This is a genomic window from Pseudomonas sp. Tul2A7 (assembly GCF_054790505.1).
The window spans coordinates 3182193-3295729 of record NZ_CP186499.1 but is presented as its reverse complement, the minus strand read 5'-3'; the positions used below and the strand labels follow the sequence as shown (position 1 = coordinate 3295729).

At 59.4% G+C, this 113537-nt stretch carries 105 protein-coding genes, 1 other RNA gene, 2 pseudogenes and 1 riboswitch (2 of these 109 cut by a window edge); of the genes and pseudogenes, 45 read left to right on the top strand and 63 right to left on the bottom strand.

The features are described from left to right. Window positions 1-229 carry the 3' end of a hypothetical protein gene (locus ACOYXJ_RS14940; RefSeq protein ID WP_460370170.1) on the top strand. The gene continues 515 nt to the left of window position 1, outside the view, so 229 of the gene's 744 nt are visible here — the last part of the coding sequence; the start codon falls outside the window, past its left edge; it ends in the stop codon at window positions 227-229. Between the two features lie 71 nt (window positions 230-300). Continuing rightward, the gene (locus ACOYXJ_RS14935; RefSeq protein ID WP_460370168.1) at window positions 301-2220 is read left to right on the top strand and encodes an alkaline phosphatase D family protein; all 1920 of its coding nucleotides are present in this window, start codon (window positions 301-303) and stop codon (window positions 2218-2220) included. A gap of 122 nt (window positions 2221-2342) precedes the next feature. Here ACOYXJ_RS14935 and ACOYXJ_RS14930 read toward each other — a convergent pair whose 3' ends face one another. Next, window positions 2343-3515, bottom strand: coding sequence for an acetylornithine/succinylornithine family transaminase (locus ACOYXJ_RS14930; protein WP_460370166.1), 1173 nt, complete (start codon window positions 3513-3515; stop codon window positions 2343-2345). A 102-nt stretch (window positions 3516-3617) separates the two neighbouring features. On the opposite strand from ACOYXJ_RS14930, the gene ACOYXJ_RS14925 reads away from it, so the two are divergent. The 3 genes from ACOYXJ_RS14925 (at window position 3618) to ACOYXJ_RS14915 (ending at window position 5817) form a co-directional block, all read left to right on the top strand. Continuing rightward, on the top strand, window positions 3618-4523 hold the full coding sequence (locus tag ACOYXJ_RS14925; RefSeq protein ID WP_460370164.1) for a LysR family transcriptional regulator: 906 nt from the start codon (window positions 3618-3620) through the stop codon (window positions 4521-4523). Between the two features lie 54 nt (window positions 4524-4577). Continuing rightward, window positions 4578-4982 carry a GNAT family N-acetyltransferase gene (locus ACOYXJ_RS14920; RefSeq protein ID WP_460370162.1) on the top strand — a complete coding sequence of 135 codons (405 nt, stop codon included), beginning with the start codon at window positions 4578-4580 and terminating at the stop codon, window positions 4980-4982. 133 nt (window positions 4983-5115) lie between these two features. Next, window positions 5116-5817: a hypothetical protein gene (locus ACOYXJ_RS14915; RefSeq protein ID WP_460370160.1), complete on the top strand. Its 702-nt coding sequence runs from the start codon at window positions 5116-5118 to the stop codon at window positions 5815-5817. A gap of 417 nt (window positions 5818-6234) precedes the next feature. Here ACOYXJ_RS14915 and ACOYXJ_RS14910 read toward each other — a convergent pair whose 3' ends face one another. The 9 genes from ACOYXJ_RS14910 to hmpA form a co-directional block, all read right to left on the bottom strand. Beyond that, complete coding sequence (locus tag ACOYXJ_RS14910; RefSeq protein WP_007916938.1) at window positions 6235-6726, bottom strand: RidA family protein; 492 nt, start codon at window positions 6724-6726, stop codon at window positions 6235-6237. A gap of 388 nt (window positions 6727-7114) precedes the next feature. Beyond that, on the bottom strand, window positions 7115-8002 hold the full coding sequence (gene cyoE, locus ACOYXJ_RS14905; protein WP_007916939.1) for a heme o synthase: 888 nt from the start codon (window positions 8000-8002) through the stop codon (window positions 7115-7117). A gap of 11 nt (window positions 8003-8013) precedes the next feature. Then, complete coding sequence (cyoD, locus tag ACOYXJ_RS14900; RefSeq protein ID WP_007916940.1) at window positions 8014-8349, bottom strand: cytochrome o ubiquinol oxidase subunit IV; 336 nt, start codon at window positions 8347-8349, stop codon at window positions 8014-8016. Next, window positions 8349-8972 carry a cytochrome o ubiquinol oxidase subunit III gene (cyoC, locus tag ACOYXJ_RS14895; protein WP_007916943.1) on the bottom strand — a complete coding sequence of 208 codons (624 nt, stop codon included), beginning with the start codon at window positions 8970-8972 and terminating at the stop codon, window positions 8349-8351. The genes cyoD and cyoC overlap by 1 nt, the downstream gene beginning before the upstream one ends. Window positions 8973-8975: 3 nt before the next feature. Further along, window positions 8976-11006 carry a cytochrome o ubiquinol oxidase subunit I gene (gene cyoB / locus ACOYXJ_RS14890; RefSeq protein WP_460370157.1) on the bottom strand — a complete coding sequence of 677 codons (2031 nt, stop codon included), beginning with the start codon at window positions 11004-11006 and terminating at the stop codon, window positions 8976-8978. 3 nt (window positions 11007-11009) lie between these two features. Further along, complete coding sequence (gene cyoA / locus ACOYXJ_RS14885; RefSeq protein WP_007916947.1) at window positions 11010-11951, bottom strand: ubiquinol oxidase subunit II; 942 nt, start codon at window positions 11949-11951, stop codon at window positions 11010-11012. 842 nt (window positions 11952-12793) lie between these two features. After that, complete coding sequence (locus ACOYXJ_RS14880) at window positions 12794-13303, bottom strand: disulfide bond formation protein B (RefSeq protein WP_223028089.1); 510 nt, start codon at window positions 13301-13303, stop codon at window positions 12794-12796. A gap of 25 nt (window positions 13304-13328) precedes the next feature. Then, window positions 13329-13889 (bottom strand): ester cyclase, encoded by a 561-nt coding sequence (locus ACOYXJ_RS14875; RefSeq protein WP_460370154.1) that lies wholly within the window; start codon window positions 13887-13889, stop codon window positions 13329-13331. Between the two features lie 219 nt (window positions 13890-14108). Next, a complete protein-coding gene (gene hmpA / locus ACOYXJ_RS14870; RefSeq protein WP_460370152.1) occupies window positions 14109-15290 on the bottom strand; it encodes an NO-inducible flavohemoprotein in 1182 nt (393 codons plus the stop codon). A 163-nt stretch (window positions 15291-15453) separates the two neighbouring features. Between hmpA and norR the strand changes: the two genes are divergently transcribed. The 5 genes from norR (at window position 15454) to ACOYXJ_RS14845 (ending at window position 20023) form a co-directional block, all read left to right on the top strand. Continuing rightward, entirely contained in the window at window positions 15454-17013 is a 1560-nt protein-coding gene (gene norR / locus ACOYXJ_RS14865) for a nitric oxide reductase transcriptional regulator NorR (RefSeq protein WP_460370150.1), read from the top strand. A gap of 312 nt (window positions 17014-17325) precedes the next feature. Next, on the top strand, window positions 17326-18228 hold the full coding sequence (locus tag ACOYXJ_RS14860) for a chemotaxis protein CheV (protein WP_007916955.1): 903 nt from the start codon (window positions 17326-17328) through the stop codon (window positions 18226-18228). A 27-nt stretch (window positions 18229-18255) separates the two neighbouring features. Beyond that, window positions 18256-18714: a GNAT family N-acetyltransferase gene (locus ACOYXJ_RS14855; RefSeq protein ID WP_460370148.1), complete on the top strand. Its 459-nt coding sequence runs from the start codon at window positions 18256-18258 to the stop codon at window positions 18712-18714. 149 nt (window positions 18715-18863) lie between these two features. Continuing rightward, entirely contained in the window at window positions 18864-19190 is a 327-nt protein-coding gene (locus ACOYXJ_RS14850; RefSeq protein WP_460370146.1) for a hypothetical protein, read from the top strand. Window positions 19191-19273: 83 nt separating this feature from the next. Continuing rightward, the gene (locus ACOYXJ_RS14845) at window positions 19274-20023 is read left to right on the top strand and encodes a YkgJ family cysteine cluster protein (protein ID WP_460370144.1); all 750 of its coding nucleotides are present in this window, start codon (window positions 19274-19276) and stop codon (window positions 20021-20023) included. Here ACOYXJ_RS14845 and ACOYXJ_RS14840 read toward each other — a convergent pair. From ACOYXJ_RS14840 to ACOYXJ_RS14820, 5 genes are all read right to left on the bottom strand, one after another. Continuing rightward, on the bottom strand, window positions 19966-20331 hold the full coding sequence (locus tag ACOYXJ_RS14840; protein WP_460373136.1) for a hypothetical protein: 366 nt from the start codon (window positions 20329-20331) through the stop codon (window positions 19966-19968). The two genes, ACOYXJ_RS14845 and ACOYXJ_RS14840, sit on opposite strands and share 58 nt — an antisense overlap. Then, entirely contained in the window at window positions 20307-21452 is a 1146-nt protein-coding gene (locus tag ACOYXJ_RS14835; RefSeq protein WP_460370142.1) for a transporter substrate-binding domain-containing protein, read from the bottom strand. Before ACOYXJ_RS14835 ends, ACOYXJ_RS14840 begins: the two co-directional genes overlap by 25 nt. A gap of 130 nt (window positions 21453-21582) precedes the next feature. Then, complete coding sequence (locus ACOYXJ_RS14830) at window positions 21583-21822, bottom strand: hypothetical protein (RefSeq protein ID WP_007916963.1); 240 nt, start codon at window positions 21820-21822, stop codon at window positions 21583-21585. A 111-nt stretch (window positions 21823-21933) separates the two neighbouring features. Then, the gene (locus ACOYXJ_RS14825; RefSeq protein ID WP_460370140.1) at window positions 21934-22239 is read right to left on the bottom strand and encodes a type 1 fimbrial protein; all 306 of its coding nucleotides are present in this window, start codon (window positions 22237-22239) and stop codon (window positions 21934-21936) included. A gap of 254 nt (window positions 22240-22493) precedes the next feature. Beyond that, complete coding sequence (locus ACOYXJ_RS14820; RefSeq protein ID WP_016985602.1) at window positions 22494-22856, bottom strand: DUF6124 family protein; 363 nt, start codon at window positions 22854-22856, stop codon at window positions 22494-22496. Between the two features lie 419 nt (window positions 22857-23275). Between ACOYXJ_RS14820 and ACOYXJ_RS14815 the strand changes: the two genes are divergently transcribed. From ACOYXJ_RS14815 to ACOYXJ_RS14780, 8 genes are all read left to right on the top strand, one after another. Beyond that, the gene (locus ACOYXJ_RS14815) at window positions 23276-23824 is read left to right on the top strand and encodes a hypothetical protein (protein WP_460370138.1); all 549 of its coding nucleotides are present in this window, start codon (window positions 23276-23278) and stop codon (window positions 23822-23824) included. A 344-nt stretch (window positions 23825-24168) separates the two neighbouring features. Continuing rightward, window positions 24169-25329, top strand: coding sequence for an efflux RND transporter periplasmic adaptor subunit (locus ACOYXJ_RS14810; RefSeq protein ID WP_460370136.1), 1161 nt, complete (start codon window positions 24169-24171; stop codon window positions 25327-25329). Next, on the top strand, window positions 25326-28427 hold the full coding sequence (locus ACOYXJ_RS14805; protein ID WP_460370134.1) for a multidrug efflux RND transporter permease subunit: 3102 nt from the start codon (window positions 25326-25328) through the stop codon (window positions 28425-28427). The genes ACOYXJ_RS14810 and ACOYXJ_RS14805 overlap by 4 nt, the downstream gene beginning before the upstream one ends. A gap of 9 nt (window positions 28428-28436) precedes the next feature. Then, a complete protein-coding gene (locus ACOYXJ_RS14800; protein WP_007916978.1) occupies window positions 28437-29114 on the top strand; it encodes a heavy metal response regulator transcription factor in 678 nt (225 codons plus the stop codon). Next, window positions 29104-30468: a heavy metal sensor histidine kinase gene (locus tag ACOYXJ_RS14795; protein ID WP_460370132.1), complete on the top strand. Its 1365-nt coding sequence runs from the start codon at window positions 29104-29106 to the stop codon at window positions 30466-30468. The genes ACOYXJ_RS14800 and ACOYXJ_RS14795 overlap by 11 nt, the downstream gene beginning before the upstream one ends. Window positions 30469-30773: 305 nt before the next feature. Then, window positions 30774-30995 (top strand): hypothetical protein, encoded by a 222-nt coding sequence (locus ACOYXJ_RS14790; protein WP_053123621.1) that lies wholly within the window; start codon window positions 30774-30776, stop codon window positions 30993-30995. Between the two features lie 194 nt (window positions 30996-31189). Next, entirely contained in the window at window positions 31190-32506 is a 1317-nt protein-coding gene (locus ACOYXJ_RS14785) for an OprD family porin (RefSeq protein WP_460370130.1), read from the top strand. 219 nt (window positions 32507-32725) lie between these two features. Beyond that, window positions 32726-34234, top strand: a complete 1509-nt coding sequence (locus ACOYXJ_RS14780; protein WP_460370128.1) for a sensor domain-containing diguanylate cyclase — start codon at window positions 32726-32728, stop codon at window positions 34232-34234. Window positions 34235-34412: 178 nt separating this feature from the next. On the opposite strand, the gene lpxC is transcribed toward ACOYXJ_RS14780, so the two are convergent. The 18 genes from lpxC to rsmI form a co-directional block, all read right to left on the bottom strand. Continuing rightward, complete coding sequence (lpxC, locus tag ACOYXJ_RS14775; RefSeq protein ID WP_007916984.1) at window positions 34413-35324, bottom strand: UDP-3-O-acyl-N-acetylglucosamine deacetylase; 912 nt, start codon at window positions 35322-35324, stop codon at window positions 34413-34415. Window positions 35325-35436: 112 nt separating this feature from the next. Beyond that, entirely contained in the window at window positions 35437-36633 is a 1197-nt protein-coding gene (ftsZ, locus tag ACOYXJ_RS14770; protein WP_016986475.1) for a cell division protein FtsZ, read from the bottom strand. Between the two features lie 68 nt (window positions 36634-36701). After that, window positions 36702-37961, bottom strand: a complete 1260-nt coding sequence (gene ftsA, locus ACOYXJ_RS14765) for a cell division protein FtsA (RefSeq protein WP_007916987.1) — start codon at window positions 37959-37961, stop codon at window positions 36702-36704. Between the two features lie 15 nt (window positions 37962-37976). Then, the gene (locus ACOYXJ_RS14760; RefSeq protein WP_160059345.1) at window positions 37977-38843 is read right to left on the bottom strand and encodes a cell division protein FtsQ/DivIB; all 867 of its coding nucleotides are present in this window, start codon (window positions 38841-38843) and stop codon (window positions 37977-37979) included. A 4-nt stretch (window positions 38844-38847) separates the two neighbouring features. Further along, on the bottom strand, window positions 38848-39807 hold the full coding sequence (locus tag ACOYXJ_RS14755) for a D-alanine--D-alanine ligase (protein ID WP_150795707.1): 960 nt from the start codon (window positions 39805-39807) through the stop codon (window positions 38848-38850). Further along, entirely contained in the window at window positions 39804-41264 is a 1461-nt protein-coding gene (murC, locus tag ACOYXJ_RS14750) for a UDP-N-acetylmuramate--L-alanine ligase (protein ID WP_150795708.1), read from the bottom strand. Before murC ends, ACOYXJ_RS14755 begins: the two co-directional genes overlap by 4 nt. After that, complete coding sequence (gene murG, locus ACOYXJ_RS14745) at window positions 41257-42327, bottom strand: undecaprenyldiphospho-muramoylpentapeptide beta-N-acetylglucosaminyltransferase (protein WP_460096880.1); 1071 nt, start codon at window positions 42325-42327, stop codon at window positions 41257-41259. The genes murC and murG overlap by 8 nt, the downstream gene beginning before the upstream one ends. Further along, window positions 42317-43534, bottom strand: coding sequence for a putative lipid II flippase FtsW (gene ftsW, locus ACOYXJ_RS14740; protein WP_016987575.1), 1218 nt, complete (start codon window positions 43532-43534; stop codon window positions 42317-42319). The genes murG and ftsW overlap by 11 nt, the downstream gene beginning before the upstream one ends. Further along, a complete protein-coding gene (gene murD, locus ACOYXJ_RS14735) occupies window positions 43531-44877 on the bottom strand; it encodes a UDP-N-acetylmuramoyl-L-alanine--D-glutamate ligase (protein WP_095123202.1) in 1347 nt (448 codons plus the stop codon). The genes ftsW and murD overlap by 4 nt, the downstream gene beginning before the upstream one ends. A 5-nt stretch (window positions 44878-44882) precedes the next feature. Continuing rightward, a complete protein-coding gene (mraY, locus tag ACOYXJ_RS14730) occupies window positions 44883-45965 on the bottom strand; it encodes a phospho-N-acetylmuramoyl-pentapeptide-transferase (protein WP_007917000.1) in 1083 nt (360 codons plus the stop codon). After that, window positions 45965-47332, bottom strand: coding sequence for a UDP-N-acetylmuramoyl-tripeptide--D-alanyl-D-alanine ligase (locus ACOYXJ_RS14725; RefSeq protein ID WP_460370123.1), 1368 nt, complete (start codon window positions 47330-47332; stop codon window positions 45965-45967). The genes mraY and ACOYXJ_RS14725 overlap by 1 nt, the downstream gene beginning before the upstream one ends. Continuing rightward, on the bottom strand, window positions 47325-48788 hold the full coding sequence (locus tag ACOYXJ_RS14720; RefSeq protein WP_460370121.1) for a UDP-N-acetylmuramoyl-L-alanyl-D-glutamate--2,6-diaminopimelate ligase: 1464 nt from the start codon (window positions 48786-48788) through the stop codon (window positions 47325-47327). Before ACOYXJ_RS14720 ends, ACOYXJ_RS14725 begins: the two co-directional genes overlap by 8 nt. After that, entirely contained in the window at window positions 48788-50527 is a 1740-nt protein-coding gene (locus ACOYXJ_RS14715) for a peptidoglycan D,D-transpeptidase FtsI family protein (protein ID WP_181429395.1), read from the bottom strand. Before ACOYXJ_RS14715 ends, ACOYXJ_RS14720 begins: the two co-directional genes overlap by 1 nt. Then, window positions 50527-50820: a cell division protein FtsL gene (ftsL, locus tag ACOYXJ_RS14710; protein ID WP_007917008.1), complete on the bottom strand. Its 294-nt coding sequence runs from the start codon at window positions 50818-50820 to the stop codon at window positions 50527-50529. Before ftsL ends, ACOYXJ_RS14715 begins: the two co-directional genes overlap by 1 nt. After that, window positions 50817-51764 carry a 16S rRNA (cytosine(1402)-N(4))-methyltransferase RsmH gene (gene rsmH, locus ACOYXJ_RS14705; protein ID WP_008082779.1) on the bottom strand — a complete coding sequence of 316 codons (948 nt, stop codon included), beginning with the start codon at window positions 51762-51764 and terminating at the stop codon, window positions 50817-50819. Before rsmH ends, ftsL begins: the two co-directional genes overlap by 4 nt. After that, the gene (gene mraZ / locus ACOYXJ_RS14700) at window positions 51761-52216 is read right to left on the bottom strand and encodes a division/cell wall cluster transcriptional repressor MraZ (protein WP_007917012.1); all 456 of its coding nucleotides are present in this window, start codon (window positions 52214-52216) and stop codon (window positions 51761-51763) included. Before mraZ ends, rsmH begins: the two co-directional genes overlap by 4 nt. A 402-nt stretch (window positions 52217-52618) precedes the next feature. Then, an RNA gene (gene rnpB, locus ACOYXJ_RS14695) (RNase P RNA component class A) lies at window positions 52619-52972 on the bottom strand. A 73-nt stretch (window positions 52973-53045) separates the two neighbouring features. Beyond that, complete coding sequence (gene rsmI / locus ACOYXJ_RS14690) at window positions 53046-53951, bottom strand: 16S rRNA (cytidine(1402)-2'-O)-methyltransferase (RefSeq protein WP_095123192.1); 906 nt, start codon at window positions 53949-53951, stop codon at window positions 53046-53048. Window positions 53952-54128: 177 nt separating this feature from the next. Here rsmI and ACOYXJ_RS14685 point away from each other — a divergent pair, with 177 nt between their 5' ends. The 4 genes from ACOYXJ_RS14685 (at window position 54129) to ACOYXJ_RS14670 (ending at window position 57575) form a co-directional block, all read left to right on the top strand. Beyond that, window positions 54129-55940 (top strand): penicillin-binding protein activator, encoded by a 1812-nt coding sequence (locus ACOYXJ_RS14685; protein WP_150795710.1) that lies wholly within the window; start codon window positions 54129-54131, stop codon window positions 55938-55940. Next, on the top strand, window positions 55940-56302 hold the full coding sequence (locus ACOYXJ_RS14680) for a YraN family protein (RefSeq protein ID WP_016985145.1): 363 nt from the start codon (window positions 55940-55942) through the stop codon (window positions 56300-56302). Before ACOYXJ_RS14685 ends, ACOYXJ_RS14680 begins: the two co-directional genes overlap by 1 nt. 104 nt (window positions 56303-56406) lie before the next feature. Continuing rightward, window positions 56407-57000, top strand: a complete 594-nt coding sequence (locus ACOYXJ_RS14675; protein ID WP_007917022.1) for a phosphoheptose isomerase — start codon at window positions 56407-56409, stop codon at window positions 56998-57000. Beyond that, a complete protein-coding gene (locus ACOYXJ_RS14670; protein WP_007917023.1) occupies window positions 56997-57575 on the top strand; it encodes a BON domain-containing protein in 579 nt (192 codons plus the stop codon). Before ACOYXJ_RS14675 ends, ACOYXJ_RS14670 begins: the two co-directional genes overlap by 4 nt. A gap of 65 nt (window positions 57576-57640) precedes the next feature. Here ACOYXJ_RS14670 and ACOYXJ_RS14665 read toward each other — a convergent pair whose 3' ends face one another. The 7 genes from ACOYXJ_RS14665 to rplM all read right to left on the bottom strand — a co-directional run bounded on the left by ACOYXJ_RS14665 (window position 57641) and on the right by rplM (window position 62527). Then, window positions 57641-58054, bottom strand: coding sequence for a ClpXP protease specificity-enhancing factor (locus tag ACOYXJ_RS14665; RefSeq protein WP_016985146.1), 414 nt, complete (start codon window positions 58052-58054; stop codon window positions 57641-57643). A gap of 16 nt (window positions 58055-58070) precedes the next feature. Then, entirely contained in the window at window positions 58071-58688 is a 618-nt protein-coding gene (locus ACOYXJ_RS14660) for a glutathione S-transferase N-terminal domain-containing protein (protein WP_007917025.1), read from the bottom strand. Between the two features lie 146 nt (window positions 58689-58834). Continuing rightward, window positions 58835-59617: a cytochrome c1 gene (locus tag ACOYXJ_RS14655; RefSeq protein WP_038361065.1), complete on the bottom strand. Its 783-nt coding sequence runs from the start codon at window positions 59615-59617 to the stop codon at window positions 58835-58837. Next, entirely contained in the window at window positions 59617-60828 is a 1212-nt protein-coding gene (locus tag ACOYXJ_RS14650) for a cytochrome b (RefSeq protein WP_460370115.1), read from the bottom strand. The genes ACOYXJ_RS14655 and ACOYXJ_RS14650 overlap by 1 nt, the downstream gene beginning before the upstream one ends. Further along, window positions 60828-61421 carry a ubiquinol-cytochrome c reductase iron-sulfur subunit gene (petA, locus tag ACOYXJ_RS14645; RefSeq protein ID WP_007917031.1) on the bottom strand — a complete coding sequence of 198 codons (594 nt, stop codon included), beginning with the start codon at window positions 61419-61421 and terminating at the stop codon, window positions 60828-60830. The genes ACOYXJ_RS14650 and petA overlap by 1 nt, the downstream gene beginning before the upstream one ends. Window positions 61422-61691: 270 nt before the next feature. Beyond that, window positions 61692-62084 (bottom strand): 30S ribosomal protein S9, encoded by a 393-nt coding sequence (gene rpsI, locus ACOYXJ_RS14640; RefSeq protein WP_008080273.1) that lies wholly within the window; start codon window positions 62082-62084, stop codon window positions 61692-61694. A gap of 14 nt (window positions 62085-62098) precedes the next feature. Continuing rightward, a complete protein-coding gene (gene rplM / locus ACOYXJ_RS14635; protein WP_007917032.1) occupies window positions 62099-62527 on the bottom strand; it encodes a 50S ribosomal protein L13 in 429 nt (142 codons plus the stop codon). Window positions 62528-62772: 245 nt separating this feature from the next. Here rplM and ACOYXJ_RS14630 point away from each other — a divergent pair, with 245 nt between their 5' ends. Beyond that, on the top strand, window positions 62773-63813 hold the full coding sequence (locus ACOYXJ_RS14630; protein ID WP_460370112.1) for an NADP(H)-dependent aldo-keto reductase: 1041 nt from the start codon (window positions 62773-62775) through the stop codon (window positions 63811-63813). 157 nt (window positions 63814-63970) lie between these two features. On the opposite strand, the gene ACOYXJ_RS14625 is transcribed toward ACOYXJ_RS14630, so the two are convergent. Beyond that, window positions 63971-65107, bottom strand: a complete 1137-nt coding sequence (locus ACOYXJ_RS14625) for an acyl-CoA dehydrogenase family protein (RefSeq protein WP_460370110.1) — start codon at window positions 65105-65107, stop codon at window positions 63971-63973. Window positions 65108-65357: 250 nt separating this feature from the next. Between ACOYXJ_RS14625 and ACOYXJ_RS14620 the strand changes: the two genes are divergently transcribed. Then, a complete protein-coding gene (locus ACOYXJ_RS14620; RefSeq protein WP_175555647.1) occupies window positions 65358-66254 on the top strand; it encodes a GlxA family transcriptional regulator in 897 nt (298 codons plus the stop codon). 201 nt (window positions 66255-66455) lie between these two features. Here the strand turns inward: ACOYXJ_RS14620 and zapE are convergent, their stop codons facing one another. From zapE to ACOYXJ_RS14605, 3 genes are all read right to left on the bottom strand, one after another. Next, complete coding sequence (zapE, locus tag ACOYXJ_RS14615) at window positions 66456-67550, bottom strand: cell division protein ZapE (RefSeq protein WP_034156483.1); 1095 nt, start codon at window positions 67548-67550, stop codon at window positions 66456-66458. Between the two features lie 90 nt (window positions 67551-67640). Continuing rightward, a complete protein-coding gene (locus ACOYXJ_RS14610; RefSeq protein ID WP_460370108.1) occupies window positions 67641-68996 on the bottom strand; it encodes a tryptophan--tRNA ligase in 1356 nt (451 codons plus the stop codon). Between the two features lie 24 nt (window positions 68997-69020). After that, entirely contained in the window at window positions 69021-69650 is a 630-nt protein-coding gene (locus tag ACOYXJ_RS14605; RefSeq protein WP_460372957.1) for an alpha/beta hydrolase, read from the bottom strand. 144 nt (window positions 69651-69794) lie between these two features. Between ACOYXJ_RS14605 and ACOYXJ_RS14600 the strand changes: the two genes are divergently transcribed. Next, window positions 69795-70229: a Z-ring associated ZapG family protein gene (locus ACOYXJ_RS14600; RefSeq protein WP_123449245.1), complete on the top strand. Its 435-nt coding sequence runs from the start codon at window positions 69795-69797 to the stop codon at window positions 70227-70229. A 225-nt stretch (window positions 70230-70454) separates the two neighbouring features. Here ACOYXJ_RS14600 and ACOYXJ_RS14595 read toward each other — a convergent pair whose 3' ends face one another. Both ACOYXJ_RS14595 and ACOYXJ_RS14590 read right to left on the bottom strand, forming a co-directional pair. Next, a complete protein-coding gene (locus ACOYXJ_RS14595) occupies window positions 70455-71192 on the bottom strand; it encodes an OmpA family protein (RefSeq protein WP_038361038.1) in 738 nt (245 codons plus the stop codon). A 117-nt stretch (window positions 71193-71309) separates the two neighbouring features. Further along, window positions 71310-71954, bottom strand: coding sequence for an MBL fold metallo-hydrolase (locus ACOYXJ_RS14590; RefSeq protein ID WP_150707673.1), 645 nt, complete (start codon window positions 71952-71954; stop codon window positions 71310-71312). Between the two features lie 207 nt (window positions 71955-72161). On the opposite strand from ACOYXJ_RS14590, the gene ACOYXJ_RS14585 reads away from it, so the two are divergent. Continuing rightward, the gene (locus tag ACOYXJ_RS14585) at window positions 72162-77198 is read left to right on the top strand and encodes a M10 family metallopeptidase C-terminal domain-containing protein (protein WP_460370104.1); all 5037 of its coding nucleotides are present in this window, start codon (window positions 72162-72164) and stop codon (window positions 77196-77198) included. A gap of 98 nt (window positions 77199-77296) precedes the next feature. Here ACOYXJ_RS14585 and ACOYXJ_RS14580 read toward each other — a convergent pair whose 3' ends face one another. From ACOYXJ_RS14580 to ACOYXJ_RS14560, 5 genes are all read right to left on the bottom strand, one after another. After that, window positions 77297-80032 (bottom strand): LuxR C-terminal-related transcriptional regulator, encoded by a 2736-nt coding sequence (locus tag ACOYXJ_RS14580; RefSeq protein ID WP_150795602.1) that lies wholly within the window; start codon window positions 80030-80032, stop codon window positions 77297-77299. 201 nt (window positions 80033-80233) lie between these two features. Continuing rightward, window positions 80234-81598, bottom strand: coding sequence for a DUF1329 domain-containing protein (locus ACOYXJ_RS14575; protein ID WP_007912796.1), 1365 nt, complete (start codon window positions 81596-81598; stop codon window positions 80234-80236). Between the two features lie 26 nt (window positions 81599-81624). Continuing rightward, window positions 81625-83514 (bottom strand): DUF1302 domain-containing protein, encoded by a 1890-nt coding sequence (locus tag ACOYXJ_RS14570; protein WP_150795601.1) that lies wholly within the window; start codon window positions 83512-83514, stop codon window positions 81625-81627. 337 nt (window positions 83515-83851) lie between these two features. Beyond that, window positions 83852-85534 carry a fatty acid--CoA ligase gene (locus tag ACOYXJ_RS14565; RefSeq protein WP_460370101.1) on the bottom strand — a complete coding sequence of 561 codons (1683 nt, stop codon included), beginning with the start codon at window positions 85532-85534 and terminating at the stop codon, window positions 83852-83854. Between the two features lie 147 nt (window positions 85535-85681). After that, window positions 85682-86866 carry an MFS transporter gene (locus tag ACOYXJ_RS14560; protein WP_460370099.1) on the bottom strand — a complete coding sequence of 395 codons (1185 nt, stop codon included), beginning with the start codon at window positions 86864-86866 and terminating at the stop codon, window positions 85682-85684. 85 nt (window positions 86867-86951) lie between these two features. On the opposite strand from ACOYXJ_RS14560, the gene ACOYXJ_RS14555 reads away from it, so the two are divergent. After that, window positions 86952-87716, top strand: a complete 765-nt coding sequence (locus tag ACOYXJ_RS14555; protein ID WP_460372955.1) for an AraC family transcriptional regulator — start codon at window positions 86952-86954, stop codon at window positions 87714-87716. 117 nt (window positions 87717-87833) lie between these two features. Here the strand turns inward: ACOYXJ_RS14555 and ACOYXJ_RS14550 are convergent, their stop codons facing one another. Beyond that, complete coding sequence (locus tag ACOYXJ_RS14550) at window positions 87834-88463, bottom strand: LysE family translocator (RefSeq protein WP_460370097.1); 630 nt, start codon at window positions 88461-88463, stop codon at window positions 87834-87836. 91 nt (window positions 88464-88554) lie between these two features. Here ACOYXJ_RS14550 and ACOYXJ_RS14545 point away from each other — a divergent pair, with 91 nt between their 5' ends. The 3 genes from ACOYXJ_RS14545 (at window position 88555) to ACOYXJ_RS14535 (ending at window position 91398) form a co-directional block, all read left to right on the top strand. Beyond that, the gene (locus ACOYXJ_RS14545) at window positions 88555-89520 is read left to right on the top strand and encodes a 2-hydroxyacid dehydrogenase (protein WP_460370095.1); all 966 of its coding nucleotides are present in this window, start codon (window positions 88555-88557) and stop codon (window positions 89518-89520) included. 32 nt (window positions 89521-89552) lie between these two features. Further along, window positions 89553-90551 (top strand): methyltransferase, encoded by a 999-nt coding sequence (locus tag ACOYXJ_RS14540; RefSeq protein ID WP_460370093.1) that lies wholly within the window; start codon window positions 89553-89555, stop codon window positions 90549-90551. Window positions 90552-90601: 50 nt separating this feature from the next. Then, window positions 90602-90726, top strand: a riboswitch (yybP-ykoY riboswitch). 87 nt (window positions 90727-90813) lie between these two features. Further along, the gene (locus tag ACOYXJ_RS14535) at window positions 90814-91398 is read left to right on the top strand and encodes a TMEM165/GDT1 family protein (RefSeq protein ID WP_007912813.1); all 585 of its coding nucleotides are present in this window, start codon (window positions 90814-90816) and stop codon (window positions 91396-91398) included. Between the two features lie 123 nt (window positions 91399-91521). On the opposite strand, the gene ACOYXJ_RS14530 is transcribed toward ACOYXJ_RS14535, so the two are convergent. Then, window positions 91522-92340, bottom strand: coding sequence for a M48 family metallopeptidase (locus tag ACOYXJ_RS14530; protein ID WP_122599128.1), 819 nt, complete (start codon window positions 92338-92340; stop codon window positions 91522-91524). 203 nt (window positions 92341-92543) lie between these two features. Between ACOYXJ_RS14530 and ACOYXJ_RS14525 the strand changes: the two are divergent. Together ACOYXJ_RS14525 and ACOYXJ_RS14520 are read left to right on the top strand one after the other, a co-directional pair. Continuing rightward, a pseudogene (locus ACOYXJ_RS14525) lies at window positions 92544-93842 on the top strand (cache domain-containing protein); the annotation flags it as partial. A gap of 393 nt (window positions 93843-94235) precedes the next feature. Further along, window positions 94236-94745: pseudogene (locus ACOYXJ_RS14520) on the top strand (methyl-accepting chemotaxis protein); the annotation flags it as partial. Window positions 94746-94947: 202 nt separating this feature from the next. Here ACOYXJ_RS14520 and ACOYXJ_RS14515 read toward each other — a convergent pair. From ACOYXJ_RS14515 to ACOYXJ_RS14505, 3 genes are read right to left on the bottom strand one after another with little or no spacing between them, the layout of a single operon-like run. Then, window positions 94948-95571 (bottom strand): SOS response-associated peptidase, encoded by a 624-nt coding sequence (locus tag ACOYXJ_RS14515; RefSeq protein WP_460370091.1) that lies wholly within the window; start codon window positions 95569-95571, stop codon window positions 94948-94950. Between the two features lie 36 nt (window positions 95572-95607). After that, window positions 95608-95868 carry a putative signal transducing protein gene (locus ACOYXJ_RS14510; protein ID WP_007912819.1) on the bottom strand — a complete coding sequence of 87 codons (261 nt, stop codon included), beginning with the start codon at window positions 95866-95868 and terminating at the stop codon, window positions 95608-95610. 9 nt (window positions 95869-95877) lie between these two features. Beyond that, window positions 95878-96060 (bottom strand): CPXCG motif-containing cysteine-rich protein, encoded by a 183-nt coding sequence (locus ACOYXJ_RS14505; protein ID WP_016985166.1) that lies wholly within the window; start codon window positions 96058-96060, stop codon window positions 95878-95880. A gap of 142 nt (window positions 96061-96202) precedes the next feature. On the opposite strand from ACOYXJ_RS14505, the gene ACOYXJ_RS14500 reads away from it, so the two are divergent. Next, the gene (locus tag ACOYXJ_RS14500; RefSeq protein WP_191622715.1) at window positions 96203-97366 is read left to right on the top strand and encodes a 1-acyl-sn-glycerol-3-phosphate acyltransferase; all 1164 of its coding nucleotides are present in this window, start codon (window positions 96203-96205) and stop codon (window positions 97364-97366) included. An 88-nt stretch (window positions 97367-97454) separates the two neighbouring features. On the opposite strand, the gene ACOYXJ_RS14495 is transcribed toward ACOYXJ_RS14500, so the two are convergent. Then, window positions 97455-97733 (bottom strand): hypothetical protein, encoded by a 279-nt coding sequence (locus ACOYXJ_RS14495; protein ID WP_034154337.1) that lies wholly within the window; start codon window positions 97731-97733, stop codon window positions 97455-97457. 193 nt (window positions 97734-97926) lie between these two features. Between ACOYXJ_RS14495 and ACOYXJ_RS14490 the strand changes: the two genes are divergently transcribed. Next, window positions 97927-98133 carry a hypothetical protein gene (locus ACOYXJ_RS14490; RefSeq protein ID WP_008083982.1) on the top strand — a complete coding sequence of 69 codons (207 nt, stop codon included), beginning with the start codon at window positions 97927-97929 and terminating at the stop codon, window positions 98131-98133. Between the two features lie 316 nt (window positions 98134-98449). Here the strand turns inward: ACOYXJ_RS14490 and ACOYXJ_RS14485 are convergent, their stop codons facing one another. After that, complete coding sequence (locus ACOYXJ_RS14485; RefSeq protein ID WP_008086137.1) at window positions 98450-99034, bottom strand: YajG family lipoprotein; 585 nt, start codon at window positions 99032-99034, stop codon at window positions 98450-98452. A gap of 204 nt (window positions 99035-99238) precedes the next feature. Here ACOYXJ_RS14485 and ACOYXJ_RS14480 point away from each other — a divergent pair, with 204 nt between their 5' ends. Together ACOYXJ_RS14480 and mqo are read left to right on the top strand one after the other, a co-directional pair. Further along, window positions 99239-99472 (top strand): hypothetical protein, encoded by a 234-nt coding sequence (locus ACOYXJ_RS14480; RefSeq protein WP_007912834.1) that lies wholly within the window; start codon window positions 99239-99241, stop codon window positions 99470-99472. A gap of 709 nt (window positions 99473-100181) precedes the next feature. Further along, entirely contained in the window at window positions 100182-101690 is a 1509-nt protein-coding gene (mqo, locus tag ACOYXJ_RS14475; RefSeq protein WP_460370088.1) for a malate dehydrogenase (quinone), read from the top strand. Between the two features lie 148 nt (window positions 101691-101838). Here the strand turns inward: mqo and ACOYXJ_RS14470 are convergent, their stop codons facing one another. From ACOYXJ_RS14470 to ACOYXJ_RS14460, 3 genes are all read right to left on the bottom strand, one after another. Next, window positions 101839-102126, bottom strand: a complete 288-nt coding sequence (locus ACOYXJ_RS14470) for a PA4642 family protein (protein WP_460370086.1) — start codon at window positions 102124-102126, stop codon at window positions 101839-101841. Between the two features lie 63 nt (window positions 102127-102189). After that, the gene (locus ACOYXJ_RS14465) at window positions 102190-102669 is read right to left on the bottom strand and encodes a hypothetical protein (protein ID WP_460370084.1); all 480 of its coding nucleotides are present in this window, start codon (window positions 102667-102669) and stop codon (window positions 102190-102192) included. Between the two features lie 160 nt (window positions 102670-102829). Then, on the bottom strand, window positions 102830-103387 hold the full coding sequence (locus ACOYXJ_RS14460) for a hypoxanthine-guanine phosphoribosyltransferase (RefSeq protein ID WP_064387625.1): 558 nt from the start codon (window positions 103385-103387) through the stop codon (window positions 102830-102832). A gap of 163 nt (window positions 103388-103550) precedes the next feature. Here ACOYXJ_RS14460 and upp point away from each other — a divergent pair, with 163 nt between their 5' ends. After that, window positions 103551-104189 (top strand): uracil phosphoribosyltransferase, encoded by a 639-nt coding sequence (gene upp, locus ACOYXJ_RS14455; RefSeq protein WP_007912842.1) that lies wholly within the window; start codon window positions 103551-103553, stop codon window positions 104187-104189. Between the two features lie 2 nt (window positions 104190-104191). Continuing rightward, window positions 104192-105466 carry a uracil-xanthine permease family protein gene (locus tag ACOYXJ_RS14450; protein WP_007912843.1) on the top strand — a complete coding sequence of 425 codons (1275 nt, stop codon included), beginning with the start codon at window positions 104192-104194 and terminating at the stop codon, window positions 105464-105466. Between the two features lie 115 nt (window positions 105467-105581). Here ACOYXJ_RS14450 and hemH read toward each other — a convergent pair whose 3' ends face one another. Next, the gene (gene hemH, locus ACOYXJ_RS14445; RefSeq protein ID WP_460370081.1) at window positions 105582-106607 is read right to left on the bottom strand and encodes a ferrochelatase; all 1026 of its coding nucleotides are present in this window, start codon (window positions 106605-106607) and stop codon (window positions 105582-105584) included. 13 nt (window positions 106608-106620) lie between these two features. Next, entirely contained in the window at window positions 106621-107523 is a 903-nt protein-coding gene (locus ACOYXJ_RS14440; RefSeq protein ID WP_460370079.1) for a TIGR01777 family oxidoreductase, read from the bottom strand. 197 nt (window positions 107524-107720) lie between these two features. On the opposite strand from ACOYXJ_RS14440, the gene ACOYXJ_RS14435 reads away from it, so the two are divergent. From ACOYXJ_RS14435 to ACOYXJ_RS14405, 7 genes are all read left to right on the top strand, one after another. Beyond that, a complete protein-coding gene (locus tag ACOYXJ_RS14435; protein WP_460370077.1) occupies window positions 107721-108707 on the top strand; it encodes an NAD(P)/FAD-dependent oxidoreductase in 987 nt (328 codons plus the stop codon). Beyond that, window positions 108704-108919 carry a TIGR02450 family Trp-rich protein gene (locus tag ACOYXJ_RS14430; RefSeq protein WP_460370075.1) on the top strand — a complete coding sequence of 72 codons (216 nt, stop codon included), beginning with the start codon at window positions 108704-108706 and terminating at the stop codon, window positions 108917-108919. Before ACOYXJ_RS14435 ends, ACOYXJ_RS14430 begins: the two co-directional genes overlap by 4 nt. A 213-nt stretch (window positions 108920-109132) precedes the next feature. Next, a complete protein-coding gene (locus ACOYXJ_RS14425) occupies window positions 109133-110095 on the top strand; it encodes a YbgA family protein (RefSeq protein WP_460370073.1) in 963 nt (320 codons plus the stop codon). Beyond that, complete coding sequence (locus ACOYXJ_RS14420) at window positions 110095-111036, top strand: MerR family transcriptional regulator (protein WP_460370071.1); 942 nt, start codon at window positions 110095-110097, stop codon at window positions 111034-111036. Before ACOYXJ_RS14425 ends, ACOYXJ_RS14420 begins: the two co-directional genes overlap by 1 nt. Before the next feature lie 20 nt (window positions 111037-111056). Further along, on the top strand, window positions 111057-112502 hold the full coding sequence (gene phrB, locus ACOYXJ_RS14415; RefSeq protein ID WP_460370069.1) for a deoxyribodipyrimidine photo-lyase: 1446 nt from the start codon (window positions 111057-111059) through the stop codon (window positions 112500-112502). After that, on the top strand, window positions 112495-112917 hold the full coding sequence (locus tag ACOYXJ_RS14410; RefSeq protein WP_102901137.1) for a nuclear transport factor 2 family protein: 423 nt from the start codon (window positions 112495-112497) through the stop codon (window positions 112915-112917). The genes phrB and ACOYXJ_RS14410 overlap by 8 nt, the downstream gene beginning before the upstream one ends. Then, a protein-coding gene (locus ACOYXJ_RS14405) for an SDR family NAD(P)-dependent oxidoreductase (RefSeq protein WP_095122991.1) crosses the window boundary here: on the top strand, window positions 112914-113537 show its 5' portion. Its footprint extends 159 nt past the window's final position; 624 of the gene's 783 nt are visible here — the first part of the coding sequence; it begins with the start codon at window positions 112914-112916; the stop codon falls past the right edge of the window. The genes ACOYXJ_RS14410 and ACOYXJ_RS14405 overlap by 4 nt, the downstream gene beginning before the upstream one ends.

Genomic DNA, 113537 nt, shown 5'->3' with positions numbered 1-113537 from the left:
CACGTTGCGCTTTCCCGCTTCGGCGCGTTTTGCTGACAGCAAAGCGCTGGTCAGCCACCGCTTCAAGGATCAGGTCTACACCTTCAGCAGTACCGTCACCGCGCGCAACATGAACGGCGACGATGTCGCCTACCGGTTCGATTGCTCGGTGCAAGAACAGCCTCGAGCTGACGCCCTACCTGCGCAATGGCGTTTGTTGGCGCTGAAACTGCAAAAAGCCGACTCTTAAGGCTCATTTAAGGGTTCAAGGCGCCGCCTGCGCTATCATCGCCGGCCTGTGCGCCTTGAGCTTTGCCCTCGATGTCTCCAACACCTGATGACCTGATCCCGTTGCCTCCTGTTCTGGCCGGCCCTCTGCTGCGACGGCTGGAGCCAACGCGTGTGGTCATGTGGCTGGTAGGCACGCGGCCATTGTCGCTGACCTTGCGCCTGCAAGGTGTAGGAGACATTCCTCTCTGCGCCGGGAAATGCACGGTCATTCCCGTAGGTCGCCAGGCGTTTGTTCATCTTATCGACGTTACTCTCGAAAACGCCCTGCCCTGCGATACGCAAATCGACTATGACCTGCTGATCGACGACACCACCGGCATCGCTGACTGGGCGGCGCATCTGCTGTACGGCGATGCAACCTGCCCGAACTTCGTCCTGCGCTCGCGGATCGACCAACTGCTGCACGGCTCCTGCCGCAAACCGCATCACCCGGCGGCGGATGGTTTGCTTTGCGTCGATCAGCTATTGGCGAGCGAAGCCGACCCGCAACAACGCCCGGCCTGGCTGATGATGAGCGGCGACCAGGTTTACGCCGACGATGTCGCCGGCCCGATGTTGCGGGCGACTCATGCCTTGATCGAACGTCTCGGCTTGTTCGACGAACATCTCGAAGGCGCCGTGGTCAGCGACAGCGCGAAGCTCTATGAACACCCGGCCAGTTACTACCACCGTGCGGATTTGTTACCGGCGCTGGAAAGCAACGAGACATTGCGCGAGCGATTTTTCGGCGGTGCGCGTAAGCCGATTTTCACCAGCAGCAGCGCTGACAATCACTTGGTGACCTTCGCCGAAGTCATGGCGATGTACTTGCTGGTGTGGTCGCCGATGGCTTGGTCGCTGATCGATCCGCAAGCACCCGAACTGACGTCCGAACGCCTCAAGCGCTACGCCCTCGAACAGACTCGCATTGACGCCTTCAAGGCTGGACTGGGCAAGGTCGCCCGCGCGCTGGCGCATCTGCCGAGCCTGATGATATTCGACGATCACGACATCACCGATGACTGGAATCTGTCCGCGCAATGGGAGGAAACGGCCTACGGCCATCCGTTCTCCAAACGCATTATCGGCAATGCGCTGATCGCCTATATGTTGTGTCAGGGCTGGGGCAATAATCCCGATGCATTCAAGGACGTGCTGAAGAAAACCCTGGAGCTGAGCGCCAGTGGTGATGATCGGTATCTCGACAGCCCGGGGCAGGATGCGTTGATCGATGAACTGTTGCGCTTTCAGCATTGGCACTTCGTGTTGCCAACAAATCCGGCGCTGGTGGTCATCGACACGCGCACCCGACGCTGGCGCAGTGAGATGGCGCTCAAGCAACCCTCGGGCCTGCTCGATTGGGAGGCGCTGAGCGAACTGCAACAGGAACTGCTCGATCACCCGTCAGCGATCATCGTGTCGCCGGCGCCGATTTTCGGCGTGAAGCTGATTGAAACCGTGCAGAAGGTCTTCAGTTGGTGCGGCTACCCGCTGCTGGTCGACGCGGAAAACTGGATGGCTCATCGCGGCGCGGCGCAGGTGATCCTGAATATTTTCCGCCACTCGCGCACACCGGGTAATTACGTGGTGCTGTCGGGCGATGTGCATTATTCCTTTGTCTACGAAGTGCTTATCCGCCACCGCAAGGCCGGGCCGCGGATCTGGCAGATCACCAGCAGCGGCATCAAGAACGAGTTTCCGAAAAGCCTGCTGGAATGGTTCGACCGCCTCAACCGCTGGCTCTACTCGCCACGCTCCCCGCTGAACTGGTTTACCAAACGCCGACGCATGCGCATCGTGCCGTACACGCCGGAACATGCTGAGGCAGGTGAACGGTTGTGGAATTCGGCGGGGATCGGTCAGGTGTTTTTCAATGAACAGGGGCAGCCGCGCGAGATCATTCAGCACAATTCGAATGGCAAGGCGAAGACACGGATGCTGGCGCCGGATCTGGCGGATTATCCGGACTAAGGCCTACACCGTACATGTGGGAGCGAGCCTGCTCGCGAAAGCGGTCGATCATCCAGCAGAGATGTCGACCGATAGTCCGCCTTCGCGAGCAGGCTCGCTCCCACAGTGCTACTTACAAGCCATCAATGCGCGATCAGTGCTCGCCCCACACCTCTGACAATCATCTCCACCTCACGCTCATCAATCGTCAACGGTGGCAGCAGCCGTATCGTCTTGCCTCGCGTGACGTTGATCAACAGCCCATGATCCCGCGCCGCGATCAGGGTCAGATCCCGCACCGGTTGTTTCAGCTCGATACCGATCATCAAGCCCTGCCCACGAATCGCCAGCACATTGGGATTGTCCGCCAGCTCTGCACGCAGACGAGTCAACAAACGCTCGCCCTGAATCCGGGCGTTTTCCAGCAGGCCTTGCTCTTCGATGATATCCAGCACCGTGCAACCGACCCGACACGCCAGCGGATTGCCACCGAAAGTGCTGCCATGGCTGCCGGGCGTGAACAGATCCGCAGCCCTGCCCCGCGCCAGACAAGCGCCGATCGGCACACCATTGCCCAGACCTTTTGCCAGCGTCATGACATCTGGAACGATGCCTTCATGTTGAAACGCGAACCAGCGCCCGGTGCGGCCGATGCCTGTCTGGATTTCATCGAGCATCAATAACCACGCATGGCGATCGCACAATTCACGCAGGCCCTTCAGATAATGGGGCGGCGCCAGCTGCACACCGCTTTCACCCTGGATTGGCTCGACCAGAATCGCCACGATGCGCTCGCCGTGCTTTTGCTGCAGTTGCCCCAGTGCCACCAGATCACCGAACGGCACTTTGAGGAAATCACCCGGCAATTCGTTGAAACCCAAACGCACCGCCGGGCCATCGCTGGCCGACAAGGTGCCAAGTGTGCGGCCATGGAACGCGTTGGCCATGACCACCACCAGCGGCTGTTCGATGCCCTTGCGCCAGCCGTACAAACGCGCGAGTTTCAGCGCCGTTTCATTGGCCTCGGCACCGGAGTTATTGAAGAATGCGCGCTCCATGCCCGACAGCTCAGTCAGCCGTTTGGCCAGCTGTTGTTGCCAGTCGATGCTGTACAGATTGGACGTATGCAGCAGCAAACCCGCCTGCTCGCTGATCGCCGAAACGATCCGCGGGTGTGAGTGGCCGACATTGGTCACCGCGACACCGGCCACCGCATCCAGATACTCGCGGCCGGCCTGATCCCACAGGCGAGTGCCGAGGCCTTTGGTGAAACTCAGGGCCAAAGGTTGGTAGGTGTTCATCAGGGCGGCGGTCATGACTTCAAACTCCAGTGCAGGTCGGTGTGCTGGCAGTATGGTTAGCCACCGAAACTGGATAAACTCGGCAAAACTTCATTCATTTAAAAGCAGAGCTTGATAATGGACCTGTTCCAGTCGATGAGCGTGTACGTCAAAGTCGTCGAAGCCGGGAGCATGACGGCGGCCGCGTTGCAGTGCGATATGTCGACGACCATGGTCGGCAATCATCTGCGCGCGCTGGAACGACGGCTCGGCGTGCAACTGCTGCAACGCACCACCCGGCGTCAGCGCCTCACTGAATTCGGCAGCGTTTACTACCAGCGTTGTCTGGAAGTGTTGGGATTGGTCGCCGATTCCGAACGCCTCGCCGAGCAGACCCTCGATCAACCCCGGGGCATGTTGCGCCTCACCGCGCCGCTGACCTTCGGCGTTGAACGGCTGGCCCCGGCGCTCAGTGAGTTTTCCCTGCTGTACCCGCAGGTCAAACTCGATGTGGTGCTGACCAACAGCCGCCCCGATCTACTGGAGAGTGGCCTCGATGTGGCGTTTCGGCTGGGCAATTTCGACCAGTCCAACTTGATCGCCCGGCCCTTGATCGACTACACCCTGACTGTGTGCGCCTCGCCGCACTACGTCGCCCGGCGCGGCATGCCGAAAACCCCGGAAGACCTGCAACAACACGACTGCCTGTCGTTCGCCTATCCTGCCGGCGACGACTGGCAATCGGTGGAAAAGCGCTGGCGCCTCGGCGGCCCCGACGGGGAAATCATGATCGACGTCAGCGGGCCTATGCTGATCAACAGCTCCGCCGGTTTGCATCAGGCTGCCCGCACCGGCATGGGCATCGTGATGCTGCCGGATGCGCTGGTAGAACAAGACCTGCGCGAAGGCCGACTGGTGAAGGTGATCGCCGACTTCCAGCCCCCCAGCAGACCGATGCATCTGCTCTACGCGCCCGATCGCTATCGCTTGCCGAAATTGCGCCGATTCGTGGAGTTTGCGATGCAGACGTGGGGGAAATCCTGAGGCTGCCTGCTCGACGTTCCCCAGAAAACTCGCTGACAAGGACATGAACAGCAGATGAACAACACTCTCAACGTACGTGATTTGCTGCCCGCCGAAACGCAATCGGTGCGGCAGTTTCTCGGGCAGCATGGCTGGGGCCATCGCACCGGCTCAGCTGAACACTTCGCCCTGTTGATCAAGAACTCTCAGCGCACCGCCGTCGCCGTTCAGGGTGAGCAGATCATCGGATTCGCTCGCGGGATCAGCGATGGTTTGTCCAACGGTTACCTGTCGATGGTGGTGGTCGATGACCAGCATCGGCGTGCTGGGATTGGCCGCGCACTGGTCGAGCACATCATGGGCGACAATCCGGATATCACGTGGGTGCTGCGTGCCGGACGCGAGGGCGCAGAGGCTTTTTTTGCCAGCCTGGGTTTTGAGACCTCGGTGATCGCCATGGAACGGCCGCGCTTGAAATAGTGCACGCCGGGAAAAAACTCGACCGGCAGACCGTTGCTCCGTGACAACGCCGCCGCGCTCCCCTAAATTAGTCGGCCTGAAAAAGCCCTCGGCTTTCTCATCTCCACTCAAGTTAAAAAGTAGTGAAATTTCAATGTCCGATTTCAACACCGCTGAATCCGTAGTCACCGAATCGTCCAAAGCGGAATACGAAAACTCCATCAATCTTTCACAACACCTGCCACAAGCCAAAATCATCAGCGAGATGGTCCTGGACGCGTTCCAGTCGACCCGCGAAAGCGACCAGATCCGCGAGCTGCGCGCGGCGATCCGTCAGGCTCACGACAGCTTCGATGACGACAAGGCCTACGAGCTGATGGGCGAACTCAAGGCACTGAAAGACGCCGAAGCCGCCGACCTCGCTGCCCTTGAAGACCTCAGCAGCAAGTTCTCGATCGGCCGCATTCTGTCCAGCTTCAAGGACGATCCGGCGTTCCAGGAAATCGTTTATGGCCTCGCGCTGAAAGTGCTGAATCAGACCCATCAGGCGATCAGCAATCCGAGCGGCGGCAAGGGCAAAGCGGCGAAGAAGAAAGAAGTCGAAATCTTCACCATCAGCAAGGACGGCATCAGCGTGACCCTGCCACTGCGCACGCCACGCTCGCGCCTGAACGTTGACCGTGCAGCGCTGGAGTTCCTCGGTTTCACCTTCGTCGGAGAAGGCGAAGAAGCGGAACTGGAAAGCGAAGTCTTCGTCGACAACGCGGGCACCGAACAGGCAGTGAACCGCAAGAACATCATCACCGCGCTGCAACAGCAGACTGCGTTTGATGGCTATAGCATCGCCGCGCAGTAATAGCGCAGCCGCTGTACGAAAAAGCCCCGCGCTGGGATTCAGACGGGGCTTTTTGTTGTCCGGCTTGGTATTCGTGAGGAGGCGAAAATCCTCGCCCCTCACCCCAGCCCTCTCCCGAGGGAGAGGGAGCCGATCGGGAGATATTCAAGAGATGCACCGAAATGAAAGTGCTGCGCCGAATCCACTATCGCCTCAATCTCTCAGGTCGATGTAGAGCGCAACACACCTCGGTCAGTCCCCTCTCCCGAGGGAGAGGGAGCCGATTTGGGGATATTGTAGAAGTACGCCGAAATGAAAGTGCGGTACCGAATCCACAATCGCCTCAATCTCTCAGGTCGATGTAGAGCGCAAGACACCTCGGTCAGTCCCCTCTCCCGAGGGAGAGGGTTAGGGTGAGGGCAAGCCGTCAAACCACCCTCAAGCCGAAGGATGCAACGCTACAATCATGTCGACCTCAATCGCCGCGTTCTTCGGCAACTGATACACGCCAACCGTAGTGCGCGTGTGCCGGCCCGCATCGCCGAGCACATGACTGAACACGTCCGACGCACCGTTGGCGACTTCGCTCAGGTCAACGAAGTCCGGCGTCGACTTCACGTAAACAGTGACCCGCAACAACGCCTTGATCTTGTCCAGCGAACCCACCGCATCAACAATCAGCGCCAGACAACGCATCGCACTGATGCTGGCGGCGGCTTGCGCATCCTTGAGGGTCAGCTCCAACCCCACACGACCCGGGTACTGAATCTTGCCATTAGTGCGCGGCACCATACCGCTGATGTACAACTCATCGTGATGACGGATCAGCGGCGCGTAATTGCCGCCAGCGGTGTTCTCGCCATAGATGTCGTAGTTCAGCTCTTGGGCCAGGGCAATAAAACGCTCGTCGCAGGTCATCCTCTCAGTCATTTCGCCCAGCCTTTTGATCAGTGCATGAAGAAGCTCGAATCACGGCAGTAAAACACCGAAAAAATGGCTTGGTGCTATCACTGTCGAGGTTGGATCCAAATCTAGGGGTTTTGAACTCCACTCGCAACCCTCACCCTAGCCCTCTCCCATAGGGAGAGGGAACCGAACGCAGGATATTGACGACATACACCGACCTGAACGCACTTTACCGAATCCATAATCGCCACGACTTTGCAGGTCGGCGGTGGACTCGAGACAACTCGGTCGGCCCCCTCTCCCTCTGGGAGAGGGCTGGGCGGGCGGCGTTCCGATGAGGGGCTTTACGCCAGGCAACAAAAAAACCCGCACATCTCTCAATGTGCGGGGTTTTTCTTCAAGCCTTTGAGCCTTACGGCGCGTACGTCAGCAGCAGCTCTGCGGGCACCTTGAAGTCCAGGGACATCATGACGCTCAACGCAGTGATGGTGAAGATCGAGAACACGAACAGCTTGCGTGCCCAGACCGTGTCATCCACCGCTTTGTAGCCGGTCCAGGCCATGTACAACCAGTACATGCCCATGGCCGCGGCGACGGCGAGGTAGCTCATGCCGGCGTAACCGCTGAAGGTCAGCATCAAGGTCGCTACGAGGAACGCCAGGATGTAGAGCAGGATGTGCTTCTTGGCCACTTGAATCCCGCGCTTCACTGGCAGCACCGGAATCGATGCGGCCAGGTAATCGTTGAAGCGGAAGATCGCAATGGCGTAGGAATGCGGCATCTGCCACAGGCTGAACATCACCAGCAACGTCAGCGCGGCCATGTCGAAGCTGTTGGTTACGGCGACGTAACCGATCACTGGCGGCATGGCGCCCGACAGACTGCCCACCAGCGTGCCGTGAACCGACTTGCGCTTGAGGTACAGGCTGTAGAAGCCGACGTAGATGATGAAGCCGATCACCGCGAACAAAGCGGCCAACGGATTGGCTACCTTGTACAACAATGCAACGCCGAGAACACCAAGGATGGTCGCGTAAACCAGAGCCAGTTTCAGGGAGATCAAGCCCTGCACCAGCACCCGGTTCTTGGTGCGTTCCATCTTCAGGTCGATGTCGCGGTCGATGCAGTTGTTGAACACGCAACCGGAGGCAACAACCAGGGATGTACCGATCATGGCAGCCAGAAACACCGCCAGATCCACATGCCCTTTCGAGGCCAGGAAGAACCCGCCTGCCACAGAAAGCACGTTACCGAAAATGATCCCCGGTTTGGTGATTTGGATAAAGTGCTTGAGCGACATCGGGTCTTACCTCACTTCGCCATCATGTAGGTGTGGATGCTGAACATGATCCACAACGACAGGCCAACCAGCAGCACGATCACAATCGCCGTAAAGACGAATGCAATCACGTTGTTACGCTGAGCAATGGAACGGTCCAGGTGCAGGAAGTAATACAGGTGAACGATCACCTGGATCACTGCGAACAACAGAACGATTGCCAGTGTGGTGGCCTTCGGCAGGCTCGGGTACATCACCAGACCGAATGGAATCACGGTCAGGATCACCGACAGGATGAAGCCAATGGCGTACGACTTTACGCTGCCGTGGCCAGCATCATGGCTGTCATGGGAGTGTGCATTAGCCATTACAGAGTCCCCATCAGGTAAACAACGGTGAATACGCAGATCCACACCACGTCCAGGAAGTGCCAGAACAGGCTCAGGCAGCTCAGACGGGTCTTGTTGGTCGCCGTCAGGCCGTGCTTGTTGACCTGATACATCATGATGCCCATCCAGATCAGACCCGCAGATACGTGCAGACCGTGGGTACCGACCAGGGTGAAGAACGCGGACAGGAAGCCCGAACGGCTAGGACCGAAGCCCTCGGAGATCAGCAGGTGGAACTCGTTGATCTCCATGGCGATAAAGCCTGCGCCGAGCAGGAAGGTCATGAACAACCAACCCAGGACCGCCTGCTTCTTGCCTTTGTACAACGCCAGCATGGCGAAGCCGTAGGTGATCGAACTGAACAACAGCAGAGCGGTTTCGCCCAGCACGTATGGCAGTTCGAAGATGTCGTGGCCCGACGGGCCACCGGCTACGTTGTTTACCAGTACTGCGTACACCGCGAAGATCGACGCAAACAGAATGCAGTCGGTCATCAGGTAGAGCCAGAAACCGTATACGGTCATCTCGCCCGAGTCGTGGTGATGGTCATCGTGCCCATGGTCACCATGGGCGTGTCCAACATTGGTCACTAAGTTCGACATGGTTTAAGCCTGTTCCAACGAGGTTTCAACACGGGGGGCACCGGCCGGGATTTTCCCTGCCGCAACCAGACGCTTGTGCTGCTCGGCTTCGATACGCTCGATCGTTTCAACCGGAACCATATAGCCCTGGTCGTCACGTGCAGCGTGGATCACGAAGTAAACGACGGTGCCTACCAGGCTCGCGATCGCCAGCCACCAGATGTGCCAGATCATTGCGAAACCGAAGACGGTCAACAGTGCGCCCATCACCACGCCAGTGGCGGTGTTGTTCGGCATGTGGATCGGCTCGTACTTGGCCGGACGCTGGTACGCAGTACCGTTTTCCTTGGCTTCAGTGAACGGGTCGATGCAGTCAGCCTTAGGCAGCACGGCAAAGTTGTAGAACGGAGGTGGCGACGAGGTCGACCATTCCAGGGTGTGTGCATTCCACGGGTCACCGTGATCGCAAACGTTCTCTGGCTTGTTGCGGTCACGCACCGACACGTACAGCTGGATCAGCTGGCAGGCGATACCCACAGCGATCATCACCGCACCGAACATGGCAACGTACAGGTACGGTACCCACTCAGGGTTGGTAGTGGCGTTCAGACGACGGGTCATGCCCATGAAGCCCAGTGCATAGAGCGGCATGAACGCGACGAAGAAGCCCGAGATCCAGAACCAGAACGCTGCTTTACCCCAACCTTCGTGCAGCTTGAAGCCGAACGCTTTCGGGAAGTAGAACGCGAAACCAGCGATGTAACCGAATACCGCACCGCCGATGATCACGTTGTGGAAGTGCGCGATCACGAACAGGCTGTTGTGCAGAACGAAGTCAGCACCCGGGATGGCCAGCAGTACGCCGGTCATGCCGCCGATGGCGAAGGTCACCATGAAGCCCAGAGTCCACAGAACCTGGCTGGTGAAGCGCAGACGGCCCTGGTAGATGGTGAACAGCCAGTTGAATAGCTTCACACCCGTCGGGATGGAAATCAGCATCGTCGCCAGACCAAAGAAGGCGTTGACGCTGGCACCCGAACCCATGGTGAAGAAGTGGTGCAGCCAAACCATGAAGCCCAGTACCGAGATCGCGCCCGAAGCGTAGATCATCGAGTGGTGGCCGAACAGTTTCTTGCCGGTGAACGCCGAGATCACTTCCGAGAAGATGCCGAATGCCGGCAGGATCAGGATGTAAACCTCAGGGTGGCCCCATGCCCAGAACAGGTTGACGTACATCATTGGATTGCCACCAAGTTCATTGGTGAAAATGTGGAAATCCATGTAACGGTCAAGGGTCAGCAGTGCCAGGGTAGCGGTCAGGATCGGGAACGAAGCCACGATCAGAACGTTTGCCCAGGTGCAGGTCCAGGTGAAGATCGGCATGTCCATCAGTTTCATGCCAGGGGTACGCATTTTCAGTACGGTCGCGAGGAAGTTAACCCCCGTTAACGTCGTACCTAACCCGGATAACTGTAGCGCCCAGATGTAGTAGTCCATGCCCACGCCAGGGCTGTACTGCAGACCCGACAATGGTGGATAGGCAACCCAACCGGTCTTGGCGAATTCGCCGACGCCCAGGGACAGGTTGATCAGTACTACGCCGGATACCAGCAGCCAGAAGCTCAGGGAGTTCAGGAACGGGAACGCAACGTCACGTGCGCCGATCTGCAGCGGCACTGCAAGGTTCATCAGGCCGGTGAAGAATGGCATCGCCATGAAGATGATCATGATCACACCGTGAGCGGTGAAGATCTGGTCATAGTGTTCAGGTGGCAGGTAGCCAGGCGAACCTTCGGTGGCCATGGCCAACTGGGTACGCATCATGATGGCGTCGGCAAAACCGCGCAGCAGCATGACCATGGCGACGATGATGTACATCACGCCGATTTTCTTGTGGTCGACCGAAGTCAGCCACTCGGTCCACAAGTACGTCCACTTCTTGAAGTAGGTGATTGCAACGAACAGCGCCAGACCACCGAGGGCGATCATGGCGATGGTCACCATCACGATCGGCTCGTGGAATGGGACTGCTTCCCAACTTAATTTACCAAACATCGTTTACTCCTCTGCCCCGGCAGCTGAATGCGAACTCGAGTCAATTTCCGTGGCCGCCACTTCTTTCTCTTTCTTCTCGTGCTTCAGCGGCTTGCCCGGCTTCATACCTTCGTACTTGTCGACGATGATCTGGAACTGGTTCGGCGTGACCGAGGAGTAGAGCTCGACTGGGTTGTTCTGGCTCGGTTTGGCAAGGGCCGCGTATTCAGCTTGATCAAGCTGTTTAGGTGACTTCTTGACTTCACTTACCCAGGCGTCGAAATCTTCCTGAGTGGTGGAGATAGCCTTGAATTTCATACCGGTGAAACCCGCGCCGCTGTAGTTGGCGGAGATACCGTCCATTTCAGCGTTACGGTCAGCGATCAGGTGCAGTTTGGTCTGCATGCCCGCCATCGCGTAGATCTGGCCGCCCAGACCCGGGATGAAGAACGAGTTCATCACAGCGTCAGAGGTGATCTTGAAGTTGATTGGCGTGTGCGCCGGGAACACGATCTTGTTGACCGTGGCAATGCCTTGTTCCGGGTAGATGAACAGCCACTTCCAGTCCAGCGCGACCACTTCGATGGTCACAGGCTTGACGTCGGACTGGATCGGACGATACGGGTCCAGTTCGTGGGTCGAAATGTAGGTGATGTAACCCAGGGCAATGATGATCAGAACCGGGATGGTCCAGACTGCCACTTCGATTTTGGTCGAGTGCGACCATTTCGGGGTGTAGACGGCGTTCTTGTTCGACGCGCGGTACTTCCAGGCGAACAGGAAGGTCATGACGATAACCGGCACAACGACCAACAGCATCAGCAGGGTCGCGGTGATGATCAGGTTGCGCTGTTCCAGGCCGACCTGGCCCGTTGGATTGAGCAAGGTCATGTTGCAGCCTCCCAGCAACAACGTGCCGAGCAGCGGCACTAGGCCTAGTAATCTGGGGTACCTGTTTTTACTCATCTCACGACCTCTAAAGCAGCTTGCGCAATGCAGTTGGGTTTTGATCGCCAACACTTCACCCTGCCAAGGGTTGGCATTTTCTTTGGATTGAATAAGGGCCGCCCGTCGCGCGTCAGACGCTCGACAAAACCTGGGACAGCGGTCAGTTCTTATTCGAATTCGTGGTCAAAGGCCTTGTTACAGACCAATTCCATTTGGTGCGGAAAGTTGGAAGGCACCGACACCTGGGTGTCTTGGAAGCCTTGCGACTCACTCGACACCCGACTTTCTGCGCAGCGCCTTAATAAAAAGCGTTCCTTAATAAAGGCTGAACAGTGCCGGGAATTCAGTGCGGGCGATTGTAGATAGGTAGCGCCCTATACACCATGTCTTATCCCGAAATAATTTTTATCCGTTCGAGCAACAATCCATCGCCATTTTTGCAAAAGTTCCGCATCTTATCGAAATCAATTCTCAACAAAAACACCAAAAATTGTAGGTGTACCCGCGTCAGTTCAGACAGCTCTGAAGGCTTTTTCCGAACGCTCGAACAGCGCAAGCCCCGATAACCCAAGGCTTTTGGCCATATGCCCGCGCTTGTTAAAACTGCCTGCTCTGGCACCCGCGTGCTAAAGCCGAAAAACCCCGAAGCAGACCAATCCTTTTTTGTAACAACGCCCGATTCCGCATCACTGAAGCGTCCTGCGACACCGCGCGTGTGACAACATGTCGCACACTTGCCGCACCCTGCCTTGCCGTCCGTCACGGTGTTTTCACAAACACTCTGAAATGCAAAACGCCCCGATTGGCTGATCCGCAAATCGGGGCGTTTTCTGTATCGGCCAGACAGCCGAATAGTTGACTCAGCGCAGTGCTTTTCGATTACGCGAGGTCAGCAGCGGCACCAGGATCACCACCAGCACGAACGCCACGAGCGCCCATTGCGCCAGCGACAGGCCGAGGATCGGCGGGTACGGCGTCGAGCAGAAACCGTCGACCTGGAAGCCCAGCGGGAAAATCTTCGCCAGCGGCAGATCATCGACAATCGGCTGCAGCACATCGATGCCGCAGCTCACCGCTGGGTAGAACTGGGTGTACACGTGATGCCCGGCCACACCGGCCCCGGCAATCGCGCAAAGCACCACCAGCACTTCGAACACGGTGATGCTGCGACGGGTACGCATCGCCGCGCCGATGAACGCGAACAGCGCGATCAGCAGCAATGCATAGCGCTGCAAAATGCACAGTGGGCACGGTGCTTCGCCGAGCACGATCTGCATGTACAGCGCACCGCCGATCAGTGCCAGGCAGATGATGCCCAGCAGCACCAGAAAGCGCCGCTCACGTCCCAGTCGAATCGTTTCCTCGCTCATCGCGTTTCCTTTATATGTCCATGGTTCAGCTGGCCGGCGGCTGCGCTTGCAGTTGCGCCATCAAGCTGATGTTGTCTTCGATATGCCAATTGGCCGCAATGCGACCGTTATCAATCTGATAGATATCGGTTGCCCGGAAGTCTACACGCTGGCCCTGCCCTTTGAGAGCCTTGAACGTACCGCTGAAATGCCCGCGAAAGTGCAGATGCACCACCACGCGGTCACCGGCGATGATCATTTGCTCGATGTCGCAACTCAAGTCCGGCACCGCCGTGCGAAAGAACTTCGACGCCAGCAACGGCCCGGTCGACCCCTGTACCCGGCCTTCGGGTGGCGTCTGGTCGACAAACTGCGGCGACAACGCCGCCGTGGCCAACGCCTCCTCACCGGAATTCCAGAAACTGGCGTAACGCCGCGCGGCCATTTCCATAGCTTCGACCTGCGTCTTGGGCAGGCTCTGATCGACGATCAGGGTCTGCGGCTTTATCAGGGCAGATTCGGCAAAGGCAAACGGGCTCGTCAGCAACGCGGCCGAAAGACCGATGGCTGCGAAGCTGAAACGACGGGCGAAGGCAAAATGCGACATGGGGGCGATCCTGATCATGTAAACGACGAGCGCCTATCATCAGCATCGGGGAATAAACGATAAACCGGTTAAGAAACGATTAACCTTTAAACACTTTTTAAGAATCAGCACCGCGTAACGGCCTTCGCGAGCAGGCTCGCTCCCACATTGGATCTGTGTCAAACACAAATCCCCCGTGGCAGCGAGCCTGTTCGCGAATGAAGGCAACCCGGTTTCAGATCACTCCAAAGCAGCAGCCGGCCCAAAGAACTCATAACGGCTTTGTTTCTCCGGCACACCCAGCGCTTTCAGATGCCGCTTGATCGCGCCCATGAAGCCCTTCGGCCCGAGGAAGTACGCGTCGACATCACGCTCCTGCGGCAACCACTCGCCCAACAGCGCCTGATCCAGCATCCCGACCTTGTCCGCCGCCGGGCTGACACCGTCATCTTCGGCATAGCAGTAAAAACGCTTGAGTTGCGGATGGCGCTCAGCCAGCTCATCAATCCAGTCACGGAACGCATGCACGCTGCCATTACGCGCGCAATGGATAAAGTGCACCGGCCGCTCGGTTTCCAGCGCCGCTTCGAGCATCGCCAGAGTCGGCGTGATGCCGACGCCGCCGCTGATCAGCACCAGTGGCTTGTCGCTCGCAGCCAAGGTGAACTCACCCGATGGCGGGAACAGCTGAATGCTGGCGCCGACATGCAGTTGATCGTGCAGGTGATTGGATGCGCGGCCACCCGGTTCGCGCTTGACGCTGATGCGGTACTGACCGTTATTCGCCAATGCCGACAACGAGTAATTGCGGCGGATTTCTTCACCGTCGAGGATCAGCTTCATGCCGATGTACTGGCCCGGCTCCGCCGCGAGGATCGGGCCTTTATCAGCAGGCTCGAAGTAGAACGAAATGATTTCCGCGCTCTCCTCGACCTTGGCCGCGACGATGAACTCCCGCGCCCCGCGCCAGCCGCCGACGGCTTGCTCTTTCTGGTCGTAGATCGCGGTTTCGGCGCCGATCAGAATGTCCGCCAGTTGCCCGTAAGCCGCGCCCCAGGCGTTCATCACTTCCGGTGTGGCAATCTCTTCGCCGAGCACTTCGGAAATGGCGCGCAGCAGGCAGGCGCCGACAATCGGGTAATGCTCCGGAAGGATCTGCAGGGCCACGTGTTTGTTGATGATTTTCGCCACCAGATCGCCCAACTGGTCGAGCTGATCGATGTGCCGCGCATACATCAACACGCCGTTGGCCAGCGCGCGCGGCTGGTCACCGCTGGCCTGGTGCGCCTGGTTAAACAGCGGGCGAACTTCCGGGTATTCGGAGAGCATCATGCGGTAGAAGTGCGTGATCAGCGCTTCACCGCCGCTTTCCAGCAGGGGCACAGTGGATTTGACGATGGCACGATCCTGGACGCTAAGCATAAGGTGACTCCTGAGTTTCTTGGAAAAGTTACCTTAGGCTTATCAGGTTTCATGCCAACTATTTTATCTATATAAATCAATACCTTGAAAACACAGTAGTCATAAAGACTCAAAGGCCTTTATAGTCATCCCGACTACATCTTGTCTCTTTGACTACAAGACCATGATCGCCAAATCCTTGCTTACCACCCTGCTGCCTCTCGTCTCCGACCTGTCCCGCGAACTGCCCGAGGGCGAGCGCTATCGGCGCTTGCTTGAAGCCATGCGCGCCCTGCTGCCCTGCGATGCCGCCGCATTGTTGCGCCTCGACGGCGAAGCGCTGGTGCCGCTGGCGGTGGACGGTTTGAGCACCGACACCCTCGGCCGGCGCTTCAAGGTCAGCGAGCATCCGCGCTTCGAAATACTCCTGAGCGGTGCCGGACCCACGCGATTCGCCGCCGACAGCGACTTGCCCGATCCTTATGACGGCTTGGTCGATGGCCTCAACGAGCATCTGGAGGTCCACGATTGCCTCGGCTGTCCTTTATTTGTCGATGAAAAGCTCTGGGGCCTGATTACCCTCGATGCGCTCGATCCCGAGCGTTTCGAACCGATCGAGCTCGACGCCTTGCAAGCCTTCGCCAGCCTCGCCTCGGCCACGGTCAACGCTGCCGAACGCATTCAACGCTTGGCCAATCGCGCCGAGGACGAACACCAGCGCGCCGAGGTTTATCGTCAGGCCAGCGGCCAGCAGAATCGCGAAATGATCGGCCAGAGCAAGGCGCTGAAGAAGTTAGTAGAAGAAATCAATCTGGTTGGCGGCAGTGATCTGACCGTGTTGATCACCGGCGAAACCGGCGTCGGCAAAGAGCTGGTCGCCCAGGCGATTCACGCCGCATCAGCGCGCGCCGACAAACCGGTCATCAGCCTCAACTGCGCCGCCCTGCCGGATACGCTGGTAGAAAGCGAATTGTTCGGCCACGTGCGCGGCGCCTTCACCGGCGCCACCAACGACCGTCGCGGCAAGTTCGAACTGGCCAATGGCGGCACACTGTTTCTCGATGAAGTCGGTGAGTTGTCGCTGACCGTGCAGGCGAAATTGCTGCGCGTCTTGCAGAGCGGTCAATTGCAACGTTTGGGCTCGGACAAGGAGCATCAGGTCGATGTGCGCCTGATTGCCGCGACCAACCGCGACCTGGCCGAAGAAGTGCGCAGCGGTCGCTATCGCGCCGACTTCTACCATCGCCTCAGTGTGTACCCGCTGCGCGTACCGGCGCTGCGCGATCGCGGCCGCGACGTGTTGTTGCTCAGCGGCTTCTTCCTCGAACAGAATCGCTCGCGCATGGGCCTCAACAGCCTGCGCCTGAACAGCGACGCTCAGGAAGCGCTGCTCGCCTACACTTGGCCGGGCAACGTGCGCGAACTTGAGCACTTGATCGGGCGCAGTGCGTTGAAAGCGCTGGGCAACTGCAAGGTGCGGCCGAAGATTCTCAGTTTGAGCGCGGCGGATCTGGATTTACCGCGCGAGGCTGTGGATAACTCGGTTGAGGCTGTTGTTGGTGCGGTGACCGAGATGCCGCTGATTAGCGGAGATTTGCGCAGTGCGACCGAGCAGTATCAGCGGCGTTTGATCAGTGCGGCGCTGGAGCGTAATCAGGATAACTGGGCGAGTGCGGCGCGGGAGTTGGGGCTGGATCGGGCGAACCTTGGGCGGATGGCCAAGCGGTTGGGGATGAAAGGCTAAAAGCACACCCTCACCCTAGCCCTCTCCCAGAGGGAGAGGGGACTGATTGGGGGATATTCAAGAATTCCGCCGACGTGAAAGATCTTTACCGAATCCATAATCGACTCGGTCATTCAGGTCGATGTACAACGTTTGACACCTCCGTCGGCCCCCTCTCCCTCCGGGAGAGGGCTGGGGTGAGGGGCTTTGGCTTTTGATCGAAACACAACCCGACAACTAACCTAAAGCCCACCCCTTTAACGCCGATAACCCGGCATCAATAGTTTCTGGCGATTTCCACCCTCGCCCACCACCTTTCCACAGAAGGTTCATATGTCCTCCACCAAAGCCCGCGCAGACTCACTTTCGCTTCTGCTGTTTACCTTGCGCAGCGGCAAGCTGATGGCGATCAACCTGCTGAAAGTCAGTGAAATCATCCCCTGCCCGCCGCTGACCAAACTACCGGAGTCGCACCCGCACGTTAAAGGCATCGCCACCCTGCGAGGCGCCTCGCTGTCGGTCATCGACCTTAGCCGCGCGATCGGTGAGCGTCCGCTCGAAGATCCGAACGGCGGCTGCCTGATCGTCACCGACGTCAGCCGCTCCAAGCAGGGCCTGCACGTACAAGCGGTGAGCAAAATCGTTCACTGCCTGACCACCGACATCAAACCACCGCCATTCGGCTCCGGCGGTTCACGCGCTTACATCACCGGCGTGACGTCGGTGGACGGCACGCTGGTGCAGGTACTGGATATCGAAAAAGTTATCCACAGCATCGCCCCGGCGCAGATCGAAATGGCCCCGACCGATCTGAGCATGGAAGACGCTGATGTGCTCGGCAATGCGCGGATTCTGGTGGTCGACGATAGCCAGGTGGCGCTGCAACAATCGGTGCACACCCTGCGCAACCTCGGCCTGCAATGCCACACCGCACGCAGTGCCAAGGAAGCCATCGACTGCCTGCTCGACCTGCAAGGCACGGCGCAGCAGATCAACCTGATCGTCTCCGACATCGAAATGTCCGAAATGGACGGTTACGCCTTCACCCGCACCCTGCGTGAAACACCGGACTTCGCCCATTTGTACGTGTTGCTGCACACCTCGCTCGACAGCGCGATGAACAGCGAAAAAGCGCGCCTGGCCGGGGCGAACGGCGTGTTGACCAAGTTCTCATCGCCGGAACTGACCCACTGCCTGATCGAAGCGGCCAAACACGTCGCCGCACACGGGCACTGAGTCTTGGCCGAGACGTATTGTTTTTTGATGCGGCGCGATCTTGCCAAGGACGCGCCGGATGCACTTTGGCCTGAAGGCATTGAACTGGGCACGTACTCCGTCGAAATCGCGCCGGACGTGCATCATTTGATGCAACTCGGCTACCCCGAAGGTGGCGGCCGGGTGCCGGCGCTGGACACTTGGCAGCAGCAATTCGAGACCGATCCTGAATACGATCCGACCCTGTGCTTTATTGCCCAGGATGCCGAAGGCGTGGTCGGCGTGGCGCAATGCTGGACAAGTGCCTATATCAAGAATCTGGTGGTGCATCCGCGCATGCAGGGGCGCGGATTGGGCCGGGCGCTGTTGCTCAAAGCATTCAAGGTGTTTCAGCAGCGGCGCGAAGGGTTTGTCGATCTGAAGGTGCTGGAGGACAACCGGCGGGCGCAGCGCTTGTATGAAAGTGCCGGGATGTATGTGGTCCGCCGGGAGTTGGTGCCGGACTGATCGACCGTCTTCGCGAGCAGGCTCGCTCCCACATTTTGAAATGCCATTCCAGGGTGGGAGCGAGCCCTCTCGCGAAAGGGCCGGCACAGGCAACTTCTAACACTCAGGCAGACTCCAACCTTGGCCACCCCCGCCCAAGGACGCCCACCATGAAAGCCCTCACCTTAAGCCTGCTCTGCCTCACCGCCCTCGCCTCTCAAGCCCACGCCTCCAGCCCCGACGCCTGGGCCGCTTACGACAAAACCGTACTCGCCAGTTGCACCAAAGCCAGCAGCCTGAAAAACACCAAACCCGTCGGTACCCCAGCGCAGTTCGATGACCGCGTCGGCTACACCGCCGTGTTGCTGCAAGGCCAGTACCCGCAAAAACACATGAAAGGCCAGCAAGGCACCGAGCTGTGTCTGTACAACAAACAGTCGAAAACCGCCTTCGTCACCGAGTGGGACTCGATCCGTCCGAGCGCCAAATCCCAGTGAGTGGCGCATAACTTGCTTCGATCAGCGTCTGTGCGGTGGTTTTCCGCCACCGTTTCACACCCTGATTGAAGACAGATCGCTCAATGAATACGACGTTTTCCTGCGTAGGCTGCGGCAAATGCTGCACCGATCACCATGTTCCCCTGACCCTGGCCGAAGCCCGCATGTGGGCGGCGGATGGCGGTCAGGTGATTGTGCTGGTGGAGGCTTTTCTCGGTAATGACCTGGGTCTGCCGGCGCAGCAGCGAGAACATGCCGAACGTCGCTCAGCGGTCGTTCGCAGCGGCGCAACCGACGCCCATGTGGCAATCACCTTCGCGGCTTACAACGTCGGCCCCTGTCGGAATCTTGACGAAGACAAGTTGTGCCGGATCTACAAGCGACGGCCGTTGGTCTGCCGCATTTATCCGGCGGAAATCAATCCGCATATCCCGCTCAACCCTGCCGCCAAGGATTGCCCGCCGGAGTCCTGGCAACAGGGGCCGGTTTTGATCGCTGGCGGCGAGTTGGTTGATCAGGAACTGGTCGAATTGATTCAACGTTCGCGCCAGGCCGATCGCGATGACATCGGCATCAAGGACGCGATCTGCGCGATGCTGGGGATTCGCACCACGGCGTTGAAGGGTGACGGGTTTACTGCGTACTTACCGAATATGGATGCGTTTGCGGCGGTGATTGATCAGGTGACAGCGCAACCGTTGAAGACTGCGCCGAGTGAGTGGGTGTTTCATCTGTCGGGCGATGATGTTGCCGGGCAGGTGTTGGCGGCCGGGGCTCAGGTGGTGACGGAGCCGGCGCAGACGTATGCGTTTATCTCGTTGCGCGTGGCTTGATCCAGATTCTTTAGCGTCTGCACGGGCCTCATCCCGAGCAGGCTCACTCCTGCATTTGAAATGCATTTCCCAGTAAAACTGAGCCGCTCGCTGATCCCGCTGAAATGATCGCTGTTCTTGCAACGATTTTTCACCAGGCCCATCCACGACTGTCCGTGCTTGAGCGCCTGCCACATAGGCGCAAGCGCCTGCGCCGGCATGCATTTAGCCATCAACCGCACGCACAACGCAGCGACGGCTGACGGCTGACGGCTGACGGCTGACGGGAATGCTTGCGACTTTTTCAGCTGGCAGCCACTGCCAGACATTCAAGCTCCACTTTAGCTCCCGGCACCACCAGTTGCCTGCCCGCGAACGTCGTGCGAGCAGGTAACCGGTCGGCAGGGAAATAGCGGCGATAAACCTCGTTCATCCCGGCGAAATCCTTGACGTCGGTGAGAATCACGGTGCACTTGGCCACGTGCGCGAGAGATGAACCACTTCGGTCCAGCGCGCTACGCAGATTCTCCATGACCTGAACCATTTGCGGACGAATCCCGCCCGCCGCCAGTTGGCCATCGACATCCAGCCCGAGCACACCGGACAAGTAGATCGTCTCACCTATCTGTACGGAATCGGAAAACGGCAAATCCTGCGCCTTGGCTCGATAACGGGGGAAGTCGCTGATAGCAGACGACAGATAGCGCTCAGTTATCGCCTGATACTGGCCGCTCTGTTTTAAACGCTCGAGGGCCGCATTGAGTTCATCACGCAGTTTGCTGTCGGTTTTGCGCAAAGCCATGGCCGCGCCCGTGCCCAGCATCGGATCCTTGAGCGCCGGCCCTGCAAAACCGAACGCCTGACCCTGCGGCCGGCTCAAGAATGCGTGCGTGATTTCGATGGAATCCTGCAAGGTGGCATCGATTTCACCGCTCTGCAGACTCGCAATCAGTTGATCGTTGAATTGAAAACTACGAATCGTCACACCCGACTCAGCCCAGCGCGCCTTGGCGAACGCCTCGCGACTGGTGCCGGCCAACACACCAATACGTGTGCCTTGGAGTGATTTGGCATCAGGTTGCAGATGCGTCCCCTTGCGCGCGACCAACTGGCTGCTCAACGGGTAGAGGTTTTCAGTGAAATCGATGCGTTCCCGCCGCGCCGGGGTGGCCGTCATCGGCATGATCACGTCGAAACGATTGGCCTCAAGCGCCACGATATTGGTCGCGTAATCCTGATCGACCCACACGCAACGTTTTTGCAGTTCGGCGCACAAGGCATTGCCCAACTCGATGTTGAGTCCGACCAGTTCACCTTTATCGTTGCGACTTTCAAAGGGGGGTACGAGAGGTTCGACGCCAAACCGCAGCGTCGGCTCGACCGTCGACGACACACAACCGGTGGTCAGGGCTAACAGCGACAAAGCGGACAGGATTTTTGCCAGAGACATGGAAGCGACCTTTATCAAAGCGTTCACGGGGCATGAATCTTTGACGAAAGGTCGCTTGGATTCCCAGAGGGCGAATCTGCTATCTCTGTGGGAATATTCTGCGTCTTGGTGCGATTACCTCAAGAACAGATCAGCGCTTGCCCATCGAACGACGGGTACCCGGCGGCGCCATGCCCGGGGTCTTGGTGTGGCCATTCTTGGCGCCGTTCTTGTACCACGGCTGGTTCGAGCCTTTGGCAGAGGCCAGCTCGCCCGGCTTGAATGGGAACTTGAAGGCCGGGATTTCGGCTTTGGTATCGCTGGTGTCGGCCAGTTCAGCCGGGACATCGCTCACGGCGTCGTCAACCGGCGGCAGGGTCGGGGAAGTCATAAAAGCTCCGGAAAGCAAAAAGTCGGGCCCGATCAGTGAGCCGCGAAGGCGCGCAGTATACCTGTGCGCCTTGTTTCGGCACCTGAAGATTTGCAGCGCACGCCGAACGGTTTACAGGTAACTGATGATGACGATGCCTTTGTCGGTCGAGGTCTTCAGCGCTTCGTAGCGCATGGAAATCGGCAGCGACTGATGACTGCAAGCGTTGCGATCGGTGTCGACATCGACTTTCACACCGGGCTTGATTTCGATCTGGCGAAACTCACGAGACGCAAACGCCCCGACCGGTCCGACCTGACAGCCCGAGTCAACGATTTGCCCGGTGAAGCGGATCTCGCCGGATTGACTGACAGGCGCGGCGAAGGCTGTGAGTGGAAGCAACAGAAGCACAGACGGCAGAGCGGTTTTCAGCTTCATTTCAAGCCCCCCCCGGGGTGAGCGGCCCAGAGAACCCAGGCTACACAATGTTTATCCGCGTGGAGGGACGGATCTTGAGAAGCGTAGTGGGCAAATAGGTCCCGGATTGGGACTGCTCAACAAAAAATGGCCTTTAGAGATGGGGTGCCCAATCAGACGTCTTCGCGAGCAGGCTCGCTCCCACAGGTGGACTGCGCTTCAAACGGTGGGAGCGAGCCTGCTCGCGAAGAACGATGACGCGGTGTTCCGACGGATTACGTTTGTGGATCAACCCGATCCAGCGCCCGGTTCACCGCCAGCTCGGCAAGCATGACGATCTGCTGGATCGCCAGCGCCGTACTGCGCTGCGGGCGACTGAGCTGATCGGCCAGATCACCGGCCATGACATTGGCTGAAGCCAGCGATTCGCAGGCGTGGGCGAGCAGGCTTTCGGTGTCGATGTTCGGGTGGATGAGGAACATCGTACTGGGCTGACGCGGTTTGACAGGTTCGGGGCAGAGGTAGAAATCGAGCGCGCGCTTGATGGCTTCGCGGGTTTTGATCTGGTCGTCGGCGCGGATGGCGTCTTCGAGTGGGGTGGTGGGATCGATGGGTGGATCGGGTACGGGCTTAGTCATTTACTCAGTCCTCACTGATTGGAGCCAACAATTACCGTTTCTCACGCGGCGAATTGGGTGGCAGCTACGTACGGGGTGAGAAACCGGGCAAGGACCAGTAAAACCTCCGGCCGGACCGAAGTCCGCCCGTACATAGCCGCCATAAAAATGCAGGCAGCAATCAGCTGGCGCCGATTATGACGGTACTGGTATTGGAATAATACTTAGCCCGGGTTCTCACACCCGATCGCCGAGTTTTCGGCGACAACCAAAGACTAGAGAGCGCACGTCCGACGGACAACCTGAAAAGCTTGTGGGAAGGTTCTGGTTATTTGACACAAATTTAAACAGCCAAAAGCCAACCCTCACCCTAGCCCTCTCCCAGAGGGAGAGGGGACTGACCGAGGTGTTTGGGAGAGGTACGCCGACGTGCGATTGCCGTGTTGAACTCAGATTCTGAAACAGATCAAAAGCCCCTCACCCTAGCCCTCTCCCGGAGGGAGAGGGAACTGATCGAGGTGTTTGGGAGAGGTACGCCGACGTGCGATAACGTGTTGAACTCAGGTTTTGAAACAGATCAAAAGCCCCTCACCCTAGCCCTCTCCCGGAGGGAGTGGGAACTGACCGAGTCGTTTGGGAGAAGTACGCCGACGTGCGATACCGTGTTGAACTCAGGTTTTGAACCAGATCAAAAGCCCCTCACCCTAGCCCTCTCCCGGAGGGAGAGGGAACTGACCGAGTCGTTTGGGAGAAGTACGCCGACGTGCGATACCGTGTTGAACTCAGGTTTTGAAACAGATCAAAAGCCCCTCACCCTAGCCCTCTCCCTCCGGGAGAGGGCTGGGGTGAGGGGCGAATCCACCACAAAACCAAAGCCGAACACCCGCGCTCTTCACCACTCAATAGGCCGAGTGTCAGCTCGCCTGCTCTTGATCTTGATCTTGATCTTGATCCACGGGCGACGTCGGAAGGCTGAGTGGAGGGATTGATCCGGGCGTGGGAGCGCAGCGACCGTTTGGCGCAGCCAAACACAGCGAGAGGAGGTGCAGCGAAGCAAACCGTAGGCGCTGCGCCCGGATCGATCCCGGAGCGAAGGAACCCCGAGCCCCAGCGAGCGGGCCGTACGTAGGAGCAAGCCTTTTTGGTTACTTTTTCGGCGTCTGGAAAAAGTGACCCGCCGTAAGGGCGGAACCGTAATCAGCAACACCCGCAGCAACGGATATACACACAGAGAAAACTGACAGCGCTGACAGCCAGCCGTCACCCTCCTGACCCCCAAACAAGTTTATAAAGACCCTAACCCTGCCCAAACTCCGCCCGGCGCCCACCCCGCATGCGAATCCAAAAGAACAAAGCCCTGCTCGCCACCCTATTGATCGTCCTCGCAGGCGCAGGTCTGTGGTACGCCCTGAAACCCGCCCCAACCAAACTCGCCACCCCCACAGCAATCCCCGTGCGAGTCATAGCGGTCAGCGCAAAAGACGTCCCCCGCTACACCAGCGGCATCGGCTCCGTCCTTTCATTACACAGCGTCGTCGTGCGCCCCCAGATCGACGGCATCCTCACCAAAATCCTCGTCAAAGAAGGCCAACTCGTCAAAGCAGGCGACCTGCTGGCCACCATCGACGACCGCTCCATCCGCGCCAGCCTCGATCAGGCCCGCGCCCAACTGGGCGAAAGCCAGGCGCAACTGCAAGTCGCCCTGGTCAACCTCAAACGCTACAAACTGCTCACCGTCGACGACGGCATCTCGAAACAGACCTACGACCAGCAACAAGCCCTGGTCAACCAACTGAAGGCCACCGCCCAAGGCAACCAGGCCTCGATTGATGCGGCGCAGGTGCAACTTTCCTACACGCAGATCCGCTCCCCCGTCACCGGCCGCGTCGGTATTCGCACAGTCGATGAAGGCAACTTCCTGCGCATGACCGACACCGCCGGCCTGTTCACCGTCACCCAGATCGACCCGATCGCCGTCGAATTCTCCCTGCCGCAGCAAATGCTGCCGACCCTGCAAGGCCTGATCAACGATCCGCAGCGCGCACCGGTCAAGGCCTACATCGGCGCCGACACCGACGGCGAAACCGGCAACCTGCTCGGCGAAGGCCACCTGACCCTGATCGACAACCAGATCAACGCCAACACCGGCACCATCCGCGCAAAGGCCGAATTCGACAACGCCAGCCAGAAGCTCTGGCCCGGCCTGCTGGTCACGGTAAAAATTCAGACAGCCCTCGACAAAGATGCGCTAGTCGTCCCACCCACCGTCGTACAACGCGGTCTCGACCAACACTTCGTTTACCGCGTGAATGGCGACAAGGTTGAAGCCGTGCAAGTGCAGATGGTTTATCAGGGCAGCGGCCAGGACATCATCAAAGGCGTGAAGGCCGGTGATGTGCTGGTCACCGACGGCCAGTCTCGGCTCAAGCCAGGCTCGACCGTACAAGTGATGACCGAGCCGGCGCAGGTAGTGCAGGCGGAGCCGAAACCATGAAGGCGCACAAAGGCGTCTCGACGTGGTGCATCGATCACCCGGTCGCCACAATCCTGCTGACCATCGCGCTGGTGCTGGTCGGTTTGATTGCCTTCCCGCGTTTACCGATTGCCCCACTGCCGGAAGCGGAATTTCCTACGATCCAGGTTTCCGCGCAATTGCCCGGCGCCAGCCCCGACACCATGGCCTCGTCCGTGGCCACGCCGCTGGAGGTGCAATTCAGCGCCATCCCCGGCATGACCCAGATGACCTCCAGCAGTGCGCTCGGCTCCAGCCTTTTGACCCTGCAGTTCACCCTCGATAAAAGCATCGACACCGCCGCCCAGGAAGTCCAAGCGGCGATCAACACCGCCGCCGGCAAACTGCCCAAAGACATGCCGACCCTGCCGACCTGGAAGAAGGTCAACCCGGCCGACAGCCCGGTGCTGATCCTCAGCGTCAGCTCGACGCAAATGCCCGGCACCGAACTCAGCGACCTGGTGGAAACCCTGCTCTCGCGTCAGATCAGTCAGATCGACGGCGTGGGACAAATCAACATCACCGGTCAGCAACGTCCGGCGATTCGCGTACAAGCCTCGGCGGACAAACTCGCGGCGATCGGCCTGACCCTCGCCGACATCCGACTGGCGATTCAGCAGACCAGCCTCAACCTCGCCAAAGGGGCGCTGTACGGCGAATCAAGCATCTCGACGCTGTCGACCAACGACCAGTTGTTCCACCCCGAGGACTACAGCCAACTCATCGTTTCCTACAAGGATGGCGCCCCGGTTCACCTGCGCGATGTCGCCAAAGTCGTCAACGGTTCGGAAGATGCCTACGTGCAAGCCTGGGCCGGTGATCAACCCGGTGTGAACCTGGTGATCTCGCGCCAGCCCGGCGCCAACATCGTAGAAACGGTCGACCGCATTCAAGCTGCCCTGCCCGGCCTCGAAGCGATGCTGCCGGCCTCGGTGCAAGTGAAAACCCTGATCGACCGCACCCAGACCATCCGCGCTTCGCTGCATGAAGTCGAAATCACCCTGTTGATCGCGATCATGCTGGTGGTCGCGGTGATGGCGCTGTTCCTGCGTCAGTTGTCGGCGACCCTGATTGTTTCGGCGGTACTCGGCGTGTCGTTGATCGCCAGTTTTGCCCTGATGTATATCCTCGGTTTCAGCCTGAACAACCTGACGCTGGTGGCGATCGTCGTCGCGGTTGGTTTCGTCGTCGACGATGCGATCGTGGTGGTCGAAAACATCCACCGACATCTGGAGGCCGGCGACGACATGCGCGAGGCGGCCATCAAAGGCGCTGGCGAGATCGGTTTCACCGTGGTCTCGATCAGTTTCTCGCTGGTGGCGGCGTTTATTCCGCTGCTGTTCATGGGCGGCGTGGTCGGCCGGCTGTTCAAGGAATTCGCCCTGACCGCGACCTCGACCATCATGATTTCCGTGGTGGTGTCGCTGACCCTGGCGCCGACTCTCGCTGCGCTGTTCATGCGCAAACCGGTGCATCACGCCCACGCCAAACCGGGCTTCAGCGAACGTCTGCTCGGCTGGTACGAGAAAGGTCTGCGCCGCGCCCTCGCCCATCAGAAACTGATGATCGGCGTGTTCGGTTTATCGCTGGCGCTGGCCATCGGCGGTTACATCTTTATCCCGAAAGGTTTCTTCCCGGTGCAGGACACCGGTTTCGTCCTCGGCACCACCGAAGCTGCGGCGGATATTTCCTACGGCGACATGGTGAAAAAACACCTGGCAATGGCCGAAATCGTCGCCGCGGATCCGGCGGTGCAGGCGTTTTCCCACTCGGTCGGCGTGTCCGGCAGCAACCAAACCATCGCCAACGGCCGCTTCTGGATTGCCCTGAAAAAACGTGGCGACCGTGACGTCAGCGCCAGCCAGTTCATCGACCGCATTCGCCCGCAACTGATGAAGGTCCCCGGCATCGTCCTCTATCTGCGCGCCGGCCAGGACATCAACCTCAGCTCCGGCCCGAGCCGCGCGCAGTACCAATACGTGCTCAAAAGTAACGACGGCGCGACCCTCGCGACATGGACGCAACGCCTCACGGAAAAACTGCGCAGCAACCCGGCGTTCCGCGATATTTCCAACGACTTGCAACTGGGCGGCAGCATCACCCACATCAGCATCGACCGCAGCGCCGCCGCCCGTTTCGGCCTGACCGCCAGCGATGTCGATGAGGCGCTGTACGACGCCTTCGGTCAACGGCAGATCAATGAATTCCAGACCCAGGTCAACCAGTACAACGTGATTCTGGAACTGGACACCAAGCAACGCGGCAAAGCAGAAAGCCTCAACTATTTCTACCTGCGCTCGCCGCTCAGTGGCGAGATGGTGCCGCTGTCGGCGCTGGCCAGATTCGATGCGCCGACCATCGGCCCGCTGTCGATTGCCCACGATGGCATGTTCCCCGCCGCCAACCTGTCGTTCAACCTCGCGCCCGGCGTGGCGTTGGGTGATGCGGTGATTCTGCTTAATCAGGCCAAGGCCGAGATCGGCATGCCGACGGCGATCAGCGGCAATTTCCAGGGCGCAGCGCAGGCGTTCCAGAGTTCACTGGCCAGCCAGCCGTGGCTGATTCTCGCGGCACTGGTGGCGGTGTACATCATTCTCGGTGTGCTTTATGAAAGCTTCGTACATCCGCTGACGATCATTTCGACATTGCCGGCAGCAGGTTTGGGCGCGGTGATCATGCTGTGGATTTGCGGCCAGGACTTTTCGATCATGGCCTTGATCGGGCTGGTGTTGCTGATCGGTATCGTCAAGAAGAACGGCATCCTGATGATCGACTTCGCGCTCGAAGCGCAGCGCCACCGAGGCCTGTCGCCGCAGGATGCGATTTTCGAAGCGTGCATCACGCGGTTCCGGCCGATCATCATGACCACCCTCGCCGCCCTGCTTGGCGCGCTGCCGCTGATGCTCGGTTACGGCACCGGCGCCGAGTTGCGCCAGCCGCTGGGGATCGCGGTAGTCGGCGGTTTGCTGGTCAGCCAGATGCTGACGTTGTTTACCACTCCAGTCATATACTTGTGGCTCGAGCGGCTGTTCCACCGGCCCAAACCGATGCCCTCACCGGCATTGGCGACCACAGACTGAGGCAGGGTCATGCGCGTTCTGATTATCGAAGACGAGGAAAAAACCGCGGACTATCTGCACCGCGGTCTGACGGAACAGGGTTACACCGTGGATCTCGCCCGCGACGGCGTCGAGGGTCTGCATCTGGCGCTGGAAAGCGACTATGCGGTGATCGTCCTCGACGTCATGTTGCCGGGCCTCGACGGCTTCGGCGTACTGCGCGCATTGCGTGCACGCAAGCAGACCCCGGTGATCATGCTCACCGCCCGCGAGCGCGTCGAAGACCGCATCAAAGGCCTGCGCGACGGTGCCGACGATTACCTCGGCAAACCATTTTCCTTCCTTGAACTGGTCGCGCGCCTGCAAGCGCTGACCCGGCGCAGCGGCGGGCATGAACCGGTGCAGGTGAGCATCGCCGACCTGTGGATAGATCTGATCAGCCGCAAGGCCACCCGCGCCGGAACCCGACTGGATCTGACGGCCAAGGAGTTCTCGCTGTTGAGCGTGTTGGCCCGCCGGCAAGGTGAAATCCTTTCGAAAACCGCGATTGCCGAGATGGTCTGGGACATCAATTTCGACAGCGATGCCAACGTCGTCGAAGTCGCGATCAAACGTCTGCGCGCCAAGCTCGACGGGCCGTTCGACGAGAAACTGCTGCACACCATTCGCGGCATGGGTTATGTACTGGAGAGCCGTGGTGTCCAGTAATTCCATCGCGTTGCGCCTCAGCGGCATGTTCACATTGGTGGCGCTGCTGGTGTTTCTGTTGATCGGCGGTGCGCTTTATCAACAGGTGGACAAGGGACTGGGCCTGCTGCCGGAAGCCGAGCTGGATGCGCGTTACAGCGTGCTCGAATCGGCACTCAATCGCTTCGGCACACCCGAGCACTGGGTGAAGATAAACGCCAAGTTGAAGCTGCTCGGCGAAGAGGACAAACGTATTCGTTTCTGGGTGGTGAGCGGCGATCCGGGTTACGAATACGGTCAGCCCGATGCAGCGATTCGCGCCTTCGCCCAAGGGCCGCTGGGCATGCATGACCTGCAGTTGCCCGACCATCCTTATCCGCTGAAAGTGTTGCTGACCGAGTTGCCAGCCAAGGATCAGCGCCCGCCGCTACGGTTCATGATCGGCATTGATACCGAGACCTTTCACGAGACTCAGCACAACCTGTTGATCGCGCTGATCGGGCTGGCGATTGTCGGTGTGCTGATGGCTTCGGCGCTGGGTTATTGGGTGGCGCGGATTGGTCTCAAACCGTTGATCAAACTGTCCCATGAAGCCCAGCGTCTGGCGCCGCCGCTGCGGGCCGGGCGCTTGCGTTTGTCGCCGCTCCCGCCGGAGCTGGAGCAGTTTGTCGACTCATTCAACTCGACGCTGGAACGGGTTGAAGTCGCCTATTCGCGGCTGGAATCGTTCAACGCCGACGTCGCCCATGAACTGCGTTCGCCGCTGACCAATCTGATCGGCCAGACGCAAGTGGCGCTGACCCGTGGGCGCTCTGCCGAACATTATTTCGAGGTGCTGCAATCGAATCTGGAAGAGCTGGAACGGCTGCGTTCGATCATCAATGACATGCTGTTTCTGGCCAGTGCCGACCAGGGCAACAAGGCGACCAAACTCACATCCACTTCGCTGGCGGATGAGGTGGCGACGACACTGGAATATCTGGATTTCATTCTCGAGGACGCGCAGGTTCAGGTGCAGGTCAGCGGTGATGCGCTGGTGCAGATCGAGGTCGCGCATTTGCGCCGGGCGTTGATCAATTTGTTGAGTAATGCGGTGCAGCACACCGGGCCGGGACAGGTGATCGAGGTATGCATCGAGGTCGAGGAGCATCAGGTGAGTATCGGCGTGGCCAACCCCGGTTCGCCGATTGCCAGTGAGCATTTGCCACGCTTGTTCGAGCGCTTTTATCGGGTGGATGCGTCGCGTAGCAACAGTGGCAATAACCATGGGTTGGGGCTGGCGATCGTCAAGGCGATTGCGCTGATGCATGGTGGGGATGTGTTTGTGCGCAGTGATCGGGGGATGAATACTTTCGGGATTTATTTGCCGGTCTGAAAAGCCCCTCACCCTAACCCTCTCCCGGAGGGAGAGGGGACTGACCGAGTTGTTCTCTCGAAGTACGCCGACCTGAAATATCCAGTCGAACTCGGATTTTGAAAAGCCCCGGATCTACTCCCTTTCCCCCTCGCCCCCCTGGGGGAGAGGGCTGGGGTGAGGGGGTTGCTCTTGGCTGCACCGCAATATTCGACTTTTACCTCCTGCGCAACAGTCATTTATGAAAATCACGCTGTTTCCCAACGCCCGGCAACCTTATCTTTGCCCGCACCAAACAGCACTCGCCAAGCGAGAAGGTTTTCAAGATGTCCAACAGTATGGGTATTGCCAGCGCTTTCGTTTTGTCCTCATTGATCCTGTCGCCGATGGCGATGGCTGAAGAATCCCACGCGTTCGTGGCGCAGAATTCTGCCCGCGCTCAAGCGTATGACCAGCATCAGGCAGAAATGATGGCCAAGGCCAAAGACGCGACGCAAGCCCCTCAGGCTGCAACTTCCCAGGCTCAATCGCTGGAAAAAGACAGCTGAGTCGCGCACCGCACCGTTTCCCTCGACGCGGTTGTTTGGCTCTTCCCGTTCAACCGTCGTCATTCCAGGCCGCTGCCTTTCAGCGGCCTTTTTTCGTTGTGGTCTGAAAGCCGTTTGGTTCGTCTGTAACAACAAGAAACATCGAGCGCCTCAAAATATAGAGGCGCCAGTTGACCCAAGGAGCTCCATTGCACGTGCGTTACCCAGTTCGCTTCACCCCGCTGTTCATTGCAATTGCCGCAACGATTGCCCCTGCCGCTCACGCCGACGAGCCTGCCAAAGAAGGTTTCGTCGAAGGTTCGAGCCTCAACCTCAACGCCCGCAACTACTACATGAATCGCAACCGCTTGCAGAAAGCGGACGACAACATCGAGTGGGGCCAGGGCTTTCTCGGGGTCTTCAAGTCGGGTTACACCGAAGGCACAGTCGGTTTCGGCATTGATGCCCACGCCATGCTCGGGTTGAAGCTGGATGGCGGTGGCGGCACGGACGGCTCGAGCATCCTGCCGGTCAGAGAGAACGGCGGCAAAGCACCGGGAGCGTTCTCCACCGCAGGGGGCACGTTGAAAATGCGTGCGTTCGATACCGAGTTGAAGGCCGGCGACCTGTTCCTCACCAACCCGGTGATTGCCGGCGGTGACACACGCATGCTGCCGCAGACCTTCCGTGGTGTGAGCCTGACCAACCACAGCTTCGACGGCTGGTTGATCGAAGGCGGCCAGGCCAGTTTCACCAAGCCTTACAACCAGAGTGGCCACACGCGCATCGGCACTTCCTACGGGACATTGGCCGACGGCGATGAGAGCCAGCACCTGAACTGGGCCGGCGTGGCGTGGAGCGGTGTCGAAGGTCTGACCAGCAGCCTCTATGCCTCTGAGCTCAAGGACATCTGGAACCAGTACTACTACGACCTCGACTACACGTGGCAGTTGAACGAGCTGGTCAGCCTCAATCCGGGCCTGCACTTCTATCACACGCAAGACACCGGTGATGCGCTGCTGGGCAACATCGACAACAACACCTACAGCCTGCACTTCACTGTCGGCGTCGGAAATCACAGCGTTACCGCCGCATATCAGCGGGTCAACGGCAACACACCGTTCGACTACATCAGCCAGGGCGACAGCGTTTACCTCGATAACTCACAGCAATATTCCGACTTCAACGGCCCGAACGAGCGCTCGTGGAAGCTCAAATACGCTTATGACTTCGCCGGTGTCGGCATGCCGGGACTGACCTCGGCAGTCTCCTATTCGCGCGGTACGGTGGATCTGACCAAGGTGGATCCGAACAGCAAAGGCTATTCCAACTGGTACAGCGCCGATGGCCGCAACGCCAAACATTGGGAGCGCGATCTCGACTTGCAGTACGTGGTGCAGAGCGGTCAGGCCAAAGACCTGGCGGTGCACTTGCAATGGGCGACCAACCGTGGCGGCAACGGTTACGGCGTGATTGATTCGGATACAGATGAATACCGCGTGATCATCGACTACCCGATCAACGTCTTCTAAGATCGGCGCTAAGCTGACTGCAGACTGACTCCGATAGCTCAAGCAATTACCAACCCTGTGGGAGCGAGCTTGCTCGCGAAGGCGATCTTTCAGCAACATTGATGTTGGCTGACACAACGCATTCGCGAGCAAGCTCGCTCCCACAGGTATTTGCGTCAGGCGCTTCGGTGGTGTTGTGCAACTACGCTTATAAGACTTCCCCCAACCGACAGCCCAATCATGATCGCGAGCCGTACCCCACCCGTCACGGGCAAGACCGGACGCCCCGAGCTGCTGCTGATCTGCGGCAGTTTGCTGACCGTGATCGCGATTCTGTGCATTGTTACGTTCCTGCTGATTCGTGAGCACGCCAACGCTCAGGAATCGGCCACCCGCAGCGCCACCACCATCGCGCAACTGATCGACGCCGATGTGCTGCGCACCGTCGAGTTGTACGACCTGACCCTGCAAGGCCTGATCGCCGCCGCCCAGCGTGATGACCTGCAAGATGTCTCGCCGCAGATCCGCCATCTGGCGCTGTTCGACCGCTCGACCACGGCACGCTTCAAGGGCGACATCCTGTTGCTCGACAAGCATGGGGATGTGATTGCCGATTCTTCGCGAATCGAGCCGAAACCGGGCAACTTTGCCGACCGCGATTACTTCCTCGCCCACGCGTTCAACCGCGATGTCGGCATGTTTATCAGCCGCCCGTTCAAGACCCGTTGCGACTGCGACGAGGCCAATCAATGGCGGATCAGTTTCAGCCGACGCATTTCCTCGGAGACCGGTGAGTTCGCCGGAGTAGCCGTGGCGTCGATGAAGCTCGACTACTTCGACCAGTTGTTCAACAGCCTCGACATCGGCAAAGACAGCACGTTGAACATCATCGATAACGACGGCGTGCTGCTGGCGCAGAAGCCTTATCTGCAAAGTGATTCCATCGGCAAAAGCTTCGGCAACCGGCCCAACGTCATACGGATTCTGCGCGACAAGAGTGGCAATGGCAGTTTCAACAGCGTTTCGAGCATCGACCATCAACAACGCCTGTATACCTATTCGCGAGTCGGCAATCTGCCGTTGATCGTGATGGTCGCGCTGTCCAGCGACGAGGTATTCGGCACTTGGCGGCGCACCGCAATATTGATCAGTGGCGCCACGGGTGTGTTGTGCGTGGGCTTGTTGTGGCTGACCTGGCTATTGGCTCGAGAGTTGCGCTTGCGCCAACGGGCCGAGCGCGAACTGGCGCAACTGGCCGCCACCGACGCGCTGACCGGTGTAGCCAATCGGCGGATGCTTGATCAGGCATTGCGTCATGAGTGGTTCCGCGCCCAGCGCTCGGGAAAACCGATGTCGGTGATGATGATCGATGCCGATCACTTCAAGGCGTTCAATGACCGCCATGGGCATCAGGCCGGGGATCAGGCGTTGAAGACGCTGGCCAAGGTCATTACTGAAAATGTGCGGCGACCGGCGGATCTGGTGGCGCGTTATGGAGGAGAGGAGTTTTCGGTGATTCTTGCCGAGACTCACAGCAGTGGCGCGCAGCAGATTGCCGAGCATATTCGTCAGGCTGTGGAACAGTTGCCGTTGGTCGACGGGGCCGGGCGGCCGATGACCGTGAGTATTGGCATCGCCACATGGACGGCGGCGAGTGAGATGACGCTGGAGCAGTTGCTGTTTGCGGCGGACAAGGCGTTGTATCAGGCCAAGGAAGGTGGGCGCAATCGGGTGGTGGTGGCGGCCTGACAGGTCTGCGGCGATTGCACCGGCGCCTTCGCGAGCAAGCTCGCTCCCACATTTGAAATGCGTTCCCCTGTAGGAGTGAGCCTGCTCGCGATGGGGCCGGCCCAGGCAACACAAAAACTGCAGGCATAAAAAAAGGCCATCCGGGGATGGCCTTCAAAAAACTAGAGAGGTTTTTTACTTACACTGCCGCAACCGGGCGCATGTAAGAGATTGGTGCGGTGCTGGCGTCTTCGAACGTCACCACTTCCCAAGCATCTGTCTGCTCAATCAACTTGCGCAGCAGCTGGTTGTTCAGTGCATGACCGGACTTGAAGCCTTTGAACTCACCAATCAGGCTGTTACCCAGCAGGTACAGGTCGCCAATGGCATCGAGGATCTTGTGCTTCACGAATTCGTCTTCATAGCGAAGGCCGTCTTCGTTCAACACGCCATCGGCATCGACCACGATTGCGTTTTCAACGCTGCCGCCGAGTGCGAGGTTGTGCTTGCGCAGGTACTCGATATCACTCATGAAACCAAAGGTACGGGCGCGGCTGACTTCTTTTACGAACGAAGTGCTGGAAAAATCCACGCTTGCACTTTGGGTGCGGTCCCGGAATACCGGGTGATCGAAATCGATCTCGAAGCTCACCTTGAATCCTTCGAAAGGGACGAAAGTGGCGCGCTTGTCGCCGTCTTCCACTGTCACTTCACGCAGGATGCGGATGAATTTCTTGGCGGCGTCCTGTTCTTCCAGGCCTGCCGATTGAATCAGGAATACGAAGGGTCCAGCGCTGCCATCCATGATCGGGACTTCGGACGCGGAGAGCTCGACGTAGGCGTTATCGATGCCCAGGCCAGCCATGGCCGAGAGCAAGTGCTCTACCGTGTCCACTTTCACGTCGCCGTTAATCAGCGTCGTCGACATAGTGGTTTCACCGACGTTTTCCGCGCGGGCAGGAATCTGCACCACAGGGTCGAGGTCAGCGCGACAAAACACAATGCCAGTGTCGACAGGCGCAGGCTTGAGGGTCAGATAGACCTTCTCACCGGAGTGCAGGCCTACACCTGTGGCACGGATAATATTTTTCAGTGTGCGTTGTTTAATCATGGCTTGGGCCGCTTCAGCGCAAATTGCGAACTGGTATCAACAAAGGCTGGCGATGATAGCAGACCATGCCTTTGCTGAACACCAATCACCTTCATAGCCCTGATACATTCCATCAATCGGCCTGACGACGCAGGAAAGCCGGGATGTCCAGGTAGTCCAGATCATCTTGCGGATTCATCTTCGCGGCAGCCGCAGCACCGGCCTGAGCCTGGTTGCGCATGACGGTCGGACGGTCCAGATCACGGTAATTGACCGCTGGCGCTTCCTGACGGGCCGGAGCCGGTTGTTGCACCTGGGCGGAAGCCATGGAGGTGTGAACGGTGTTGTCGATGACCTTTACAGGTTTCTCGATCTTCGCGCCCAGACCGGTGGCAACCACGGTTACGTGCAGCTCGTCGCGCATGTCCGGATCGATAACGGTACCGACCTTGACCATCGCGTGCTCGGAAGCGAAGGCTTCGATGATGCTACCCACGTCGGAGTACTCACCCAGAGACAGGTCAGGACCGGCGGTGATGTTCACCAGGATGCCGCGTGCGCCTTGCAGGTTCACGTCTTCCAGCAACGGGTTGCGGATCGCCGCTTCAGTAGCTTCACGTGCACGGTTCGGACCGCTGGCGCAGCCAGTGCCCATCATCGCCATGCCCATTTCGCTCATCACGGTACGTACGTCGGCGAAGTCGACGTTGATCATGCCCGGACGCTTGATGATGTCGGAGATACCGCGAACGGCACCGGCCAGTACATCGTCGGCCTTGGCGAAAGCCGACAGCAGGCTTGCGTCTTTACCGAGGATGGTCAGCAGCTTCTCGTTGGGAATGGTGATCAACGAGTCGACGCTTTCCGAGAGCATGCGGATGCCTTCGTCGGCGATCTGCATACGCTTGCGGCCTTCGAACGGGAACGGACGCGTTACTACCGCAACGGTCAGAATGCCCATTTCCTTGGCCACTTCGGCGATGATCGGCGCAGCACCGGTACCGGTACCGCCGCCCATGCCAGTGGTGATGAACACCATGTTGGTGCCCTGCAGGACTTCGGCAATGCGCTCACGGTCTTCGAGAGCGGCCTGACGACCTACTTCAGGGTTGGCGCCAGCGCCCAGACCTTTGGTCACGCCGGTACCCAGTTGCAGAATGGTGCGCGCGCCGATGTTTTTCAGCGCTTGAGCATCAGTGTTGGCGCAGATGAATTCAACGCCTTCGATGTTGCTCTTGACCATGTGATTGACAGCGTTGCCGCCGCCACCGCCAACACCGATAACTTTGATTACCGGGCTTGCGGGGATGTTGTCTACGAGTTCGAACATTTTCCCTCTCCTTACATTCTCTAGTTTTTTCGCCTACTGCATTTTTGTTGCGGTGTTGCGGTAAAGCTTTAGAAGTTGCCTTGAACCCACTTCTTCAATCGGTCCAGCAACGGCGCCTGTGGCTCTTCGTTGCTGTAGCTGTCGCGGCTGCCGATGCCGGAGAACGAAACCCCGTCGGACTGCTTTTGCAGGCCGTACATCAACAAGCCAACGCCAGTGGAATAAATCGGGTTGCGCACCACGTCATCCAGGCCCTTGACGCCATGCGGCACGCCGAGGCGGACCGGCATGTGGAAGATTTCTTCGGCCAGTTCAGTGGCGCCTTCCATTTTCGAAGTACCGCCAGTCAGGACGATGCCGGCCGGGATCAGGTCTTCGTAGCCGCTGCGACGCAGCTCGGCCTGGATCAGGGTGAACAGTTCGTCGTAACGCGGCTCGACCACTTCGGCCAGGGCCTGACGCGACAGTTCGCGCGGTGGACGGTCGCCGACGCTCGGCACCTTGATGGTTTCACCGGCACCGGCCAGTTTCGCCAAGGCGCAGGCATAGCGAATCTTGATCTCTTCGGCGTACTGGGTCGGGGTGCGCAACGCCATGGCGATGTCGTTGGTCACCTGATCACCGGCAATCGGGATCACCGCGGTGTGACGGATCGCGCCTTCGGTGAAGATCGCGATGTCGGTGGTGCCGCCGCCGATGTCGACCAGGCACACGCCCAGTTCTTTCTCGTCGTCGGTCAGTACCGAGTAAGCCGAGGCCAGTTGCTCAAGAATGATGTCGTCGATTTCCAGACCGCAGCGACGCACGCATTTTTCAATGTTCTGAGCGGCGTTGACGGCGCAGGTGACCACGTGGACCTTGGCTTCCAGACGTACGCCGGACATGCCCAGTGGCTCGCGTACGCCTTCCTGGTTATCGATCACGTAATCCTGCGGCAGGGTGTGCAGCACGCGCTGGTCAGCCGGGATCGCCACGGCCTGAGCAGCGTCGAGCACGCGCTCAAGGTCGGCCGAGCTGACTTCACGATCGCGGATCGCGACGATGCCGTGGGAGTTCAGGCTGCGGATGTGATTGCCCGCCACGCCGACGAACGCCGAGTGAATGCGGCAGCCCGCCATCAGTTGGGCTTCTTCGATCGCGCGCTGGATCGATTGCACGGTGGACTCGATGTTGACCACCACGCCCTTCTTCAGGCCACGGGACGGATGGGTACCAATCCCGACGATTTCCAGCGAGCCGTCGTCGGAGACCTCGCCGACCAGCGCCACCACCTTGGAGGTGCCGATATCGAGACCGACGATCATTTTGCCGCTTTGCACGTTTGCCATGGGTCCTGCCTCTTCTTAATTCTTTGCGACAGCGGGTTGGGCTGTCGTCGGCGCTACTGGTTCCCGCCAGCCAACAGCGAGGCCGTTGGCGTAGCGCAGATCGATGCGCGCAATGTTCGTAATCTGGTCTTTAAGTGTCTTGTCATAGATGGCGATAAAACGGCGCATCTTTTCCACCAGGTTGCCGCGTCCCAGCAGCAACTCGATGCCGGGGCCAGAACTGCCGGCACCGGTGGTCAGGAACCAGCTCCCGCGTTCACGCAGTTCCAGGCGTGCGATCGAGAAGCCCAACGGCCGCAGCATCTGGCTCAGCACCTGATACTGCTGCATGACTTGCTGCTGGGCCCGTTGTGGGCCGAACAGCTGTGGCAAATGTTCGTAGTTCGCCAGTTCCTTTGGCGTAAACGCCTGGCCCTGGTTGTTCAGCAATGACTCGTCGCCCCACCGTGCGACCGGCAGTTGCTCTTCGAGACGGATCACCACTTGGTCCGGCCACACGCGACGGACTTCGGCGTGAGCGATCCACGGCATCTGCTCAAGCTCGGTGCGCATACCGGCCAAGTCGATGGTGAAGAAGCTCGACGCCACGAACGGAGCGATTCGCTGCTGTACCGCTTGCTGGCTGATGTAGCTCAGGTCGCCCTGCACGGCGATCTTGGTGATCGGCCGGTCGGCGTACGGCAGCAGACGCGTTGCGCCTTCGTAAGTACCAAAGCCCAGCACCACCAACAGCACCGGCCAGAACAGACTTTTCAGAAAGCTGAAATTGGCTTTCGGCAGGCGCGCGGACATCGGCTCTTTCGCCACCATTCGGCTGGCACCCCGTGGCACCGGCTTGCGGCCGGGTGCGGGAGGCTGATGTCGGAGCTGAGCGCCTTGCATCGTCTTAACCTCGAGCGTCTTCAACACTGGCGGCCAGAATGGCCAGAACCAGTTGCTGGAAATCCAGACCGGCCGCACGCGCGGCCATCGGTACCAGACTGTGATCGGTCATGCCCGGAGCGGTGTTCACTTCCAGAAACCAGAACTGCCCGTCGGCGTCCTGCATCACGTCCGCCCTGCCCCAACCGGCAATACCCAGCGCCTCACAGGCCTTGGCCGTGAGATCCATGAGTTGCTGTTCCTTGGCGGCATCCAGCCCGCACGGAATGCGGTACTGGGTATCGTTGGCGATGTACTTGGCGTCGTAGTCGTAGAACGTGTGCGGTGTACCCAGGGCGATAGGAGGCAACACCTGGTCACGCAGGGTGGCGATGGTGAACTCCGGACCTTGAATCCATTGCTCAACCAAGACTTGCGAATCGTAGGTACTGGCCGCTTTCCATGCGTCGATCAACTCGGACGCAGAACTCACTTTGGCCATCCCGATACTTGAACCTTCATGCGCCGGTTTGACGATCAAAGGGAAGCCCAGTTCCGTCGCCGCCGAAATACAATCGGCTTCGCTGCACAGCACGGCGTGACGCGGCGTCGGAATCCCGAGGCTGTGCCAGACCTGCTTGGTGCGCAGTTTGTCCATCGCCAGTGCCGAAGCCAGAATGCCGCTGCCGGTGTACGGAATGCCCGCCACTTCGAGCAGACCCTGCATGGAGCCGTCTTCACCGCCACGACCGTGGAGAATGATGAAGGCGCGGTCGATCTTTTCGCTGAGCAGACGTTGCAGAATGTCGTCGCCAACGTCGATGCCGAACGCGTCCACGCCTGCGCTTTGCAGCGCGTCGAGCACGGCGTTACCGGATTTCAGCGAAACCTCACGCTCGGCACTCAGGCCACCGAAGAGCACGGCGACACGGCCGAAGTCTTTCGGCGCTATGGTGGAGAACAGGTTGGCGTAGGCAGCAGTCATTTCAACTTCCCCTCGACCGGCGCCGCCACGGCGCCAGCGAACAATTCACTTTTCAACAGCTTCGGCGCGAGACCGCCGATATCACCAGCGCCCTGGCACAGCAGGATGTCGCCGGCACGCAGCAGCGGCTTGACCAGCGGCGCCAGATCGACGCCACGCTCGATGTAGATCGGGTCGAGCTGACCGCGCTGGCGGATGCTGTTGCACAGCTTGCGGCTGTCGGCGCCCGGAATCGGCTCTTCACCGGCCGGATAGACTTCCATCAGCAGCAGCACGTTGGCGTCGGCCAGGACATTGACGAAATCGTCGTACAGATCGCGGGTGCGGCTGTAGCGGTGCGGCTGGTAGACCATCACCAGACGGCGCTCCGGCCAGCCACCGCGCACGGCTTTGATCACCGCGGCGACTTCGGTCGGGTGGTGGCCGTAGTCGTCGACCAGCATCACGTTGCCGCCGTCCACCGGCAGTTCGCCGTAGACCTGGAAGCGTCGACCAACGCCCTGGAAACCCGACAGGCCCTGGACGATGGCTTCATCACTGACGCCTTCATCGGTGGCGATGCAAATGGTCGCCAGCGAATTGAGTACGTTGTGGTTGCCGGGCATGTTCACCGACACGTCCAACGGCTCGCGATCCGGGCGCAGCACGGTGAAGAAGGTCTGCATGCCTTGCTGGCGGATATTGATCGCGCGGACGTCAGCGTCTTCACTGAAGCCGTAGGTCACGGTCGGACGTTTCACCAGCGGCAGGATTTCACGCACGACCGGATCGTCCAGGCACATCACCGCCAAACCGTAGAACGGCAGGTTGTGCAGGAACTCGACGAAGGTTTTCTTCAGTTTGTTGAAGTCACCGTCATAGGTCGCCATGTGGTCGGCGTCGATGTTGGTGACCACGGCCACCAGCGGTTGCAGGTGCAGGAAACTCGCATCGCTTTCATCGGCTTCGGCGATCAGGTAACGACTGGTGCCGAGCTGGGCATTGGTGCCCGCGGCATTCAGACGACCACCGATAACGAACGTCGGGTCCAGACCACCGGCGGCGAACACCGAAGCGATCAGGCTGGTGGTGGTGGTTTTGCCGTGCGTGCCGGCGACGGCGATGCCGTGGCGATAACGCATCAGTTCAGCGAGCATTTCGGCACGCGGCACCACTGGAATACGACGCTCAAGGGCAGTCGCGACTTCCGGGTTGGAGGTGTTCACAGCGCTCGACACCACCAGCACATCGGCGGTCGCGGCGTTCTCGGCGCGGTGGCCGATATAGATGTGCGCGCCGAACGACTCCAGACGCTCGGTGACCGGCGACGCTTTCAGGTCGGAACCGGAGACTTCATAGCCCAGGTTCAACAACACTTCGGCAATGCCGCACATGCCCACGCCGCCGATGCCGACGAAGTGGATGCGACGGATGCGGCGCATTTCCGGTTGCGGCATGGCTTTCTGATTCTCAACCATGGGCCACCTCCAGACAGGTATCGACCACACTACGGGTGGCATCGGGTTTCGCCAGACGGCGGGCCGCTTGGGCCATATCTTCGAGTCGTTGCGGTTGCATCAAGACCTCTGTCAGGCGCGCGGCAAGGTCCGCGGCACCAGTCGTTCTTTGCGGCATCAGGAAGGCTGCGCCTTCACGGGCCAAATAATTGGCGTTGCGGGTCTGGTGATCGTCGATCGCGTGGGGCAAAGGCACCAGCATCGAGGGCAGACCGGCGGCAGCCAGCTCACTGATGGTCAACGCGCCTGCGCGGCACACCACCAGGTCAGCCCAGCCATAGGCCTGGGCCATGTCTTTGATGAACGGCTGCACCTGCGCATCGACGCCGGCGGCGCGGTAGCGCTCTGCAGTCACTTCATCGTGGTTTTTGCCGGCCTGATGGAACACTTCCGGGCGCAAATCGGCAGCGACTTGGGCCAGGGCTTCAGGCAGCAACTTGTTCAACGGTTCTGCGCCCAGGCTTCCGCCGAGGATCAGCAAACGCGCTTTGCGACCGGCCAGGGCAGGTCGCGATGTGTCGAGGAACAGCTCGCTGCGCACCGGGTTCCCGGTGGTACGGCGGGTGTCCGACAGAGTAAAGGTGTCGGGGAACGCTTCACACACTCGGGCGGCGAACGGCACCAGCAACCGATTGGCGGTGCCGGCCACAGCGTTCTGCTCATGAACGATCACCGGCACGCCGGCCAGTTTCGCGGCAAGACCACCGGGGCCAGTCACATAACCACCGAAGCCGACCACACACACTGGCTTCAAGCGACGAATGATCGCCCGCGCCTGCCACACCGATTTGAGCAGCATGAACGGCGCCTTGAGCAGCGACAGCTTGCCCTTGCCGCGCAGGCCGGTGGCGTTGATGCGGTGCAGCTCCAGCCCTGCGGCTGGCACCAGTTCATTTTCAATTCCGCGTGGCGTGCCAAGCCAGTGCACGGTGTAACCGCGCGCCTGAAACTCGCGGGCACAGGCCAGCGCCGGGAACACGTGGCCGCCGGTTCCGCCGGCCATGATCAATACGTTAGCGCCCATGATTCGGCTCCTCGGCGAAGTCGCTCTCATGGAATTCCATTTCTTCACTGCCCAGGTGGGTTCGACTCTCCCACTCAATCCTCAATAACAAACCGAGGCAGGCGCAGCAGATCACCAACGAGCTGCCGCCATAACTGAGGAACGGCAAGGTAAGACCTTTGGTTGGCAGCAGGCCGACGTTCACCCCGATGTTGATCAGGAACTGACCAATCCACAGGAACGACAGACCGTAAGCCACATACGCGGCGAAGAACTGCTTGGCTTTCTCCGCCCACAAGCCGATGTACATGCCGCGAATACACACGAATACGAACAGTGCGACGGTGCACAGCGAACCCACCGCGCCGAGTTCTTCGGCCAATACCGAGAACACGAAGTCGGTGTGCGCTTCCGGCAGGTAGAACTGCTTCTGCACGCTGTTGCCCAGACCGACGCCGAGCCATTCACCGCGACCAAACGCGATCAAGGCCTGCGACAACTGATAGCCGGCGCCGAACTGGTCAGCCCACGGGTCGGCGAAGTTGGTCAGTCGCGCCATTCGATACGGCTGCATCTGGATCAACAGGACCACGGCCCCGACCGCCAACACCACCATCAGCGAGAAGCGGAACAACCCGACTCCGCCGAGGAATAGCATCGCCGCCGCTGCGCCCATCATTACTACGGTGGCACCGAAGTCCGGTTCCATCAGCAACAGGCCGGCCATCGGCAGCAGCACGATGAATGGCTTGAAGAAGCCCATCCAGCTCTCACGCACTTCCTTCTGACGCCGCACCAGATAACCGGCGAGGTAGATCACCACGAATACTTTGGCGATTTCCGACGGCTGCACGTTGAAGAAGCTGAAACCGATCCAGCGCATCGATCCGTTCACTTCTCGTCCGATGCCAGGAATGATCACCATCACCAGCAAGCCGAACGCACCGATCAGCATCAGCCAACCGAGACGTTGCCAGGTGGCGATCGGAATCATCATGGTGACGATGCACGCGCCCAAGCCCAGCACCACATAAATAAGGTGGCGAATCATGTAGTACAGCGGACTGCCCGACTGCGCCGCCGCGACTTCGGTGGAAGCCGAGGCGATCATGATCAAACCGAGACCGAGCAGTGCCAGGCAACCGGCGAGCATCGGGAAATCGAGGTCGATGCCGCGCCCGGTGATGATCGGCGACGGATACGGCTTGATGATATTGAACAGGCTCATGCCAAGTCCTCCACAGCGCGGACGAACTGGTGACCACGATCTTCATAGTTCTTGAACATGTCGAAACTGGCGCAGGCCGGCGACAGCAGCACCACATCACCCGGCTGGGCGGCGGCGCGGCATTGTGCGACGGCGTCAACCAGCGAGGTTGCGCGAATCAGTGGCACGGCATCACCGATGGCCGCGCCGATCTTGTCGGAGTCGCGGCCCATCAGGATCACGGCGCGACAGTTGGCCGCGACCGGATCACGCAGATCGTTGAATTCGGCACCCTTGCCATCGCCACCGGCGATCAGGATGACCTTGCCGTCGATGTCCGCGCCCAAGCCTTCGATGGCGGCCAGTGCGGCACCAACGTTGGTGGCTTTGGAATCGTTGTAGTAAGCCACGCCGTCGAGATCACGTACCCACTGGCAGCGATGTTCGAGACCGGCGAAGGTGCGCAGGGCCGAGAGCATGGCGTCGAACGGCAGGCCTACGGCATGCCCCAGCGCCAGCGCCGCGAGGGCATTGGACTGGTTGTGTGCGCCGCGAATCTTCAGCTCACGAACCGGCATCAGATTCTGGAATTCAAAGGCCAGATACTTCTCGCCGTCTTCTTCACGAATACCGAAGGCTTTGAAATCAGGTTTACTCAGACCGAAGGTCCAGCATGGCTGCCCCTCGCCCATCAACGGACGAGTCAGCGCATCCTGACGGTTGACCACGAACTGCTTGGCACCACGGAAGATCCGGTGCTTGGCCAAGTGGTACGCCGGCAGGCCGCTGTAGCGATCCATGTGGTCTTCGCTGATGTTCAGCACGGTGGCCACTTCAGCGTTGAGCTGGTCGGTGGTTTCCAGCTGGAAGCTCGACAGCTCCATGACGTACAGCTCGACGTCGTCGCTGAGCAGATCCAGCGCCGGGGTGCCGAGGTTGCCGCCGACGGCGACACGTTTGCCGGCCGCAGCCGCCATCTCGCCGACCAGGGTGGTGACGGTGCTTTTCGCGTTGGAACCGCTGATGGCCACGATCGGCGCCCGCGCGTTACGCGCGAACAGCTCGATGTCGCCGGACAGTTTCACGCCACGGGCCGCAGCGGCTTGCAGGGCCGGGGTCGCCAGTGCCAGGCCGGGGCTCACGTAGAGCTCGTCGGCACGGCAGAGGAATTCGACGTCCAGCTCGCCACAACGCACTTCCACGTGCGGATAGTCACGCTTGAGCGTGGCCAGTTCCGGTGGATTTTCCCGCGTATCCGCCACGGCAAACGACGTGCCCCGGTTCGCCAGGAAGCGAACCAGGGACATGCCGCTCTTGCCGAGGCCGACAACGATGCGGAAGTGGTCAGAAGCGATCAGAGACACTCGTTCTACCTCAGCTTCAGGGTGGCAAGGCCGATCAGCACGAGAATCACGGTGATGATCCAGAAACGGACGATCACGCGCGGCTCGGGCCAGCCCTTGAGTTCAAAATGGTGGTGTATCGGTGCCATGCGGAACACACGGCGACCGGTCAGCTTAAAGGACGCAACCTGAATGACGACTGACAGGGTTTCCATCACGAACACGCCGCCCATGATGAACAGGACGATTTCCTGACGGACGATCACGGCGATGGTGCCCAGTGCCGCGCCGAGTGCCAGTGCACCGACGTCGCCCATGAACACTTGCGCCGGATAGGTGTTGAACCACAGGAAACCGAGACCGGCACCGATCAGCGCGCCGCAGAACACGATCAACTCGCCCGCGCCCGGCACGTAAGGAATCAACAGGTATTCAGCGAATTTCACGTTACCCGACAGGTAGCAGAAGATGCCGAGGCCACCACCGACCATCACCGTCGGCATGATCGCCAGACCATCGAGGCCGTCAGTCAGGTTGACTGCGTTGCTCGAACCGACGATCACAAAGTAAGTCAGCACGATGAAACCGAGGCCCAGTGGAATGCTGTAGTCCTTGAGCATCGGCAGGATCAGCGTGGTTTCCACCGGGGTGGATGCGGTCATATAAAGGAAGATCGCTGCGCCGAGGCCGAACACCGATTGCCAGAAATACTTCCAGCGGCTCGGCAGGCCACGCGAGTTCTTCTCGATGACTTTGCGGTAATCGTCGACCCAGCCGATGGCGCCGAACAACAGCGTCACCAACAGAACAGTCCAGACGTAGCGGTTGCTCAGGTCAGCCCAAAGCAAAGTGCTGACGCCGATCGAAGACAGAATCAGCGCGCCGCCCATGGTCGGGGTGCCCGACTTGGACAGGTGCGATTGCGGGCCATCATTACGAACGGACTGACCGATCTGACGGTTCTGCAAAGTGCGGATCATCCACGGGCCATAGCACAGCGACAAAACCAGCGCGGTCAGCACACCGAGGATCCCGCGCAGGGTCAGGTACTGAAAGACCGCGAAGCCTTTGTAAAACTGTTGCAGATACTCCGCTAGCAGCAGCAGCATTAATGTTTCTCCAGACTGGACCCGCACAGAGCCGCAACGATGTTTTCCATCGCTGCACTGCGCGAACCCTTGATCAAAATGGTGGTGTTTGTGTCCTGCTCGGCGTCGAGGGCCTGAATCAGTTCGGCTTGCGTGCCGAAGTGATGCGCCTGTTCACCGAAAGCGTTTACGGCGTGAACCATGTTTGGCCCGACGGCATAAAGCGCGGAAACCTTGCCCCGGGCGTACTCGCCCACGTCGCGGTGCCCCTGCTCCGCCCAATCGCCCAACTCGCCGATATCTCCGAGCACCAGGACGGTGCGGCCGGAAAAGCCGGCGAGTATATCAACGGCCGCGCACATCGAGGTGGGGTTTGCGTTGTAAGTGTCATCGATCACGCGCATGCCGTTTTTCGCCAGTTGCGCGACGGTGCGACCCTTGACCGGTTGCACGGCGCCAAGCCCGGTGGCGATGCCGAACAGCGACACGCCCAAGGCGTGAGCGGCAGCGGCGGCGGCCATGGAATTGGCGACGTTGTGGGTGCCGAGCAGGCTCAGTTGAACGCGCTCGACACCTTCAGGTGTGTGCAGATTGAAGGCCGGGCAACCGCGTGCATCAGTGGTCAGATCGCTGGCGTAGAAGTCCGCCTGAGTGTTGCTCAGGGCGAAGGTCAGCACTTTGCGCGCGCCGGCACGGGACTTCCAGATACCGAAAGCCTTGTCATCGAGGTTGAGCACGGCGACGCCATCGGCCGCCAGCCCATCGATGATTTCGCCTTTGGCTTCGACGATTTTTTCCGGGCCGCCGAACTCACCAACGTGCGCGGTGCCGGCATTGTTCAGGATCGCTACGTGCGGTTTGGTCAGGCCGACGGTATAAGCGATTTCACCCAGACGCGAGGCGCCCAGTTCGATGACGGCCGAAGTGTGCTCCGGAGCCAGTTCGAGCAGGGTCAGCGGCGCGCCGAGGTCGTTGTTCAGATTGCCACGGGTCGCCAGTACCGGACCGCGCGTGCGCAGGATGCTCGCGAGCATTTCCTTGACGGTGGTCTTGCCGCTGGAGCCAGTGATGGCAGCGACTGGCTGAGTGAATGCAGCACGGTTCAGCGCGCCCAACTGGCCGAGGGCCTGACGGGTGTCTTTGACCAGCAGTTGCGGCAGCGTGCTGTCGGCGACTTCACGCTCGACCAGCGCAGCAACGGCGCCTTTGCCGGCGACATCGTTCAAATAGTCATGACCGTCGAAACGCGGGCCGGTCAACGCAATAAACAGTTGGCCGGGCTGGATCGCGCGACTGTCGATGCTGACGCCGTCGAAACTGGCATCGGCGGCGATCAAACGTGCGTCGAGCGCGTTGGTCAGTTCGCTGAGTTTCAGGGCCTTAAGCATGGGCCACCTCCCAAGCGGTCAGGGCATGATCAGCCTCGACCAGATCGGAGAAAGCGTGGCGCTCGCCGTTGATTTCCTGATAGTCCTCGTGACCTTTACCGGCCAGGACAATCACGTCATCCGCCGAAGCACCGGCGATCAGCTGCGCAATCGCCTGGCCACGGCCGGCGACGAAAGTGACTTTATCCACAGCCGTGAAACCGGCGCGGATGTCATCGAAAATCACTGCCGGATCTTCAGTGCGCGGGTTGTCGTCGGTGACCAGTACCTGATCGGCCAGACGCTCGACCACTTCGGCCATCAACGGACGCTTGCCGCGATCACGGTCGCCGCCGCAGCCGAACAGGCACAGCAACTGACCTTTGACGTGCGGGCGCAAAGCAGTCAGAACCTTTTCCAGCGCATCCGGGGTGTGGGCGTAATCGACCACCACCAACGGCTGCGTGCCACCACCGAGACGCTGCATGCGTCCGGCCGGGCCTTCGAGTTTCGGCAGTACCTTGAGAATTTCGTCGAGCGCGTAATCCAGACCGAGCAAGGCACCGACCGCTGCCAGTACGTTGCTCAAGTTGAAACGGCCGAGCAGCGTGCTGCGCAGATGATGCTCGCCCTGCGGCGTGACCAGCGTGGCGCGCACGCCGTGGTCGTCAAACTGCGCTTCGCGGCAAAACAGGTACGCGCTGCTGTCGAGCAGGCTGTAGGTGATCAGCCGCGATTCACGTTTTTCAGCGGCCAGTTGCCGACCGAAATCGTCGTCGAGGTTGACCACACGGCACTTCAGATCACTCCAGGCGAACAGCTTGGCCTTGGCCTCGGCGTACGCTTCCATGGTGCCGTGATAATCCAGATGATCGCGGGACAGGTTGGTCATCACCGCGACGTCGAACGCCAGCGCCGTCACGCGGCCCTGATCCAGACCGTGGGACGAGACTTCCATGGCCACGGCTTTGGCGCCGGCCTTTTTCAGGTCGCCCAAGGTCGCTTGCACGGCGATCGGATTCGGCGTGGTGTGCAGACCGCTTTGCAGTGCGCCATAGAAGCCGGAACCCAAGGTGCCGACGATGCCGCAATGCTGGCCGAGCAGATCCAGCGCCTGCGCGACCAACTGGGTCACGCTGGTCTTGCCGTTGGTGCCGGTCACGCCGATCAGATTCAGGTGATGACTTGGCTCGCCGTAAAAACGCCCGGCGATGTCCGACAACTGCGCCGCCAGACCTTTGACCGGAATCAGCGGCACGTCAGTGATCGGCAGCACGGTGGCGCCTTCCACTTCATACGCTACAGCCGCCGCGCCACGTTGCAGGGCATCGGCAATGTGCGCACGGCCATCGAATTTGCCGCCAGGCACGGCGAGGAACAGATCGCCTGCGCGCACGTTGCGGCTGTCCAGCGCCAGTTCACGGATCAACAGATCGTGGCCGGCGTGGGGGAATATCTTGTTCAGACTTAATGACATCAGCCGCGCCCTCCATTGGCTTTCAGCGGAACGACCGGGGTGGCGTTGGCTTGTTGCGTCGTCGGCAGGTTGTCCGGCGTTACGTTCATCAGGCGCAGGGTGCCGGACATCACACGGCTGAACACTGGCGCGGAAACCAGACCACCGAAGTAACCGGCCTTGGACGGTTCATCGATCACCACAACAATCGCGTAACGCGGATCGCTCATCGGGCCGAAACCGGCGAACAGCGAGCGATAAGAATTTTCCGCGTAGCCCTTGGTACCCACCGAGGTCTTACGCGCGGTACCCGACTTGCCCGCCACGTGATACGCCGGCACCTGCGCACGGAACACGCCGCGCGGTGCTTCGATCACCTGGGTGAGCATGCCTTGCAGGGTTTTCGCCACAGCTTCCGGCAGCACTTGCGTGGTCTGCGGTGGCTTGTCGGTTTTGATCAGGGTCAGCGGCGCGAGACGACCGTTGTTGGCCAGCGCCGAGAACGCGTGGACGAGCTGAATCGCGGTCACGGAAATACCGTAGCCGTAGGACAGGGTCGCGGTTTCAGCCTTGCGCCAATCGCGGTAGTTCGGCAGGTTGCCGACACGTTCGCCCGGGAAACCAAGGCCGGTGTCCTGGCCAAGACCGACTTTCTGCGCGAGGCGGAAAATCGTTTCGCCGCCGATATCGAAGGCGACCTTACTCATGCCGACGTTACTGGAATTGATCAGGATGCCGGTCAGATCGAGCACCGGCCCCTCGGTCCTGGAAACGTCCTTGATCGTGTACTTGCCGATCTGCAGGGAGCCCGGATACACCTCGACGGTGTCGCTCGGTTTCCAGCGGCCGGTTTCGATGGCGGCGGCCATCGAGATGGCTTTCATGGTCGAACCCGGTTCGAACACGTCGATCATCGCGCGGTTACGCATCATCGCCGGTTGCAGGTTGCGACGGTTGTTCGGGTTGTAGGTCGGCTGGTTGACCATGGCCAGGATCTCGCCGGTCTTGACGTCCATGATCACCAGGCTGCCGGCCTTGGCGCCGTTCTCGATGATCGCGTTACGCAGTTCGCGGTTGGCCAGGTATTGCAGACGCAGGTCAATGGACAACGCCAAGGGCTTGCCGGCCTTGGCGTTTTTGGTGACCTGGACATCCTTGATCAGCCGACCGCGCCGATCCTTGATGACCTGTCGTTTGCCCGGCACCCCGGCGAGCCATTCGTCATAGGCCAGTTCGACACCTTCACGACCGTGGTCATCGATGTCGGTAAACCCGACCATGTGCGCGGTGACTTCACCGGCCGGGTAGAACCGGCGGAATTCTTCGATGCCGTAGACGCCCGGCACTTTCAGATCGAGCACAGCCTGGCCCTGCTCGGGGGTCAGCCCGCGCACCAGATAAATGAATTCTTTGTTGGCCTGGGCTTCGAGGCGTTCGGTCAGGGCTTTAGGGTCCTGACCCAGCGCGGCGGCGAGTGCCGGCCACTTCTCTTTCGCCGTCTGCATTTCCTTGGCGTTGGCCCACAGCGTGGTCACCGGGGTACTCACGGCCAAAGGCTCGCCGTTACGGTCGGTGATCAGACCACGGTGAGCCGGAATCGGAATGTGACGCAGACTGCGCGCGTCGCCCTGACCTTTGAGGAAGTCACGGTCAACCACTTGCAGGTCGATGATGCGCCAGCAGATCGCAGCGACCATGATGCCGAGCAGCGCCACCATCAGGCGGAAGCGCCATGGGAACAGTGCGCCTTCGAGTTTCATCATGGCGCCACCATCTTCACGTCAGCCGCGCCGGGAATGTGCATTTTCAGTTGTTCGGTGGCCAGCACTTCGATGCGACTGTGCGCGGTCCAGGTGCTTTGTTCGAGAATCAAACGCCCCCACTCGGCCTGCGCCTTGTCGCGCACGCTGAGTTCGTTGTAAAGGGTGTTGAGCAACTGCCGGTTCCAGTGCGCGCTGTACGACACGGCAATGGCCGAGACGAGCACGCCGATAAACAGCAGCAGCATCAAAAAGCTGCCGCCGGGCAGTGGCTTGGCGAAAAGCTTGCTCACCGCAACTTCTCCGCGACGCGCATGACGGCGCTGCGGGAACGTGGGTTGGCTTTGAGTTCGGCGTCGGAGGCCGTCTGCGCTTTGCCATGGACTTTGATTTTCGGTTCGAACGCGACGTGGCGCACGGGCAGGTTGCGCGGCAGGTTGTCGGCTTCGCCTTTCACCAGCTTGCGCATGAACAGTTTGACGATGCGATCTTCCAGCGAATGGAAGCTGATCACCACCAGACGACCGCCAATTTCCAGAGCGTCCAGTGCGGCTTCGAGGCCGGCTTCCAGATCGCCCAGTTCGTTGTTGACGTGAATGCGCAAACCCTGGAATGCACGGGTGGCCGGGTTCTTGCCCTTTTCCCATGCCGGGTTGGCGACTTTCAACACTTCAGCCAGATCGGCAGTGCGCTCGAACGGCTTGATATCGCGACGCTCGGCCACGGCACGCGCCATGCGCCCAGAGAAACGTTCTTCGCCGTATTCCTTGAACACCCGGGCGATTTCCTCAGCCGGCGCGGTGTTGACGAACTCGGCAGCGCTGATGCCGCGGGACGGATCCATGCGCATGTCCAGCGGGCCGTCGTTGAGGAAACTGAAGCCGCGCTCAGCGTCGTCGAGCTGCGGCGAAGACACGCCGAGGTCAAGCAGAATGCCGCTGACCTTGCCGCTCAGACCTTGCTCGGCGACCACCGAACCGAGCTCGGCAAAGCTGCGCTGCACAACGACAAAGCGGCCGTCTTCGGCCGCTAGCGTTTGCCCGGTGGCAATCGCTTGTGGATCTTTGTCGAATCCGATGAGCCGACCGTCCGTGCCGAGCTGGCTGAGGATCAGCCGGCTGTGTCCGCCGCGCCCGAACGTGCCGTCCAGATAGCAGCCATCAGGACGTACGGCGAGAGCCTCGACGGCTTCGTCAAGCAGTACGGTGATGTGGTTAAAGCCGCTATCAATAGTCACAGGATCAAATCACGCAGTTCATCAGGCATCGCGCCCGGTTGTTGAATGGCAGCAAGGTCAGCGGCAGATACCGCGTTCCATGCATCCTCGTCCCACAATTGGAACTTGTTCAGTTGGCCTACCAGCATTGCGCGCTTATCGAGCTTGGCGTATTCGCGCAAACGCGGTGGAACCAGAAAACGACCACTGCCATCGAGCTCGAGGTCGACGGCATTACCAATCAGCAAACGTTGCAGGCGACGGTTCTCTTCGCGAAGCGAAGGAAGCGCGCGCAACTTGGTTTCAATAATTTCCCACTCGTCGAGCGGATAGACACACAAACACGGATCAACGGCATCAATGGTCACGATCAATTGGCCGGAACTGCGCGAATCGAGCTCGTCACGGTACCGGCTCGGCATAGCGAGACGGCCCTTTGCGTCGAGACTGATAGCGTTAGCTCCGCGAAACACGTCTGCGTTTCTCCAATTTTTATCGTTTTGAGCTCAAAAAACCCACTTCATGCCACTTTCCGCCACTTGCGCACACTATAGGAATGCGCCCACCACACCGTCAAGGCGCGGATTAAAGGAAAACCCTTACAGAACGGAGATTTAGGAGCATAAAAGGAGGTGTAACGAGAATCTGGCGGATACTTTTGACCAATAACCTGATGCAGCACTGAAAGCTGCGCTCGAAAGTTAAAGTAATTTGTTAAGAGTAAGATTTTTTCGGTATTACAGAAGCGCTTCTGCTGTTGATTGAAGCAAGGTGGGAAATGGCTATTACTGCGTGTGCCGCTGCCGAACTTTCAGAGCAGGCCTGCTGATATTACACAGCCCTGTTGCCAATGATTCAAGCAGGGAAAGAAAAAGGTGGAGAGTCGATCTGTAAGCCGGGTTCTGTCTTGAACAGTCATTCGTCTACGATGGCCATCACTGGACATCTTTAGCAACCTACCCGGTCCCAGCGCGGGCCACGCCTTGGGACCCTATTTGGTCTTGCTCCAAGTGGGGTTTACCTAGCCACGAACTGTTGCCAGACGTGCGGTGCGCTCTTACCGCACCTTTTCACCCTTACCGGCGCCGAAGCGCTTAGGCGGTTATTTTCTGTGGCACTTTCCGTAGGCTCACGCCTCCCAGGCATTACCTGGCACTTCGCCCTATGGAGCCCGGACTTTCCTCCCCCCCCTAATTTTCATAGAGGGCAGCGACTGTCCGATCGACTCTCCGCCGCGAAGGTTAACGGCAGAGCGCCCGAAGAACAAGCGCTAAAAGCCTCAAGACCGCTATGGGCGACGGCTTACACGCCTTTCTGTTTATCCAGCGCGACCTGATACAGCACGTTTTTGCGCTCGCCGGTGATCTGCGCGGCCAGCGCAGCGGCACGCTTGAGCGGCATCTCTTCAAGCAACAGATCGAGGATGCGCATCGCTTCGCTGCTGACGGCGTCTTCGGACTCCGGCGCCGTCCAGCCTGCCACCAACACTACGCATTCACCGCGCTGCTGATTGCTGTCGGATTCGACGAACGCGCGCAGCTCAGCCAGCGGCAGACCTTTTAGCGTCTCAAAGGTTTTGGTGATTTCCCGGGCGAGTAATGCCTGACGCTCACCGCCGAACACTTCTTCCATATCCTGCAGGCATTCAAGAATGCGGTGCGGTGCTTCATAGAAGATCAATGTGCGCGGCTCTTCCTTGACGGCTTCCAGTCGCGCCTTGCGCCCGACCGATTTGGCCGGCAGAAAACCTTCGAAGATGAAGCGGTCGGACGGCAGACCGGCCGCCGACAGCGCGGCGATAAGGGCGCAGGCACCCGGCACCGGCACCACATTGATCCCGGCTGCGCGCGCCTGGCGCACCAGGTGATAACCCGGATCGGAAATCAGCGGCGTTCCCGCATCGGAAATCAGCGCGACGTTGTCACCGGCCAGCAAGCGGGTAATAAAGCGGCTACCTTCATCTCGTTCATTGTGTTCGTGACACGCGGCCAGCGGCGTGCCAATCCCGAAGTGCTGCATCAGGCGCGCCGAGTGACGGGTATCTTCGGCTGCGATCAAAGCCACTTCGCGGAGAATCTTCAGGGCCCGGGCGCTGATGTCGTCCAGGTTGCCGATGGGCGTCGCCACCACATAAAGCGAGCCAGCAGCGGAATTCAGGGAACCTGGAGCAGTCAAAGCGCACACCTCGTGATCGGTAAAAGCGGCCATTGTAGCGCGTCACGAGGCTTGCGATGCGTTCAAGCCGAACCAGGTTTTGCACGCCGTTGTGCGCCGCCGCAACATTTACTCCAGCTAAATTGTCCGATTCACACCAGTAACATCGCGCCCCGGCCAGTGCTTGGGTACAATTCGACGCTAATTTGATCGAGTATCAGGAACACTTACATGATCGCTTGCCTGCGGCTGTTCACTGCCCTCTGCCTCGCTGCCCTGTTGGCGGCTTGTGCCAGCTCCCCTTCCTCCAGCCTCGGCGAACTTCCACGGACTCCGGATGCCAGCATCGAGCAACTGCTCGAACAGGCTAGCCAGGCGAAAACCCCGGAAAAAGCCGCTCTGTTGCGCCTGAGCGCTGCGGACCTGGCTTATCGTCAAGGTAACGCCGGTCAGTCCGCGCAAATCCTGCAGCAAGTGCCGATGGAGCAACTCAAGCCCGGCCAGCAGATTTTCGCCAGCACGCTGAATGCCGAACTGGCCATGACCCGCAATCAGCCGAAAGCTGCGCTGACTGCCCTGAGCCATCCAAGCCTGCAACATTTGGGCGAGATGCCTGAAGAGCAGCAAGTGCGCACCGGCACCGTTCACGCCCGCGCCCTTGAAGCCGATGGCCAGACGTTGGCTGCCGCCCGCGAGCGTGTGTTTATCGCGCCGATGCTGCAAGGCGAAGCCGCGAGCAAGAACCACGAAGCGATCTGGACCCTGATCGGCTCGCTGCCAACCGACCAACTGCAACCGAACAGCACCGACGATCTCGGCGGCTGGATGGGCCTGGCCATGGCGGTAAAATCCGCTGGCACCCTGGAACAGCAGCAAGCCGCGATCGATACCTGGCGCGCGCAGAATCCAAAACACCCGGCTGCAATCAACCTGCCGCTGCCGCTGACCAAGCTCAAGGAACTGGCCAGCCAGCCGCTGAGCAAAATCGCCCTGCTGCTGCCGCAGGACGGCCAATTGGCCGCCGTCGGCAAAGCACTGCGTGAAGGCTTCATGGCTGCGCACTACCAGGCTCAACAGGCCGGACAGAAGCCGCCAGCGATCGAGTTCTATGACAGCTCGAAACTGACCTCGATGGACGAGTTCTACCGCAAGGCTCAGGCTGACGGCGTGCAACTGGTGGTCGGTCCGCTGGAAAAACCACTGGTCAAACAACTGAGCACCCGCCCGCAACTGCCGATCACCACCCTCGCCCTGAACTACAGCGAAGGCGATCAAGGTCCGGCGCAACTGTTCCAGTTCGGTCTGGCCGCTGAAGACGAAGCCCGCGAAGTCTCGCGCCGTGCCCGTGCCGATGGCCTGCACCGCGCCGCGATCATGGTGCCGAAAGGCGAATGGGGCGACCGCGTACTGCGTGCGTTCAGCCAGGACTGGCAGGCGAATGGTGGCAGCATCGTCGCCACCGAACGTGTTGATCAGCCGGTGCAACTGGCCCAGCAGATCGCCGACATGTTCCAGCTGCGTCAGAGCGAAGCCCGCGCCAAGAGCCTGCAGAACGCCGCCGGCACCAACGTAGCCGCGCAGCCGTCGCGTCGTCAGGACATCGAGTTCATCTTCTTGGCCGCAACGCCGCAACAGGCGCAGCAGATCAAGCCGACCCTGAACTTCCAGTACGCCGGTGACGTTCCGGTTTACGCGACCTCGCACGTTTACAGCGCCAGCGGCGACGTCAACCAGTACAACGACATGAACGGCATTCGCTTCTGCGAAACCCCTTGGCTGCTGGACACCAGCGATCCACTGCGTCAGCAAGTGGTTGCGCAGTGGCCGCAAGCCGCCGGCAGCCTCGGTCGTTTGTACGCGATGGGTGTGGATGCCTATCGGCTGGCACCGCGCCTGGGTCAACTCAAAGCCCTGCCGGACAGCCGTATCGACGGTGAGTCGGGCAGCCTCGGCATGACTCAGACCCAACGCGTCGTGCGTCAGTTGCCTTGGGCGCAGTTCGTCAGCGGCCAGGTTCAGCGCTTGCCGGACACCCCGCGCTGATGCCTGACAGGTCACGCTCGCAAAGCGGCAAGGATGCCGAGCGCCAGGCGCTTGAGCATCTGCAACAACAAGGTCTGCGCCTGCTGGCGCAGAACTGGTTATGCAAACGCGGCGAGCTTGATCTGGTCATGCTTGATGGCGATACAGTAGTATTCGTTGAAGTTCGCTACAGAAAAAACACTCAATGGGGTGGCGCGCTCGCTAGCATCGATGGGCGCAAGCAGCAGAAACTGATTTTCGCTGCACAGTATTTTCTTCAGCGCGAGTCGCGTTGGGCCAATTCCCCTTGCCGCTTCGACGTGGTGGCCATCGACAGCCATCCGGATCAACTGAACTGGTTGCAGAATGCTTTCGACAGTTGATCGTCGGCGTTGCGACCCGGACAATCCCACCGACAAATTTTGCTCTTTGCTTTGCGGGCTGCACATTCATGTGCCGGACAGCCGCGCTACTTAAGGTCACACAGATGGACATGCAATCCCGAATTCGCCAGCTTTTCCAGGCCAGTATCGACACCAAGCAACAGGCGATGGACGTACTTGCACCGCACATCGAGCAAGCCAGCCAGATCATGGTCAACGCCCTGCTCAACGAAGGCAAAATGCTTTCGTGCGGCAACGGCGGCTCGGCCGGCGATGCCCAGCACTTCTCCTCCGAGTTGCTCAACCGCTTCGAGCGCGAGCGCCCGAGCCTGCCGGCGATCGCCCTGACCACCGACACCTCGACGATCACCTCGATCGCCAACGACTACAGCTACAACGAAGTGTTCTCCAAACAGATCCGTGCGCTCGGCCAGCCAGGCGATGTCTTGCTGGCGATTTCGACCAGCGGCAACTCGGCGAACATTATTCAAGCGATCCAGGCCGCACATGATCGCGAAATGATTGTCGTAGCTATGACCGGACGCGATGGCGGCGGCATGGCGTCGCTGCTGTTGCCCGAGGACGTCGAGATTCGCGTACCGGCCAATGTCACTGCACGTATTCAAGAAGTCCACTTGCTGGCGATCCATTGCCTTTGCGATCTGATCGACAGCCAACTGTTCGGGAGTGAAGAATGACCCCTAATCGCCTTGGCCTTCTGGCCTTGACCCTGTGCCTCGGCATCAGCGGCTGCACCTCGGTGGTGAACGCCAGCCGTGAAGCACCGATCGACGACGACCGCGGCACCCGCACCTTCGGCAGCAAGATCGACGACTCGTTGATCGAAACCAAAGTGGGCGTGAACGTGGCCAAGGCCGACCCGGCCCTGGACAACGATTCGCACATCGTCGTCACCAGCTTCAACGGTGTCGTACTGCTTGCCGGCCAGACACCTCGCGCAGACCTGAAAGCCAAAGCTGAACAGGCAGCAGCGGCGGTCCAACGGGTAAAAACCGTTCATAACGAACTGCAAGTCATACCACCGTCCGGCTTCCTGGCGCGCCAGAACGACACCTGGCTGACGTCCAAGATCAAGACGCAGATGCTCACCGACGCCAGCATCCCTGGCTCGCGCATCAAGGTCGTGACCGAGAACGGTATCGTCTACCTGCTGGGCCTGCTGACCAAACAGGAAGCCACTCAGGCGACCAATCTGGTGCAGGGCGTATCGGGCGTGCAGAAGATTGTGAAGCTGTTCGAGTACATCGACTGATTCACGATCTCTGTTGGTTTTGTAACGCGCACAAAAAAGGCGATCCATCCGGATCGCCTTTTTTATTACTTCACCACTTTCAAACTCGGCCGACCGCTAGGGCGCGGTGGCTCGCTATCCGGTGGCGGCAGGTCGTCATCCGGCTCAATGTCATCCTCGTCATCCATTGGTGACTCGATATCGAACACCATGCCCTGACCGTTCTCCCGGGCGTAGATACCCAGGATCGCGCTGATCGGCACGTACAGGCTGTGCGGGACGCCACCGAAGCGACCTTCAAAGGTCACCACGTCGTTGTCCATGTGCAAGTGCCGTACGGCACTTGGCGAGATGTTCAGGACAATCTGCCCGTCACTGGCGAAACCCTGCGGCACCTGCACTGCCGGGTATTCGGAATTGACCAGCATGTGCGGGGTGCAATCGTTATCAACAATCCACTCGTAGAGCGCGCGGACCAGATAAGGTCGACTGGAGTTCATAGCGGCTCCTTAAGCCTTAGCGCATATCGCGTTCGACACCAGACAGACTCGCCTGGAAAGCCTCACGCGCAAACGAGCGCTCCATATAATCAAGCAGCGGCTTGGCTGGCCGCGGCAGTTCAATACCCAGAATCGGCAAACGCCAGAGTATTGGCAATAGGCAGCAATCCACCAGACTTTGTTCCTCACTGAGGAAAAACGGCTTGTCGGCAAACAGCGGCGACACGCCCGTCAGGCTTTCACGCAATTCCTTGCGCGCCACGACACGCGCGGCCTCCTTGGACTTGGGATCCAGAATCAGATCCACCAGACCACACCAGTCGCGCTGAATACGATGAATCAGCAGACGGCTGTTGGCACGCGCCACCGGATAAACCGGCATCAACGGCGGGTGCGGGTAACGCTCATCCAGATATTCCATCACCACGGTCGACTCCCACAACGCCAGGTCACGATCGACCAGCGTCGGCAGACTGCCGTAAGGGTTTACCTCAATCAGTTTAGGCGGCTGACGACCAGCTTCCACATAAATGATCTCGGCGCTGACACCCTTCTCTGCAAGCACAATGCGCACTCGGTGGGAATAGTGGTCGGCGGGGTCGGAGTAACAGGCCAACCGATTGGTCACGCCCATGGCGATCCTCCTCGCTTGTTGAAATTATCGGAACCGGAAAAACGCGCGCGCCCAGAGGGCGCCTCCCGCAACCTCTGGCTGACCAGACGTTGCGTTATCGGAGGCGCCCTTGGGCGCGCGCGATTAACAGCAATGCTTGAAGCGTATCAGTGCACGTCTTTCCAGTATTCACGCTTGAGCAGGTAGGCGAACACAAAGAAGAACGCCAGGTACAGCAAGACATAAGTACCGATGCGCTGATGTTGCAGCTTAACCGGGTTAGCCGAGTAAGCCAGGAAGGTTACCAGATTCTTGACCTTCTCATCGAACTGCTCTTCGTTCAGAGCACCGGATTTCGGCACGATGGTCAGTTGATCGCACGCTTCATGGGTCAGAGGCGTGCCGGTCAACGGATCATATTGCTTCTTGCCGTCTTCGACGATCTGCACCTGCTTGCAACCCACGACCTGACGACCTTGCAGGCCGACCAGTACGTTAGGCATGCCGACGTTCGGGAAGACCTTGTTGTTCACCCCCCATGGACGTGCAGGATCTTCGTAGAACGACTTCAGGTAACCGTAGAGCCAGTCGGTGCCGCGCACGCGAGCGACCAGGGTCAGATCCGGTGGTGCCGCGCCGAACCAGGTCTTGGCATCCGCCGGCTGCATGCCGATGTTCATGTGATCGCCGATCTTGGCACCGGTGAACACCAGCTTCTCCAGCATCAGTTCGTGCGGCACACCGAGATCATCGGCAACCCGCTCGTAACGCTGGAACTTGGCACTATGACAACCCATGCAATAGTTGGCAAAGGTGCGTGCGCCATCCTGCAGGGCAGCTTTGTCGGAAACGTCGATGTCGACCTTTTCCAGCTCCGGACCACCGTGTTCAGCGGCGAAAGACAGCACAGGCAACGCAGCAAAAATCAGAGCAAAAAATAACTTTTTCATCAGCCAGTCACCCTTTCCGGAACCGGTTTGGTCTTCTCGAGCCTGGTGTAGAACGGCATCAGAATGAAGTAGGCGAAGTACAGGAAGGTGCAGACCTGCGACAGCAAGGTTCGCCCAGGCGTCGGCGCAAGCACACCGAGAATGCCGAGAATCACGAACGAAATGCAGAACACCAGCAGCCAGATTTTGCTCATCCAGCCTTTGTAGCGCATCGACTTGACCGGGCTGCGATCGAGCCACGGCAGCACGAACAGCACCGCAATCGCCGCCCCCATGGCGATAACGCCCATGAGCTTGTCAGGGATCGCACGCAGGATCGCGTAGAACGGTGTGAAGTACCAGACCGGCGCAATATGCTCTGGCGTCTTGAATGGGTTGGCTTGCTCGAAGTTTGGTTTTTCGAGGAAGTAGCCGCCCATTTCCGGGAAGAAGAACACAATGAAGCAGAAGATAAACAGGAACACCACAACACCGACAATGTCTTTCACGGTGTAGTACGGGTGGAAGGCAATGCCGTCCAGCGGGATGCCGTTTTCGTCTTTGTGCTTCTTGATGTCGACGCCGTCAGGGTTGTTCGAACCGACTTCGTGCAGCGCCAGAATATGCAGCACCACCAAGCCGAGAATCACGATCGGCAGCGCGACAACGTGCAAGGCGAAGAAGCGGTTCAGGGTGATCCCGGAGATCAGGTAGTCACCACGAATCCACTGAGTCAGGTCGTTGCCGATGACCGGAATCGCACCGAACAGCGAGATGATCACCTGGGCCCCCCAGTAGGACATCTGGCCCCACGGCAGCAGATAACCCATGAAGGCTTCGGCCATCAGCGCCAGGTAAATCAGCATGCCGAACACCCAGACTAGCTCACGCGGTTTCTGGTACGAGCCGTAGAGCAAGCCACGGAACATGTGCAGATAAACCACGATGAAAAACGCCGAAGCACCGGTCGAGTGCAGCAAACGCAGGATCGAGCCGTACTCGACGTCACGCATGATGTATTCGACGGAAGCAAAGGCTTCTTCTGCCGACGGCGTGTAGCTCATCGTCAACCAGACACCGGTAACGATCTGATTTACCAGAACCAGCAGCGCCAGGGAGCCGAAGAAATAGAAGAAGTTAAAGTTTTTTGGCGCGTAATACTTGCTGAGATGGTCTTCCCACATTTTTGTCGCAGGAAAGCGCGCATCAACCCAATCCATGAATTTGCTCATCACGCTTTCTCCGTATCGACGCCAATGACAATCAGGTCATCGGTCTCATAGGAATGCGGGGGAACTGGCAGGTTCAAAGGCGCAGGTTGCGACTTGTAGACGCGGCCAGCCAGATCGTAGTGGGAACCGTGGCAAGGGCAGAAATAGCCACCGACCCAGTCTTTGCCCAGATCCGCAGGTGCCACTTCGGGACGGAAAGTTGGCGAGCAACCCAGGTGCGTGCAGATCCCGATCAGCAGCAGAATTTCCGGCTTGATCGAGCGCACTTCAGGGTCGACATAGGTGGGTTGCGTGGAGTTTTTGGAGGTTGGATCGGAGAGCTGGCCCTCGATCTTCTTGAGATTCCCCAGGATTTCCTCGGTACGGCGGACAATGAACACCGGCTGGCCGCGCCACTCAGCAATCATCTGCTGTCCTGGCTCGATTTTGCTGACATTCACTTTCACCGGTGCACCGGCGGCTTTCGCCTTGGCACTGGGAAACCATGACCCCACGAACGGGACCGCAGCCCCCACCGCTCCTGCAGCACCCACCACGGATGTGGCTGCTACCAAGAAGCGACGCCGGCCTGCATTCACGCCGTCATTGCTCATTCAGTCCTCTCCCATCAGCTTTTGTGGCCTGTTAAATCAGGCGTCTACTAAATAAATCAATGTTACTTATAAAAATTTTGCCGAGATGGTAATGAAAAGCCCCAATTCTGACAAGGGAATTACCCGGAGCTCGTACCCTCAAGCCTTGCAGTATAGGGGGTCTACGGAAGTGGCAAGTTGTCGCAGCGCAATTCTTTGATAAATCACAGGCATAAAAAAACGCCCGCTTCCGTGAGGAGGCGGGCGTTCTTTTTGAACGCGGAAGCGGAATTAACGCTTCGAGTACTGCGGACGCTTACGCGCTTTACGCAGACCAACTTTCTTACGTTCAACTTCACGGGCGTCGCGAGTAACGAAGCCAGCTTTGCGCAGAGCGCCACGCAGGGTTTCGTCGTAGTCCATCAGAGCGCGAGTGATGCCGTGGCGGATTGCGCCAGCTTGACCACTTACACCACCACCGATCACGGTGACGTAGATGTCGAACTTCTCGACAGTCTCAGTCAGCTCCAGCGGCTGGCGAACTACCATGCGGGCAGTTTCACGGCCGAAGAAGTTTTCCAGCGAACGGTTGTTGATGGAGATGTTACCAGTACCCGGACGCAGGAAAACGCGTGCGGTTGCGGTCTTGCGACGGCCAGTGCCGTAATTTTGAGTCGCCGACATAATGTACTATTCCGTTAAAACTTCAGTTCTTGGGGCTGCTGAGCAGTATGTGGGTGTGCAGCGCCCGCATAGACTTTCAGCTTACGGTACATGTCGCGACCCAGTGGGTTTTTAGGCAGCATGCCTTTAACCGCGGTCTCGATCACGCGCTCAGGGGCTTTAGCGATCAGCTTTTCAAAGTTGATCGACTTGATGCCGCCCGGGAAACCGGAGTGGGAGTAGTACATTTTGTCAGTGGTTTTAGCACCGGTAACACGAATCTGCTCAGCATTGATTACGACGATGTAGTCGCCGGTGTCAACGTGAGGAGTGTACTCAGGCTTGTGCTTGCCACGCAGACGGCTCGCGATTTCGGTGGCCAGACGACCCAGGGTCTGACCAGCAGCGTCGACGACAAACCAGTCGCGCTTTACTGTTTCCGGTTTAGCAGTAAAAGTTTTCATTCTTTATAGCCTCAGGGGCCGCCCTGTAAATTAGACGGCGGATCTTACTGAATAGTGCGTACTTTGACAAGTCAAAGGCAGCCGGATACAGACGCTTTCGGGGGCTCGGGTCGGCGCGTCCGTTCAACGGCAAGATTCTTCGGCGGCGGCGCATCACTTCCACTGCAGAAAGAGGTCGGCAATTATGCAGATTGCGAAAAATATTTCAACCTGCTTTTATGATTGTTTTGCCCAAGGAGCACCCGATGGACTATCGCCAGCTAGGCCGTACCGACCTGAACGTGAGTGCAATCTGCCTCGGCACCATGACCTGGGGCGAGCAAAACACTGAAGCTGAAGCCTTCGCCCAGATCGAACGGGCCAAGGAAGCCGGGATCAATTTCATCGACACCGCCGAGATGTACCCGGTGCCGCCGAAAGCCGAAACCTATGCCACCACCGAGCGCTATATCGGCAATTACTTCAAAAGTCGCGGCGACCGGGCCGACTGGATCCTCGCCAGCAAGATCGCCGGCCCCGGCAACACCATCGACTACATCCGCGACAAAAACCTGCGCCATAACCGCCAGCACATCACCGCAGCGGTGGACGCCAGCCTCGAACGCCTGCAGACCGACTACATCGATCTGTATCAACTGCACTGGCCGGAGCGCAGCACCAACTTTTTCGGACAACTGGGCTACAAACACAAGATCGAAGCCAACCTGACCCCGCTGGAAGACACCCTCGAAGCGCTCGACGAACAGGTGAAGGCCGGCAAGATCCGCCACATCGGTCTGTCCAATGAAACGCCGTGGGGCACCATGCGTTTTCTGGCACTGGCCGAAGCCCGTGGCTGGCCGCGTGCCGTGTCGATCCAGAACCCGTACAACCTGCTCAACCGCAGTTTTGAAGTCGGCCTGGCGGAAATCGCCATCCGCGAACAGTGCGGCCTGCTGGCCTATTCGCCGCTGGCGTTTGGTTTCCTGTCAGGCAAGTACGAAGGTGGCGCGCGCCCACCGAAAGGTCGCCTGAGCCTCTACAGCCGCTTCAGCCGCTATTTCAATGCGCAGTCGGAAGCAGCGTGCAGCCGTTATGTGGCGCTGGCCCGTGAACATGGTCTGGATCCGGCGCAGATGGCGCTGGCGTTCGTGACGCAGCAGCCGTTTGTCACCAGCAATATCATTGGTGCGACCACGCTTGAGCAACTGGACAGCAACATTGCCAGCTTCGATCTGAAGCTATCGGAAGAGGTGCTGGAAGGGATCGAGGCGATTCACAAGGATCATCCGAACCCAGCGCCTTGATTGACCGCTAAAAGCTTCGCGAGCAGGCTCGCTCCCACAGGTACAGCGTGATCCTTGTGGGAGCCAGCCTGCTCGCGAAGAGGCCGATCAGATCACCACCAAAGCGGAACGCGGAGCGTCCCCGGCGGCATTCCCACGCAGAGCGTGGGAACGATCATCAAAGCGACCGCGCAATGATCTCCTTCATGATTTCATTGGTGCCGGCATAAATCCGCTGCACCCGCGCATCCGCCCACGCCCGGGCCACCGGGTATTCCCACATGAAGCCGTAGCCGCCATGCAACTGCACGCATTCGTCGAGCACCTTGCATTGCAGGTCGGTGCCCCAGTATTTCGCCATCGCCGCTGTCGGCACATCCAGCTTGCCTTGCAGGTGCAGCTCCAGACATTTATCGACGAACACCCGGCCGATCTGGATTTCAGTCGCCATCTCCGCCAGCTTGAAGCGCGTGTTCTGGAAGTCGGCAATCGCTTTGCCGAATGCCTTGCGATCACGGGTGTAATCCAGCGTCCACTGCAACGCCGCTTCGGCTGAAGCCAAGCCGCCAATCGCCACCGTCAGACGCTCTTGCGGCAATTCCTGCATCAGGTAAGCGAACCCTGCCCCGGCCTGGCCCAAAAGGTTTTCCTTCGGCACGCGCACGTCCTGGAAGAACAATTCCGACGTGTCCTGCGCCTTCATTCCGACCTTCTCCAGGCGTTTGCCCTTCTCGAAGCCCGGCGTATTTGCCTCCACCAGAAACAGGCTGGTGCCCTTGGCGCCGGCCTTTGGATCGGTCTTGGCGACGACGATCACCAGGTCCGCGAGAAAGCCGTTGGTAATGAAGGTTTTCGAACCGTTGATCACATATTCGTCACCATCCAGCACAGCGGTGGTCTTCACGCCTTGCAGGTCGGAACCGGCGCCCGGCTCGGTCATCGCGATTGCCGTGACCATCTCGCCGGAGACCAGTTTCGGCAGGTACTTATGCTTCAGCGCATCGCTGCCGTAATGCAGGATGTACGGCGCGACAATGTCCGAATGCAGCGAGAAACCGATGCCGGTCAAACCCAGTCGACCGACCTCCTCGATCACCACCGCGCTGTAAAGAAAGTCCGCCCCCAGCCCGCCGTATGCTTCCGGCAGGTGCGAGCAGAGCATCCCCGCCTCCCCTGCCTTGTTCCAGAGTTTGCGGTCGATGTGGCCTTGTTTCTCCCATTGCGCATGGAACGGCACCGCCTCTTTTTCGAGGAAGGTTCGTACGCTGTCGCGAAACAATTCGTGCTCGGAGCTAAACAAGGTTCTGGGGATCATGCGGCACCTTTCTTTCTTGTTGGAGGGAGATGACCTTCAGAGACTAAGCCTCCCTTCTGACACGGGACACTGGACACATCCGACAAAAAATAAGACGATCCAGCCGTCTGGTGACCACTTTCCCTTATAAAAACAAAACAAAAGTTGAATTATGTCCAAGCAAGTCTCCACGCCCTTGCGGCGCGTCAGCATCCTGGCAATCGACCGGGTTTTCGCTTCCACTCTCATGCAAGCCAAGGATTTCTTCCATCTGGCCAGCCTGCGTTATGGCAAACAACTGGGCCACGGCCTGACACCGGCGTTCGAAACGCGCCTGGTCAGCCCCGACGGCAAACCGGTGAACAGCTTCAGTGACGTCGTGATGCCGGTCGACGGCGGCCTGGAAAACGCCGATGTCATTATCCTCCCGGCGTTCTGGGACGATTTCGACACGCTGTGCGGCCGTTATCCCCAAGTGTTGCCCTGGCTGCGTGAACAGCACGCCCGTGGCGCGGTATTGTGCGGCGAAGCCACCGGAGTGTTCTGGCTGGCCGAGGCCGGCTTGCTCAACGGCAAGGAAGCGACCACTTACTGGCGCTTCTTCAATGCCTTCGCCGAGCGCTTTCCCAAGGTCTATCTCAATCAGGACAAGCACCTGACCGATGCCGACAACTTGTATTGCGCCGGCGGCACCACGTCAGCCTGCGACCTGTACATCTACTTGATCGAGCGTTTCTGTGGGGCCAACGTCGCGCAAGCGGTGGCTCGCGATATTCTCTATGAAGTGCAGCGCAGCTATGCGCCGGGGCGTATCGGGTTCGGTGGGCAAAAGCTGCACCAGGACGTGATCATCCTGCAGATCCAGCACTGGCTCGAAGAGCATTTCGCCGACAAGTTCCGCTTCGAAGATGTCGCCCGCGAGCACGGTATGAGCATCCGCAACTTCATGCGGCGCTTCCAGACCGCCACCGGTGACAAGCCACTGCATTACTTGCAACGGCTGCGTATCGAAACCGCGAAAGGCCTGCTGTCCGGCAGCCGCAAGAGCATCAAGACCATCAGTTATGAGGTCGGTTACGACGATGCGAGCTTCTTTGCGCGGTTGTTCCGTCAGCATACGGAGCTGTCGCCGAACCAGTATCGGCAGCAGTTTCAGCAAGCTGCGTAGCCCTCCCCCCGATGATCGTTCCCACGCTCTGCGTGGGAATGCTGCCAATGGACGCTCTGCGTCCGCCCCGGAATGTGACGCAGAGCGTCACGGTATGCACTCCCACGCGGAGCGTGGGAACGATCAGTGTGCGCGGGCCGGTGAATTCGAGATAAAAAAGGGCCTGCAATTGCAGGCCCTTTTTTTGTCTCGCAAAATTGTTTAAGGCTTGTGCGCCCGCGACAGGAATTCGTGCGATTGCATCTCCAGCAGACGGCTCAGCGTGCGCTGGAATTCGAAGTTCAGACGGCCGCCGGTGTACAGATCCTTCAGCTCGACTTCAGCCGAAATGATCAGCTTCACGTTGCGGTCGTAGAACTCGTCGACCATGTTGATGAAGCGGCGGGCGATGTCGTCGGTGGTGACACTCATCTGCTCGACACCGCTGAGCAGCACGGCGTGGAAGATCTTGCCCAGCTCGATGTAATCGTTCTGGCTACGCGGGCCGTCGCACAGCTCGCGGAAGTCGAACCAGGCCACGTCATCGCAAGTACGCAGGGCGCGGATTTCGCGGTTCTCGATCATCAGCACATCGTTCTCGACCGCGGCAGTGCACTCCGGCGTCAGTGCCTTGAAGCTCTTGCGCAGGCTTTCGTGAGCGGCTTCGTCGAGCGGATAGTGGAACAGTTCCGCTTGTTCGAGGTGACGCAGACGGTAGTCGACACCGCTGTCGACGTTGACGATCTCGGTGTTCTGCTTGATCAGCGCAATCGCTGGCAGGAAACGCGCGCGTTGCAGACCGTCCTTATACAAGCCATCCGGAACGATGTTCGAGGTTGCGACCAGGGTCACGCCATTCTTGAACAGTTCTTCCATCAGCGTGCCGAGGATCATTGCGTCGGTGATGTCGGAGACGAAGAATTCATCGAAGCAGATCACCCGCGACTCGGTGGCGAAGCGCTTGGCGATGATGGTCAGCGGGTTTTTCTCGCCGCCGAGGGTTTTCATTTCTTCGTGCACGCGCTTCATGAAGCGGTGGAAGTGGGTGCGGGTCTTTTCCTTGAACGGCAGCGCTTCGAAGAAGGTGTCGACCAGGTAAGTCTTGCCGCGACCTACGCCGCCCCAGAAATACAGGCCCTTGACCGGTGTCTGATCTTTTTTGCCGAACAGCTTGCTCAGCAGACCCGGCTTGTTCTGATCGGCAGCGATCAGATCCTCGTACAGACGCTGCAAATGACGCACAGCAGTTTCCTGCGCGGCGTCATGGAAGAAGTCCGGGCGTTTCAGATCAGCTTGGTATCGTTCTAGGGGCGTCATAATTCGTTAGCAAGGCAACAAAAACGGGCCGTCACTGTAGCGACGGCCCGTGGGAATGGCAATCGGCCCTTGGTCGGACCGTGCCGCCGATTAGTCCTGAACCGGGGTCAGCGCGACGCGCAGCACCTCGATGGCCGCGTCCCGCGCAGCACTGTCGGCGAACGCAGGGCTGTCGCCAACGCACTCACCTTCCAGCCAGACGCTGAAGCTCAGGTCTTCGCTGCGCACATCCAGCGGCTGGCCGGATTGCAGTTGCTTGGTCACCTGCCCGGCGGTTTTGCCGTCGGCGAAGTTGCGCGACAGCAGCAGTTGCTCGCCATCGGCCGCCAGCAGGCGGAAACGGAAGCTGCCGTCGTCTTCACGGAAGCTGACGAAACGTGCGGCTTTCGCGGCTTTCTTCTTGGTCGTCGCGGCAACCTGAACCTGATTGACGAAAGAGCGCAGGCCCACGGCTTCACGCAGTTCGTTGAGGAACGGCGTCGCTACGGCACGAGCCTTCTTGGCCCCGATCTGCAGGATGTCTTCCAGATCAGCCGGGCGCTCGATCAACTGGTGATACTTGTCGCGCGCTTCGCCGAGTTCGTTGTCGAGCAACTGGAACAGACGGTTCTTCGCCTCGCCCCAACCCAGACCGCCGAGCAGTTCGCTACGGAACTCGTCAGCCTGCGCCGGCGTGGCGAACGCCTGGAACAGCGTGAACAGGTGCGAGTTGTCCGGATCCTTGGCTTCGCCTGGCGCTTTGGAGTCGGTGACGATGCGCGAGATCGCGTCCTTCATCTCTTTGGCGCTGGAGAACAACGGGATGGTGTTGTCGTAGCTCTTCGACATCTTGCGACCGTCGAGGCCTGGCAACGTCGCCACGCTCTCTTCGATCAGCGCTTCGGGCATGGTGAAGAATTCTTTGCCCTGACCGAACAGGTGGTTGAAGCGCTGGCCGATGTCGCGGGCCATTTCCACGTGCTGGATCTGGTCGCGACCGACCGGCACCTTATGCGCGTTGAACATCAGGATGTCTGCGGCCATCAGCACCGGGTAGCTGTAGAGGCCCATGGTGATGCCGGCGTCCGGGTCTTCACCGGTTTCGACGTTCTTGTCCACCGACGCCTTGTAAGCGTGCGCACGGTTGAGCAGGCCCTTGGCGGCAACGCAGGTCAGCAGCCAGGTCAGCTCAGGGATTTCCGGGATGTCGGACTGGCGGTAGAAGGTCACGCGGTCGACATCGAGGCCACCGGCCAGCCAGGTCGCGGCGATTTCCAGACGCGAGCGCTGGATGCGCAGCGGGTCATCGCATTTGATCAGGGCGTGGTAGTCGGCCAGGAAGTAGAACGAATCGGCATTGCTGTCGCGGCTGGCGAGGATTGCCGGGCGGATGGCGCCGGCGTAGTTGCCCAGGTGCGGCGTGCCGGTGGTGGTGATGCCGGTGAGGATACGGGTACGGTTCGTCATGGGTAATCGCTTGTCAGACTGCAATCAATTCGAGAGACGCGGCAGGATCAGATCCTTGAGATCGGTCAGCTTGCCATGAAAAAAGTGTCCGCATTCTGCCACTTTCAGCAGCTCATGGGGGCGCTGGAGTTTTTCCGACCAGTCGTAAACCAGTTGCGGATCGATGACTTCGTCGGTTTCTGGCTGGATCACCGTGAGTTCACCCTGTTGCGGCAGTTGATCCTGTTCACCCAGACGCATTACCGCCGGGGCGACCATGAACAGGTGCTTGAGCTGCACGCCTTGGGCTTCGAGACGGCCGCCGAGACTTGCTGCAACAAATCCGCCGAAGGAGAAACCGAACAGGGTCAGTGGCAGATCCGGGTGTTTTTCACGCAGCCATGCAGCGGCAGCCTGAGCATCGTCGACCTCGCCGGTGCCCATGTCGTGCGAACCTTCGCTGGCACCAACGCCGCGATAGTTGAAGCGCAAGGTGATCAGGCCCGCGTCGCGCGCGGTGCGCTGCAGGGTCGAGACGACCTTGTTGAGCATGGTGCCGCCCTGCACCGGATTCGGATGGCAGATCAGCGCGATGCCGCGCGGCTGCTCGTTGTCGAGGTACAAAGCTTCGATTTGGCCGACTGGGCCATCAATCACTACAGGGGTTTCACGCATCAGCAAGGAAGGAACTCCGTGACCTCGAATCGGGTCGACTCGTCTAGCAAATTGTCTGTGCCAATCTATTGCGAGTGAATCGCGGTATACAGCGCAGGTTCGAGCCGTTAACGTAAAGCAAAGCCGTTTATAGAGGAAGGACTCGTGGAACACTCGCTCTTAGTTTGGTTGTTACCGACTCTTGCCCTGGTTGTGGGTGTCGCCATTGGATTCCTGATCGCGCGCGTTGCGCCGAACGCCGCGCCGAGCCGTACGCAGCGTCAACTGGATGATATCCAGGAGCGTTTCGACAGTTATCAAAACGAGGTGGTCACCCACTTCAACAGCACCGCGATGCTGGTCAAGAAGCTGACCCAGAGCTATCAGGAAGTGCAGGATCATCTCGCCGAGGGCGCCAATCGTCTGGCCCTGGACGAGCAGACCCGCCAGCGCCTGATCGCTGCCCTGCACGCTGACGCGGCAGTCGCGCCACGCGAACGCCTGACGCCACCGCGCGATCAGGAGCCGCCACGTGATTACGCACCGAAGAGCCCGAACTCGCCGGGCATGCTCGATGAGCATTATGGTTTGAAAAAGTAATCAGTCTTCGCACCAAAGAAAAAGCCCCCGGACAGTGATGTGTCCGGGGGCTTTTTTGTGTCTGTAATCTTCGGTGTTTGTAGCGGCCCCTTCGCGAGCAGGCTCGCTCCCACAGGGTAATGCATTTCAAATGTAGGAGTGAGCCTGCTCGCGATGAGGCCAGCACAGTCCCCACACAAAAATGCCCGATCACAGGACCGGGCATTTCTTTATTCAGGCAAGCGCTTACGGATACTGCTGAACCGTACCCGGCTGCTGTTGCTGCTGACCACCATACTGCTGACCCGGAATCGCCTTCAGGTTGACTTCAACCCGACGGTTCTGCGCCCGGCCATTCACGTCACCGTTGCTGGCAATCGGGTTATCCGGACCGGCGCCACGGGCCGACAGGTTGGCACCGCTGACACCTTGCGAAGTCAGGTAGGTCGCCACGCTCTGCGCACGCCGTTGCGACAGGTCCATGTTGTGTTGGCGGCTGCCCGTGCTGTCGGTGTAGCCGACAATTTCGATCTGGTTCTGGCTGAACTCTTTCAACGAGCCCGCGAGGTTGTTCAGCGGCTGATAGAAGCTGGAGGCAATGTTCGCCGAATCGGTAGCGAATGTGATGTTGCCCGGCATGATCAGCTTGATCTGATCGCCCTGGCGCTGCACTTCAACGCCAGTGTTGGCCATGCTCGCGCGCAGTTTCTTTTCCTGCTGGTCGGCGTAGTAACCGTAACCGGCAGCGGACGCACCCACCACGGCGGCACCGATCAAGGCACCTTTACCGCGGTTGTTGTGGTCGATCGCGGCACCGGCCAGCGCACCGGCCAGCGCACCGAGGCCGCCGTACTTGGCGGTTTTGCTCATGCCTTGCGAGCCACCGTCGGCCTGCCCTTGATTGTCATACGGGTTGGGCGAGGCGCAGCCGGACAGCAAGGCCACGGCAGTAGCGACAATAATCAAACGACGCTTGGTGAACATGGAGAGCTCCTGGTTTTTCGCATTCGGTGGTGCAGCGGTCACTGGGTTAATGGACCTGCGCGGGCGTTTGATCATGACAATGCACAAAAATTCCGCCGGGCACTCGTGACAAAATATTTAGGCGCGCACAAACGGGTTTTCGCGCATCTCGTCACCCAGACGCGTATCCGGCCCATGTCCGGTCACCACGGTCGCGTCCTCGTCCAAGGTGTATAGCCGCTGCTTGATCGAACGCACGATGGTCGCCTGATCGCCGCCCCACAAATCCGTGCGCCCTACGCCGCGACGAAACAACGTGTCGCCGGCTATCAACAGCTTAGCCTCGGAAAACCAAAAGCTCATGGAACCGGGGGTATGTCCCGGCGTATGCAGGGCAACGCCGCAGCCGCAGGCGAGTTCCTCATCGTCGCTCAGCCAGCGATCCGGCGATGGCACCGGAACATATGGCACACCGAACATCTGGCATTGCATTTCGAGGTTATCCCAGAGGAACTGGTCTTCCTTGTGTAAATGCAGGGTCGCCCCGGTTTTTTCCTTCATCTGCCCGGAGGCGAGAAAGTGATCGAGATGCGCATGGGTGTGAATGATGCTGACGACTTTCAGGCCATGCGCATCGAGACGCGCCATGATCAGGTCGGGGTTGCCGCCCGGGTCGACGACGATGGCCTTCTTCGTTACAGGGTCGCCGATGATCGTGCAGTTGCACTGAAGCGGGCCGACGGGGAATGTTTCGCGAATCAGCGAGATGCTTTGAACGGTCATTGAAAAATCCCTGGAGTCTGGACGAACGGTCGTGCGCTTTTATCAAGAATTCTACGTCACCACCGATACAGAAGGCCCAGCCGCTTATTTGACGTCATTAAAAAAATATAGTGGCAATATAATGTCAATCGCCATTTTCTCGTGCAAAATTGACATCTGTAGCGGCCACATTCAGGAAGGGCCGCAGCCTACTCTGGAAAAATCCGCATGCCCCGTCCAACTGGTTTCACCGTAAGCAGAACCTCGAACTCTACTGGCAGCATCCAGCTCGACAGCCTGATTTCCGGTTATCAATGGCAAAGCACTCAGCCAAACGTGCCCGGGGCAGTGACGGACCTGACTTACAGTTTCATCAAGCCCAACAGCTCCTATTTCGCCACCGCATACAGCTCCACCAATGAATACAATGCTGTTTACTCACTGACCTACGGTCAGCAGATTGGTGTAGCCGACGCGCTGGCTACCTGGAGTGCGGTTGCCAACATCACTTTCACGATGACCAGAGATAACGTCGTAGGTGTCGGTGATCTGCGCTTTGGTGGTTTCTCGCTGATGGACCCCAAGATCGCTGCCTGGGCCTACCTGCCGGATGATACGCCCAAGGGTGGAGACGTCTGGATCGGCCCGGCAACGGATAACCCGGTGCCTGTCAAAGGCTCCTACGATTTCCTGACCTTCGTGCATGAGATTGGTCATGCCATCGGTCTCAAGCACCCCTTTGAAGCCAGCCCGGGCAACGGGACCATTCTTGCCCCGGCAATGGACGACGTCCGCTATACGGTCATGAGCTATAACGACTCATATTCCTATCAGCCGACGACACCAATGCTTCTGGATATCATGACCATCCAGAACATGTATGGCGCCAACACCCTGTGGCAATCGGGGAACAATGTTTACCAATGGGCATCGGACCAATCCGTATTCGAGACGATCTGGGACACGGGTGGTTATGATGTAATCGACGCCAGCAATCAGCTCGCTGCGGTACGCATCAACCTCAACGAAGGCCAATTCAGCCAGATAGGCCAGGTGTTCCTGAATCTCGATACGCTGACCGCGTTCAATGAGGGCCTGACAATTGCTTACGGCACTAAAATCGAAACGGCCATTGGCTCTGCATTCAACGACACCCTGATCGGTAACGACCTGAACAACTCGCTGGATGGTGGAGCAGGCGCAGACACCATGGACGGTGGTGCCGGCAATGACACCTACTATGTAGATAACATCAATGATGTCGTTATCGAGCGAGGCACATCCCTGACAGAAATCGACACGGTGAATGCCAGTGTCAGTTTCACCCTGGGCGCAAATATCGAGAACCTCAACTTACTGAACTACGACAACATCAACGGCATCGGCAACGATCGCAATAACGTGATTACCGGCAACGCCGGGAATAATATTCTCGACGGCGGCACAGGTGTCGACACCCTGATCGGTGGCGCCGGAAACGACACTTACCTGGTCGATAACTACGGCGATGTCATTGTTGAATCCAGCAATTTTCTCTTTGAGATCGACACCGTTCAGTCCTCGGTCAACTGGGCCCTCGGCGCCAACCTGGAAAATCTCACTCTTATCGGCACCGGCAACATCGCCGGTAACGGCAACGCCCTCGACAACGTGCTGATCGGCAACGATGGCAACAACGAACTCAATGGTCTGGGTGGCCTGGACACCATGATCGGCGGCAAAGGCAACGATGCCTATGTCCTTGACCAGTCGGGCGAACTGGCGCTGGTGCAGGAAAAGGCTAACGAAGGTGTCGACACCCTTTATATCGGCTACGCGGCGACCTTCAGAACCGGCACCATCGACCTTAGCAGCAACCCCCTGCAAAATTTCGAGAACGTCACCCTCAATGGTGCGGGCCAGTTCACCGTCATCGGTAATGACCAGAACAACACACTGCTCGGCAATGCCGATGCCAACACCCTTCAAGGCGGTGCGGGCGACGATATTCTGGACGGTCGCGCAGGTGCGGACACGCTGATTGGCGGAACCGGCAACGACACCTACGTCGTCGACAACTATGGTGATGTCATCACTGAAACCAGCACACTGCCTGGCGAAATCGACACTGTTCGCTCCTCCGTCAACTGGGTTCTGGGCGCCAACCTGGAAAACCTCACCCTGACCGGCACCGGCAACATCGCCGGCAGCGGTAACGCACAGGACAACGTGCTGATCGGCAACGACGGCAATAACGAACTCAATGGCATGGCAGGCCTGGACACCATGATCGGTGGCAAGGGCAACGATGCCTATCTGCTCGACCAGACCGGTGAACTGGCACTGGTTCAGGAACTGGCCAACGAAGGCACCGACACCCTCTACATCATGTACGGCTCCACGCCGCAGACCGAGACCGTTGACCTGAATGCCGGTAATCTGCTGAACGTCGAAAACGTCACGTTGCTCGGTGCAGGCCGGTTCACCGTCATGGGGAATGGCTCGAACAACACACTGACCGGCAACAGCGGGGACAACATCCTCGACGGCAGTGTGGGTGCCGACACCCTGATCGGTGGAGCCGGAAACGACACTTACGTGGTCGATAACTACGGCGACGTCATTATCGAGAGCAGCACCCTGGCCAGTGAGATCGACACCGTTCGCTCCTCCGTCAACTGGGCACTGGGCGCCAACCTGGAAAACCTCACTCTCACCGGCTCCGGCAACATCGCCGGTAACGGCAACGCCCTCAACAACGTGTTGATCGGCAACGATGGCAACAACGAACTCAATGGTCTGGGCGGCCTGGACATCATGATCGGCGGCAAGGGCAACGACGCCTACGTACTGGATCAGGCGGGTGAACTGGCGCTCGTGCAAGAGTTGGCCAGCGAAGGTAACGATACGTTGTACCTCATGTATGCAGCGACGCCCTCGACGGCCGCCGTGAACATCAGTCTTGCTAACCTGGCCAATATCGAGAACGTCACACTCAAGGGTGCCGGCGCGTTCACGATACAAGGTAACGATCTGAACAACATCCTGATCGGCAACAGCGACGCCAACACGCTCAATGGTGGTCTGGGAGCCGACACCATGAACGGCGGCGCCGGCAACGACACTTACTACATTGACAATATTGGCGACGTGATTGTTGAAACCAACGCAGCGCTCAATGAGGTCGACTCTGTCTTGTCGACCCTGAGCTACACGCTTGGCGCCAACCTGGAAAATCTTTCGTTGCTTGGCAATGCGGACATCAACGCGACCGGCAACGAGCGCAACAACAGTCTGAACGGCAACGCAGGCAACAACATTCTCGATGGTGGTGCGGGTGCGGATACGCTGATTGGCGGAACCGGCAACGACACCTACATCGTCGACAACTATGGTGATGTCGTCATTGAGGACAGCACACTGCCTGGCGAAATCGACACTGTTCGCTCCTCCGTCAACTGGGTTCTGGGCGCCAACCTGGAAAACCTCACCCTGACCGGCACCGGCAACATCGCCGGCAGCGGTAACACACAGGACAACGTGCTGATCGGCAACGACGGCAATAACGAACTCAATGGCATGGCAGGCCTGGACACCATGATCGGCGGCAAGGGCAACGATGCCTATCTGCTTGACCAGACCGCTGAACTGGCACTGGTTCAGGAACTGGCCAACGAAGGCACCGACACCCTCTACATCATGTACGGCTCCACGCCACAGACCGAGACCGTTGACCTGAATGCCGGTAATCTGCTGAACGTCGAAAACGTCACGTTGCTCGGTGCAGGCCGGTTCACCGTCATGGGGAATGGCTCGAACAACACACTGACCGGCAACAGCGGGGACAACATCCTCGACGGCAGTGTGGGTGCCGACACCCTGATCGGTGGAGCCGGAAACGACACTTACGTGGTCGATAACTACGGCGACGTCATTATCGAGAGCAGCACCCTGGCCAGTGAGATCGACACCGTTCGCTCCTCCGTCAACTGGGCACTGGGCGCCAACCTGGAAAACCTCACTCTCACCGGCACCGGCAACATCGCCGGTAACGGCAACGCCCTCAACAACGTGTTGATCGGCAACGATGGCAACAACGAACTCAATGGTCTGGGCGGCCTGGACATCATGATCGGCGGCAAGGGCAACGACGCCTACGTACTGGATCAGGCGGGTGAACTGGCGCTCGTGCAAGAGTTGGCCAATGAGGGCACTGACACCCTCTACATCAACTACGCCGCAGCTACCCAGACCCGAACCATCGATCTTGGCCTGAGCAACCTGCACGATGTCGAGAATGTCACGTTGCTAGGCGCCGGCCAGTTCACCGTCATCGGTAATGACCAGAACAACACTTTGCTCGGCAATGCCGATGCCAACACCCTTCAAGGGGGTGCGGGCGACGATATTCTGGACGGTCGCGCAGGTGCGGACACGCTGATTGGCGGAACCGGCAACGACACCTACGTCGTCGACAACTATGGTGATGTCGTCATTGAGGACAGCACACTGCCTGGCGAAATCGACACTGTTCGCTCCTCCGTCAACTGGGTCCTGGGCGCCAACCTGGAAAACCTCACCCTGACCGGCACCGGCAACATCGCCGGCAGCGGTAACGCACAGGACAACGTGCTGATCGGCAACGACGGCAATAACGAACTCAATGGCATGGCAGGCCTGGACACCATGATCGGCGGCAAGGGCAACGATGCCTATCTGCTTGACCAGACCGGTGAACTGGCACTGGTTCAGGAACTGGCCAACGAAGGCACCGACACCCTCTACATCATGTACGGCTCCACGCCACAGACCGAGACCGTTGACCTGAGTATCGGCAACCTGCTGAACGTCGAAAACGTCAAGTTACTGGGGCTCGGTCAATTCACGCTCACTGGCAACAACTTGAACAACACGCTGACTGGAAACATCAATGCCAACATCCTGGATGGAGGCTTTGGTGCCGATACCCTGACCGGTGGTGGCGGTGCCGATATCTTCAAGTTCGGCGCCGTAAACGAAATGGGGATCGGGGCCAACCGTGATGTCATCACTGACTTCAGCAGCCTCCAGGGCGATAAAATCGACCTGACCCACTTTGATGCCAACTTACTGACCGCCGGTTTCAATGGTTTCACATTCATCGATGGCAACGACTTTACCGCGGCCGGGCAAGTCCGCTTCTCCGACCACATTCTCTCCGGAAACGTCTCCGGAGGTCCTGGCGCTGACTTCGAAATTCAGTTGGTGGGTGTTAATAGTCTGAGTGCCAACGACCTGGTCGCCTGACACTCCATCACCACAGGATCTGCTTGCAGATCCTTGCCTGAAAAAAAATGCCCCGAACCTTGGTCCGGGGCATTTTTTTCGGGTCAGTCTTATGGCCGTCAGGTGAGCAGTCCTAGCCCCTTAGCCCGTGCGACCGCCTGTGTGCGCCGCTCGACGCCCAACTTGCTATTGATGTGACTTGCGTGGGTTTTCACCGTATGTAACGAGATGAACAGCTGTTCGCTGATTTCCTGGTTTGAACAGCCCAGTGCGATCAGGCGAAGCACCGCCAGCTCTCGACTGCTGAGTTGCTCGGCTGCTACCGGATCCGCAACCGAACGAGTGGCAGGTAGCGGAAGATGCACGAGCAACTGCTGGCTGACATCGCTCGAAGCGCTCAACGCCAGTTGCCCGCGCAACCAATCTGCATGCTCTCTGAGCAAGGCATCGAATGGCTGCAGCACGCCGCCGGTTGCGGCCTCCAACGCCTGGTGCAACGCTTTACGCGCTTCGGGCTCGCGTGCGCCCGCCAACAGCAACGCCACCTTCTGCGTCAACGCCATCACACTGAGCAACTGTCGCCCGGTTTGCTGACCGTTTTCATGCAATACGTTCAACCGCCCCTCGGCGAGCATGGGTTGCCCTTGAATCAGGTCCAGCAACGCCTGTTGCAGTTCAACATGCAAAGGCAGCTGTGGATGAAACTCCGGCGGCGCAGCGGCGCGCTCGCCAGTATAGGTCTGCCCCAATCGCGCCAGCCACGCCTCGGCCAGATCGGTGCGGCCCTGCGCCAGCCACAGTTCACATTTGACCAGCGTGATCATCGCCAGATAGTAGATCGGCGGCACGTCCCAGATATGCATCAGGCGTTCGGCTTCGGCGAGTTCGGCAAAGGCCTTGGCGAACTCGCCACTGCTGCCGTCCAGTCGAGCGATCACGCAGTGGCCGATCAATACGCTGATGTCGCGACAGGCGCGTGCCTCGCCGATTCCGGCCAACAAACGCACGCGTGCCGCTTGAGGCTGCAAGCGCATGGCCAACAGAAAACCTTCATACAACGTCAGCCTTGCGCGCACCGCATACAGGCGTTGTGGCGACAAGCCGCGCAAGCGCTCCAGGCCCTGATGGACTTCATCGAGAGCACGCAGGATTTCGCCGCGAGCCTGCAACACCCGCGCACGATCGTAGTGCGCCAGCGCTTCGAACAACGGATTGCCGACGCGCTGCGCCAACTCCAGGGATTCGCGGTTAAGTCCACGTGCGCGCCACAGATCGCCGTCGGCAATGGCCAGATTGGACAAGGTCGATAAACACATCAGCCGCTGGCCATAGCGCTTGGCCGGCAGGCTTTCCAACGCTTCGCTGCAATACCTGAGGGTCAACTCACGATGGCCGCGGCCACGGGCAATGATCCCGCTCAACGCCAGCCATTGCGCCAGCATCGACTTTTGCGCCGTGGCCGATGGCGCCGGCAGGAAACGGCTCAGATGGCTGGACAACTCTTCGGCGGCATCGAGCTGACAGGCCAGCCCCAACGCCCAACTATAGAGAACGATCAACCGCGGCGTGCTGATCAGCAGACTGTCGGGCAAGTCCATTTTCCAGCGCAGCAGCATGCCGACGTTCTGCTCGGCCAGCAGTTGTTCTTCGGAAAGGTTCTGCACCAGATTCGCCGCCACATCGAGATGGCCGGCGCGCAACGCCTGTTCGACCGCCTCATCCAGCAGCCCCTGCGCGTTGAACCAGCGACAGGCGCGCAGGTGCAACGTGGCAGTCGGCACCATCGCTTGCGCAATCGGCCTGCTGCGCAGCAGATCCGAGAACAGATGGTGATAGCGATACCAGTGGCCGTGCTCGTCCAGCGGCACCAGAAACACCTGATGCGCCAGCAGGAAACGCAGAATTTCGGCACTGTCGTGAGCTTCACGGACGGCATCGCACAGTTCGCTGCAAAAACGCTCTTGTGGTGCGGTGTCGTAGAGAAAGGCCTGCACTTCGGCGGGCAGGCAATCGATGACTTCTTCCAGCAGATAATCGCGGATCAGCCCTTCCCCGCCGTTCAGCGCTTGTGGCAGCGCCGCATCGCTGCCCGCTTCGGACACCGCCAGCAACCAGAAACGCAAACCGGCGACCCAGCCTTCGCTGCGCTGGATCAGGTTTTCCAGTGCCTCACCGCGCAGGGAACTGCTGTGGCGATCGAGCAAGGTCAGCGCTTCGTCGTGGGTCAGGCGCAGATCCTGCTCATGCAGCTCCAGCAACTGCCGGGACAGGCGCAAACGTGCCAGATGCCAGTCCGGGCGCTGGCGACTGGTCACCATCACCAGCAATCCATCGGGCAAATGATTGAGGAAAAACTGCAGACAGCGGTCGAGTACCGGACCTTGTGCAAGATGATAGTCGTCGAGCACCAGCAGCAACGGCTTGGCGGGATCGAGGTGCAGGGTCAACTCATCGAGCAAGCCGTCGAGCCATTCTTCGAAGGCAAATGGCTGATGGCGTTGACGCATTTTCAGCAGGCCGAGTGCGCGACTGCCCAGTTGCGGAAAGTAGTCCTGCAAGCCTTCGAGCAAACGCTCAAGAAAGCGTCCGGGGTCGCTGTCACGAGGGCTCAGCCCCAGCCAGAGGCTTTGCCAGTGCGCCGGCAGACTCTGACAGAACTCCACTGCCAGCGAGCTCTTGCCGAACCCGGCGGGAGCACTGACCAGCAACAGGCGCCCAGCGAGCCCGGCCTGCAGGCGCTCGCAAAGGCGTGGTCGCAAGACATAGCCGTCAGGCAACGGCGGGCGAAAAAAACGCCCGTCCAGTGCCGCGACGGCAACGCTTGCGGGACCCGGAAGTGGGGACAGATCGGTCATGGCCGGCTCTTGTTCGAATTGCTGTTGGCGGCATTGCAGATGTCCGCAGACTAGCCTTAAACGAACCGGTTATGAAGGTTGCTGCTACAAATGGCTACAAAAAGGCTACACCCTCCTGTAGCTCCCCCCTACAAAAGCAAAAAAAACGCCCCGAACCAGTCGGGGCGTTTTCACGAGGATGCGGCCTCGGGTTACAGCGGGTTAGCGGACACCATCCTGACGCAGTGCAGCCGGGGTGAAATCACTGGTGGTGGCCGTGAAGCCGAAGTCATACGCACTCTTCTCTTCGTTCTTCATGCCCAGTGCCAGATAACGGCCGGACTGCAAGTCGTAAAGGGTTTCCAGCGCGTACCACGGCACTTGCTTGTCGTAGTAGTTCTCCGCGTGTGCTTCAGCGACGCGCCACAGCTGACCACGACCGTCGTAGTGATCGATCACCGCAGCCTGCCAGGTATCTTCGTCAATGTAGAAGTCACGTTTGGCGTAGATGTGGCGCTGACCTTCTTTCAAGGTGGCAACCACATGCCAGACGCGGCGCAGCTCGTAACGCGCCAGGTCCTGGTTGATGTGGCCGGCCTTGATGATGTCGGCGTACTTCAGTTTCGGGTCGTCGAGCTTGTAGCTGTCGGAGGCGATATACATCTCTTTCTTGCCTTCGAGTTTCCAGTCGTAGCGATCCGGTGCACCGTTGAACATGTCGAGGTTGTCGGAGGTACGCAGGCCATCCGCCGCAGTACCCGGGCCGTCGTAGGACACTTGTGGCGCCCGACGCACACGACGCTGGCCGGCGTTGTAGACCCACGCCGAACGTGGCTCTTTTACCTGGTCAAGGGTCTCGTGCACCAGCAGCACACCGCCGGCCAGACGCGCCGGCGCGGTCACTTTCTGCTTGAAGTAGAACAGGATGTTGCCCGGGTTCGCCGGATCGTAGTCCTTCATCTTGTCGCGGAACACGAACTGATCCTGGAAGTACACCAGGCTATACGAGCCGTTCGGTTGCGGCGTTGCCTGGGTCACCAGACGGGTCACGCTGCCACCGCGGTAGCGAGTGATGTGGTTCCAGATCACTTCCACACCGGTTTTAGGAATCGGGAATGGTACGGCGGTGTCGAAGTTTTCCAGACCGTTGCCGCCAGACACCAGGTTGGTGGTGGTGGCATTTTTCTTGATGGCGGCGAATACGTCATCCGGCACGGTCGCGCCGCGATGGGATGGGTAGACCGGCATCTTGAAGGTTTCCGGGTAACGCTTGAACATCGCGTACTGACCCGGCGCCAGCTTGTCCTTGTACTTGTCGACGTCTTTCGCCGTGATGGTGAACAGCGGTTGCTCACTGGCGTATGGATTGGACAGGAAACCCTTGCTGTCGACCGAGCCGGCGTTCTTCGGCAGCGGCTTCCACGCCGGGATCGAACCGTCGGCGTTACCGGCCATTTCGGCGCCCATCGGCGTCAGGCTCTTGCCCAGTTTGTCGGCTTCGGCAGCAGGCACCGCGGCCATGACGCCGGTCGCCAGCAGCGACAGGCCCAGAACACCGGCGTGGAACAGACTCTTTGTTATTTTCATAAATTCGTTCGTCCTGAATGCAGTGCTTAGAAGTTCACGCCGAAGCTGAGCGCAACGAAGTCGCGGTCATCCACAGTGGTGTACTTGCCGTCAAAGAAGTTGGTGTAAGCCAGGCTCGCGGTGTAGGTGTTCTGGTACTCGGCGTCGACGCCCAGGCTGACCGCTTTGCGACCTTCCTCGAAGTTGCCGCCAGGGCCTGGCGAGTAACCGCTGACGTCGTGGGACCAGGCCACGTTCGGCTTGAGGTTCACACCGGCGAAGACGTCGTTGTATTCCCAGATGGCGCGGCCGCGATAGCCCCACGACATCGAAGTGGTGAAACCGTCGTTGTCGCAATTGCGGCTGCGGTTGTTCTGCGGCGAACCCGGCCCTGCACCGTTGATGGTGCTGGCGTTGAGAATGTTGGCGCAGGTATTCACACCGCCAGTGGCTGGCAACTCGCCCGGGCCATACACCGGATCGCGGCCATAACGCTTGTCGGAACGGCTTTCCAGACCGCCGACGTAGGTCGCGCCGACTTCACCGACGAGGGTCAGACGGCTGGCGCCCATGACCTGATCGAAGAAGTGCGTGAACGTCGTTTGAATCTGGGTGATTTCCTTGCGCTCGTAACCGTGCAGATCCTGGCCCGGCACACCATTGAGTATCGAAGCGTTGGTCAATGCGCCGCCGATCGGACGCACACCGGCGAACAGGATGTCGGTGGAGTTCAGTTGTACCGGCGCGTTCGGACGGTAGCTGATCTCACCGCTCCACGCCGTACCGGTGGGCAGGGTGGTGGAGAAGCTCAGACCGTAGAGGCGAATGTCCTCAGGGTATTCAATGAAGTAGTTCGAGTTGCCCGCGACCAGCAGCGGGGCGAGCGCCGCAAACGGCCCTGGCAGCGAGGCGGCAGTGTTGTAGACCGACTGCGGCGCGCCGGTGGCGCTGAAGATCGGCGCACGGCTGTGGTAATTCATGAAGTAGGCGCCGAACTCGGTGTCGAGTGGCTCATACATGTATTTGAAGGACGCGCCCCACTGGCCACTGTCGCGGGCGTCGCGATCCGGGCCGCGGCGCACCAGCACGCCCTCTTCGTTGACGTTGACACCGGCGCCGGCAAGCGGCCCCAGAGCAATCGCGGGAATCTGCGAACGCTTGTTCAGCACGCGCAGGTTGTCGTTGCAACCGTCGGCCACAATGTCTGGCTGCGAGAAGAACGTGCCGCAGTTGTCGACGACGGTCTGGTCCCATTCCAGTTGATAGAACGCTTCGGCCGAAAGGTTTTCGGTCAGGCTCTGGGACACGTAGAACATGTTGACCGGGATCAGGCCTTCCTTGATCTCGGCGCCCGGACGACGGAACGCGGAGACGTCGATCGGGTTGATCGAGTTGATGCCGCCGCCGATGAAGGTACTTTCACCCCAGCTCACCACCTGCTTGCCCAGACGCACGGAACCCGGCTGATCGGCGATCGCGTAGTTGTGGTAGACGAAGGCGTCGAGGATCTGCCCGCCGGACGACTTGGCGCCCTCTTTGCGACCCGAATCGCTGATGTCCTTGAACTGGCGGCTTTCGTCCTTGAGTTCGAAGTCGTACCAGTATTTGCCACGGACGAACACGCCGGTGTCGCCGTATTTCAGTTCAAGGTCATGGATGCCCTTGAAGATCTTCGAAAAGGTTTCGCCGCTCTTGAAGTTGGCGTGGCCATCGTCAGAAGTCTGCGACAGACCATGGCCGCCGTTGTTGACGCCGATGAGGTTCTTGTTCGGGCTCTGGGTAGACCAACTGGCACCGATCGACAGGGACGAGTCGAACTGGCCTTCGATTTCACCGACGTTGAAACTGACGCCGAATGCGGGCCCGGCGAGCGAAGAGGCAAGACTGACTGCCAGAGGCAGTTTCGCCCGGCGCCAGAACTGGTTTACTGAGGTCATCGACGCTACTCCATGTGCATTATTGTTATGGCAGTGAGTACTTTTAAAAACGTCCGAAGGACCGGGTGCCAGAGACAGCCCGAAGTCACTCCAAAAATGCATCGCCCCGATTTGTGCGTGTGCCCCGTTCTTAAAAATCCTTGAGCGGACTATAGCCAGCAGGTGGTACTGCTTGATCCCTCTAAAGTGTGATTTGCAGCTGCCGGCCACTCTGGAACAGTCCTTTCGCCAGTCCGACGCATGTCGGCACGGCAAGGATGGCTGATTTTTTCGATTTCACAAGCCAAGCGCTTGCTTGGTGGGTCTGGCGCGCCGGTTTCGGCGCGCCAGCAGACACTTAAAGTGTCGAGAGGAAGGTGCTGTTGTTGGCCTGCCATTCGGTGATGTCGAGGCGGATACGCTTCTTGTCGAGCTTGCCGACACTGGTCTTGGGAATTTCGGTAACAAGGGCGATCTGACTTGGAATCGCCCACTTGCTCAGGTGGCCCAGTTCCACGAACGGCTTGAGGTGTTCCTTGAGCTCGCGCGCCCCGATCACATGCCCTTCGCGGATCACCAGCAAGGCAAACGGACGCTCGCCCCACTGCGGATCGGCGATGCCCACCACTGCTACTTCGCGTACCGCGACGTGACGGCTGATCAGGTCTTCGAGGTCCAGCGAGGAGATCCACTCGCCGCCGGTCTTGATCACATCCTTGATGCGGTCGCGGATGTCGATCACGCCCATGCTGTCGAGCGTGGCGACGTCGCCGGTGTGCAGCCAGCCGCCGGCCCAGAGCTCGGCGCCCTTCTGCGGTTCGTTGAAATAGCCCTCGGTGAGCCATGGCGCACGCAGCACCAGTTCGCCCTGGGTCTCGCCGTCGGCCGGGAGAAAGTTACCCTCGGCATCGACGATCGCCGCTTCCACCAGCGGCCCGGGTACACCGGCCTTGATCCGGTAGGTGGTGCGTTCGTCTTCGCTGCCGGCCATCAACTCGTCATTGAGGTGCGCACAGGACACCAACGGCCCGGTTTCCGACATGCCATAGGCGGCGGTCAGCTGAATGCCGCGCGCCTTGGCGGTTTCGTACAGCGTGCGATTGAGCGCGCTGCCGCCAATGACGATTTTCCAGCCGCCGAAATCGGTGCCTTGTGCGCCCTTGGCGTTGAGCAGCATTTGCAGGATGGTCGGCACGCAGTGAGAGAAGGTGACCTTCTCTTTGCGCCACAGCTCCACGAGAAACTCCGGATCGTAACGCCCCGGATAAACCTGTTTCAGGCCCAACATGGTCGCCACGTATGGCAGACCCCAGGCGTGAACGTGGAACATCGGCGTGATCGGCATGTACACATCGTTGGTGCCGAGCAGGCGCACGCTGTCGATGGAGCCCATGATCGTCGACACGCCCATGGTGTGCAGCACCAGTTGCCGATGGGTGAAATACACGCCTTTCGGGTTGCCGGTGGTGCCAGTGGTGTAGAACGTGGTGGCGACCGAGTTCTCGTCGAAGTCCTGGAAGTCGTACTGCGCACTCGCGGCGGCCAGCAGTTGCTCGTACTCGCCGACCAGATTCGGCAACTCGGCAATTTTTTCCGGCAGATCAGTCAGCAGCAGGGTTTTCTCGACCGTGGTCAGGTGCGGCGCAATTGCTTGATACAGGCCGACAAACTCGCTGTTGACCAGCACAAAGCGGTCCTCGGCGTGGTTCATGGTGTAGAGGATCTGCTCAGGCGACAGACGCACGTTGATGGTGTGGATCACCGCGCCAATCATTGGTATCGCGAACATGCACTCCAGATAACGGTGACTGTCCCAGTCCATCACCGCGACGGTGTCACCGGCCTTCACACCGGCCGCCGTCAGCACGTTGGCCAACCGCGCCACGCGCTCGATCAGGGTCGGGTAGCTATAGCGAATCTGGTCGCGGTAAATGATCTCGCGGGTTTTCTCGTAGCGGGCGCCGGACATCAGCAGCCGCTTGATCAGCAATGGATACTGGTAGGCCCCATCGGCCGGGGGAATGACGCGAGTCTGCAACATAAGAATCCCTTTTCTGACTGCACGGTGTTGGGCGTAGAGATCGGTACTCTAGAACCCTTATACGCCAGCCAAATCAGCCAAAGGAATGATTTGCAAAGCCGTACAAATGCTAGCTTTGCGCCAGCATTTGCCGGTTTTCGTCTCAGGTCAGGCCGTTTGCCCTACAGCCTCCTCGGAAGGCGTCCGTGGGAATACGACCGCTGCAAGGAAGGTCAATGCGCCGAAACCCGCGAGAATCAAGTACAAGCCTACAAAACCATGGCGCGGTTCAACATAGGAAATCAGTGGAATCGCCGTCGCACTGGCGCCGAACGATAAGCAGTAACGCAGGGCGAACACCCGTGATTGCCATTGCGGGGCGACGAAGTTGGCAACCATCGCATCGTTGACTGTTACCTGCCCAAACACCACGAACATGAACGCTGCGCCGAGGGCGATCACCGCCCAGCCGTCGGCATAGGCCAGCGCAAACAGCAGCGGTGCCTGACACAGCGTCAGGACAATGAACGGCCATTTCAGGCTGAGCCGATGCAACACCCGACCAATACTCAACTGCGCGACCGCGCCAAAGGCATACGCCAGACTGACCACCACGCCGAGGGTTTGCGGCGAGGCGAACAGCTCATGCAAACGTTCCTGAAACAGCTTCGGATAGGTCATGGTGGTGGCGTTGAACACCACGCCGCCGGTGGCCGTGGCCAACGCCAGCACGCCGAACACCATGACCATCGAAATACGCTGGCCGGCGGCCCCCTTGAGTGGCGTGTGCGCACGCTTCGGAATCGGTTCTTCGCGCACCTGCAAGGCGAAGCCAAAACCCAGCACAATCGCCACCGCACCCGGTAACAGAAACGCCGAGCGCCAGCCGAATTGCGCCACCAGCAGGCCGGTGATCAGCGCCGAAAACGCCACGCCCAGATTGCCCCACATGCCGTTGATGCCGATTTCACGGCCACGGTTCTGTGCGTAAGCAACCAGCATTGCCGTGCCCACCGGGTGATAAATCGCCGCGAAAATACCGATCAGGGTCAGGCCGATCACCAGCATGCTCGGGCTGCTGCTCAGCCCAGTGAAGATCGCCGAGGCACCGATACCGAAGAAAAATACCAGCATCATCTGCCGCCGACTCCAGTGATCGCCTAGCCAACCGGCGGGCAGCGAACAGGCGCCGAAGGCGATGAAGCCGCCCAGTGACAAGCCGATCAGCGCGGCGTAGTCGAGGCCGAACGCTTGAGTCATGCCGAGCACGGCGGCGGGAAAGATCAGCATGAACATGTGATCGATCACATGCGCGGCGTTGATGTAGCGAATGACATTACGGGATTGATTCATGGCGGCACGCTTTACGTTGTTGTGTGCCGTCTATGCTAGGTTGGCCGTAAAGCGCATTCCTGCCAAGCAAGTCATCGAATCAGACATGTTGATCAGCCATTTCGAACACGGCCCGGTGAGTGCCTACCCCCGGGATTATCTGGACGGCGCCCACCAGCCGCTGCACCTGCATCGCGAGGCGCAGTTGTTGTACGCGGTCAGCGGGATCATGCGCGTGGTCACGGCATCCGGCGCGTGGGTGATCCCGCCAAGCCGTGCGGTGTGGATTCCACCTGAGGTGGCGCACGAGATTTTCATGAGCGGCGATGTGCAGATGCGCTCGCTGTTCATCGCGCCAGAATTGTCACCCGCCAGCCTGCAAGAGTGCTGCGTATTGGCCGTGACGCCGCTGCTGCGCGAGCTGATCCTGCGCGCGGTGCAAGGGCCGCCGCACGCCGACAATCCGCTGATTCAGCAGTTGATGCTCGAAGAGCTCGCCAGTCTGGAAAACCTGCCGCTGCACATTCCGATGCCCAGCGACCGGCGTCTGCAAAACATCTGTCTGGCACTGCTGCACACCCCGGATCATGCCAATACCCTGGAAGACTGGGCGCAGCAGGTCGGCGCCAGCTCACGGACGTTGGCGCGACTGTTTCAGCAACAATTGCAGATGAGTTTCAACGCCTGGCGCCAGCAACTGCGCCTGATGGAAGCCCTGCCGCGCCTGCTCGCCGGGGACAGCGTGCAGCGTGTGGCGCAGGATTTGGGTTACGGCAGCGCGCGGGCGTTGAGCGCGATGTTTCGCCGTTTGCTTGGGGAAAATCCCCGCGAATATCTGAATACCCTGAGCAAGCTCAGCAAACTGGTGTAAGGCCCTGTGGGAGCGAGCCTGCTCGCGAAAGCGGTCTTTCAGCCACCAATAATGTCGACTGACCCAACGCCTTCGCGAGCAGGCTCGCTCCCACAGGTTTAAGTCGCGGTTCTGAGATCAGTGCATCTCGGTGAACGCGATTTTCACGCCGAGAGCGATCAGCACCACGCCCATAGTGCGGTCGAACCAGTGGCCCATGCGGGCGAAACCGGCGCGTACACGTTGCTGGCTGAACAGCATCGCCACCAGACAAAACCAAAACGCAGTCGCAACGGCCAGGTAAATCCCGTAACCGGCCTGCACGGCCAGCGGCGTGTGCGGGTTGATCACCACGGTAAACAGCGACAGGAAGAACAGCGTGGCTTTCGGATTCAGACCATTGGTCACGAAGCCCGAGGTGAACGCGCCGCGCGCCGTGCGTACGCCGGCCTCTTTGTGCAGATCATCGGCCACGACTTTCGCCGGTTGCGCGCGCAACGCCTTGAAGCCGATGTACAGCAAGTAAGCGGCGGCCGCCCATTTCAAGGCGTTGAACAGCACGATCGACTGCGACACGATCAGGCCGATACCCAGCAATGAATAACCGACGTGGAGGAAAATCGCCGTGCCCACGCCCAGCGCGGTCCAGGTGCCGGCGCGACGCCCGTGGGTCACGCTCTCGCGCACCACCACGGCAAAGTCCGGGCCGGGGCTGGCGACGGCCAGCAAGTGGATCAGTGCAACGGTCAAGAACTCGGTCCAGTACATGGGGGCTCCTTTCGGCCAAGCGTATCAATTTGTTTCATCTGGTAGGCTCGGCAGATTACGCCCAACGCTCACAGCACAAAAGGTACAGTTGATGACGAACACGCGCCGCGCGGTATTCCTTGATCACCCTTCGCTGGATCTCGGCGACCTCGATCTCAGTCCACTGCGTGAGTGTTTCAGCGATCTGCAGCTGTTCGCGCAGACATTGCCCGAGCAAGTTAGCGAGCGCCTGCAAGGCGCCACCGTGGCGATCAGCAACAAGATCATGATCGACGCTGCCGCCATGGCAGCCAATCCTGATCTGAAACTGATCCTGATCACCGCCACCGGCACCAACAACGTCGACCTCGCCGCCGCCCGCGCGCAGGGCATCACCGTGTGCAACTGTCAGGGTTACGGCACGCCGTCGGTGGCGCAACACACGATCATGCTGTTGCTCAACCTTGCCACGCGTCTGGCCGATTACCAGAAAGCCGTTGGCGAAGGTCGCTGGCAGCAGGCGAAACAGTTCTGTTTGCTCGACTATCCGATTGTCGAGCTGGAAGGCAAAACCCTCGGCCTGCTCGGTCATGGCGAACTCGGCGGCGCCGTAGCGCGACTGGCCGAAGCCTTCGGCATGCGCGTGTTGCTCGGGCAGATTCCCGGGCGCCCTGCTCGCCCGGATCGCCTGCCGCTGGATGAACTGCTGCCACAAATCGACGCCCTCACCCTGCATTGCCCGCTCAACGAGCACACGCGCCACTTCATCGGTGCTCACGAGTTGGCGTCGATGAAGCCCGGTGCGTTCGTGGTCAACACCGCCCGTGGCGGCCTGATCGACGAGCAGGCGCTGGCCGATGCCTTGCGCAACGGCCACCTCGGTGGCGCAGCTACCGATGTGCTGAGCGTTGAACCGCCGACTCAGGGTAATCCGTTGCTCGCGGCGGACATCCCACGCCTGATCGTCACACCGCACAACGCTTGGGGCAGTCGCGAGGCACGGCAACGCATCGTCGGCCAATTGACCGAAAACGCTCAGGCGTTCTTCAGCGGTAAGGCGCTGCGGGTCGTCAGTTGATAAACTGCGGCACTTTTTTTTGAGGAGCAGTTATGGATCCGCGCAGTGAAGTACTGCTTCGTCAGCCCGAGTTGTTTCAAGGTTCGTTGTTGTTGGCCGGTTTGCCCGCCGACGATTTGCTCGGGCGCCTGCCCAATGCATTCGGCTGGTGCTGGCATGCCGGCGATCAAGCTGCGCTGGACGCACGCTTCGAGGGTCGCAGCCATTTCGGCGTGAACATTCCCGAGCGCGAGTTCGACAGCGCCGTGGTGTTTCTGCCCAAGTCCAAGGATCTGACCGCCTACATCCTCAATGCCGTGGCTTCGCGTCTGGCCGGGCGTGAAGTGTTTCTGGTCGGGGAAAAACGCAGCGGCATCGAAGGCGCGTCCAAGCAGCTCAACCCGTTCGGCAAACCACGCAAACTCGACAGCGCGCGTCATTGCCAGCTCTGGCAAGTCACCGTGGCCAACGCCCCTGAAGCGAAATCCCTGGAAAGTCTGGCGCAGACCTATGAATTGCCTTTGGCCGAGGGTCCGCTGAAAGTCATCAGCCTGCCGGGCGTGTTCAGCCACGGTCGCCTGGATCGCGGCAGCGCCCTGCTGCTGGAGCATCTGGACAAACTGCCGAGCGGCCATCTGCTCGACTTCGGTTGCGGCGCAGGCGTGTTGGGCGCTGCGGTAAAACGTCGCTACCCGCACAATCAGGTCACGCTGCTCGATGTCGATGCGTTCGCCGCCGCCAGCAGCCGTCTGACGCTGGCGGCCAATGGTCTGGAAGCTGAAGTGCTGACTGGTGACGGTATCGATGCTGCACCGATGGGTTTGAATGCAATTCTGAGCAATCCACCGTTCCACGTCGGCGTGCACACCGATTATTTCGCTACGGAGAACTTGCTGCGAAAAGCAGCGAAACATCTGAAAAACGGCGGCGAACTGCGTCTGGTGGCGAACAGTTTCCTCAAGTATCAACCGCTGATCGAAGAGCATCTTGGCGTGTGTGCGATCAAGGCTGAAGGCAATGGTTTCCGGATTTACCGGGCCAAGCGCGGCTGAAACTTGTTTTAAAAAAGAGGCTTGCTCAATCGGATTTGCCTAGGCAGAATCCGCTCCGTCCTAGGGGAGTAGTCTCCCACGAGCGCCAAGCTCGTCCGGCATACGTCAACATACTTGATCCTCAGATCATGGCGTATGCGACCCAAGCGTCCGCAGCAGACGGATCGCAGGGTTTGACAAGACCTATGACACGCACACCTTACCCGGGGCGGGAAGGCTGTACGTGTCATAGCCGTGTCGACCCGCCCCTTAGGAAATCCTGATGCTGGACTCGTTACTCGTTCCCACCGCAATCGTTGCCTTGGCCGAAATCGGCGACAAGACGCAACTGCTCGCGCTGATTCTCGCCGCTCGCTTCCGCAAACCCTGGCCGATCATTGCCGGGATTGTCGCCGCGACCCTGGCCAACCACGCAGCAGCCGGTGCGGTCGGCGCCTGGTTCGGCAGTTTCTTCTCGAATGCGACGCTGCACTGGATTCTCGCCGCAAGTTTTACGGCCACGGCGCTGTGGACGCTGGTTCCGGACAAAATGGATGACGATGAAACCAGCACCGCACGCAAGTTCGGGCCGTTCCTGACCACGCTGATTGCGTTCTTCCTGGCTGAAATGGGCGACAAGACTCAGGTCGCGACCGTGATGCTCGCGGCACAATACCCGGATCTGTGGCTGGTGATTATCGGTACCACGGCGGGCATGTTGATTGCCAACGTGCCGGTGGTGCTGGCAGGTAACTTCGCCGCAGACAAACTGCCACTGACCCTGATCCGTCGCCTCGCGGCCTCGGCGTTCATGATTCTGGCGATCGTTGCGGTGTACAAGGCGATGCAGAGCAGCGGCTGGGTTTAACCCTGAGAGAAGGATCGTTCCCACGCTCCGCGTGGGAATGCAGCCGGGGACGCTCTGCGTCCCATTGGAACGCGGAGCGTCCCTTGAGGCATTCCCACGCAGAGCGTGGGAACGATCATCGACTCAGGATTTCGGAGCCTGTTCGTACAGCGGCATAACCTTCGGAATCGCCGCCTGCAACGAAGCAATCCGGCTGGTCGAAGCCGGGTGAGTGCTCATGAACTCCGGTGGCGAACCTTCCGACGCCTTGCTCATCTTGTTCCACAGAGTGATCGCGGCATTCGGGTTGTAGCCCGCACGAGCGGCCAGTTCCAGACCGATCAGGTCGGCTTCGTTTTCGTTAGCCCGGCTGTTCGGCAGGGTCATGCCGTAATTGGCCACGGTGTCAGCCAGCGCCAGACTGTCCTGACCCAGACCGAGCAACGCACCCGCGCCCTGCTTGGCCATTTCGATCCCGTAGGCCTTGGACATCGCTTCACGACCGTGCTCGCGCAGGGCGTGGGCAATTTCATGGCCCATCACTGCGGCGATTTCATCGTCGGTGAGTTTCAGGCTGTCGATCAGCCCGGTGTAGAAAATGATCTTGCCGCCAGGACCACAGTTGGCGTTGAGCTCGTCGCTCTTGATCAGATTGACTTCCCACTGCCATTGCGCCGCATCCGGACGGAAGTTCGGCGCCTGGGCGATCAGGCGGTTGGCAATCGCCTGAACCCGCTTGGCCTCGGGGCTGGTCTTGTCCAGCACACCTTTACTGGAGGCCTCGCCGACGGTTTTCTGATACGACTGGGCATACATCTGGTCGACCTCTTGCGAGGACAGCATGCTGAACATGTACTGCTTGCGCTCCACACCCACGGCGCCGCCGCTGGTGGTGTTGACCGACTGACAACCGGCCAGCAACAGCGCTGCGCTCAGTGCACTTACAACCATTGTCTTGTTCATTCAAAAGCTCCCTGAAAACCTGTCGCGTATCCTAGGCGGGTAATTGTATCGGCGCCAGATACAACGGACGTGTTGCAGCGACTTTCAGACGTTTCCCACTTGGCCTGTCGTAAAAAATTCACAGCCACCACCAAGCCCCGTGCAACTGCGTCGCGCACTGATCCATTTGCGACATCGGCTTGCAATTGCACCGGCTCGCACTCATGGCCCAATGCCCGCTGCCGATACATCAGCGCAGACGTCCTCTTGCGTGCGGAGCTCCCATGAAGTTCAAGTCGATCCAGTTTTCCGTTGCCGCCCTGGCCGGCGCCATCGTGCTTAGCGTGGTGGCCGCGCTGGTGCTGTATGCGCTGTTCTCCGGCGCGCGCACGCAAGAAATGGTGCAGCAGCGCACCCAGGCGCAGTTCGAGCAAGTCATCGAACAGCGCCTGACTTCGCTGGCGCAAACCCAGGTCAGCCAGATCCAGCGCGAACTCGAAGCGCCGCTGCTGATCGCCGGCGGACTGGTGCGAGTCAACGCCCTGTTCGGTACGCCGGGCGCCGATGGCCAGCCGCGCCTGAGCGTCAGCCGCGAACAACTGATCAGCCTGATCAAAGAAAACGTCGAAAAGAACCCGAAGATTCTCGGCACCTATATCGGTTGGGAAAAGAACGCCCTGGACCACAATGACGCGGCCTACGTCGGCACCAGCGTGATCGGCATCGACGCTGCCAACGGGCGCTTCCTGCCATGGTGGTTCCGCAATGACGACGGCACTCTCGGCCTCGACAAACTGGTCGACGTCGACGATCAGAAGACCCTGTCCACCGGCGTGCGCGCCAGCGAGTACTACTTGTGCTCGAAGGAAACCAAGAAAGCCTGCGTGATCGATCCGGCGCCGTACAAGGTCGGCGACAAGATCGTCATGCTCGCCTCTTTCATTGAACCGATCATGCTCAACGGCGCTTTCCAGGGCATCGTCGGCGCCGACCTGTCGGTGAACTTCATTCAGGAAATGCTCCTCGGCGCCAATCAGAAGTTGTACAGCGGCGCCGGGCAAATGGCCCTGATCGGTGGCAACGGGCGGATCGTTGCCTACACCAAGGACCCGAGCAAATTCGGCGAAAAAGTCAGCGACATTCTCGATGCCGGGCAGATCGGCAACCTGGCCAATCTCAAGCGCGGCGAAGTGACTTACTCGGTCAACAAGGACAAGGGCCGCATCGAGTTGTACCTGCCGTTCGGTATCGGCCAGACCGACGCGCGCTGGACATTGATGCTGCAATTGCCTTTGAACGCCGTTATGGCGGATCTGCAAAAGCTACAGGCCGATCTGGATGCTCAGCGTAAATCCGACACCTTCGGCATGGCCATGGTCGGTCTGCTCATCGCCGGCATTGGCCTGCTGGTGATCTGGCTGGTCGGCCACGGCATCGCCCGACCGTTGAAGCAAATGGTCGCCATGCTCAATGACATTGCTCAGGGTGAAGGTGATCTGACCCGACGCTTGAGCAGTGATCGCAGCGATGAGCTCGGCTCGATTGCCAAGGGCTTCAACACCTTCCTCGCCAAGTTGCAGGCGATGATCACCCAAGTGGTGACATCGGTGCAGAGCGTCAGCGATTCTTCGGAACACACCGCTGACATCGCCATTCGCACCAATATCGGCATTCAAAAACAAATGGCCGAGATTGATCAAGTCGCCACGGCGGTACAGGAAATGACCGCCACCGCACAGGATGTCGCACGCAACGCGACGCAGGCGGCGCAAGCGGCCAGCCATGCCGATCAGGCGGCGAGTCAGGGCATGCAGATTGTCCGCGATACGTCCAATTCGATCGGCGTGTTGGCGCTGGAAATCGGCAAAGCTGTAGATGTGGTGCAGACCCTGGCCAAGGACAGCGAAAACATCAACGCCATCCTCACGGCAATTCGCAGCATCGCCGAGCAGACCAATCTGCTGGCCCTGAACGCGGCGATCGAAGCGGCGCGTGCCGGCGAGCAGGGTCGTGGTTTTGCCGTGGTGGCGGACGAAGTGCGCAATCTGGCGCAGAAAACCCAGAAAGCCACCGAAGAAATCCAGAGCATGATCCAGCAACTGCAGCAGGGCACTCGCGATGTCGTGCGGGTCATGGAAGACAGCCAGAACCGCACAGATGAGAGCGTGCAGCACGCGGCGAAAGCGGCTCAAGCGCTAGAAACGATCACGCAGGCGGTGTCGGTGATCAACGACATGAACACGCAGATTGCCAGTGCGGCGGAAGAGCAGAGCGCGGTGGCGGATGACATCAACCGCAACGTGATCAATATCGGCCAAGTGGCCAATGAAGTGGCGGGTGGTGCGGATGAGTCGAGTTCGGCGAGCGCTGATTTGACCAAACTGGCGGAGCAACAGCGGCGGTTGATCAATCAGTTCAAGGTCTGAAAAGCGAAAAGCCCCCTAACCCTCTCCCAGAGGGAGAGGGGACTGATTGGGGGATATTGACGAAGTACACCGACTTGAACGCTTTTCACCGAATCCATAATCGCCACGATTTTTCAGGTCGATGCATGACGGTAGACAACTCGGTCAGTCCCCTCTCCCTCCGGGAGAGGGCTAGGGTGAGGGGCTTTTGATCTAAAAGGCTTTAACCCGGAGTCAAACACTCCGGCCCATTGAGTTTCGGATCATTGATCAGATTCGCCAGCACCCGCTCGCGCAGCACCGCCGGCTCACTGGCCAGCAACCCTTGCAACACATGCAACGGCGTCTCGGGATCGAGCCACGCCGCCTGCCCCGCCTCATCGAGGATCAACGGCCGCCGCTGACTCGACGCCGGTTGAGTAATCACCGCAGTGCTCAGCCACACCTGCTCCTGCACCGGATAAGCCTCCCAGATCGCCGCGAAGAACAGCGAAGAGCCCTCCCCCGGCGTCAGCCAGAACGGACGCTTGCGCTGGGTCCCGCGCCACTCGTAAAAACCATTCGCCGGCAACAGGCAGCGACGCTGGCGCAGCGCCTCACGAAACATCGGCTGCTCGGCCACGGTTTCAGCACGGGCATGCGCCGGGGTTTTCGACAGATCGGTCAGCCACGGCGGTGTCAGCCCCCAACGGGCGCGCGCCAGGGTGCGCTGGTCGTCTTCAGCGGCGCGCAGCATCAACACCGAATCATTGGGGGAAATGTTCCACTGCGCCTGCTGATCGGCGGGAAAACCTGGCAGGGCCGCGAAGTCGCGGTTCCAGCGAAACAGGGCATAACGTCCACACATGGGGCAACACGACTCTGAAGTAATACGAAGCTCAGCCTAACAGACCAGCGTCCCGGGGAAGCTCTCCGGTTCATCGCCGGGCAGCGGCAGCGCGGCATTGTACGCGGTGATCAGCTCACGGGCGTATTCGGCCTGATCGTTATCCACAGACAAGCCCAACAGACCGAAGATCGGCAGCTCGCCCGTCCCACCGAGCAAATCGCGACCAATCAAGTGCGCCTCGATGCCTTCGCTGGCGAGCATGCCCTTGAGCATTTCACCTTCCATCAGGTTTTCCGGCTCATAGATTCGCTGCATGGGCGCGCCTCACTCGTTTTCGCTGAAGACTTCCAGATGCCATTCCTCTCCATGAACCTGCAATACAAACGTGATCGGCCGACAACACACCTGACAGTCCTCAATGTAAGTCTGATCTCCACCGGACAGGTCCAGCGTCGTCTCTACTACTTCCCCACAATAAGGACATTCGTAATCAGCGGTTTCCAGCATCGCGGTCTCCCAAGTGACTTGTGCGTATAATCGCCGGTCTATTTGCAGGGCTATTTTTGTCTGGCTACTTTTTCAGACCGTGCCCCGCGGGTTTTCGATCAAAACCTTTACTTACCCTAGCCGTTTCCAACAAGAGAGCATGATGGGCGAATTCGATGCCATCCGACCTTACGACGACAGCGAAGTACCTGTGGTACTGGCAAGACTGCTCGGCGACAAGGCGTTTCTAGATATCCTCACCCACTTCCGCTTCCCGCGTTTTGCCGGTGCCTTCGGCTGGATGCTCAAACCACTTATAGCCCATCGGCTGCGTCGTGAGTTCGCCGACGTGACCTCGGTGGCGACGTTGCAGGACAAGGTCGAGTCCTACGTCGACCACACCATCGAGCGCGCCACCGATGGCGTGACCTACACCGGTGTCGAGCAATTCAAGTCCGGCAGCGCCTATCTGTTCATCGCCAACCACCGCGACATCGTGATGGACCCGGCCTTCGTCAACTACGCCGTGTACCACGCCGGCCTGCCGACGCCGCGCATCGCGATCGGCGACAACCTGCTGCAAAAGCCGTTTGTCAGCGACCTGATGCGTTTGAACAAGAGCTTTATCGTCCACCGTTCGATCACCGGCCGTCGCGAGAAAATGGCTGCGTATCAACTGTTGTCGGCGTACATCAACCACTCGATCCGCAACGATTGCGCCTCGATCTGGATCGCTCAGGCCGAAGGTCGGGCGAAGGACGGCGACGACCGCACCGAGTCGGCGATCCTCAAGATGTTCCACATGAGCCGCAAGGACGAGCCGTTCGGCGAAGTGATCCGCTCGCTGAATGTCACCCCGGTGTCGATCAGCTACGAATACGATCCGTGCGACCAGGCCAAGGCCCGCGAGCTGTACATCCGCGCCACCACCGGCACCTACGCGAAAGCGCCGGGCGAGGATGACGTGAGCATCGCCAAGGGCATCACTGGCTACAAGGGCCGCGTGCACGTGAACTTTGCCGCGCCGATCACTGAGCTGTTCGAAGACACCAAGCAATTGGCGGTCGAGATGGACAAGCAGATTCTCGGCGGTTACCGGTTATTCCCGGTGCATTACCTGGCGTATGCGCAGTGGGCCGATGTCGATCCGCAGTTGAATGTGCCGAAAGCTGCCGAGGTATTCCCGGCGGATGAACTGGCCAAGGCGCAGGAAGAATGGCAGAGCCGGCTGGATGCGTGCCCTGCAGAGCACCGTCCGTATCTGGTGCTGCAATACGCGACGCCGGTGCGTAATCAGTATCGGGTCAAGGCTGGGTTGCCGCTGTAAAACAACGGCAAGATCAAAAGATCGCAGCCTTCGGCAGCTCCTACAGGGGATTCGTGTAGGAGCTGCCGAAGGCTGCGATCTTTTGCTTTTAATAGCGCGTGCTGATCCAGGAAACGATCAGGGCCAGAGCGAGGCAAGCAAAACCGAAGCGATAGAAAAACCGGTTCATGCGCAAGGTCGCCCAATCCAGTATCGGCTCGGCGTTCGGTTGCGCCTGACGCTGGGCGGCAATGCTGGCCATCGCGCGCTGTTCACGGCGGCGGGTGGCGTGCAGCAGCCAACTGCCCGGAAACGCCAACAGCAGCGCCAGCAAGTTGATCAACTTGGCGGGATGGGCGGTAAACAGCGTCATCAAGTGCAGCGACATCACAGACCTCTATCTGAACCGGTATGGCAGACGCCAGATCGACGACCGCGGCGCGGATTCTACCGAAACCCGAGCGCCCTGCCCCAGGCTTTGCGACAAATTACCTGACAATCGACCGATGGCTGTCCTGTGTCACGGCTTCGTCATGTGGATACACCAAGATGCGCGCCTCGAAACGCATATGGAACGCGACATGCTTCACGCTGAAAACCAGGATCGTCTGTACCTCATTACCCCCTACGACGAGCAGCAAAGCCTCGTCGGCAGCCTCGCCTTCAATGTTCAGGATCGCCATTGGCTGGTGTATTGCGCGCTCGGCGGGCATCAGCATGCAGATTTGCCTGAGACGGATTTGTTGACGGGCGTTAGCGTTCTCGACTTCTACTCGCAGGCAGCTTGAAAAATCAAAAGCGCCCTCACCCTAGCCCTCTCCCGGAGGGAGAGGGGACTGACCGGGTTGTTTGGTCGAGGTGCATCGACCTGAAACTCCGAGATGAATGTAGATATCAAGAACAAACCAAATCGACCTGAAACCCCGAGATGAATGCAGGTCTCAAAAACAACACCGATCGGCTCCCTTTCCCCCTCGCCCCCTTGGGGGAGAGGGCTGGGGTGAGGGGGATCGATCTCCCATACGACACAAATTCCAATCCCGACACCCACAAAAAAGCCCGAAACCATTACTGGCCCCGGGCTTTTTCACATCCGCTGAAAACCTACTCAGCCAAAACCTGACCCACAGTCGGATCCTTGAACAGACGCGTCAGCGCATCGCTCAACACATCGCTGACCAGTTTGGTGTTGGTTTCCTGGTTCGGCGCCATGCCGAAACGCTGGTCCAGCGAAGCGCCGTAACGACCGCTGTAACGGCGGTTGGCGTTCTGCACGTCGGAACGGAAGGTCGCGCCGATAGTCGCTTCGGTCACGTACATGCCTTCTTTCGGCGACTGATACTTCAGCTCGGCCAGGGTCACGGTCAACTGCGGCGCATTCGGCGCGTTGTTGGTCGGGGTGAACCCCAGCAGACGCACGGCAGCTTCAGCCTGAGCCTGCAGCTTCGGCAGGATCTGCTCGCGCTGCACGGTGATGGCGCTGGTTTCCGGGTACAGACCGCCACGGGTACCGAGGGTTGGCGACGGACGACCGTCAACCACACGCACGACGACTGGCTGACCACGGCCGACCGCTGGCAGCTGGGTGGTCAGCTTCGGCTCCGGGTTCAGTTGTTGCGGGCTGTGGGCGCAGCCGGCCAGGGTCAAACCGGCCACAGTGATCAATCCGAACAACAGGCGTTGCAACATGCTCTTCTCTCCAGAATCAGGCACAAACAGGCCGGCAGTATAGCGGTGGGCCACTGCGGGTAACCAGCGCCCGGCAGCGAATACTGAAATGTCTGACAAACCCTTGGGAAAGCGGTTCCTGTCACAGATTATTCACCCGCCATACACGTTGACGTCACGGCGCCTTGGCAACCTTGCAATCAGTCCCCCCCAAGGTACTCAACCATGCGTTATCTGATCTCGTTGTTCGCACCGCGCCCACTGCATCGCAGCTTCGCCCTGCTCGACCGCAATGGCCATTGCCAGGCATTCAAGCAGTGCAGCCTGCAGCCAATGGGCGACGGCTGGGTGGAAATCGAAGAAATCCGCCTCAACTGGTTGCATCAACCACTGCCCGCCAGCGCCCGCGTCATAGCGTCGCAGCCCCGTGCACGCGTGCAAGCGATGTTGAGCATCTGACCGGATGCCTAATAAAAGTCATTAAACACGAGCAACTGCCCGCATTTCTTCGATACAATCTCCCCCCGATTATAAGGACGTCTCCTGATCGGGCCCCGCAACAGCGTCAATGCGCATGCATTTGACATCAAAATCGCCCACAGAGAGCCGCCCACACAGATCGAGTGAAGTTGGCGCGCTTGCCTGTTCTTCCGGCAAAAACCCCGCTTTTCGCGAATCTGCAGAGCTGTCATGACGCTCGGCCACCGCGTTGTTTTTGCCCTCGGGCAAGGTGCCAGGCCTGGACAGCCCTTTTTTGAGGTTCACGTCTTCAAAAGAGCGTGAAAAAAACGGGTTTTCACAACTTCACAAGAGTGTGGCGAGCAAATGAAAAGTTTTGCGTCTGAACATGCACCATTAGCGTCTGAAACAGCCCAACGACACAGGACCGGGTATACCTCGAATATCGGAGCCTGAAGCCTGTCCGCTACGGATTTGGTTGCACAAAAACGGATGTCTCGACCATAAGTCGAATTGCCAGCTGCGTGCTGAAATGAGTTCATGGAGCTCTTGAAAGCCAAGCCGCATACATCCGTCGAAGTTGCGAAAAATTGCGAAGATTCGGACATGGCGAACCTGACCACGGATAGCCCGGACATCATTGACCTGTCCCGGAACGCCTGGCAGCCATGCCGACAATTTGGTGCTGCAGATTTTGGAGACGCGTTAAATGGCGCATAACGAAGCAGTCGACGTAGTTCTGGTTGGGGCGGGCATCATGAGTGCCACCCTGGCAGTACTGCTCAAAGAGCTCGACCCCGCGATCAAGCTGGAAGTCGTCGAGCTGATGGATTCCGGTGCTGCCGAGAGTTCCAACCCTTGGAACAACGCCGGTACCGGCCACGCCGGCCTGTGCGAGCTGAACTACACGCCGCAAGCCGCCGATGGCACCGTCGACATCAAGAAAGCCGTGCACATCAACACCCAGTTCGAGGTGTCGAAGCAGTTCTGGTCGTACCTGACCAAGAAAGGCACCTTCGGCTCGTGCAAATCCTTTATCAGCCCGGTGCCGCACCTGAGTTTCGTCCAGGGCGACAGCGGCGTGTCTTTCCTCAAATCGCGCTTCGACGTGTTGAGCAAGCACCACGCTTTCTCCGACATGGAGTACACCGAAGACAAGGCCAAGATGGCCGAGTGGATGCCGCTGATGATGCCGGGCCGCTCGCCGGACGAAGTGCTCGCTGCCACTCGCGTGATGAACGGCACCGACGTCAACTTCGGCGCCCTGACCAATCAGTTGCTCAAGCACCTGACCAGCGCTCCCGACACTCAAGTCAAATACTGCAAGCGCGTCACTGGCCTCAAGCGTAACGGCAGCGGCTGGACCGTCAGCATCAAAGACGTCAACAACGGCAACACCCGTGAAGTCGATGCCAAGTTCGTCTTCCTCGGTGCTGGCGGCGCGGCACTGCCGTTGCTGCAGGCTTCGGGCATCGAAGAAAGCAAAGGTTTCGGCGGCTTCCCGATCAGCGGTCAGTGGCTGCGTTGCGACAACCCGGAAGTGGTCAAGCATCACCAGGCCAAGGTCTACAGCCAGGCCGCTGTGGGTTCGCCACCGATGTCGGTACCGCACCTCGACACCCGCGTAGTCGACGGCAAGAAATCCCTGCTGTTCGGGCCATACGCCGGTTTCACCACCAAGTTCCTCAAGCACGGTTCCTTCATGGACCTGCCGCTGTCGGTTCGCGCCGGCAACATCGGGCCGATGCTGGCCGTGGCGAAAAACAACATGGACCTGACCAAGTACCTGGTCAGCGAAGTGATGCAATCGATGGAACAGCGTCTGGATTCCCTGCGCCGTTTCTACCCGGAGGCGAAAGCCGAAGACTGGCGCCTGGAAGTGGCCGGCCAACGGGTACAGATCATCAAAAAAGACCCGAAAAAGGGCGGCATCCTGCAGTTCGGTACCGAACTGGTTGCGGCCAAGGACGGTTCCCTCGCCGCCCTGCTCGGCGCTTCGCCGGGTGCGTCGGTGACCGTTTCGATCATGCTCGAACTGATCGAGAAGTGCTTCCCGGCCAAGGCCAAGGGTGAGTGGGCCGGCAAACTGGCAGAAATCTTCCCGGCCCGTGAAAAGGTCCTGGAAACCGATGCTGCGCTGTATCGCAAGATCAACACGCAGAACAACATCGCACTGGAGCTGGTTGAAGAAAGCAGCGAGACCCCAAGCTACGCTTGATCCAGCCGCATAAAAAACGCCCCGTACTCAGTGAGTGCGGGGCGTTTTTTTATGGCCTTGAAAAGCAAAAGATCGCAGCCTGCGGCAGCTCCTATAAAGGTTCTGTGTTCACCCTGTAGGAGCTGCCGAAGGCTGCGATCTTTTGATCTTAAGCGCGAGCTTTATCGATCAGCTCGATGTAGTCCGGGGCGTTGCGCTGATCGCCGATCAGGTCAACGAAGGTCTTGCCCTGTTCGTCCTTGCCATCAACGTCATAGCCCGCCGCGACAAAGAAGCCGAGGAAGCGTTCGAAATCATCGATACGCAGGCCACGGTAAGCCTTGATCAGTTTGTGCAGCGACGGCGAAGTGGCGTCGACCGGCTCAAAATCGAGGAACAGCTTGATCTGCTCATCGCCGATCTCGTCACCAATCACTTGTTTCTTATCTTTACGCATTGCCGACTCCAGCTCGCAGACATTACACGGGGCGGGCAGTTTACCCCTGCCCGGCCGCCCGGCTCAACGCGATCGCACGGCCCCGGTGTGCAAATCGGCCCAGATATGGCCGTTGGCGTAACTGAGGAACTGCACATACACGGTGTCGTTACGCAGCAAGTCGATCACCACGCGGTACTGGGCCAATGGATAAAACAGCGTGAGGGTTTTGCTCGTACCGTCGTAGATCGGTTTTTTCAGGCTTTTGCTTTCGCCATCGAAATTGACCAGCACCTGAGTGATGGTCGCGCCCTTGTTCAGGGATTTGCCCTTGAGGCGGATCATCAGCGATGAAGTGACCGGAATCGGCTGCTGATTGGACTGGCGTTGCGCGCCGACGACCACCGAGTAATCGGTGACCTGCAACAGTTGCTGCTGTTCAGGCTCGGCATCGCGCACCGTCAGATCGTCCGGCGGCAGGAATTGGCTGTGCATCGGCGCGGCAGACAGAGGCAGGCTCAGGGTCAGCAAGAGGGCGGCAAAGCTGCGGATCAAGAGGCTCATGACAGGCTCCGGAGGCGGGGCCGAGCACTCTAGCATGGGTATCACGCAAACAAATGTAGGAGTGAGCCTGCTCGCGATTGCGGTCTGTCAGCAACGTTGATGTTGGCTGATACGACGCTATCGCGAGCAGGCTCACTCCTACAGGGGATGGTGCAGGGTCTTACATGCCTTTAACGGCAAAGATCCCGTTGGCGTTGCGCCAGTAGCCTTTGTAGTCCATGCCGTAACCGAAGATGTAACGGTCGATGCACGGCAGGCCGACGAAATCGGCTTTCAGGTCAGGACGCGCCTTGCGGTCGTGATCCTTGTCGATCAGTACGGCGGTGTGCACTTTGCGCGCGCCGGCGTGTTTGCAGAAGTCGATGATCGCGCCGAGGGTGTGACCTTCGTCGAGGATGTCGTCGATGATCAGCACGTCACGGTCGATGAACGAAACTTCAGGCTTGGCTTTCCAGAACAGGTCGCCGCCGCTGGTTTCGTTGCGATAACGAGTCGCGTGCAGGTAGGACGCTTCCAGCGGGAAGTGCAGATGGGTCAGCAGCTTGCCGGAGAAGATCAGGCCGCCGTTCATCACGCAGAACACCACCGGGTTGCTGTCAGCCAGTTGTTCGTTGATTTGTGCACCGACACGGGCGATGGCCGCCTCGACTTCAGCTTCGGTGTACAGGCAGTCAGCCTCTCGCATGATTTGACGGATATGCTCGAGATCAGCGGACATGGCGCTCTCCAGGGGTTGGCGGAATTGGAAAAGCGGGCAAAGGTACGCATCCATCGAGGCCGAATCAAGCCTTTATGGACTAACGTACAGAATGTCCTATAGGACATCACCCTCGGATAGATTAATCTAGGCCGGTTTTTTTGCCCGCCGCCGGAGTTTTTCCATGCCCATCCTCGAGATCCGCCATCCGCTGATCCGTCATAAACTCGGCCTGATGCGCCGCGCCGATATCAGCACCAAGAACTTCCGTGAGCTCGCTCAGGAAGTCGGCGCCCTGTTGACCTATGAAGCTACAAAAGATTTGCCGCTGGAGTCCTACGATATTGCAGGCTGGTGCGGCACCGTGTCGGTCGAGAAAATCGCCGGCAAGAAGATCACCGTCGTGCCGATCCTGCGCGCCGGCATTGGCATGCTCGAAGGTGTGCTGAGCCTGATCCCGGGTGCCAAAGTCTCCGCTGTGGGTGTCGCCCGCAACGAAGAAACCCTGCAAGCGCACACCTATCTGGAAAAACTGGTTCCGGAAATCGACGAACGGTTGGCGATGATCATCGACCCGATGCTCGCCACCGGCAGCTCCATGGTTGCGACCATTGACCTGCTGAAGAAAGCCGGTTGCAAAGACATCCGCGCCATGGTGCTGGTGGCCGCGCCGGAAGGCATTGCTGCAGTAGAAAAAGCTCACCCGGACGTGACCATCTACACCGCGTCCATCGATGAGCGTTTGAACGAACACGGTTACATCATCCCTGGACTTGGCGACGCCGGTGACAAGATCTTCGGCACCAAGCAGAAGGACGCGTAACCATGCAGCAAGAGTTCAACGATCCGCTCTGGCGCACGGTGCTGTCCGGCGCCCAGATGCTGTTCGTGGCTTTCGGCGCTCTGGTGCTGATGCCGCTGATCACGGGCCTGGACCCGAACGTGGCACTGTTTACCGCAGGTCTGGGGACGATTCTGTTCCAGATCGTCACCGGGCGTCAGGTGCCGGTGTTTCTGGCGTCGAGCTTCGCTTTCATCACCCCGATCATTCTCGCCAAGGGCCAGTTCGGCCTTGCCGCGACCATGGGCGGGGTGATGGCGGCCGGTTTCGTCTACACCTTCCTCGGCCTCGCCGTGAAGATCAAAGGCACGGGCTTCATCGACCGTTTGCTGCCGCCGGTGGTGATTGGTCCGGTGATCATTTCCATCGGTCTGGCCATGGCGCCGATTGCCGCAAACATGGCGATGGGCAAGGCTGGCGACGGTTCGGAACTGATCCACTACCAGACCGCGATGATGATCTCGATGCCGGCATTGCTGACCACGTTGATCGTGGCTGTGTTCGGCAAAGGCATCTTCCGTCTGGTGCCGATCATTTCCGGCGTGCTGGTCGGTTTTGCCATGGCGTTCTATTTCGGTGTCGTTGATACCGCGAAGATTGCCGCTGCGCCATGGTTTGCGATTCCGCACTTCACCGCGCCGGAGTTCAACTGGCAGGCGATTCTGTTCATCGTTCCGGTGGCACTGGCTCCGGCCATTGAACACATCGGTGGCGTGATTGCCGTCGGTAGCGTGACCGGTCGTGACTATCTGAAGAAGCCAGGCCTGCATCGCACCCTGCTCGGTGACGGCATTGCCACCACCGCAGCAGGCCTGTTCGGCGGTCCGCCAAACACCACCTACGCCGAAGTGACGGGCGCGGTGATGCTGACCAAGAACTACAACCCGAAAATCATGACCTGGGCGGCGATCTTCGCCATCAGCCTGGCGTTCATCGGCAAGTTCGGCGCCCTGCTGCAAAGCATTCCGGTGCCGGTGATGGGCGGGATTTTGTGCCTGTTGTTCGGCTCGATCGCGGCGGTGGGCATGAACACCCTGATCCGTCACAAGATCGATCTGGGCGAGGCGCGCAATCTGGTGATCGTGTCGGTGACGCTGGTGTTCGGGATTGGCGGTGTGCTGGTCGGCACCGGTACCGGTCCGGACGATTTCGGCCTCAAAGGCATCGCGCTGTGCGCGGTGGTGGCGATTGCGCTGAACCTGATTCTGCCGGGCAATGATGGCTGGAAGAACAAGAAGGCGGATGAGCCGCTGATCTAAGCCTTTAGATCTGATCGTTCCCACGCTCTGCGTGGGAATGCAGCCCGTGACGCTCCGCGTCACTGGACGCAGAGCGTCCCTAGAGGCATTCCCACGCAGAGCGTGGGAACGATCACTACAACGCCAGCGGTGCTCTTTCGCAGAGGGTCGCCAAGGCCTTCGCCCATTTCCGGTCGTCGTTCAGGCACGGCACCAGCACCAATTCCTCGCCCCCCGCTTCGCGGAACTGTTCCTTGCCGCGATCACCAATCTCTTCCAGCGTCTCGATGCAGTCGGCAACAAACGCCGGGCACATCACCAGAATCTTCTTCACGCCGCTTTTCGCCAGTTCATCCAGCCGCGCTTCGGTGTACGGCTCGATCCACTTGGCCCGCCCCAGACGCGACTGAAACGACACCGACCATTTGCCATCCGGCAGGCCCATCCGCTCAGCAAACAACGCCGCAGTCCGCAGGCATTGCGCGCGATAACAGGTCGCCAATACCGCAGGCGAGGCGTTCTTGCAGCAGTCTTCATTCTTGAAGCAATGATTGCCGGTCGGATCGAGTTTGGTCAGGTGCCGCTCGGGCAAACCGTGGAAGCTCAGCAGCAAGTGATCGTAATCCTGCAGCAGATGCGGCTTCGCGCTTTCAACCAGCGCATCGAGGTATTCCGGCTGATCGTAGAACGGCTGCAGCACCGACAATTGCACGTCGAGCTTGTTCTGCCGGATCACCCGTTTCGCTTCTTCGATCACCGTGGTCGTGGTGCTGTCGGCGAACTGTGGGTACAGCGGCGCCAGCGTGATGCGCCTGTGCCCCGCCGCGACCAGTTTGAGCAAGCAGGTTTCAATCGATGGCTCGCCGTAACGCATCGCCAGTTCTACCGGGCCCTGGGTCCACTGCGCCTTCATCTGCTGTTGCAGGCGCCGGCTGAGCACCACCAGCGGTGAACCCTCCTCCCACCAGATCGAGGCATAGGCGTGGGCCGATTGCTCGGGGCGTTTGATCAGGATCAGCGACACCAGCAGACGCCGCACCGGCCATGGCAGGTCGATCACGTACGGGTCCATCAGGAATTGATTGAGGTAGCTGCGCACATCGGCCACCGAGGTAGAGGCCGGGGAACCCAGGTTGACCAGAAGCAAGGCGTGATCGGTCATGCAACGTCCTATTTCAGAGGCGGCTGGAGAGATCGTCCAGGGCCGCACGTAAATCCGTGAACTGGAAAGTGAAACCCGCTTCCAGCAAGCGTGCCGGTATGGCCTTCTGGCCACCGAGCAACAACAAAGACATCTCGCCGAGGCCGACTTTCAGTGCCAGCGTCGGCATCGGTATGAACGCCGGGCGGTTTAGAACGCTGCCCAGCGTCTTGGCAAATTCGCGGTTGCGCACAGGTTGCGGCGCGCACGCATTATAAGGACCACTGGCCTGATCGCGGTGCAGAAGAAAATCAATCAGGGCGATTTGATCGTTGATATGAATCCACGGCATCCACTGCCGACCATTGCCAAAAGGCCCGCCCAGCCCGAATTTGAACGGCAACAGCAAGCGCGACAAAAAGCCGCCCTCGGCCGACAGCACCAGACCGGTTCGCACCAGCACCACACGGATGCCTTGGGCCTCGGCACGTTGCGCGGTTTCCTCCCAGGCAATGCACAACTGACTGGCAAAATCGTCGATCACCGGCGGCGATTCTTCGGTCAACTCGCGCTCACCACCATCGCCGTACCAGCCGATCGCCGAACCGGAAATCAGCAACGCCGGTTTCTGCGTGCGGGTTTCGAGCCAGGCCAACAGGGTTTCCGTCAACGTGATACGGCTGCTCCAGAGCAACGCTTTGCGGCGATGGGTCCACGGCCGATCGGCAATCGGCGCACCGGCCAGATTGATGATCGCGTCCACAGGCTCATCGCCGAGATCTTCCAGACGCGCGATGCCACGCACCTGCGCGCCGCAGATCTTCGCGACTTTTTCCGGCTTGCGACTCCACACCGTCAGACGATGCCCCTGCCCTGACCAGTGTCGGCAGAGCTGACGTCCTATCAAACCAGTACCGCCGGTCAGCAATATGTGCATGACATCTTCCTCGCGTGGCGTTTAACCCGGATCACTAGTCTATTTTTATAAACAGGGATCTTTTCTATCGGGCAGGCTCTATTGTTTAACCATAGGCCAAGCTGTCAGAACGAGAACGCTAGAAGTTATACCAAAAAACAAAATTGTACAGGTTTCATCCACGGCGTAGTCTGTACAGAAAGGTAAACGAGGCCCCTATGACTGTACCTATCGCAATCATCGGCACCGGCATCGCCGGGCTCTCCGCCGCCCAGGCTCTGACAGAGAGCGGGCACACCGTTCAGTTATTCGACAAGAGTCGCGGCAGCGGCGGGCGCATGTCGAGCAAGCGCAGCGACGCTGGCTCGCTGGACATGGGCGCGCAATATTTCACCGCCCGCGACCGCCGCTTCGTCACTGAAGTACAGCGTTGGCAAAGCCACGGCTGGGTCGCCGAGTGGACGCCGCAGCTCTACACCTATCAGGGCGGGCAGCTGAATCTGTCGCCGGACGAGCAGACCCGCTGGGTCGGGACGCCGCGCATGAGCGCCATCACTCGTGGCCTGCTCAACGGCCTGGAAGTGCACTTTGCTTGCCGGATTACCGAGGTCTATCGCGGTGAGGAACACTGGCATCTGCAAGACGCCGAAGGCTTCACCCACGGGCCGTTCAGCCACGTCGTGATCGCCACGCCCGCGCCGCAAGCAACTGCCTTGCTGGCCGCGGCACCGAAGCTCGCCGGCGCGGCTGCCGGAGTGAAAATGGAGCCAACCTGGGCTGTTGCCCTCGCCTTCGAGACACCGCTGGATACGCCCATCGAAGGTTGCTTCGTGCAGGACAGCCCGCTCGACTGGCTGGCGCGCAACCGCAGCAAACCGGGGCGCGACAACACTCTCGACACTTGGGTGCTGCATGCCACCAGCGCGTGGAGTCGGCAACACATCGACCTGTCCAAGGAAGCGGTGATCGAGCAACTGCACGGTGCGTTCGCTGAACTGTTGCACAGCGCGATGCCGGCGCCGAGCTTCAGCCTCGCCCACCGCTGGCTCTATGCACGGCCTGCGACGGGTCACGAATGGGGCACGCTGGCCGATGCCGATCTGGGCCTGTACGCCTGCGGCGACTGGTGCCTGTCCGGGCGTGTCGAAGGCGCTTGGCTCAGTGGTCAGGAAGCCGCGCGACGTTTGCACGAACACCTGCAATGAACCGCATCAATCCGCAAAAATTGCTGCTGTCGAAATGGACAGCAGCCCACCCGCAGAATCGTGAAAAACACTTTCTGGTGACCGAGCTGTTTCGCGACGAGGAAGGCACAGTGCTGGCGGTCGAGTTGCAGGCGGTTTTGACCAAGCGTGCCGAACGACTCGATTGGCAAACCCTCAAGAACAACGATCACTGGTTATTGGGTTGGCAATAAAATCCCCTGTAGGCCTTCGCCTGCTCGCGATAGCGGTTTGTCAGTAACATCGATGTTGCCTGAGACGGCGCCATCGCGAGCAGGCTCACTCCTACAGGAATCGCATCAACCGGCAAATGTTGTACAAACCATTTGACTTGTACACCCATGAATCTATGCTGAGCAAAGTTGTACAGAGATCAACCTCTGTACAGGTATAGATTCGAGGTGCCCATGTCTGACCCTTGCGTAGCCAAGCCAAAAATCGCCATCAGCGCCTGCCTGCTGGGTGCCGAGGTGCGCTACAACGGTGGGCACAAGGAATCACGCCTGTGCAGCCGCACCCTCACCGAGCATTTCGATTTCGTCCCGGTGTGTCCGGAGGTCGCAATCGGCCTGGGCATTCCTCGCGAACCGATCCGCCTTGTCGGCGACGCCGAGCATCCACAAGCGGTCGGCACGGTGAACCGGGCGATCAACGTCACCCAGCCACTGGCCGAATACGGCGAGAAAATGGCCGCCGAACTCGATGACATCTGCGGCTACATCTTCATGCAGCAATCGCCGTCCTGCGGTTTGGAACGGGTCAAGGTCTACCACGCCAACGGCGCCCCGGTGAACGGCGGCGGGCGCGGGATTTACGCTCAGGCGTTTTGCGCACAGCACCCGGATCTGCCCGTGGAAGAAGCCGGGCGCCTCAATGATCCGGTACTGCGCGAGAACTTCATCACCCGCGTGTTCGCCTACAGCGAATGGCAACAAGTCCTCGCCAACGGCCTGAGTCGTCGCGCCCTCACCGAATTCCATTCGCGCTATAAATATTTGTTGATGGCGCACAATCCGCCGCAATACAAAGCGCTGGGCAAAATGCTCGGCAACATGGCCGACACCGATCCCGCCGAACTCGGCCCGCGCTATTTCAGCGAACTGATGGCGGCATTGAAGAAATGCGCCACCCGTGGCACGCACTGCAACGTTTTGCTGCACATCAGCGGTTATCTGAAACAGGCGATCAGCGCCGAAGACAAACAGGAAATGCAACACGTCATCGGCCAGTATCGCCAGGGCATCGTGCCGCTGGTGGTGCCGTTGACGCTGCTCAAGCACCACTTTCGCCTCCATCCGGATTCGTACATCGCGCAACAGGTTTACCTGCAACCGCACCCGGAAAACCTCAGCCTGCGAAACGCAATCTAATGAACGACAAAATGGATACCAGCGCCCAGGAAGACCTTGGCGCGGATTTTAAGAAAGCCCTCGACGAGGGCTGGCTGCCGATTCGCGAAGTCGCCCGGCAGACCGGCGTCAACGCGATCACTTTGCGCGCGTGGGAACGCCGCTACGGGCTGGTCGTACCGCAACGCACGCCCAAGGGCCACCGGCTGTATTCGGCCGAACATGTTCAGCAAATTCTGACCATCCTCACCTGGCTCAACCGTGGTGTTGCCGTCAGTCAGGTCAAACCGCTGCTCGACGCACCGCAGGCGTTCAGCGAATCAGTGGAAAACGATTGGCAGCGCTTGCGCCAGACACTGCTGACGGCCGTTACGCAGCTCAATGAACGCAGCCTCGACGACAGCGTCAATCAGGCCATGGCGCTCTACCCGCCACGCACGCTGTGCGAGCAATTGCTGATGCCGTTGCTGGCGGAACTGGAGCAGCGTTGGCAGGGCCAGTTCGGCGCGCAGATGGAACGGGTGTTCTTTTATTCGTGGTTACGCAGCAAATTCGGCACACGCATCTACCATAACAATCGTCAGTTACATGGCGCCCCGCTGTTGTTGATCAATCACTCCGACCTGCCACTGGAACCTCATCTGTGGCTGTGCGCGTGGCTGATCAGCAGCGCCGATTGTGCGGTGCAAGTGTTTGACTGGCCGCTGCCGGCCGCCGAACTGGCGCTGGCGGTCGAACATCTGCAAGCCCGTGGCGTACTGCTGTATTCCAGCAAAGCCATGAACCTTGCGCAGTTGCCGAAACTATTGAACGGAGTCAGTTGCCCGAAAATGCTGGTCGGACCAACGGTATGCATCCACCACGCCGAGTTGTCCGTAAAAACCTCCGAGATGGCTGATGTGTTCCTGGCGGAAGACGCGCTTCTTGCGCATCAGGAACTCGTTCAGCGTGGGCTGATTTAATGGACGCCGTGAGTTCCGACATGCAATTGATCTGGCTGCGCAGCGACTTGCGCCAACATGACAACACCGCCCTCGCGGCCGCCGCAGCGCGCGGCCCGACGGTCGCCGTGTACCTGTTGAGCCCGCAGCAATGGCTGGAACATGACGATGCGCCGTGCAAGGTCGACTTCTGGTTGCGCAACCTGCGTGAGCTGAGCGCAAGCCTTGGCCAACTCAACATCCCGTTACTGATTCGCACTGCAAGCCATTGGGATCAAGCTCCGGCGGAACTGCTCAAACTCTGCCGGCAACTGAAGATAGCGGCGGTTCACGTCAATGAAGAATATGGCGTCCATGAAAGCCGTCGCGATGCAGCGGTGGCCGAAACACTGAAGGCCGAGGGCATCACCTTTCACAGCTATCTCGACCAGTTGCTGTTCAAACCCGGCAGCGTGCTGACCAAGACCGAGAGTTACTTCAAGGTGTTCAGCCAGTTCCGCAAAGTCTGTTACGAACGCCTGCATCGCTCGATGCCGGCGTTGGTCAAGGCCCCGGGCAAACAGGCAAAACTGGCGATAGACAGCGACCCGATTCCCGATTCCGTCAAAGGCTTCGCCACACCGAGCCAAACCCTGCGCGATCTGTGGCCGGCCGGTGAACAGGAAGCCCGACGCCGCCTCGACACCTTCACCGACGCGCAAATCGACTACTACCAAAGCGAACGCGACTTCCCGGCCAAGCCCGGCACCAGTCAGCTCTCGGCGTATCTCGCTGCCGGTGTGATTTCGCCACGGCAATGCCTGCACGCCGCCCTGCAAAGCAATCAGGGTGAATTCGAAAGCGGCAAGGTCGGTGCGGTTACCTGGATCAACGAGCTGCTGTGGCGTGAGTTTTACAAACACATTCTGGTCGGCTATCCACGGGTCTCGCGGCACCGCGCCTTTCGCCCGGAAACCGAAGCCCTCGCCTGGCGTGATGCGCCGGACGATCTCGCCGCGTGGCAAGAGGCGCGCACCGGCCTGCCGATCATCGACGCCGCGATGCGCCAACTGCTCGAAACCGGCTGGATGCACAATCGCCTGCGCATGATCGTGGCGATGTTCCTGACCAAAAACCTGCTGATCGACTGGCGCGAAGGCGAGCGTTTTTTCATGCGTCACCTGATTGATGGCGACTTGGCGGCGAACAACGGCGGCTGGCAATGGAGCTCGTCGACGGGCACCGATTCGGCGCCGTACTTCCGCATCTTCAACCCGTTGAGCCAGTCGGAAAAGTTCGACAGCGAAGGCCTGTTCATCAAGCACTGGCTGCCGGAACTGGCCGACCTCAACAAAAAACAAGTGCATAACCCTGCCGACGTAGGTGGCTTGTTCGGCGCGGTGGATTATCCGTCGCCGATCGTCAACCTCAGCGCCTCACGCCAACGAGCGCTGGCCGCGTTCAAAGATCTGCCGTCGCGTGCGTCGGTCGGAGGCGATGATGAGTGAATTCCTGCGCCGCTTCGCCCGGCAATTTTCAGCGTTGAACAAAGACAACCTGCAAAGCCTGGGCGAGCTGTACAGCGATGACATTCATTTCACCGACCCGCTGCACGAAGTGCAGGGGCTTTCGCAACTGCGCGACTACTTCGGCGAGCTATACGCCAACGTCAGCGAACTGCGTTTCGATTTTCATGGTTTCGACCAGATCGGCGACTGCGAAGGCTACCTGCGCTGGGTCATGAGTTATCGCCACCCGCGCCTGGCGGGTGGCCGCGTGATTCGCGTCAGCGGCTGCTCGCATCTGCTGTGGCACGACAAGGTTTATCGCCATCGGGATTATTTCGATGCCGGGGCGCTGCTGTATGAACACTTGCCAGTATTGGGCCGGGTCATTGCCTGGCTGAAAAGGAGAATGGGATGAGTCGTACACCTCCACGGCGTTATTGGTTGACCGGGGCCAGCAGTGGCATCGGCGCAGCGCTGGCTGAAGAGATCCTGAAAACCGGTGCGCACCTGGCGGTCAGTTCCCGTCAGATTGCCCCGCTCAAAGTCTTGTCACAACGCTATCCAGGGCAGGTTTTGGTGGTGCCGGGGGACCTGACCAACAGCCAGACGGTTCGCGAAATCGGCGAGCAGATCGCCGCAGACTGGGGTTCGCTGGACTCGGTGATTCTCAACGCCGGCACCTGCGAATACGTCGATGCCAAGCAGTTCGACTCCTCGATCGTCGAGCATGTGGTGCGCACCAATCTGCTCGCCAGCAGTTATTGCATCGAAGCCGCGCTGCCGCTGCTGCGCAAAGGCACCGCGCCGCATCTGATCGGCGTGGCCAGTTCGGTGACCTATTTGCCACTGCCACGGGCCGAAGCCTATGGTGCCTCAAAGGCCGGTTTGCGTTACCTGTTCGAGTCGTTGCGCATCGATCTGGCCGACGAAGGCATTGAAGTCACCGTGGTCAGCCCCGGTTTCGTCGAAACACCCCTGACCGCGAAAAACGATTTCCCAATGCCTTTGAGCTGGCCTGTGGATAAAGCCGCGCGG

What these genes read in the sequence shown, in the direction of transcription:
- ACOYXJ_RS14425 (WP_460370073.1), top strand. Translation starts at nt 109,133, where the DNA reads ATGTCTGACCCTTGCGTAGCCAAGCCAAAAATCGCCATCAGCGCCTGC.
- ACOYXJ_RS14935 (WP_460370168.1), top strand. Translation starts at nt 301, where the DNA reads ATGTCTCCAACACCTGATGACCTGATCCCGTTGCCTCCTGTTCTGGCC.
- ftsZ (WP_016986475.1), bottom strand. Translation starts at nt 36,633, where the DNA reads ATGTTCGAACTCGTAGACAACATCCCCGCAAGCCCGGTAATCAAAGTT.
- lpxC (WP_007916984.1), bottom strand. Translation starts at nt 35,324, where the DNA reads ATGATTAAACAACGCACACTGAAAAATATTATCCGTGCCACAGGTGTA.
- ACOYXJ_RS14560 (WP_460370099.1), bottom strand. Translation starts at nt 86,866, where the DNA reads ATGAATCAATCCCGTAATGTCATTCGCTACATCAACGCCGCGCATGTG.
- ACOYXJ_RS14630 (WP_460370112.1), top strand. Translation starts at nt 62,773, where the DNA reads ATGGACTATCGCCAGCTAGGCCGTACCGACCTGAACGTGAGTGCAATC.
- rpsI (WP_008080273.1), bottom strand. Translation starts at nt 62,084, where the DNA reads ATGTCGGCGACTCAAAATTACGGCACTGGCCGTCGCAAGACCGCAACC.
- murG (WP_460096880.1), bottom strand. Translation starts at nt 42,327, where the DNA reads ATGGGCGCTAACGTATTGATCATGGCCGGCGGAACCGGCGGCCACGTG.
- ACOYXJ_RS14680 (WP_016985145.1), top strand. Translation starts at nt 55,940, where the DNA reads ATGCCTGACAGGTCACGCTCGCAAAGCGGCAAGGATGCCGAGCGCCAG.
- ACOYXJ_RS14500 (WP_191622715.1), top strand. Translation starts at nt 96,203, where the DNA reads ATGGGCGAATTCGATGCCATCCGACCTTACGACGACAGCGAAGTACCT.
- cyoC (WP_007916943.1), bottom strand. Translation starts at nt 8,972, where the DNA reads ATGTCGAACTTAGTGACCAATGTTGGACACGCCCATGGTGACCATGGG.
- ACOYXJ_RS14495 (WP_034154337.1), bottom strand. Translation starts at nt 97,733, where the DNA reads ATGTCGCTGCACTTGATGACGCTGTTTACCGCCCATCCCGCCAAGTTG.
- ACOYXJ_RS14535 (WP_007912813.1), top strand. Translation starts at nt 90,814, where the DNA reads ATGCTGGACTCGTTACTCGTTCCCACCGCAATCGTTGCCTTGGCCGAA.
- ACOYXJ_RS14570 (WP_150795601.1), bottom strand. Translation starts at nt 83,514, where the DNA reads ATGACCTCAGTAAACCAGTTCTGGCGCCGGGCGAAACTGCCTCTGGCA.
- ACOYXJ_RS14715 (WP_181429395.1), bottom strand. Translation starts at nt 50,527, where the DNA reads ATGAAACTCGAAGGCGCACTGTTCCCATGGCGCTTCCGCCTGATGGTG.
- ACOYXJ_RS14820 (WP_016985602.1), bottom strand. Translation starts at nt 22,856, where the DNA reads ATGACTAAGCCCGTACCCGATCCACCCATCGATCCCACCACCCCACTC.
- ACOYXJ_RS14515 (WP_460370091.1), bottom strand. Translation starts at nt 95,571, where the DNA reads ATGTGTGGACGTTATGCCCTGTTTCGCTGGAACCGCGACTTCGCGGCC.
- upp (WP_007912842.1), top strand. Translation starts at nt 103,551, where the DNA reads ATGCCCATCCTCGAGATCCGCCATCCGCTGATCCGTCATAAACTCGGC.
- ACOYXJ_RS14565 (WP_460370101.1), bottom strand. Translation starts at nt 85,534, where the DNA reads ATGTTGCAGACTCGCGTCATTCCCCCGGCCGATGGGGCCTACCAGTAT.
- ACOYXJ_RS14575 (WP_007912796.1), bottom strand. Translation starts at nt 81,598, where the DNA reads ATGAAAATAACAAAGAGTCTGTTCCACGCCGGTGTTCTGGGCCTGTCG.
- norR (WP_460370150.1), top strand. Translation starts at nt 15,454, where the DNA reads ATGATCGCCAAATCCTTGCTTACCACCCTGCTGCCTCTCGTCTCCGAC.
- ACOYXJ_RS14800 (WP_007916978.1), top strand. Translation starts at nt 28,437, where the DNA reads ATGCGCGTTCTGATTATCGAAGACGAGGAAAAAACCGCGGACTATCTG.
- ACOYXJ_RS14825 (WP_460370140.1), bottom strand. Translation starts at nt 22,239, where the DNA reads ATGAAGCTGAAAACCGCTCTGCCGTCTGTGCTTCTGTTGCTTCCACTC.
- ACOYXJ_RS14555 (WP_460372955.1), top strand. Translation starts at nt 86,952, where the DNA reads ATGTTGATCAGCCATTTCGAACACGGCCCGGTGAGTGCCTACCCCCGG.
- ACOYXJ_RS14490 (WP_008083982.1), top strand. Translation starts at nt 97,927, where the DNA reads ATGCTTCACGCTGAAAACCAGGATCGTCTGTACCTCATTACCCCCTAC.
- ACOYXJ_RS14605 (WP_460372957.1), bottom strand. Translation starts at nt 69,650, where the DNA reads ATGCGTGAAACCCCTGTAGTGATTGATGGCCCAGTCGGCCAAATCGAA.
- cyoA (WP_007916947.1), bottom strand. Translation starts at nt 11,951, where the DNA reads ATGAGTAAAAACAGGTACCCCAGATTACTAGGCCTAGTGCCGCTGCTC.
- ACOYXJ_RS14440 (WP_460370079.1), bottom strand. Translation starts at nt 107,523, where the DNA reads ATGCACATATTGCTGACCGGCGGTACTGGTTTGATAGGACGTCAGCTC.
- ACOYXJ_RS14875 (WP_460370154.1), bottom strand. Translation starts at nt 13,889, where the DNA reads ATGTCGCATTTTGCCTTCGCCCGTCGTTTCAGCTTCGCAGCCATCGGT.
- ACOYXJ_RS14470 (WP_460370086.1), bottom strand. Translation starts at nt 102,126, where the DNA reads ATGCGTAAAGATAAGAAACAAGTGATTGGTGACGAGATCGGCGATGAG.
- ACOYXJ_RS14420 (WP_460370071.1), top strand. Translation starts at nt 110,095, where the DNA reads ATGAACGACAAAATGGATACCAGCGCCCAGGAAGACCTTGGCGCGGAT.
- rsmI (WP_095123192.1), bottom strand. Translation starts at nt 53,951, where the DNA reads ATGGCCGCTTTTACCGATCACGAGGTGTGCGCTTTGACTGCTCCAGGT.
- ACOYXJ_RS14810 (WP_460370136.1), top strand. Translation starts at nt 24,169, where the DNA reads ATGCGAATCCAAAAGAACAAAGCCCTGCTCGCCACCCTATTGATCGTC.
- rplM (WP_007917032.1), bottom strand. Translation starts at nt 62,527, where the DNA reads ATGAAAACTTTTACTGCTAAACCGGAAACAGTAAAGCGCGACTGGTTT.
- ACOYXJ_RS14530 (WP_122599128.1), bottom strand. Translation starts at nt 92,340, where the DNA reads ATGAACAAGACAATGGTTGTAAGTGCACTGAGCGCAGCGCTGTTGCTG.
- ACOYXJ_RS14790 (WP_053123621.1), top strand. Translation starts at nt 30,774, where the DNA reads ATGTCCAACAGTATGGGTATTGCCAGCGCTTTCGTTTTGTCCTCATTG.
- ACOYXJ_RS14485 (WP_008086137.1), bottom strand. Translation starts at nt 99,034, where the DNA reads ATGTTGCAACGCCTGTTGTTCGGATTGATCACTGTGGCCGGTTTGACC.
- ACOYXJ_RS14880 (WP_223028089.1), bottom strand. Translation starts at nt 13,303, where the DNA reads ATGAGCGAGGAAACGATTCGACTGGGACGTGAGCGGCGCTTTCTGGTG.
- ACOYXJ_RS14430 (WP_460370075.1), top strand. Translation starts at nt 108,704, where the DNA reads ATGAACCGCATCAATCCGCAAAAATTGCTGCTGTCGAAATGGACAGCA.
- ACOYXJ_RS14780 (WP_460370128.1), top strand. Translation starts at nt 32,726, where the DNA reads ATGATCGCGAGCCGTACCCCACCCGTCACGGGCAAGACCGGACGCCCC.
- ACOYXJ_RS14915 (WP_460370160.1), top strand. Translation starts at nt 5,116, where the DNA reads ATGTCCGATTTCAACACCGCTGAATCCGTAGTCACCGAATCGTCCAAA.
- ACOYXJ_RS14545 (WP_460370095.1), top strand. Translation starts at nt 88,555, where the DNA reads ATGACGAACACGCGCCGCGCGGTATTCCTTGATCACCCTTCGCTGGAT.
- ACOYXJ_RS14845 (WP_460370144.1), top strand. Translation starts at nt 19,274, where the DNA reads ATGAATACGACGTTTTCCTGCGTAGGCTGCGGCAAATGCTGCACCGAT.
- ACOYXJ_RS14675 (WP_007917022.1), top strand. Translation starts at nt 56,407, where the DNA reads ATGGACATGCAATCCCGAATTCGCCAGCTTTTCCAGGCCAGTATCGAC.
- ACOYXJ_RS14850 (WP_460370146.1), top strand. Translation starts at nt 18,864, where the DNA reads ATGAAAGCCCTCACCTTAAGCCTGCTCTGCCTCACCGCCCTCGCCTCT.
- ACOYXJ_RS14930 (WP_460370166.1), bottom strand. Translation starts at nt 3,515, where the DNA reads ATGACCGCCGCCCTGATGAACACCTACCAACCTTTGGCCCTGAGTTTC.
- ACOYXJ_RS14920 (WP_460370162.1), top strand. Translation starts at nt 4,578, where the DNA reads ATGAACAACACTCTCAACGTACGTGATTTGCTGCCCGCCGAAACGCAA.
- ACOYXJ_RS14860 (WP_007916955.1), top strand. Translation starts at nt 17,326, where the DNA reads ATGTCCTCCACCAAAGCCCGCGCAGACTCACTTTCGCTTCTGCTGTTT.
- ACOYXJ_RS14755 (WP_150795707.1), bottom strand. Translation starts at nt 39,807, where the DNA reads ATGACTGCTGCCTACGCCAACCTGTTCTCCACCATAGCGCCGAAAGAC.
- ACOYXJ_RS14610 (WP_460370108.1), bottom strand. Translation starts at nt 68,996, where the DNA reads ATGACGAACCGTACCCGTATCCTCACCGGCATCACCACCACCGGCACG.
- murC (WP_150795708.1), bottom strand. Translation starts at nt 41,264, where the DNA reads ATGGTTGAGAATCAGAAAGCCATGCCGCAACCGGAAATGCGCCGCATC.
- cyoB (WP_460370157.1), bottom strand. Translation starts at nt 11,006, where the DNA reads ATGTTTGGTAAATTAAGTTGGGAAGCAGTCCCATTCCACGAGCCGATC.
- ACOYXJ_RS14510 (WP_007912819.1), bottom strand. Translation starts at nt 95,868, where the DNA reads ATGCAGCGAATCTATGAGCCGGAAAACCTGATGGAAGGTGAAATGCTC.
- ACOYXJ_RS14685 (WP_150795710.1), top strand. Translation starts at nt 54,129, where the DNA reads ATGATCGCTTGCCTGCGGCTGTTCACTGCCCTCTGCCTCGCTGCCCTG.
- petA (WP_007917031.1), bottom strand. Translation starts at nt 61,421, where the DNA reads ATGAGCAATGACGGCGTGAATGCAGGCCGGCGTCGCTTCTTGGTAGCA.
- ftsA (WP_007916987.1), bottom strand. Translation starts at nt 37,961, where the DNA reads ATGGCAAACGTGCAAAGCGGCAAAATGATCGTCGGTCTCGATATCGGC.
- ACOYXJ_RS14410 (WP_102901137.1), top strand. Translation starts at nt 112,495, where the DNA reads ATGAGTGAATTCCTGCGCCGCTTCGCCCGGCAATTTTCAGCGTTGAAC.
- ACOYXJ_RS14670 (WP_007917023.1), top strand. Translation starts at nt 56,997, where the DNA reads ATGACCCCTAATCGCCTTGGCCTTCTGGCCTTGACCCTGTGCCTCGGC.
- hmpA (WP_460370152.1), bottom strand. Translation starts at nt 15,290, where the DNA reads ATGCTTAGCGTCCAGGATCGTGCCATCGTCAAATCCACTGTGCCCCTG.
- ACOYXJ_RS14505 (WP_016985166.1), bottom strand. Translation starts at nt 96,060, where the DNA reads ATGCTGGAAACCGCTGATTACGAATGTCCTTATTGTGGGGAAGTAGTA.
- ACOYXJ_RS14435 (WP_460370077.1), top strand. Translation starts at nt 107,721, where the DNA reads ATGACTGTACCTATCGCAATCATCGGCACCGGCATCGCCGGGCTCTCC.
- ACOYXJ_RS14720 (WP_460370121.1), bottom strand. Translation starts at nt 48,788, where the DNA reads ATGTCATTAAGTCTGAACAAGATATTCCCCCACGCCGGCCACGATCTG.
- ACOYXJ_RS14595 (WP_038361038.1), bottom strand. Translation starts at nt 71,192, where the DNA reads ATGTTCACCAAGCGTCGTTTGATTATTGTCGCTACTGCCGTGGCCTTG.
- ACOYXJ_RS14655 (WP_038361065.1), bottom strand. Translation starts at nt 59,617, where the DNA reads ATGAAAAAGTTATTTTTTGCTCTGATTTTTGCTGCGTTGCCTGTGCTG.
- ftsW (WP_016987575.1), bottom strand. Translation starts at nt 43,534, where the DNA reads ATGAGCCTGTTCAATATCATCAAGCCGTATCCGTCGCCGATCATCACC.
- ACOYXJ_RS14855 (WP_460370148.1), top strand. Translation starts at nt 18,256, where the DNA reads ATGCGGCGCGATCTTGCCAAGGACGCGCCGGATGCACTTTGGCCTGAA.
- ACOYXJ_RS14910 (WP_007916938.1), bottom strand. Translation starts at nt 6,726, where the DNA reads ATGACTGAGAGGATGACCTGCGACGAGCGTTTTATTGCCCTGGCCCAA.
- ACOYXJ_RS14580 (WP_150795602.1), bottom strand. Translation starts at nt 80,032, where the DNA reads ATGACCGATCTGTCCCCACTTCCGGGTCCCGCAAGCGTTGCCGTCGCG.
- ACOYXJ_RS14840 (WP_460373136.1), bottom strand. Translation starts at nt 20,331, where the DNA reads ATGTCTGGCAGTGGCTGCCAGCTGAAAAAGTCGCAAGCATTCCCGTCA.
- ACOYXJ_RS14590 (WP_150707673.1), bottom strand. Translation starts at nt 71,954, where the DNA reads ATGACCGTTCAAAGCATCTCGCTGATTCGCGAAACATTCCCCGTCGGC.
- cyoD (WP_007916940.1), bottom strand. Translation starts at nt 8,349, where the DNA reads ATGGCTAATGCACACTCCCATGACAGCCATGATGCTGGCCACGGCAGC.
- cyoE (WP_007916939.1), bottom strand. Translation starts at nt 8,002, where the DNA reads ATGTCGCTCAAGCACTTTATCCAAATCACCAAACCGGGGATCATTTTC.
- mqo (WP_460370088.1), top strand. Translation starts at nt 100,182, where the DNA reads ATGGCGCATAACGAAGCAGTCGACGTAGTTCTGGTTGGGGCGGGCATC.
- ACOYXJ_RS14540 (WP_460370093.1), top strand. Translation starts at nt 89,553, where the DNA reads ATGGATCCGCGCAGTGAAGTACTGCTTCGTCAGCCCGAGTTGTTTCAA.
- ACOYXJ_RS14585 (WP_460370104.1), top strand. Translation starts at nt 72,162, where the DNA reads ATGCCCCGTCCAACTGGTTTCACCGTAAGCAGAACCTCGAACTCTACT.
- ACOYXJ_RS14465 (WP_460370084.1), bottom strand. Translation starts at nt 102,669, where the DNA reads ATGAGCCTCTTGATCCGCAGCTTTGCCGCCCTCTTGCTGACCCTGAGC.
- ACOYXJ_RS14650 (WP_460370115.1), bottom strand. Translation starts at nt 60,828, where the DNA reads ATGAGCAAATTCATGGATTGGGTTGATGCGCGCTTTCCTGCGACAAAA.
- phrB (WP_460370069.1), top strand. Translation starts at nt 111,057, where the DNA reads ATGCAATTGATCTGGCTGCGCAGCGACTTGCGCCAACATGACAACACC.
- ACOYXJ_RS14550 (WP_460370097.1), bottom strand. Translation starts at nt 88,463, where the DNA reads ATGTACTGGACCGAGTTCTTGACCGTTGCACTGATCCACTTGCTGGCC.
- mraY (WP_007917000.1), bottom strand. Translation starts at nt 45,965, where the DNA reads ATGCTGCTGCTGCTAGCGGAGTATCTGCAACAGTTTTACAAAGGCTTC.
- ACOYXJ_RS14625 (WP_460370110.1), bottom strand. Translation starts at nt 65,107, where the DNA reads ATGATCCCCAGAACCTTGTTTAGCTCCGAGCACGAATTGTTTCGCGAC.
- ACOYXJ_RS14760 (WP_160059345.1), bottom strand. Translation starts at nt 38,843, where the DNA reads ATGCAAGGCGCTCAGCTCCGACATCAGCCTCCCGCACCCGGCCGCAAG.
- ACOYXJ_RS14830 (WP_007916963.1), bottom strand. Translation starts at nt 21,822, where the DNA reads ATGACTTCCCCGACCCTGCCGCCGGTTGACGACGCCGTGAGCGATGTC.
- ACOYXJ_RS14665 (WP_016985146.1), bottom strand. Translation starts at nt 58,054, where the DNA reads ATGAACTCCAGTCGACCTTATCTGGTCCGCGCGCTCTACGAGTGGATT.
- zapE (WP_034156483.1), bottom strand. Translation starts at nt 67,550, where the DNA reads ATGACGCCCCTAGAACGATACCAAGCTGATCTGAAACGCCCGGACTTC.
- ACOYXJ_RS14805 (WP_460370134.1), top strand. Translation starts at nt 25,326, where the DNA reads ATGAAGGCGCACAAAGGCGTCTCGACGTGGTGCATCGATCACCCGGTC.
- ACOYXJ_RS14660 (WP_007917025.1), bottom strand. Translation starts at nt 58,688, where the DNA reads ATGGGCGTGACCAATCGGTTGGCCTGTTACTCCGACCCCGCCGACCAC.
- hemH (WP_460370081.1), bottom strand. Translation starts at nt 106,607, where the DNA reads ATGACCGATCACGCCTTGCTTCTGGTCAACCTGGGTTCCCCGGCCTCT.
- ACOYXJ_RS14460 (WP_064387625.1), bottom strand. Translation starts at nt 103,387, where the DNA reads ATGTCCGCTGATCTCGAGCATATCCGTCAAATCATGCGAGAGGCTGAC.
- ACOYXJ_RS14725 (WP_460370123.1), bottom strand. Translation starts at nt 47,332, where the DNA reads ATGCTTAAGGCCCTGAAACTCAGCGAACTGACCAACGCGCTCGACGCA.
- ACOYXJ_RS14835 (WP_460370142.1), bottom strand. Translation starts at nt 21,452, where the DNA reads ATGTCTCTGGCAAAAATCCTGTCCGCTTTGTCGCTGTTAGCCCTGACC.
- ACOYXJ_RS14480 (WP_007912834.1), top strand. Translation starts at nt 99,239, where the DNA reads ATGCGTTATCTGATCTCGTTGTTCGCACCGCGCCCACTGCATCGCAGC.
- ACOYXJ_RS14450 (WP_007912843.1), top strand. Translation starts at nt 104,192, where the DNA reads ATGCAGCAAGAGTTCAACGATCCGCTCTGGCGCACGGTGCTGTCCGGC.
- ACOYXJ_RS14925 (WP_460370164.1), top strand. Translation starts at nt 3,618, where the DNA reads ATGGACCTGTTCCAGTCGATGAGCGTGTACGTCAAAGTCGTCGAAGCC.